Raw genomic sequence first — 115343 nt, forward strand, 5'->3', positions numbered from 1 at the left:
TCACGCCCTGCACGCGGTCGAGTGGGGCACGGCGGTGCGAGCGGAACAGCACGCCCCGGCGCACCTCGACATCGGCGGCCGTGACCCGGAACGTGTGGAAACGCCACGACAGCGCGAACAGCCCGACGAGCAGCAGCGCGACGACGATCGCGCCGAGCAGCACGAGGACGACCAGATTGTGGGCGAACACGTAGTCGACGGGATCCCGCGGGTCGTCGGCCGGCGGATGCGGCCCCGGCGCGAACATCGGCACCACGAACGCGAGCAGGCGCTCGCGCAGGTTCGCGATGAGCACGCCCGCGACGACCACGACGACCAGCCCGCCGCGGAACACGGGCGTCAGCGGGTGCAGCCGGTGCCACGCGCCATCCGTGAGCACCGATCCCGAGAGCGCTGCCGCCGGGTCGGGGCGCGGGACGCCGTGAGCGCCGGCGGACACCCCCTCGACCGCACCGCCCTGGTCGGCCGCCTCGACGGGATCGCTCACAGCGGTGTCCGGCGCTGCTCGGCGAGCTCGATCAGCGCGTCGCGCAGCAGCTCGGCGGCCTCCTGCCGCAGCCCCGGCAGCACGACGCTGCCGGTCGAGGCGGCGCTGACGAGCTTCACCTGCGCGATGCCGAACGCCCGGTCGAGCGGACCGTGGGCGATGTCGACGAGCTGCAGCCGCCCGTAGGGCACAGCGAGCTCGCGCTGCAGCAGGATGCCCCGCCGCACGACGATGTCATCGGCGCGCAGGCGGTAGCCCCACGACCGCAGGCGTCGCGGCAGGATCGCCGCCCACACGACCAGCACGACGACGAGCACACCGCCCACGGGATACGGCCACCACGCGCCCGTCCAGATGCCGAGAACAACGGATGCCCCCACCACCGCAACGGTCCACAGCGCGAGCTCGATCAGCTCGGTCCTGAGGTAGGGCCGCGCAAGCCGATGCCACGGTGCGGGATCCGCGGCATCCGTGCCTGTCAGCCAGCCGCGGCGCGGCGCACCGACCGGCGCGAAAGTGCCCCTATCGAGCACCTCGGCGTCGAGGCCCGGCTCAATGACGGTGCGGCTCGATCGCGGGAGCGCCGGGTCCGGAGTCGTCGTCATCGTCGTCCTTCCGCAGGGTGCACAGGTGTTCGGCGACGAGGGCGGTGACCACCAGCGCGACGCCCGCCGCCGCGGTGAGGATGATCGGCAGCAGCGCGCCGGAGTCGGGGGTGGCCGGGCGGGTCGACACGAACAGCAGCAGTCCGAGCGCGAACCCGGCGACGACCGCACCGACGAGTGAGGAGGCCTTCGCGAGCACCGCGATGCGCACCGCCCGGAACGGGTCGATGTCGACCTTGACCGTCGCGCGGGTGGCCCGGCGGATCGGCAGTGCCAGCAGGATCTCGGCGAGGCCGAGCAGCACCAGCAGGATCGGCAGTCCGATGGCGGGCGTGAAGGTGGCGCGCCCACCCGCGGTCAGCAGCTGGTCGACGAGGAACCCGGCACCCAGGCCGAGCACCGCCGCGGTGAACAGGGCGAGGGGGCTCGTGCGCTTCACGCGGGGCCCCCGTCGTCGAGCGCGGCGAGCAGCGCGTCGACGCGACCGCGCCCGGGCAGCACCGCGTCGGGGTCGACGGCCAGCCACGGGCGCAGCACGAAGTCGCGCTCGGCGGCGCGCGGGTGAGGCAGCAGCAACGCCGGGTCGTCGGAGTGCACGTCGTCGTACGCGATCAGGTCGAGATCGAGCGTGCGGTCGCCCCAGCGCTCGCGACGCACCCGCCCGTGCCGCGCCTCGATCTCGTGGAGGGCGGCGAGCAGCTCGGCGGGTCGGAGGGTCGTGGTGACGAGTGCGACCGTGTTGAGATACGGCGGGGCCGAGGCATCCGGCCCGTGCAGGGTGAGCGCGACGGTCTCGAGCACGGGAGCGACCTCGAGCGCGCTCGTGCCCGGCAGCGTGCGCAGGTCGGCGACGGCGGCCTCGATCGTGGTGCCGCGGTCGCCGAGGTTCGACCCCAGGGCGACGACGGCGGTGACGGATGCCTCGTCGCCGACGCCCTGCGCGAGCCGCCGGTTCACAGCGCTCCCTCGATGCGCACGCGGGTGACGCTGACGGTCACGTCGTCGAACGGCACCGGGATGGGCGCCTGCGGCTTGTGCACGGTGATGCGCACCATGTGCACCGGCCACCCCTCGAGCACGGCGGTCGCGATGCGCTCGGCGAGGGTCTCGATGAGGTTGACCGGGTCGCCGCCGATGATCTCGGCGATGCGCACCGCCACCTCGCCGTAGTGCACCGTGTCGGTGACGTCGTCGGTGACCGCGGCGCGCTGCACGACCGCACCGTCGATGTAGAGCGCCGCGTCGACGACGAACTCCTGCCCTTCGGCGCGCTCATGGGCGAACACCCCGTGGCGTCCGAATGCGCGGATGCCGGTGATCGCGATCTCGTCGAGCGGGTTCATGCCTTCCCTTCCTGCCAGGCGCGGGCGATGGTGAGCGCGTCGCGGGTGGCGACGACGTCGTGCACGCGCACCGCCCAGGCTCCGGCGTCGGCGGCGAGCACGCTGGTGACCGCGGTGGCGAGGTCGCGGCGGGCCTCGGATGCCTCGCCCCCGAGCGCTGCGGCGAGGAACCCCTTGCGGCTCGCGCCGACCAGGAGCCGCGGGCCGAGCCCGACGAGCTGCGGCAGCGCGCGCAGCACCCGCCAGTTCTGGTCGCCGCGCTTGGCGAAGCCGAGCCCCGGATCGAGGATGACACGGGCCGGGTTGATGCCCGCCGCGGCCGCCGCCTCGACCCGTCCGACGAGCTCTGCGGCGACCTCGCGTTCGATGTCGTCGTACTGGGCCTCCGCGTACATGTCGTCGGAGTGGCCGCGCCAGTGCCCGAGCGCCACGTCGGCACCGGTGGCGGCGACGGCCGCGAGCAGATCGGGGTCGGCGAGACCGCCCGACACGTCGTTGACGATGCGCGCACCGGCGGCGACGGCCGCGACCGCGGTCGAGGCGTTCATGGTGTCGATGCTCACGACGGCTCCTGCGGCGGCGAGCGCGTGCACGACCGGCAGCACCCGCTCCTGCTCGATCTCGGGGGTGACGCGCACGGCACCGGGCCGTGTCGACTCGCCGCCGATGTCGAGGATGTCGGCGCCGAGCTCGCGCAGCCTCAGCCCGTGGGCGACGGCGAGGTCGGGGTCGAGGTAGCGACCGCCGTCGCTGAACGAGTCGGGGGTCGCGTTCACGATGCCCATGACGAGGCATCCCATCAGCGGTTCGCTCCGATCAGGGCGATGAGCTCGGCGCGGGCGGCGGGCTCAGCGAGATCTCCGCGTGCGGCGATCGTGACGGTGGACGCGTCGGGCTGCCGTTCGCCGCGGGAGGTGACGCAGCCGTGCACCGCGTCGAGCACGACGAGCACCCCACGGGCGTCGAGCCCGTCGGCGATGGTGTCGGCGATCTGCTCGCCGAGGCGCTCCTGCACCTGCGGGCGGGCCGACAGCACCTCGACCACGCGCGGGAGAGCACCGAGGCCCACGACCTTCTCGCCGGGGAGGTAGGCCAGGTGCGCTCGGCCGCGGAACGGCAGCAGGTGGTGCTCGCAGACCGAACGGAAGTCGATGTCGCGCAGCATGACGGCGCCGCTCGGCAGCGTGTCGGGCGCGGGGCCACGGCTGATCGAGATGGTGCGGGAGAGAGCTGCCGCGGGATCGGCGTCGACCCCGGCGAAGAACTCACCGTAGGCGTCGGCCACCCGTTCAGGCGTCTGCCGGAGTCCGGGTCGGTCGGGGTTCTCGCCGATCGCCTCGAGGAGCTCCCTCACGAGCGCGGCGACACGTGCACGGTCGACGGCCATGCGCCGAGCCTACGCGGTCGCGGGGCGGACCTGTCCGGTCGGACGCTGGCGCGGAGCCTTCTTCGCTGCAGCCCCCTCGTCGGCGGCCTCGGTCTGGGCGGCGACGCCCTCCTGCTCGCGACGGCGCGGCACGTCGACCGGCGGCAGCGCCGAGACCGGGCGCTTCGTGCTCGAGAGCCACTGGGGGCGCTCGGGCAGCTTGCGCACGTCCTTGAAGATCTCGGCGAGCTCGAGGTGGTCGAGCGTCTCCTTCTCGAGGAGCGCGAGGGCGAGCTTGTCGAGCACGTCGCGGTTGTCGTTGATCACCTGGTAGGCCTCGTTGTGGGCCTGTTCGATGAGGTCGCGCACCTGTACATCGACGCGCTCGGCGAGCTCGTCGGAGTAGTCGCGGCCGTGACCCATGTCGCGTCCGAGGAACATCTCACCCGAGCTGGAGCCGAGCTTCACGGGGCCGACATCGGTGGTCATGCCGTATTCGGTGACCATCTTGCGGGCGATGCCGGTGGCCTTCTCGATGTCGTTCGAGGCGCCCGTGGTCGGGTCGTGGAACACGATCTCCTCGGCCACACGACCGCCCATCGCGTAGGTGAGCTGGTCCTGCAGCTCGTTGCGGGTGATCGAGTACTTGTCGTCGAGCGGCAGCACCATCGTGTAGCCGAGCGCCTTGCCGCGCGGGAGGATCGTGACCTTCGTGACGGGGTCGGTGTGGTTCATCGCCGCCGCGGCGAGGGCGTGGCCGCCCTCGTGGTACGCGGTGATGAGCTTCTCCTTGTCCTTCATCACGCGCGTGCGGCGCTGAGGTCCGGCGATCACGCGGTCGATGGCCTCATCGAGGGCGCGCATGTCGATGAGCTGCGCGTTCGAGCGGGCCGTCAGCAGCGCCGCCTCATTGAGCACGTTGGCGAGGTCGGCACCGGTGAACCCGGGGGTCTTGCGGGCGATGACCTCGAGGTCGACGCTGTCGGAGAGGGGCTTCCCGCGCCCGTGCACCTCGAGGATCTTCTTGCGGCCCTTCAGGTCGGGGGCGTCGACGCCGATCTGGCGGTCGAAGCGGCCGGGTCGCAGCAGGGCCGGGTCGAGGATGTCGGGACGGTTGGTCGCCGCGATGACGATGACGTTGGCCTTCGGGTCGAAGCCGTCCATCTCGACGAGCATCTGGTTGAGCGTCTGCTCGCGCTCGTCGTGCCCGCCGCCGAGTCCGGCGCCGCGATGGCGTCCGACCGCGTCGATCTCATCGATGAAGATGATGGCGGGCGCGCTCTCCTTGGCCTGGTTGAACAGGTCGCGCACGCGGCTCGCGCCGACGCCGACGAACATCTCGACGAAGTCCGAGCCCGAGATCGAGTAGAACGGCACGCCCGCCTCGCCGGCGACGGCGCGGGCGAGCAGGGTCTTGCCGGTTCCGGGAGGGCCGTACAGCAGCACGCCCTTCGGGATGCGGGCGCCGAGCGCCTGGAACTTCGTCGGGTCCTTCAGGAAGTCCTTGATCTCCTGCAGCTCCTCGATCGCCTCGTCGGAGCCGGCGACGTCGTCGAAGGTGACCGTCGGGGTCTCCTTGGTGACGAGCTTCGCTCGCGACTTGCCGAACTGCATGATCTTGCTGCCGCCGCCCTGCGACATCGACAGCAGCAGCCAGAACACGAGACCGAGGAGGATGACCGGCACGGCGAGGGAGAGCAGGCTGTCGACCCAGGTGGTGCGCGGCACGACGTCGTTGTAGCCGCCCGAGGGGTTGGCCGCGTCGATCGCGTTGACCACGTCGGTCGCGCGGGCGTTCACGTAGTAGAACTGCACGTCGCTCGAGCCGTTGTAGGGGGTCGAGAGGGTGAGGTCGACGCGCTGGTCGCCGTCAGTGTTGACCACCTTGCTGACTGTTCCGCCCTTGAGGAGGTTGAGACCCTCCTGCGTCGAGATCTGCTTGGCTCCGCCGAGGCTCGAGATGAGGGAGAACCCGATGATGAGCAGCAGACCGATCAGCAGCACGTAGATGATCGGATTGCGGGTGATCTTCTTGAAGTCCATGATTCGAGCCTGCGCCCGAGCGCCTTTCGTCGACGTTCCGCCTCGTGAACGGTTCCCTCAGGTTAGCGCTCGCCCACTATGGCGGGTCTGTGCATTCGCCCACGGCGAACTGGGCGAATCCGGATGCCGCGGCCCGGCCGCCCGGCGACGCGTCAGGCGTAGACGTGGGGGGCGAGAACCGCGACGTCACGCAGGTTTCGGTACTTCTCGGCGTAGTCGAGTCCGTAGCCGACGACGAACTCGTTCGGGATCTCGAAGCCGACGTAGCGGCAGTCGACGTGCACCTTCGCGGCATCCGGCTTGCGGAACAGGGCGAAGACCTCGACGGATGCGGCGCCGCGGGCGGCGAAGTTCTCGAGCAGCCAGCTGAGGGTGAGGCCGGAGTCGATGATGTCCTCGACGATCAGCACGTGCTTGTCGTGGATGTCGGTGTCGAGGTCTTTGCGGATCTGCACGACGCCGCTCGATTTGGTGCCGGCGCCGTATGAGGAGACGGCCATCCAGTCCATGGGCACGAGCATCGGCAGCGCCCGGGCGAAGTCGGCCATCACCATGACGGCGCCCTTGAGCACGCCGACAAGCACGAGCTCCTTGCCGTCGTAGTCGACCGCCACCTGAGTGGCGATCTCGTCGAGCTTCGCGCGGATCTCCTCCTCGGTCGCGAGAACGGTCTCGAGGTCGGAGGCGAGGTCGACGGCGCGCATGGGTCGAGTCTAGGAGGGGGGCCCTGCGGCGGTGAACTCGATGCGGGCGCCGACGCGGCGAGCCCGGCAGCCGGGCAGGTCGAGGGGTCCCTGCCCTGCCCAGTCGGTGACGAGGCGGGCGACCTCGAGGGTCTGCGTGCGGGTGAGGCTCTGACCGAACTCGCTCGCCACGACGTGGCGGATGATGCGGTGGCGCAGCGCCGGAGGGTTCGCGGCGAGCGCGCCGACCGAGACGGAGATGCCCGCTTCGGCGTGCTCGACGATGTCCTCGATGGTCTCGTCGATCATCTCGTCGAAGGCGGCCGTGTCCTCGCGCAACTGGTCGGCGGTGCGGGCGAGGGCCTCGGCGACGCCCGGGCCGAGCTCGCGCTCGAGCACGGGCAGCACCAGCTCCCTCACTCGCACCCGTGCGAATGCGGGGTCGGCGTTCTGCGGATCGTGCCAGGGCTCGAGGCCCGCCGCTGCGCACGCGGCGAGAGTGGTCGCGCGGCGCACCGCGAGCAGCGGCCGCACCAGCAGAACCCCGGATGCCTCGTCCCGTCGCACGGCGGCCATGCCGGCGAGGCTCGTGGCGCCCGCTCCGCGGGCGAGGCCCAGCAGCACGGTCTCGGCCTGGTCGTCGAGTGTGTGTCCGAGGAGCACGGCCGCCGCGCCGAGGTCGGCCGCGGCCCCGGTGAGCGCGCGGTAGCGCGCGGAGCGCGCGGCCGCCTCCGGCCCGTCACCCGCTGCGGTCACCTCGACCCGCACGATGCGGGCGGCGAGCCCGAGCGCACGCGCCTGATCGGCGGCGCGGGAGGCGGCGGCATCCGACCCCGGCTGCAGCGCGTGGTCGACGATCACCGCGGTCGCGGCGAGGCCGAGCTTCGGCGCCTCGAACGCGGTCGCGGCGGCGAGGGCGAGGGAGTCGGGTCCGCCCGAGAGCGCCACGACGACCGACGTCGCCTCCACACCCGAGAGTGCCGTGCGCACCGCGAGGCGCACCTCGGCGACGGCGGGATCCAGTGCGGGCATGCCTTTACCGTAGGGCGGCGCGAACGCGGCGCGCGAGCGCAGCCCACGGCTCGTGACGCCCGCCCCCGGTGTCGCCGAGGCCGCCGCACTAGGCTGAGGGGCGGCATCCCAGCCCCTGATCTAAGGAGCACGCACATGGGCGCATACGACGCCGTCATCGAGATCCCGCGCGGCAGCCGCGTGAAGTACGAGGTCGACCACGAGACCGGCCGGGTGTTCCTCGACCGCATCCTCTACACGGTGTTCGGCTACCCGGCGAACTACGGGTTCTTCGAGAACACGCTCGGCGAGGACGGCGACCCGCTCGACGTGCTGCTGCTGCTCGACCAGGAGCTCGCACCCGGCGTCGGCGCCAAGGTGCGCCCGGTCGGCGTGCTGAAGATGAGCGACGAGGCCGGCGGCGACGACAAGGTCGTGGCCGTGCTCGCCAAGGACCCCCGCTGGGCGCACATCCAGGACGTCGCCGACATCCCGGAGTACACGCAGAAGGAGATCACCCACTTCTTCGAGCACTACAAGGACCTCGAGCCCGGCAAGTGGGTCAAGGTCGACGAGTGGGCCGATGCGGCCGAGGCCGAGCGGCTCGTCTCCGAGGCGTTCGCGCGCTTCGAGGCCGAAGGGCACTGAGCGCCCTCACCCCGATGACGAAGGGGGCGGATGCCGCGGCATCCGCCCCCTTCGCCGTGTCGACTAGATGTTGATGCCGCGCTGCGCCATGAGGGGCTGCGGGTTCTTCGGCGATCCGTTGACGTAGAACTCGAAGTGAAGGTGGCATCCGAACGCGTTGCCGGTCTCGCCGCCGCGCCCGATGACCTGGCCGGCCGAGACCTGCTGGCCGTAGGACACGAGGATGCCGCCGTTCTGCATGTGCGCGTACCCCGTGCCGATGCCGCCGCCGTGGTCGATCTTGACGTAGTTGCCGTAGCCGCCGTTGGGGCCGGCGTAGACGACCGTGCCGGCGCTGGCCGCGAAGATCGGGAAGCCGCACGTGCCGTTGGCGATGTCGAGACCGTAGTGGAAGCTGCTGGCGCAGTACGACGGACCGCACTGGGCGTAGCGGGGGCCGTAGGGCGAGGTCATCGGCCCGTTCGCGGGGCGGGCCCACCCGCTCGACGAGGCGCCGCCGCCTCCGCCACCGCCGCCGCCCTGCGCGGCCTCCTGGGCGGCCTTCGCGGCGGCTGCCGCTGCCGCCGCGGCCGCCGCCTCGGCGGCCTTGCGTGCGGCTTCGACCCCGGCCTGGTAGTCGGCGACGGTCTTGGCGGTCTGATCCTGCAGCGCCTGCAGCTGGGCCTGGAGGTCCTGCAGGTGGCTCTGCTGGTTCGCGAGGGCGGCCTGCGCCGCCTGGGCGGCGTTCTGCGCCGCGGTCATCGCGTCATTGGCCTGCTGCTGGAGCTTGTCGCGCTCATCGGCCTGCACCTTGGCCTGGTCGCTGAGCGACTGTGCGAGGTTCTGCGCGGTGACCGCGTTCGTGTAGACGTCGTTGTTGCGCTGCAGCAGGCGGTCCATCGTGCCGAGGCGGGCGAGGAGATCGTTGGCCCCCGCGGCGGATCCGGCGAAGAAGATCTGCAGCGACGCGTTGTCGCCACCGGAGCGGTAGAGCTGCGCTGCCAGGCGACCGGCCTGGTTCGCCGCCTCGAGGGCGGCGGCGGACTGCTTGTCGGCCTGATCCTGGATGTCGGCGGCCTTCTGGCTCGCGTCAAAGAACGCCTGCTGCGCGGTGTAGAAGACCTGCGACGCCTGATCGGCGGCCGCCTGCGTCTGCGTGACCTGCGTGTTCAGCTGCGAGATGAGGCCGTTGATCTTCGTGATCTCGGACTGCTTCGCGGCCTCGTTGTTCTTCGCCGCCTGCACGTCGGCCCAGCTGGGGTAGTCGGCGGCGAAGGCGGGAGTCGAGAACCCGGACGCGACCGCGCCGACGGCGACGATGCCGAGTGCCCCCGCACCGAAGAGCGCGCGACGGCTCACGTCGGGCCACAGCGCGCGCTGCTCACGCGCGGAGGGCGCGCAATCGCACTCGTCGGTGTGGTCCACCTGAGTGGTGTCGTCGGTCACGAGGCATCCCTTCGGTGCTCGAGTCACATCTGCATCACTAATAACGTGCGTCACCTTCACGAACGAATCAAGCACAGGTTGAAGGTTGACCGCACGCCTTCGTCATTCTGCGGGGCGGAGCAGGAGGCTGCGGGAGCCCACGCGGGGCCGCCACGAATCGCATGATCGCTCGGTTTGGCGCAACGGCCTTCGTTTGCGTATGCTTGAGCGTCGGCAAGCGTGACCGCCGAATCCCTCGGGATGTCGAGTTTCGCCCGGCCCCATCGTTTAGCGGCCTAGGACGCCGCCCTTTCACGGCGGTAGCACGGGTTCGAATCCCGTTGGGGTCACACTCACCGGCACACAACTTAACAAGCATGGCCCTGTAGCGCAGTTGGTTAGCGTGCCGCCCTGTCACGGCGGAGGTCGCGGGTTCAAGTCCCGTCAGGGTCGCTCCGAGCGACGGGCCCTTTCTTAGCAGAGGGCCCTTCGTCTAGGACGCGGCAGACATGCCGCGCGGCTCTGTAGCTCAGTTGGTAGAGCGCACGACTGAAAATCGTGAGGTCACGGGATCGACGCCCGTCGGAGCCACACGGACCGTCGTTACAACGGTCCCAGAAACCCTCGCCTAGCTTCTACATGGCGGGGGTTTTGCTTTTCCCTGATCAGGTTCGGTTTTTGTGCGCACGCGAGAGGCTACGATTTCCCGGTCGTTGAGCGAGCGAAGCGAGTCGAAACGGCTCGGACGGATGCCGATTCGCGGGCCTCGTCGAAGACTTGGGCCGGTCTGGGGCCGGTCGTCGTCCTAAGTCGCATGTCCGAGCCCCGTGTGAAGCTGTCCGCGTGCGCGCAACGAGACAACCCATCACGGACGCCGACGAGGCTCGGATCGCCTCCGAGATGGCGCAGAGACTCTCGTACGTCGACACAGTTCTCGATCGGCACGCCGCGATCAGCGAACGCACGCCGGCGCCGTGGTCGCAACTCGGCTCCGATGACGCCGCGTCGAAGTGGATGCAGGTCAGCCATCAGCTGAACGCCATGCTCGGAATGTCCGCGGACAACCTCCGCGTCGTTCGCGGCATGCTGCACGAGGACGGCGAACTTGTCGTGCCGATGTACGGCCACTACCCGGTCCTTCGCTCAGCAATCGAAGCCTCGGCGCTGGCCAAGTGGATAGCGGAGCCAGACGACCAGGCCGAGCGACTGCGCCGTTCCTTCAGCGCGAGAATCGCTGACCTTAATGAGGACCGCGATCTTCATGCCGAAGCGATGAAGGCGGCAGCGCTGCACGCCGGCGTCGAGCTGTCGCTACTGAAACGTGGCGACGACGCGTTCAAACTTGGAGACGCGAAGGCTCGCGCGGAGATCCGGGGGATCTGCCTAGACCGTCACATTCCATGGACCGGGGTGAGTAAGGGTCTCCCCGGTTACGCGAGCATCGTCCGCGCGGTCGGGAGCGCGGGCGACGTGCCGGGAAACTACGCCGCTAGTATCTGGCGGATCATAAGCGGCTTGAGTCACCCGTCAGCAAGTCGCGCCACACGCTACTCGGCACTGGAGATCTTGGGCGAGTCGAAAGACGGAGTGCTGCGCGCACGTGTTTCGGCGTCGATGAACTGGACGCAGGCGGCACTCTCGGTGGCGACGACACTGACTCTGGACGCACTGCGACTCGTTGAACTGCGGCTCGACTCGAAGCACCCTCGGCGGAGTTCAGCATTCGGGTCGGTTCCCGCGACGTAGGCTACAGCGCAGTTTGGGACCGAAGCATCGCAGGTGCTTCCGACACGATCTCTGAATCGGCCTGACTTTCGTTCCGTTCTTCAAGTAAGGATTGTGATGTATCAGGACTTCGGTCACGGAAGTCCTGATACATCACAGGACAAGGCTCCCGATAGGAACGAAAGTCAGGCCGATTCACACCTTCACCCGGCACTCACTCTCGGAACCGCACTTGACGCGCTCACAGGTTCGTCTGATAGAACTGGTCCATTGCTCCCCACCGTCCTCGCGGATTGGTGGGGCTTTTTTTACCAAAGGTGGGTCATGGTTGATCGCGTAGCAGTCTTCATCGACTATGAAAACGCCCACCGAACCGGGCACGGGCGGTTCGGTGGAGTCGGGCAGCCAAAGTATGAGACGGTGCTTGATCCGCTCAAAGTCGCGGAAACGCTCGTCGCGAGGCGGCGCTTCGACGGCGAGCTCACCGACGTTTGGGTGTTTCGGGGGAGGCCCGTTCCCCAACATCAGCCGAAGCCGGCGAGTTCCAACGACCTCCAGGCAGATGCGTGGTCCGAAGACGATCGCGTCCATGTCGTGCGACGAGACCTCAAGTATGACTTCTGGGACGACGGCACATTCACGGCGCGCGAGAAGGGCATTGACGTCGCGCTCGCGGTCGGTCTCACCGAGGGCGCTCTGGATGGAGCATTCGACGTTGCAATCGTCTTCAGCGGTGACACTGACCTCCTACCGGCGCTCGAGCTTGTCTTCCGTCGGCACCTCTCCAAGCTAGAGATCGCGACCTGGAGCGGAGCGAAGCCTCTCTGGTTCGCCGACTTCCTCCGCCAAACACCGCCGCGTCACCTTCCCTTCTGTCACTTCTTGAACGAGGCCGACTTCCTGGCATGCCGGGATTACAGCGCCGTCGATGAGTGAGCCCGGGCCGGTCCCGGGCCGGGAACCGGGCTGACACCACCCAGCACTAGCCATCACCAACGAGCACAACTTCCGCGGAACCACGCGGCGAACGAGCGCTCGTGAGCACCCACGAACCCCGCGGATACAACTGAAAATCGTGAGGTCACGGGATCGACGCCCGTCGGAGCCACACGGACCGTCGTTACAACGGTCCCAGAAACCCTCGCCTAGCTTCTATATGGCGGGGGTTTTGCTTTTGGCGCGGGCGGCGTGACCGCACGCGCAAAGGCCGGCCCCGCGGCATCCGCGAAGCCGGCCCCTGCGCGTCAGGCCGGATCAGTCGTCGTGAGCACCTGACTGCATGCCGGTCTTGATCGCGTCCATGACGCCCGAGTCGGCGAGGGTGGTCACATCACCCACCGGCCGGTTCTCGGCGACGTCACGCAGGAGGCGACGCATGATCTTGCCCGAGCGCGTCTTGGGCAGCTCGGCGACGACCATGATCTGACGGGGCTGCGCGATCTTGCCGATCTCCTTGGCCACGTGCTCTCGCAGCTCACGGGTCACGTGGTCACCTCCGTCTCCGGCCTCCTTGCGCAGGATCACGAACGCAGCGACCGCCTGACCGGTCACGGGGTCGTCGACCCCCACCACGGCCGCCTCGGCGACCTTCGGGTTCGACACGAGTGCCGACTCGATCTCGGTCGTCGAGAGGCGGTGCCCCGACACGTTCATCACGTCGTCGACGCGACCCAGCAGCCAGAGGTCGCCGTCCTCGTCGCGCTTGGCCCCGTCGCCGGCGAAGTAGCGACCGGGGAACCGCGACCAGTAGGTCTCCTTGAACCGCTCCGGGTCGCCCCAGATCGTGCGCAGCATCGACGGCCACGGCTCGGTCAGCACCAGGTAGCCACCCTGGCCGTTGCCGACGGACTCGCCCTGCTCGTCGACCACGTCGACGCCGATGCCCGGCATCGCGCTCATGGCCGCGCCGGGCTTGCCGGCTGTGATGCCCGGGAGCGGGCTGATCATGATCGAGCCCGTCTCGGTCTGCCACCACGTGTCGATCACGGGCACCCGGTTGCCGCCGATGTGCTCGCGGTACCACATGTACGCCTCGGGGTTGATGGGCTCACCCACCGACCCGATGAGCTTCAGGCTCGACAGGTCGTACCCCTCGGGGATCTGGTGACCCCACTTCATGAACGTGCGGATCGCCGTCGGCGCGCAGTACAGCGTCGTGACGCCGTACTTCTGCACGATCTCCCACCAGCGCCCCTGGTGGGGCGTGTCGGGTGTGCCCTCGTAGAGCACCGAGGTCGTCGCATTCGACAGCGGACCGTAGACGATGTAGCTGTGGCCGGTCACCCACCCGATGTCGGCCGCCGTCCAGTAGACGTCGGTCTCGGGCTTGAGGTCGAAGGTCTCCCAGTGGGTGAACGAGCACCCGGTGAGGTACCCGCCGCTCGTGTGCAGGATGCCCTTCGGCTTGCCGGTCGTGCCCGAGGTGTACATGACATAGAGCGGATGCTCCGCATCGAACGCCTGCGCATCGTGCGACGTGCTGGCGCGGTCGACGCTCTCATGCCACCACAGGTCGCGACCCTCGGTGACGGACACATCCTGTCCGGTGCGGCGCACCATCAGCACGGACCTCACGTCGGGGCATCCGGTCAGCGCCTCATCGACCGCCGGCTTCAACGCCACCGCAGAGCCCTTGCGGTAGCCGCCGTCAGCGGTGATAACGACCCGGGCGTCGCAGTCGAGGATGCGCGTGCGCAGCGCCTCGGCCGAGAAGCCGCCGAACACCACGGTGTGCGGTGCCCCGATGCGGGCGCAGGCCAGCATCGCGATGATCGTCTCGGGGATCATCGGCATGTAGATCGCGACCCGGTCGCCCTCCTGCACGCCGAGCGCGGTGAGCGTGTTCGCCGCCTGGCAGACCCGCTCGGTGAGCTCGCGGTAGGTGATGGTGCGGGTGTCGCCCGGCTCGCCCTCGAAGTGATAGGCGACCCGGTCGCCGAGGCCGGCCGCCACGTGGCGGTCGAGGCAGTTCACCGCCACGTTCAGCCGGCCCCCGACGAACCACTTCGCGAACGGCGGGTCGCTCCAGTCGAGCACCTGGGTCCAGGGCTCGGCCCAGTCCAGCCGCGCCGCCTTGTCCGCCCAGAAGGCGAGCCGGTCGGCATCCGCCTCCCGGTAGATGTCGGCGGTCACGTTGGCGGCCGCCGCGAACTCGGGGCTCGGCGGGAACCGCCGGTTCTCGTGCGCGAGGTTCTCGATCGCGGAGGCGTGCTCGATGGTCGACACGGTCAGCTCGCCTTCGGGGCGCCGATCGGGAGGACGGTGCGTCCCCAGGTCGAGTTGATGACGGATGCCGCGGAGCCGTACCAGGCGAGCACGGCGGTCACGAGACCGACGACGCCGCCGATGTTGGTCGCGGTCGCGCTGCCGCTGAACGCGCCGATCGTGAGGAGCACGAACGTGATCAGCAGGGCGATGAACACCAGCAGCACGATGCGGCTCGCCTTGATGGCGCCGATGGTCATGTAGAAGGTGAAGATCGTCCACGCCAGGAAGAAGACGGCGAGTCCGTCGGCGCCGGCCGCCTTGGCGAGCGCGTCGTTCGTCAGCAGGAACCACACGGCCAGCCAGAACGAGCCGTACGAGGTGAACGCGACGGCGCCGAACGTGTTGCCCTTCACGAACTCCCACATGCCGGCGAGCAGCTGGGCGATGCCGCCGTAGAACAGGGCGAGGGCGAGAGCGCCGGCCCCGGCGTCGGGGATCCACCCCGCGTTGGCGACGCTCAGCACGAACGTCGTGAGGGCGAACGCGGCGAGGCCGAGAGCGCCTGGGTCGGCGACACCGGCGACGAACGTCGGGCGCGAGATGATGTCGGTCTGGTTGCTCACGATGAACACTCCTTTGTGTTGTGGATAGACCCGCAGGACCGGGGCCACGGGGCATCCGTTCACATCGGCGTGAGCGGATACTCATAGCGAAACCCGGGGTTCGGCCCTGCTAGCTTCAACGCTACGAATGCACCGACGCGCTCGACTACCGTCCAAAGGAGGTAGTGATGTGGAGACGATGACGTCGCCGCTCGCCCCCCGCGATGCCCTGCTTGCGACGCTGCGCACCCTGCGCCGCGACACGGGCGCCAGCATCACCTTCGGTGCGTACGCCACCCCCGGCGGCGCCCGTCTCGACGCGTTCGTCGGCGCGCACAGCCACACCCTCGCGGGAGTGCTCATCGAACCCGCCCACGGGGTCGGCGGCAAGGCCATGGTCGACCGGAGGCCGGTCGCGGCGACCCAGTATGAGCGCTCGACGGCGATCACCCACCACTACGACCGCGAGGTCAGCGGCGAGGCGATCGTGTCGCTGCTGGCCGTGCCGGCGATCGTCGGCGACCGGGTGCGGGCTGTGCTCTACGTCGGCGAGCGCGTCGCCACACAGTTCGGCGGCGACATCGTGCGCCGCACCGTGTCGGCCGCGCAGAACCTCGCGTGGGAGTTCACGGTCGCCGCAGAGGTGGAGCGCCGGGTGACCGAGCTGCGGCAGGCGGCAGCGCTCTCGGCCGCCGCCGATGCCCCGTCGCGGGAACGCCAGGAGGTGCGGGAGGCGGCCGCCGAACTGCGAGAGCTCAGCCGCGTCGTGCAGGACCCCGAGCTGCTGGCGCGCATCGACGCGATCGGCCGACTGCTGCTGCCCGCCCCGACCGAGCTCGTCGCCCCGCGACTCTCGCCCCGCGAGGTCGACATGGTCACCCAGCTCGCGCTCGGCCGCCGCAACAGCCAGATCGCCGAGGCCCTCGGCCTCACCGAGGCGACGGTGAAGGCCTACGTGTCATCCGCGATGCACAAGCTCGACGCGAGCAGCCGCTTCGAGGCGGTCGCGGCCGCGCGTCGCGCCGGCATCGTCGCGTGAGGATGCCGCGGGCATAGCCTGGCGGTATGAGCACCCTCACCGGAACCGTCGCCCTCGTCACCGGAGCCTCCAGCGGAATCGGGGAGGCCACCGCCCGCACCCTCGCCGCCGACGGCGCCGCCGTGGCCCTCGTCGCCCGCCGCGCCGACCGTCTCGCGTCGCTCGCGAAAGAGATCGCCGCGGCCGGGGGCACGGCCGTCGCGATCGAGGCCGACATCACCGACCGCGATCAGGCCCGCGCCGCGGTGGCCCGCACGGTCGCCGAGCTCGGACGACTCGACATCCTCGTGAACAACGCCGGCGTGATGCTGCTGGGGCCGGTCGAGCACGCGCCGATCGACGAGTGGGACCGCATGATCGACCTCAACCTCACCGCACTGCTGTCGGTGACCGAGGCGGCCCTCCCCCACCTGCTCGCGGCCGCCGAGAGCGAACCCCGCCGGGTCGCGGACCTCGTCAACATCTCGTCGACAGCGGGCCGCCAGGTCAAGCGCGGCTCCGGCGTCTACAACCTCACCAAGCACGGCGTGGGCGCCTTCAGCGAGTCGTTCCGGCAGGAGTTCAGCCGCCGCCACCTGCGGGTCGGCGTCGTCGAGCCTGGTGCCGTCGCGACCGAGCTGCGCGACCACCTGCGTCCCGAGATCCGCGAGGTGCAGCAGCAGCGCCTGTCGGCGATGCAGCCGCTCCAGGCGCAGGATGTCGCGGACGCGATCTCGTACATCGTGACGCGTCCGCGCCACCAGACGATCAACGAGTTGCTGCTGCGCCCGACCGAGCAGGACGACTGAGCTCAGCGCACGAGTCGGGCCGCAGGGGTCGTGTACACGTGCTCGGGCCGCCCGGTGCTGCCGTAGCGGAGGGTGAGCACGATGTGGCCCGACTGCTCGAGTTGCGAGAGGTAGCGCTGGGCCGTCGCGCGTGAGATGCCCGCCTCGGCGGCGACCTGCGCGGCGGATGCCCCGTCGACGCCGCTGTGCGCGATGCGGTCGAACACGAGCTTCACGGTCGGAGCCATCGAGGGCGTCCGCGGCCTGACGGCCGGCTCGGGCGGTCGCAGCGCCCCGAACAGCCGATCGATGTCGTCCTGCGTCGACTCCTCGGGAAGCGCCGCGATCTCCCCCAGCGTGCGCTGGAAGGCGATGAGTCGCTCGACGAGCGCTGCGAACCCGAACGGCTTGCTGATGTAGTGCACCGCCCCCAGTCGCAGAGCTGTGCGGATCGACTCGACGTCCTTCGCCGCCGACACGACGATCACCGACGGCGCGTGAGCCTCGGCGGCGAGGTCGCGCACCACGTCGAGGCCGTCGCCGTCGGGCAGGTAGATGTCCATCAGCACGAGATGCGGACGCTTCTCGTCGATCACGCGCCGCGCCTCGGCGGCGCTGTGGGCGATGCCGACCACGCGGAACCCGGGGACGCGATCGACGAACCCCGCGTGCACCGTCGCGACGCGGTAGTCGTCGTCGACGACCACGACCTCGATCACCGCCTCGCTCATCCGCCCACCTCCGCAGCCACTGCGGTCGGCAGGGTCACGGTGAAGCGCGTTCCGCCGTCGACCTCGACCTCGACGGTGCCCCCGATGCGGGTGACCGCGTTCATCACGAGCGCGAGCCCGAGCCCGCCGTGCGTGGAGTGCGCCGAGCGTTTCGTGGTGAACCCGCGGTCGAACACCCGCGGACGCTCCGACTCGGGGATGCCGATGCCGTTGTCGGCCACCGAGACCTCGATCGCGACCGGCGACTCGACGATGCGCACCTCCACGAACCGCGGCGCCGCGACGGGCATCAGCGCGTCGAACGCGTTGTCGATCATGTTGCCGAGCACGGTCGTCAGGGCCTGCACGTGTCGGGCGTCGGCGTCGAGGTGCGAGTCGGGGGCGATGACGAGCTCGACGCCGCGCTCGCTCGCCTCGGCGGCCTTGCCGAGCAGCAGTCCGACGATCTGCGGCACCGCGATGCGCGACCTCACGGATTCGTCGAAATCGGCCGACGTGCCCCGTAGCTCGTTGAGGTACGACAGCGCATCCACGGGACGATCGAGCTCGAGCAGGCCCGCAATCGCGTGCAGACGATTGGTGAACTCGTGCTGCTGGGCACGCAGCGACTCCGTCAGACTGCGCTGCCCGTCGAGCTCGCGCGCGAGCCCCTCGAGGTCGGTGCGGTCCCGCAGGGTGATGACCGTGCCATGCGGCTTGCCGCGCAGCACCACGGGCATGCGGTTCACGACCAGGCACAGCTCGCTGGTCACGAACAGTTCATCGACCCCGACCGACGGATCGATGAGGATGTCGCGCAGCTCCCCCGCAGCGACCACCTCGACAAGCGGCCGGCCGGCCGCGGCATCCGGAAGATTCAACAGCCGGCGCGCGGCGTCGTTCACGACGCTAATGCGGCCCGCCGGGTCGAGCGCGAGCACCCCCTCGCGGATGCCGTGCAGCGTCGCCTCGCGCTCCTGCAGCAGCCGGGCGATCTCATCGAGCTCGAGTCCGAAGGTGCGCTTCTTCATGCGGCGCGCGACAAACCACGACGCGACCGCACCGAACAGCAGCGCCACGGCGAACCACAGCCCGTAGGACGGCAGCTCCCGCACGAGCTCGCTCGACACGGAGCTCTCCTGGATGCCCACCGACACCTCGCCAATGACGACGTCGGCCGGGCTGAACAGCGGCACCCGCGCGTTCGCGGTGAGACCCTGCGATCCCGAGTTGATGCCCAGATGAACCTGACCGTCCGCAGCCATCACCGGCTCGCTCACCCGCTGCCCCACCAGTGACGGGTCGGGGTGGGAGTGTCGGATTCCCTGCATGTCGATCAGCACCACGTACGACGCGCCCGTCGAGGACATCGTCGCTGTCGCGTACTCCTGCAGCTGGCCGGCGCACGCCGCAGCCGCCCCGGGCACCATGCACTGCTGCACCATCGGCACGCTCGCGACCGTCTGCGCGATCGCGGCCGCCCGCGCCTCGAAATCGCGATCGAGGTTGGCGCGCACCGTCTGCGTGAGCAGCAGGAACCCGAACGCCATCGAGGCGGTGAGGATCACCACCTGGGCCAACAGGATCTGGCTCGAGATCTTCCGCATGCGCCGTCGCACCCAGTGATTGTGAGTCCTCGACGCACCGATGGCAAGGCGCACCGGTGCGCGAAACGCGCAGAAGCCGCGCAACGGGCACAACGAGACGAACCCGCAGAACCGCGACGACGCGGCGTCCGCTCTCGCACGATGGGTCCACTCCTCCCCGGAGGTTCCCGCTCACCAAGACAGAGAGGTCTTGCCATGGACGACACCCCCTCGCGTGGCCCCGGCCATCGCGACGACGGCGCGCGCATCGACATCGTCGGACTCACCAAGCGCTTCCTCACCCCGAAGGGCGAGGCGTTCACCGCGATCCGCGACGTGTCGCTCACCGTCGAACCCGGCCAGTTCTGCGCCATCGTCGGACCGACAGGATGCGGCAAGTCGACGACCCTCGGACAGGTGTCCGGTCTCGACAAGCCGAGCGCCGGGCACGTGTCGGTCGGCGGCACGCGGGTCGACGGCATCACCGACGGCGTCAGCTTCATGTTCCAGGCCGACTCGCTCTTCCCCTGGAAGACCGTGCTCGACAACGTGAAGATCGGGCCCGTGCTCAAGGGCATGCCGCGGGCACAGGCGACGGTGCTCGCGCGCGACTGGATCCGACGTGTCGGCCTCGCCGGCTTCGAGGACCGCTACCCGCACCAGCTCTCCGGCGGCATGCGCAAGCGCGTCGCGATGGCGGCCGCCCTGATCAACAACCCGCGCATCCTCCTGATGGACGAGCCGTTCGGCGCCCTCGACGTGCAGACCAAGGCGATCATGCAGACCGAGCTGCTGGCGCTGTGGGAGGAGTACCGGCCCTCGGTGCTGTTCATCACACACGACCTCGATGAGGCCGTCGCCCTGGCGGACCGCGTGGTGATCATGACCACGAGTCCCGGCACCGTCAAGGACGTGTTCGACATCGACCTGCCCCGACCCCGCGGCGACGTGCAGGAGATCCGCCACGAGGCGCGGTTCCTCGAGCTGCAGGGCCAGATCTGGCAGTCGCTGCGCGACGAGGTCACTCGCGCGTACGCACGGACGGCGGATGCGGCATGACCGCCGTGAGCCTGCCGGGCGCCGCCGCCGCATCCGAGACGAGCATCCAATCCGCCGCGCGCGCCAGCCGGCGCCGCCGCATCGCCTGGGTGTGGATCGGACGGATCCTGCTCGCCGTCGTGGTCATCGGCGGCTGGCAGCTGTTCACCGAGCTCGGCTGGGTCGATCCGTTCTTCTTCGGCCAGCCGAGCGGCATCTGGGACAGCCTGGTGCGGCTGTTCACCGTCGGAACGGCGTTCGGCTCGATCTGGGAGAACCTCTGGGTCACGGTGCAGGAAGCCCTCTACGGCTTCGCGCTGGGCACCGTCGTGGGCGTCATCCTCGGCATCCTGCTGGGGACGAACCGCTACCTGTCGGCGGTGTTCGGCCCGTACATCAAGGTGCTCAACTCGATCCCCCGCATCGTTCTCGGCTCGATCTTCATCGTCGCGTTCGGCCTCGGGATCTTCCCGAAGGTGCTGCTGGCGGCGGTGCTCGTCTTCTTCGCGGTGTTCTTCAATGCGTTCCAGGGCGTGCGCGAGGTCGACCAGAACCTCGTCTCCAACGTGCGCGTGCTCGGGGCGACCCCGCTGCAGGTCGCGCGGCACGTCACCATCCCGTCGGCGATGACCTGGATCATCGCGAGCCTGCACACCGCGTTCGGGTTCGCCATCATCGGCGCCCTCGTCGCGGAGGTGCTCGGGGCGCAGAAGGGCATCGGCCTGATCATCAGCCAGGCCCAGGGCAACTTCGACCCGAACACCGTGTTCGCCTGCATGGCGATCATCGCCGTGTTCACCCTCGTGGCCGAGTACCTCATCACGCTGCTCGAGCATGCGGTGCTCAAGTGGCGTCCCCCCGTGCGGTCCGAGGCGCAGAGCATCTGACCGCGGCATCCGCCCCCTGATCGTCGACCCCGTCGACACCCTGCGGCGTGCTCCCGGGCCCGCCCTGCATCACATCCACAGAAAGGCATTTCAATGAAGAAACGCGCACTGCTCGCCATGGCCGCCGTCGGCCTCGCGACCCTCTCGCTCGCCGGCTGCGCCGGCAGCGGATCAACCACCGCGAGCGCCGGATCGACCGACCTCCCGACCGTGAAAATCATGGTCGGCGGCATCGACAAGCAGATCTACCTCCCCTACCAGCTCGCGCAGAGCCTCGGCTTCTACCAGAAGTACGGCGTGAACGTCGAGCTGTCCACCGAGCAGCAAGGCGGCGTCGGCGCCGAGGACGCCATGGCCTCCGGCCAGGTCGACTTCGCCGGCGCGTGGTACATCCACACCGTCGACTTCCAGTCGAAGGGCAAGAACGTCATCAACGTGGTGCAGCTGTCGGGCGCGCCCGGTGAGCGTGAGATGTGCAGCTCGAAGAGCGGCGTCACCTCCGCGGCCGACTTCAAGGGCAAGACCCTCGGCGTCACCGACCTCGGGTCGGGCACCGACGAGCTCACCCAGTTCATCGCCGCCCAGGCCGGAGTCGCCCACAACGACTACACGACCCTCGCGGTCGGCGCAGGCTCCACGGCCATCGCGGCGATCCAGCGAGGCTCGGCGGACTGCGTGATGACGACCCAGCCGACCGTCGGCGCACTCGAGTCGAAGAACCTCGCCTCGACCGCGATCGACCTCGCGACGACGGCCGGCGCCCAGAAGGCGCTCGGCGGTGCGTGGCCGGCGGCGGGCCTGCTCGGCCGCGCCGACTGGGTCGCCGCCCACCAGGACGAGACGCAGAAGGTCGTCGACGCGCTCGTCGCGACGATGCACTGGATCGACACCCACACCGCGACGGACATCGCCAACGCGCTGCCTGCCGACTTCGTGCAGAACAGCACCATCACGAAGGACCAGTACATCGCCGGCCTCACGACCGACAAGGGGCAATTCCTTCCCGACGGAATCATGCCCGCCGGTGGCCCGAAGACGATCTTCGCGATGGAGAAGCTGATCGGCGTCGACACGTCGAAGGTCACGATCTCCGACACGTTCACCAACAGCTACGCCGAAGCGGCGAACAAGCTCGAGGGAACCGCGGTGACCACGACGCCGGCGGGAGCCGACGGCTGAGCACGGTCAGGACGGCGGGGGTCCCGGTCTCGGGGCCCCCGTCGTCGTGACGTCACCGGTCAGCCGACCCCGCGGGCCGCAAGCGCCTCGCCGAGCCGGTCGGCGTGCTGCAGCGCGAGCACCACGTACGGCACGGTGAAGGCGCGGGGCGTCGCCCGAGCACCGCGGGCGCGCAGCGTCTCGCGCACCTCGCCGGCGAGGGAGGCCAGCACGGGGATGGTCGCGAAGGTGACGACGAGCAGCAGCGCCGTCCGCTCGGGATCGATCCGCACGAACCGCAGCGGCGCGAGCCCCACCTCGAGCGCGCCGAGCAGCGCCGTCACGCGGGTCGTGAGTGCGAGTACGGATGCCGCCGCCACCGCCGCGAGCACGCGCACGGTGTTGATGACCGCGGGCTCGATGCCGAGGAAGATGACCTGTCCGATCAGGCTCACGACCGCGAGCCACCGCAGCGCCCAGAGCTGGCGGCCGAGCTGCGGCATCCCGAGTCCGCCGATGAGGAACAGGGCGACCGGCGCCAGCACCGCGGGCGCGAGCGCCCACCACGCCGTCGGAAGCAGCGAGATCGCCAGCACCACCACGAGCACCAGCACGATCTTGACGCCCGGCCGGGCGCGGTGCAGCAGGCCGTCACCGTCGACGTAGAGGCTCAGCACGGGGCATCCGCCACGATCGCGTCGTAGCGGGCGATGACCTCGGCGGGAGGCCCGACCTCGATCAGGCGCCCTCCGTCAAAGAGCACGGCCGTCTCGCAGCGCGCGGCGAGCGCGAGGTCGTGCGTGACGAGCAGCAGCCGATGCCCGGCCGCCTCGAAGAGGTGGTCGGCGACGCGACGCGCGTTGCGGGCGTCGAGCATTCCCGTCGGCTCGTCGGCGATCACCAGGTCGGGCCGCCGCACGAACGCGCCGCACACGGCGAGCAGCTGCTTCTGACCGCTCGAGAGCTCGTGCGCCGCGCGGTCGGCGAGCGGCGCCAGCCCGAACCGGTCGAGTGCCGCATCGACCCGTTCCGCAGCCTCGGCGCGCGGGAGACGCAGCGAACGCAGCGAGAACTCGACGTCCTCGCGCACGGTGGGCATGACGATCTGCGCGTCCGGGTTCGAGAACACGAACGCCACCCGGCGTCGCAACTCGGCGGCGTCGCGCCGGGGATCGAGTCCGAGCACGTCGAGTGAGCCGGATGTCGCGGCCCCGAGGCCTCCCACGAGCCGGGCGAACGTCGACTTGCCCGAGCCGTTCGCCCCGATGACGGCGACCGTGCGGGCGTCGAGGTGCAGCGAGACATCCACCAGCACCTCGACGGCGCCCGCGACGACGCCGACGTTCTCGAGTCGGATGCCGGTCATGCTCCGATCATGCCTGGCCGTCGGCGATCACGGGCACCGCCGTGGTCGCAGGCGCCGGGCGCGGCGCGAGCCGGAAGGCGCGCGGGTACGCACGCCAGAGGGTGAGCACCACGACCGTCGCGATGGCGACCTTGATGAGGTCACCGGGGATGAACGCGATCGATGAGATGGCCGCGGCATCCAGCGGAATGCGCACGATCAGGGCGACGAACGGGACGCCCACCGCGTAGATCGCGACGATGCCGCCGAGCAGCAGTCCCGCGATCGTGGTGGTCCAGTGGATGCGGCCACCGATGCGCACGACGAGTCCGATGACGATCGCCCCGAGGATCCAGCCGAGCATGTAGCCGACGGTCGGGCCCACGAAGACGGCGAAGCCGCCGCGGCCACCGGCGAGGAGCGGGAGGCCCACGGCGACGAGCGCGAGCAGCACGGTCACCGAGAGCGCGCCGAGCCACGGCCCGAGGATCGCGCCCGCGAGCATGACGCCGAGCGTCTGCGGGGTGATCGGCACGGGACCGATGTTGATGCTGCCCGGCAGGCCGAGCACGGCGATGAGGGCGGCGAAGACGGCGACGCGGGCGAGGTCTGTCGCGTCGATGCGACGGGTGGCGGCCATGAGGATCCTTCGGGACGGGTTACCTGAACACTGTTCACCTGAACGGCGTTCAGTATAGTGACATCGTGCCCGCCGACTCCGCCCCGAGACGTCACACCCGTGACGGCGTCGCCCTGGCCGCCCTCGCGATCCTCGACGAGTGGGGCCTCGCCGACCTCACCATGCGCCGGCTCGCCACCTCCCTCGACGTGCAGCCGAGCGCCCTCTACTGGCACTTCCCCAACAAGCAGAGCCTGCTCGCCGACCTCGCCGACCGCATCGTCGCGCGCGTGCGACCGGTCGCGGTGACGGATGCCGCGTGGCCCGAGCCCGTGCGCGCCGAAGCCGCCGCGCTCCGCGACGCCCTGCTCGCCTACCGCGACGGCGCGGAGCTCGTCGCCTCGACCCTCGCGCTCGGGCTCGGGGGCGAGGCATCCGTCACCCGGCTCGCCGACGCGATCGCCGGCGGCGGGTTCGACGCCGCGACCTCCCGGCGCGCCGCGGTCGCCCTGCTGCACTTCGTGCTCGGGCAGGTCGGATACGAGCAGCAGCGCCTGCAGTTCGACAGTCTCGGGGTCGTGCCCGCCGGCAGCGCCCTCGACGACACCCCGCCGCACGAGGCGTTCGCATTCGGGGTCGACCTGTTCGTCACGGGCCTCGGCGCGCCCCACCTCGGCACGCGCAACGCCCCGCCCGCGCCGACCGGGCGCGGAACGGATGCCGCGGGCCGCCGGCCGCGCGCCTGACTCAGTCCTTCAGACCCGGGAAGTCCTGCTCGCGGAACTCCGTCGTGATGCGCGTTCCCTCGTGCTCCTGCTCGCGCTCGCGCAGCTCGACGCGGCGGATCTTGCCGGAGATCGTCTTCGGCAGCTCGAAGAACTCCACCCGGCGCACGCGCATGAACGGCGGCATGTGCGTGCGCGCGTGCGCGAGGATGCTCCGCGCCGTCTCGGCGTCGGGCTCGGCGCCCTTCGCGAGGGCCACGTAGGCCTTCACGACGTTGAGACGAAGCGCGTCGGGCGCGCCGACGACACCAGCCTCGGCGACCGCCGGGTGCTCGAGCAGGATGCTCTCCACCTCGAACGGCGACACCTTGAAGTCGCTCGCCTTGAACACGTCGTCGGTGCGGCCGACGAAGGTCAGGAACCCGTCGGCGTCCCGGGTCGCGACATCGCTCGTGTGGTAGTAGCCGTCGTGCTCGACCTTCGCCGTGCGGTCGGGCTCGCCGACGTAGCCGGTCATGAGGTTCAGCGGCCGGTGGGGCTCGAGCGGCAGGCAGATCTCGCCCTCGTCGGCGACCTCACCCGTGATCGGGTCGACCAGCACGATGTCGACGCCCGGCAGCGGATGCCCCATCGAGCCGGGCTTGAGCGGCACGCCCGGCGTGTTGCCGATCACCGCGGTCAGCTCGGTCTGGCCGTAGCCGTCGCGGATCTGGATACCCCACCACCGCTCGATCGTCTGGATGACCTCGGGGTTGAGCGGCTCACCCGCCGACAGCAGCTCGCGCAGACCCGCGGGACGCTTCTCGAGGTCAGCCTGGATGAGCATGCGCCACACCGTCGGCGGGGCGCAGAACGTGTTCACCCCGTGCCGGTCGAGCTGGTCGACGAGGGCCGCCGCATCGAACCGCTTGTAGTTGAAGACGAAGATGGATGCCTCGGCGATCCACGGCGCGAAGAACAGGCTCCACGCGTGCTTTCCCCAACCGGGGGCGCTGATGGTCATGTGCACGTCGCCCGGGCGCACGCCGATCCAGTACGTCGTGCTGAGGTGGCCGACCGGGTACGACACGTGGGTGTGCTCGACGATCTTCGGCCGCGAGGTCGTGCCGCTCGTGAAATAGACGATGGCAGGGTCGGTCGAGTCGGTGACGACACCCGGCGGGGTGGGGGCGGCATCCGTCGACGCGGCGAAGTCCAGCCACCCGTCACGGTGCTCGCCCACGTTCACCCGCACGAGATCGAGGTCGAACTCGTCGAACTTCGCCGCGTCGACGTGGTCGGCGATGACGACCCGCACGTTCGCGCGCTCGAGGCGCTCAGCAAGATCGGCGGAGCCGAGCACGACCGACGTCGGCAGGATCACGGCGCCGAGCTTCAGGATCGCGAGCATCGCCTCCCACAGCTCCACCCGGTTGTCGAGCATGAGCATGACGGCGTCGCCGCGGCGCACGCCCGCGGCCGTCAGCCAGTTCGCCACCTGGTTCGATCGCACGCGCAACTGCTCGAACGTGCGGGTCGCCTCGGTGCCGTCCTCCTCGACCACGCGCAGGGCGACGCGGTCGTTGCCCTCGGCGATGCCGTCGAACCAGTCGACCGCGAAGTTGAAGTGCTCGCCGACGTCGGGCCAGCGGAACTCGGCGTGAGCGGCGACCGGGTCGGATCCGCGGGCGAGCAGAAAGTCACGGGCGTCGCGGAATGCGGCACCGGCGGGCGAGAGGGTCATGGTTCCCCTTCGGGCTGGAACTCGGATGCCGCGCCGACGCGGCCCTCCCGCGGCGCCGCGGGCGCGGCTCAGTCTAGGCCGCGGCCCTATGCCCACCCGGGAACCCGGCACGCCCGCGGATAGACTGCGGGCGACGTCTGGGGATGACGTCGCTGGGGGAATCATGGCGTCACTGCCGCTGCGCGTTCGCGCGCACAGACATCGATACGCCGTCGCCGCGCTCGCGGCCGTCACGGCCCTGCTGCTGTCCGGGTGCGTCGCTGAGGGTGACGCGCCCGCGGGCCCGACCGGGAGCGCGGAGGTCCCGACCCCCACGGTCGTGCCGACGCCGCTCACCGCCGCCGAACGGCTGCTCGCCGCACACCCCGACCCGGCGACCTGCGCGCTCACCTTCGCCGGCGACAGTGTCACCGCCGAGCCCGCCCTCGCGACTAGCGGCGCGCTCTACCCGACCCTCCCCGTTCCGGTCGCCGCGGGCCGCGTGTTCGCCGGCTGGTACGCGACGGCGGCCGCGGCATCCGCTCTCGACCGTACCCAGCGCATCAACGGCGCCCAGCTCGCCACGTGCGACAACCGGCAGCGCACGCTGCACGCCGGATGGCTCTCGGACGCCGCGGCCACCGCGTCGCGCACCACGGTGTCGATCCTCATGTACCACCAGTTCACGACGAAGCCCGGCGGCGAGCACAACCCGCTGCGCGGCAACTACACGTACATCGGCGACTTCGAGAAGCAGCTCGCCTATCTCGCCGACGGCGGCTTCTACCTGCCGACCTGGGACGAACTGAGCGCCTTCATCGACGGCACGCTGTGGCTGCCCGAGCGGTCGGTGATCATCACCGACGACGACGCGGACAAGACCTGGTACGAGCTCGCCGTGCCGGTGGTCACGAAGTACCGACTGCTGACGACGTCGTTCGCGATCACACGGTGGACCTCACCGCCCTCGCCGTCGCCCTGGGTGATCCTCCGCTCGCACACGCACGACATGCACGAGGCCGGCGCGAACGGGAAGGGCAAGATGGTGAACCTCACCGAGGCGCAGATCGCGGCGGACATGACCGCGTCGGCGCGGATCGTCGGTGTGGCGGAGGTGATGGCCTACCCGTTCGGGCACTACAACGCGACAGCCGAAGCGGGTCTGAGAGACGCCGGGTTCATCCTGGCCCGCACGACGAAGGCCGGGCGCGTGCGGGTCGGCACGCCGAAACTCGAGCTGCCGTGCGTGCGCATCGACTACGGCATGTCGATGGCGGCGTTCGCGCGGGCGGTCGGCTGACACCGACCGGAGGATCAGACCTCGCTGGTCGCGACGGGCTTGGTGTCGAGCTCGTCGATGACGCCGGTGCGCGGCGCGACGGCCGTCGCGGGCGCGGCGGCGACGCGGCGCGGCGCGTAGACCACGAACTTGTGGAACGCGAAGCGCACGAAGAACGCGACGACGAGGGTGATCGCGGTGGCCATGACACTCGAGATGTGCAGCGCCTCGACCATGATCGGCAGGATCGCGATGCGCACCGCGGCCTCGGCGTTGTTGAAGCCGAACGACTTCACGAAGCGCGACCAGATGGCCGACGCCTGCTCCTTCATGTCGTGGAAGACGAACCGCTCCTGCAGCACGAAGTTGCCGATGATCGTCACCTCGGCCGAGATGATCGCGGCGACCATGTAGTTCACGCCGGTGTGCACCAGCATCCACATGATGACGACGTTCGCGACCGCGCCGAGCGCACCGATCACGGCGAACAGCGACATGCGGCCGAACCGCAGCGCGAACAGCTGGGTGAGGAAGCTCAGTCCCTGCGCGAGGGACGCCTTCGACTCGCCGGCGTGACGCGACTGGAACGAGAAGGGGATCTCCGCGACCCGCAGCGACTCGCGCGCCAGGATCTCCAGCAGGATCTTGAAGCCGCGCGGCTTCAGGTCGTTGACGTCGAACGCAGTGCGGTCGACGAGGAAGAAGCCGGTCATCGGGTCGGTGACGTTCTTGAGCTTCTTCGGGAACAGCGCCTTGGTGAGGTTCGTCGAGGCCTGCGACACGAACACGCGGAGGGCGTTCGACAGGCCGCCGTTCTCGCCGTTCTCCGTGTAGCGCGAGGCCGCCACGACATCGACGTCGCCGCGGGCGTGGCGGGCGACCAGGTTCACGATGTCCTCGGGAGGATGCTGCAGGTCACCGTCCATCACGATGCAGACGTCGGCGTGCGCGGCCTGAAGGCCCGCCACGACCGCGCCGGAGAGTCCGCCCACCGAGTCCTCGCGGTGCAGCATGCGCACCGGGATCGGGGCGGTCTCGGCGACCTGCTCGATGACGCGCGGGGTGTCGTCGGTGGAGTCATCGACGAAGAGGATCTCGAGGTCGAGAGAAGGGGTCGCGGCAGCGACCCGGCGAACGAGCTCGGCGACGTTGGGAGCCTCGTTGTAGGTCGGGACGACGACAGTCACCTGCATGGCATTCGCCTCCGTGTAGCGAGGAAGTGACGTCGACCAGCGACGCCGACCACCATGCTGGCATGCCGCACCCTATGATTTGCCCGGAATGTGGAGAACCATGGGGGTCGGATAGCCAAATCGTAATCAAGCCGAGACCTATAATCCGCCCTACGCTGGAGTCATGACCATCGACTCCACCACCATCACGATGTACGGCGCGGAGTGGTGCCGCGACTGCCGGCGCACGAAGTCCCAGCTCGATGAGCTCGGCGTCGCGTACGACTACGTCGACCTCGAGGCCGAGCCCGCCGCGGCCGACATCGCGCGCGAGATCTCGGGCCGCACGAACATCCCCGTCGTCGTCTACCCCGACGCGACCTTCCACGTCGAGCCGAGCAACGCCGACGTCGAGGCGAAGCTCACCGAACTCGCCCTCATCTGAGTGATCGGATGCCGCGGCACCGAGTCGCGGCATCCCTGACACTCGATGCCATGGTGCTCCGGGCGCGACATCCCTATGCTGAGGGCGTCCGCACGCGAAGGAGAGTGCCATGACATCGACCCCCGCGTCACCCCCCAGCGCGATCGATGAGACCGTCCGGACCGAGATCGATCATGCGATCGCGGCCCTGCACGCGGGATCCCGCGTCTGGACCCAGTTCTCGCTCGCGCAGCGCGCGACCCTGCTGAGGCGCGTGCGCGCCGCGGTCGGCGCCGTCGCCCAGGAGTGGGCCGAGACCGCCGCGCGCTCGAAGGGCCTGCACGTCGGGCATCCGCTGGTCGGCGAGGAGTGGCTCTCGGGCCCCTACGCCGTGCTGACCGGGCTCGACGGCTACATCGAGAGCCTCGAGGCACTCGCCGCCGGCCGCAGCCCCATCGAGAAACTGTTCGTCGACGACGGCCCGGGCGGGCGCACCCGCGTGCACACGTTCCCCTCGCACGCCGTCGACCACGTGCTGCTCTCCGGCTTCACCGGCGAGGTCTGGCTCGAGCCGGGTGTCACCCCGCAGGACGCCGCCGCCACCGCGGGCCTCGCGCAGCGGCACCCGACCGAGCCCGGCGGCGTGGGACTCGTGCTCGGCGCCGGCAACATCACCTCGATCCCGGTGCTCGACGTGCTCTACGAGCTGCTCGCGTTCTCACGGGTGTCGATCCTCAAGGTGAACCCCACGCAGGACGCCCTCGTGCCGATCTTCGAGCGTGCGCTCGCGGCGCTCATCGAGCCGGGATTCCTGCGCATCGTGCGGGGCGCGGGTGACGTCGGCGCCTACCTCACCGCCCACGAGGGCGTCGACCACGTGCACATCACCGGGTCCGCGGTGACCTTCGACGCGATCGTGTGGGGGCAGGGCGAGGATGCCGCGTCCCGCCGCCGCGCCGACGACCCGCGCCTGGCCCACCCCATCACCGCCGAGCTCGGCGGGGTCTCCCCGATCATCGTCGTTCCCGGCGAATGGTCGGACGCCGACCTGCGCTACCAGGCGGAGCACGTCGTCACGATGCGCCTCCACAACAGCGGCCACAACTGCATCGCGGGGCAGGTGGTGCTGCTCGCGGCATCCTGGCCCCAGAAGGACGCCTTCCTGCAGGCGCTGCGCGAGGCCTACGGCCGAGCGCCCGCGCGGCCGGTCTGGTACCCGAACTCGGCGGCGAAGCTGTCGGCCGCCGAGAGCGACTACCCCGACGCGCAGCACTGCGGCGACGAGCGCCTGCTGATCGAGGCCGGCGATGCGGATGCCGCCACCGCCCTCGAGACGACGGAGTACTTCTCCCCCGTGCTCGGCGTCGTCGAGCTGCCCGGCGAGGGGCGGGAGTTCCTGCGGGCGGCGGTCGCCCACGCGAACGACCGGCTCGCGGGCACGCTCGGCGCGAACGTGCTCGTCGACCCGGTCACCGAGTCGACGCTCGGTGCGGCCTTCGACGAGGAGATCGCGGCGCTGCGCTACGGCGGCATCGCGATCAACGCGTGGACGGGCGTGCTCTTCGCCACGCCGGCCCTCTCGTGGGGCGCGTTCCCCGGCCACACCGTCGCCGACGTCGGCAGCGGTCTCGGTGTCGTGCACAACACCTTCCTGCTCGACCGCGTCGAGCGCTCGGTGCTGCGGGGGCCGTTCCGTCCCGCGCCGCGATCGCTCGGGCGCAGCCGGTTCACGATCCTGCCGAAGCCGCCCTGGTTCGTGACCTCGCGCACGGGCACGGCCGTGAGCGAGGGCCTCACCCGCTACCGCGCCACCGGCAGCCCGATCACCCTCGTGACGACCCTGACGAAGGCGCTCGGATCATGAGCGCGCGCCTGCCGGAGGCCGCCGACTACATCGTCGTCGGGGCAGGGTCGGCGGGCGCGGCCGTCGCCGCCCGCCTCAGCGAGGATCCGTCGGTCTCGGTGCTGCTGCTCGAGGCGGGCCCGGTGGATCGGCACCTCTACATCCACGTGCCCGCCGCATTCTCGAAGCTGTTCCGCGGACGGTACGACTGGAACTACGACACCGTGCCGCAGCCCGAGCTCGAGGGGCGCACCGTGTTCTGGCCGCGCGGCAAGACGCTCGGCGGCTCGTCGTCACTGAACGCGATGATGTGGATCCGCGGGTTCGCCGCCGACTACGACGAATGGGCCGAGAGCGCCGGCGACCGCTGGTCGTGGGAGCACCTCGCCCCCTACTTCCGCCGCGTCGAGCGCACCGACCTGGCCCACGACCCGTCGCTCGGCACCATCGGACCGCAGTGGGTCGAGCGTCAGAGCAGCCCGCAGCCCCACACCGCCGCGTTCCTCGACGCCGCACGGGAGCTCGGCTACCCGGTGACCCTCGCGAACGACCCGCACGACCAGGGCTTCTCCGAGACGATGCTCACCACGCACCGCGGGCGACGCGCCTCCACGGCCGACACCTACCTGCGCCCCGCCGCCCGGCGCCGCAACCTGCGGGTGGTCACCGGCGCGCACGCGCGGCGCGTGATCGTGCGGGACGGACGTGCGGTCGGTGTCGAGCTGTCGGTGCGGGGCGGCATCCGTCGTGTCATCGGCCGCCGCGAGGTCGTGCTGTCGGGCGGATCGGTCAACACCCCGCAGCTGCTCATGCTCTCGGGCATCGGGCCCGCCGACCACCTGCGCGACCACGGTATCGACACCGTCGTCGACGCACCCGAGGTCGGCGCCAACCTGCAGGACCACCTCGTCGCCGGCCTCGCGCCAGAGGCGACCGGACGCACCCTGTTCCACGGCGAGGAGCTCGCCCCGACTCTGCAGTGGCTCACCCGCCACCGCGGCATGCTGACCTCCAACGTCGCCGAGGGCTACGGCTTCGTGCGCACCGGCGTCGCCGACCGCACGCAGGCGCCCGCGGGCCTCCCCGACATCGAGATCATCTTCGCCGCCGCGCCCTACGTCGGGGAGGGCCTCGTTCCACTCCCGGGCGACGGCATCACGGTCGGCGCGATCCTGCTGCGACCCCGCAGTCGCGGCACGGTGACCCTCGCCTCCGCCGACCCGCTCGCCAAAGCCGTCATCGACCCGCGCTACCTCAGCGACCCCGACGGCCTCGACGCCGACACCCTCTCGGCGGGCCTGCGCGTCTGCGATGCGCTCGTCGGCACCCAGGCGCTCGGCGCCGTGACCACCGGGCGCTGGATCCAGCCCGAGAACGGCGAGAACCTCACCGTCGAGCAGCGGGTGGCCAGCTCCCTGCGCGCGTACTCCCACACGCTGTACCACCCGGTGGGCACCGCGCGCATGGGCGCGGATGCGGCATCCGTCGTGGATCCCGAGCTGCGCGTGCGCGGCGTCGACGGCCTGCGGGTCGCGGATGCCTCGGTGATGCCCGTCATCATCCGCGGCCACACCAACGCCCCGGCGATCGTGATCGGCGAGGTCGCCGCCGACCTCATCGCCGGGCGCTGAGCTCAGTCCGCCGCGAAGGCGTCGGTCGCCTCGCGCAGCGCCCGGGCGATGCCCGGCTCGCTCGCGGCATGTCCCGCGTCGTCCACGACGATGAAGCGCGCCTCGGGCAGCGCCTGCGACAGGTCCCACGCGGTCATCAGCGGCGTGCAGACGTCGTAGCGGCCCTGCACGATGACGGTCGGGATGTCGCGCAGCCGCCCGGCGTCCTCGATGAGCTGCCCCTCGCGGAACCAGCCCTCGTGCACGAAGTAGTGGTTCTCGATGCGCGCGAACGCGACGGCGTGCTCCTGCCGGGACATCCCGGTCACCGTGTCGGCGTCGGGCCGGAGGGTGATCGTCGAGGCCTCCCACGTCGTCCACGCCAGCGCTGCCGGCACGTGCACCGCCGGATCGGGGTCGAACAGCCGCCGGTGGTACGCCTCGATCAGCCGGGACCGCTCGAGCACCGGGATCGGCGCGAGGAACCCTTGCCAGAGGTCGGGGAAGAGCGCGCTCGCCCCGCCCTCGTAGAACCACTCCAGCTCGTGGCGGCGGAGGGTGAAGATGCCGCGCAGCACGAGCTCGCTGACAGCCTCCGGATGCGCCTCGGCGTACGCCAGGGCGAGCGCGCTGCCCCACGAGCCGCCGAAGACCTGCCACCGGTCGATGCCGAGGTTGCGGCGCAGCAGCTCGATGTCGGCCACCAGGTGCCACGTCGTGTTGTAGGCGAGGTCGGCACCCGGCTCGCTCGCGTGCGGGGTGCTGCGGCCGCATCCGCGCTGGTCGAGCAGCACGATGCGGTAGCGCTCGGGGTCGAAGAAGCGGCGGTGCCAGGCGGACGTGCCGCCGCCGGGGCCGCCGTGAAGGAAGACGACCGGTTTGCCCTCGGGATTGCCGCTCTGCTCCCAGAAGACCCGGTTGCCGTCGCCCACGAGCAGCATGCCGGTCTCGTACGGCTCGATCGGCGGATAGAGCACGTCGTCGAGTTGGCTGACCGTCATCCCCTCACGGTACTCGCGGGTCTGCCGCAGGCCGAGGAGGCCGCCCGACACGCCTCCACGGTGGGCCGGGCGGAACGATAGGGTCCGGGTGTGGAAGGACTGTGGTTCGTCGTCGCAGGAGTCATCGTCGTCGCGGTCGTGACTGCGTTCGGCCGCCGTCACAACGTCGCCGGGCCCATCATCCTCGTCGCGATCGGACTGCTCTGCTCACTGCTGCCGTTCATCCCCGACCTGCCACGGGTCGACCCCGAATGGATCCTCGTCGGCGTGCTTCCGCCCCTGCTCTACTCCTCGGCGGTGGCCCTGCCGGCGATCGAGTTCCGCCGCGACATCCGCCCCATCGCGGGACTGTCGGTGCTGCTCGTCGTGCTCAGCTCCGTCGCCCTCGGGGTCGTGTTCACCTGGGTGATCCCGGGGCTCAGCCTGCCGCTGGGCATCGCGCTCGGCGCGATCCTCAGTCCTACCGACGCCGTCGCCACCTCGGTCGTCAAGCGGCTCGGCATCGCCCCCCGCGTGACCACGATCCTCGCGGGCGAGAGCCTGCTCAACGACGCCACCGCGCTCGTGATCCTGCGCACGGCGATCGCGGCGATCGCGGGGGGCTTCTCCCTCGGCGAGGCGATGATCTCCTTCGTGTGGGCGGTGCTCGGCGCCGTCATCGTGGGTGTCATCGTCGGTTGGGTGAACCTTCGGGTGCGGGCGCGCATCGGGAGCTCGGCTGCCAACACCGCCATCGGCTTCGTCGTCCCCTTCGTCGCCTACCTTCCCGCCGAGGCCGTCGGCGCCTCGGGTCTCGTCGCTGCGGTCGTGACCGGCATCATCACCAGCCAAGGCGCGGCGAAGTGGTTCACGCCCGAGCAGCGCATGTCGGACGAACTGAACTGGCGCACGATCGAGCTCGTGCTCGAGGGCGGCGTCTTCCTCGTGATGGGGCTCGAACTCAGCGACGTCGTCAACCGCAACTTCGAGGAGTACGAGGGCCTCTGGCACGGCGCCTGGCTGGCGCTCTCGGCGCTCGGCATCATGCTGGGGCTGCGCGCGGCCTATGTGGCGTTCCTGCTCTGGCGCATGCGCTCCCGCGCCCGTCGATACGCACGGCTCGACCTGTCGACCTACAGCGCGAAGTTGAAGGGCATCGCCGACGGCACCATTCCCGAGGAGCACCGCGGCCAGGCCGATCAGCTCCGCCGTGACGAGGAGCGCGTGCGGCGCCGCTTCGCCGGCCTGAGCGCCGATGCCGACTACTACGCATCGTCACCGCTCGGCTGGAAGCAGGGCACGATCATCACCTGGGCGGGCATGCGCGGCGTCGTCACGCTGGCCGCCGCCCAGACGCTTCCGACCACCGGCATCGACCACCGCTCGCTGCTGATCTTCGTGGCGTTCCTCGTGGCCGTCTTCAGCCTCTTCGGTCAGGGTTTCACCCTCGCGAGCGTCGTGCGCGCCCTCCGCATCCCGCCCGCGAGCGACGACGACGCGGCGAGCGACGAGCACCTGCGCCTCGACGCGGAACTGGGCGCCGCCGCCGCGACCGCTCTCGCCGACCCCACGCTCACCCGCGCCGACGGCACCGCCTTCAGCGAGGGCATGGCGGCGAACGTCGGCACCCGCATGACCGAACCGCGCGACGAGGTGCTCACCGGACGCATGCGCGAGATCCTCGAGCTGCGCATCGTCATCATCGAGGCGATGCGCGACCGACTCGTCGAGATCTCCACCCATGGCGGTTACTCGACCTCGACCCTCCGACGCGCCCTCGCCGAACTCGACGCCGACCAGATCAGCCTCGAACTGCGGCTCGACGACGGCGACGACTGAGCCGCGCACATCCGCGCCGACTAGAGTTCGAGCGGAGGTGAGGCCATGAGCGAGACGGATGCCCCGTCCCCCCGCCCGTCCGCGGGCGGCGACGCCCTGACGAGCCCGGTGCACCTTCCCCACGCCGCCGCCGACTGCCCGAAGTGCTTCACCGAGCTGCAGGCCGACCGGGACTGGTGGCGGGCCCGTCCCGCCGGGTCGCGACTCGTCGGACTCGTCGTCGCCCGCGACGACATGCCGTCGGTCGTGCAGCAGCGGGAGGACCTCACGCGCTTCGGCGTGCCGATCGACGGCTTCCGCCACCCCGCCCCCGAGACGCTGGAGTCGTGGGAGCAGCGACTCGTACGCCTGTTCGGCACCCTGTCGGCGGGCGACGTGGTCGTCGTCGCCAGCATCCACGCCCTCGGCCGCAGCATCGACGAGGAGACCCGCACGGTCGCCGAACTGCGCCGTCGCGGTGTGGTCATCAAGGTGCTCAGCCACGAGGGACGCCACCTGTTCGACGCCGGACGCTGAGTCACGGCATCCGCCCGTCACGCGGCGCGCCAGCAGCCCTCGACGTGATCATCGACCAGCCCCGCCGACTGCATCAGCGCGTACATCGTCGTCGGTCCCACGAACCGGAACCCGCGTCGGCGCAGCTCACGGCTGAGCGCCGTGGACTCCGCCGTCGACGCGGGCAGGTCGCCGTAGGACGCGGCCCGCGGCGCACCGCTCGGTGTCGGGGCGAACGACCAGATCAGCGTGTCGAGCTCGCCGTCGGCGAGCGCCGCCACGAGGGCGGCGTTGCCGATCGTCGCCTCGATCTTCGCGCGGTTGCGCACGATGCCGGCATCAGCCATGAGCCGCTCGATGTCGGCGTCGCCGAACGCCGCGACCGTCTCGGGCTCGAAGCCGGCGAACACCTCGCGGAACCGCGGGCGCTTGCGCAGGATCGTGATCCACGACAGCCCCGCCTGGAAGCCCTCGAGGCTCAGCTTCTCGAACAGGGCACGGTCGCCGTGCAGCGGCACGCCCCACTCCTCGTCGTGGTAGCGGCGGTATTCCGCATCGCTGCCCGCCCACGCGCAGCGCGCGAGGCCGTCGTCACCGAGATGGATGCCGCTGCTCACCCCGCCACGCTAGCGGCGGGATGAGACATCCGGGTCAGCGCTTCTTCTTCTTGCCGAGCGACTTCTCGGTGACCGGGGCGGCGCCGGACGCGGCGAGGTCGCGGTAGTACGCGCGTGCCTCGTCCTGGCGAGCCCGCTCGGCGCCCGACGCGATGGGCGCACGCACGTGCTCGGGCTCGAAGCCCCATGCGTCGACGAGGTCCTGCGCGTGGTGGCGCAACCGCGCGCACAGGCGGTCGATGTACTTGCTCACCGACGCGGCACGGTGGGTCGAGAGGCGCCCATGGATCAGGTACCAGGCGAGGTTCTTCTCGATGAGCTGCAGGCCGAACAGGTCGCGCAGCCAGGTGAGCACCTGACGCGAGTCCTCGTCATCGATGAGGGCGAGACCGTCGGTGAAGGCCTCCCACTGCAGCAGCTCCGCGTGTGCGCGGGCGGCCGCGATGAGGTCGGCCTGGTTGTCGCTGAACAGCTCGGCGGCGGCCGTCGCGTCGAGCTTCGCGGCGGGACGCAGGCGGGTGGCGACATCCGTCACCATCTGCTGCACGCGGCCCGCGAGCAGCTCGTGCTGACGCTCAGCGCGAAGGCCGTACTCGACCGACCGGGCGGTGGAGCCGGCGTCGACGAACGCCTGGCCGATCTGCCGCAGGCCCGCACCGTGAAATGCGCGCCCGGCCACCTGGCCCACCGCGTACCGGGCGAGCTTGGCGGCATCCGCGCCCTTGAACTGCGTCGCGAAGTCGGTGAGCAGGCGCTTGCCGACCAGCTGCAGCAGGATGTTGTTGTCGCCCTCGAAGGTGACGTAGACATCGAGGTCGGCGTGGAGTCCGACGAGCCGGTTCTCGGCGAGGAAGCCGGCGCCGCCACAGGCCTCTCGCGCCTCCTGGATCGTCTCGAGGGCGTTCCAGGTGGACAGCGGCTTCAGCGCCGCCGCGAGGGTCTCGAGGTCCTCCCGCTCCTGCGGGGTGTCGGTGCGGCCGCTGAAGACGCCGTCGAACTTCTTGAGGAACTCGTCGTGCGCGAACGCCTGCGCGTACACCGTCGCGATGCGGGGGATCAGGCGACGGCGGTGCTTGCCGTAGTCGAAGAGAGTCAGCTCGCCCTCGGGGGTGCCGCCGTCGAACTGGCGTCGCTGGTTCGCGTAGGTGACGGCGATCTTCAGCGCGAGCGCCGTGCCGGTGGTCGCGGCGCCGTCGAGCGAGATGCGGCCCTGCACCAGCGCGCCGAGCATCGTGAAGAAGCGGCGGCCGGGGCTCGGGATGTCGCTGGAGTACGTACCGTCGGCAGCGACGTCGCCGTACCGGTTCAGCAGGTTCTCGCGCGGCACCCGCACCTGGTCGAAGTGGAGGCGACCGTTGTCGATGCCGTTGAGACCGCCCTTGACGCCGTCGTCCTCTCCGCCGACGCCGGGGAGGAACGCGCCCGCCTCGTCGCGGATGGGCACGAAGAAGCAGTGCACCCCGTAGTTCACGCCGCCCGTGATGAGCTGCGCGAACACGGTCGCCGCCCGCCCGTGCACCGCGGCATTCCCGAGGTAGTCCTTCCACGCCCCACGGAACGGCGTGTGGATCACGAACTCCGCCGTCTCGACGTCATAGGTCGCGGTCGTGCCGATGGCCGCGACATCCGACCCGTGACCGGTCTCGGTCATCGCGAACGCACCCGGCAGCTTCAGCTCGCGTACGTCGTCGAGCCACAGGTCGTGGTGCTTCTTGGTGCCGAGCTGCTGGATGGCCGCCCCGAACAGGCCCCACTGCACGCCCGCCTTGATCTGCAGGCTGGGGTCGGCGAGCACGAGCTCCTCGAAGCCGGCGATGTTCGCACCGTTGTCGGCACGGCCGCCGTACTCGGTCGGGTAGGCGACCCCCGACACGCCGGCATCGACGAGCAGCTGCAGCTGACCGAACACGCGCTCACGGTGATCGTGGATGGTGAGCCCGTCGACCTTCCAGAAGGCGGGGTCCTTGATCATCTGACGCGCCTGCCGGCGCACGTCGGCCCAGGTGCCGAGCAGGGCGGCGCCGACAGCGGCCTGATCGATGCGGGGCTCGGCGGCGTGCGATGCGCGCTCGGGCTCAGGGGTGGAGACGGGACGGACGGCAGTGTCGACCATGACGTACCTCTCGACGAGGGGATCGGGGATTCGATCCGACGGTAGAAGCCGCACAACTCATGCCCAAGTCGATGGTGGGATTCCTACAGTCGCGCCGGGCACCGTCGGCGCGCCGGGTTGTGCGGCGCCGACAGCGGGGCGGCGCGGTCGGGTCAGGGGTCCGGCGCTGCAGTCGAGCCAGGGGTCCGGCGCTGCTTGTCCGGCGCCGCGCGTCAGCCGCCGTGCGCGGCGACGACCGCGAGCACGGCGTCGCCGTAGGCCTCGCGCTTCTTCGCCCCGATGCCCGTGATGCCGTCGAGCTCGTCGGCGGCGGCCGGCCGGTGCTCGGCGAGGGCACGCAGGGTCGCGTCGCCGAACACGACGTACGCGGGCACCCCCTGCTCGCGCGCGGTCTGGGCACGCCACTCCCTCAGCGCCTCGAACAGCGGCCGATCGGATGCGTCGAGGGCGTCGGATGCCGCGGCCTTCCGCACCCGCGTCGACCCGCCCGCGCGGCCGAGCACATCCCGCCGCAGCGGCACGGGAGTCTCGCCGCGCAGCACACCGCCGGCCGCCTCGCCGAGCCCGAGCGTGCCGTACTCGCCCTGGGCGATCAGCACCTCGCGGGCGAGCAGCTGCCGTACGACGCTGCGCCAGTCCTGGTCGGAGAGATCGCTGCCGATGCCGAACGTCGCGAGCTCGTCGTGCCGCAGCTGGGTGATGCGCGCGGTGCGGGCGCCGCGCAGGATGTCGATCAGCTGCCCGGCGCCGTACGCCTGCCCGCGCTCGCGCTGCAGCCGCACGATGGTCGACAGCAGCTTCTGTGCGGGCACGAGGCCGTCGAACGTGTCGGGCGGGGTGAGGCAGGTGTCGCAGTTTCCGCACGGCGCCGAGGTCTCGCCGAAGTAGCCGAGCAGGTTCTGGCGGCGGCATCTGACCGTCTCGCACAGGGCCAGCATGGCGTCGAGGTGCTGCTGCAGGCGACGTCGATGTGCCAGGTCGCCCTCGGACTGCTCGATCAGCCGCCGCTGCTGCACGACGTCGGCGAGCCCGTAGGCCATCCAGGCGACGGATGCCTCGCCGTCACGGCCCGCGCGACCGGTCTCCTGGTAGTAGCCCTCGACCGATTTGGGCAGGTCGACGTGGGCGACGAACCGCACGTCGGGCTTGTCGATTCCCATGCCGAAAGCGATCGTCGCGACCATCACGACGCCCTCGTCGCGCAGGAACCGGGACTGGTTCGCCGCCCGCACCGAGACGTCGAGACCCGCGTGATAGGGGAGCGCATCGAGACCCTGACCGCGCAGGTACTCGGCGATCTGCTCGACGCTCTTTCGACTGAGCGCGTAGACGATGCCGGCCGAACCCTCGGGCTGCGAGCGGATGAAGCCGAGCAGCTGACGACGCGCGTCGGTCTTCGGCTCGATGCGGTACTGGATGTTCGGCCGGTCGAAGCTGGCCACGAAGTGACGCGCGTCGTCGAGACGCAGGCGACGCCCGATCTCGGCGTGCGTCTCGCGGGTCGCGGTGGCCGTGAGCGCCATGCGCGGCACTCCGGGGAAGTCGTCGACGAGGTCGCCGAGCACCAGGTAGTCGGGACGGAAGTCGTGACCCCACTGAGAGACGCAGTGGGCCTCGTCGATCGCGATCACGCTCAGCGAGCCGCGCCGCAGGAGCGCGCGCGTGTCGGGCACGTTCAGCCGCTCGGGCGCGACGTAGAGCAGGTCGAGCTCGCCCGCGAGGTACTCGCGCTCGACACGGGCACGCTCGGGACCGCTGAGGGTGGAGTTGAGGTACTCGGCTCGCACGCCGTTGGCACGCAGCGACTCGACCTGGTCGTGCATGAGGGCGATGAGCGGGCTCACGACGAGCCCCGTGCCCGGACGCACGAGCGCCGGAACCTGGTAGGTCACGCTCTTCCCGCCGCCGGTCGGCATGAGCACGATCGCGTCGCCGCCCGCGACGACATGGGCGACGATGTCGGCCTGGTCGCCGCGGAACGCGCCGTAGCCGTAGACCTGGTGCAGCACCGTGAGCGGGTCGGCGCCGTCGAAGCTGCGCCGGGGCGCGGATGCCGCGGCATCCGTCACGTCGCCGACGGGTGCCGATGCCGGCGCATCGAGCACGTCGGGCGGCGGCGCCCAGTCCTCCGGCGGCGGCGCCCAGTCATCGAGCGGCTCGAGCCCGTCGTACTCGTCGAAGGCGGGGGCGGGCGTGCTCACCCCTCCAGGGTAACGAGGACGCCGGACGCCCGGAGGCCGGCCCCGCCCTGCGGGGACGACCGGCTACTCCCCCGCGCCGTGGAGGAGTCCGCGCTCGGCGTCCCCGGCGGGGATCGGGGTCATGACGGTCACGACCACCGGCGCCGCGAGGTGCTCGGCGATGTCGGCGTTCAGACGCGCGATCGCCGCACCCGTCGCGTGGGCCTCGAGGTCGGCCGCGCTCGCCCACTTCTCGAGCATGGTGATCGTGCCGTCCGCCGCGTCGTGGATGGCGTAGAGGAGGCATCCGCTCTCGGCGTGGGTGAGGGCGATGCCCGCGGCCATGGCCTCCACGAGCTGCTGCGTCGCGCCCTCACGGGGGTGGAAGACGGCGGTGACGACGACCGGAGCGCTCATCGCACGACCTCCGTCTCGGGGGCGCCGACGGCACGCAGCACGTCGACGAGGGTCTCAGGCCCGCCGACATTGCCCGGCACGACGACGTAAAGGCGGCCGCGGCCGTCGCGACCCGTCACCTGCCACACCGAGACCCCGGGGAGCACCTGGCCGAGAACGAGAGCGGATGTCGCGCCGATGCCGCTCGAGGCGACCTCGGCAGAGGTGATGCCGCCCTTCGCGACGACGACGTCGGCATCGCCGAGCAGATCGGCGACGGCCGTCGTCAGCGCGGTCATGACGCTCTCGCCGTGCGCGAGCGTGCCGTGGGAGGTCGAGCGCTCGCGCGCCGTGGTGACGTAGCCGAACCCCGCTCCGGCCAGCCGCTCGCGCTCGACGGATGCCGCGCGATGCCCCTCGGCGACGGGGTCGGCAAGGGCCGCCGCCGTGTCGAGCACCGTCGGGTCGCCCCAACGCTCCTCGACGAGGGCGAGCTGTCGGGTCGCGCCGTGGGTGTGGGAGCCGCACGCGAGCAGCACGCGGCGCGGATCTGCGACGAGCGGCACGGGGAGGAGGCCGACGCTGGACACATCGGCGATCGCCGCGGCGAGGGGCGAGGCGGAGCGCACGACGACGCCCGCACCCGCCGCCCACGCGGCGTCCAGGGCCGCCGCGATCGCCGCGATGTCCGCGGCATCCACTGCGTCGGGAACGATGACCGTGCCCGGCGCGGCATCCAGGATGACCTGCACCAGGCCTCCGGAGCGCACCGACTCGAGGGGCACCGACACCGCGCGACGGCCCGAGGCCTCCCGGACATAGTCGACCATCACCGCGGTGCGGAACGGGAACACCGGGTCATCGGCGTACTCGGTCTCGTGCGCGGGCACGTCGACCCCGTCGATGCGCACGTAGTGCACGCCGCCGCGCGTCGTGCGGCCCCCCTCGGGGAAGGCGGGCGCGAACACGATCACATCGTCGTCCGCCAGCAGCTCGGCCGTCTCGGCGAACACGTGGCCGCGCAAGGTCGAGTCGCCGCGCAGCACGAAGCGCACCTCGTCGCCGAGCTCGGCCGCCACGTCGAGCGCGAGGCCGCGGATGCGCTGCACGAGCGCGACCGCGGCCGCCTCGTCGAGCGCGCGCGAGTTGGTCTGCACGTACACGCTGTCGCGCTCGGCCAGCGCACGGCCGAGGGCCTCACGGTCGAGCTGGAGCAGCACGAGCGCCCCGGTCGCCGACTGCGTGCCGGTGGGATCGTCGTCGAGGATGATCGTCTTCACTGTGACTCCTGGAAGAGGGAAGCGGGCGGCGGCAGGACGCCGCCGCCCGCGAGGGGGTTACTCCGCGGCCGCGATGATGCGGTCGACCTCGGCGCGCTCGCGGCGGCCCCAGGTCTCACGGGTGAGCAGCGCACCGACCAGACCGATGACGCCGACGGCGACGTAGATCCACGCGACACCGCCCCAGCCGAGGCCCACGGCGACCGCCGCCGCGATGAACGGGATGAAGCCCGAGATCGCCGCCGAGAACTGGTAGCCGAGCGAGGCGCCCGAGGTGCGCGTGCCGGTCTTGAACAGCTCGCTGAAGTAGGCGCCCTGCACGCCGGCGAGCATGTCGTGGATGATCGGCAGACCGATGATGTACACCAGCACGATGAGCGCCGGGATTCCGGTGTTCGCGAGCAGGAACATCGGGAAGCCGAACGCGATCGTCAGCACCGATCCCACGATGTAGAGGGAGCGCCGGCCGGTGCGGTCGCTCAAGGCGCCCCACAGCACGGTCGAGACCGCACCGATCGCTGTCGCGATGATGAGGCCCGTCAGCGCGGTGCCACGGTCGGCGTGGTGCGAGGTCGTGAGGTACGAGATCAGGTAGGTCACGACGACGTAGAAGCCGCCGGTCTCGGCCAGGCGCAGCGCGATCACGCGCAGCACCGTGCGCCAGTCGTCGCGGATGACCGTCCACAGGGGGTTCTTCTCGAGCTGTCCGGTCGCCTTCGCCTCTTCGAACTCGGGCGACTCGGCGACCTTGAAGCGGATGATGAGGCCCGCGATGATCAGGATCGCGCTGAGGAGGAACGGCAGGCGCCACGACCACTCGTCACCCAGGTTGCCGGTGAGAAGGAACGCGACGTTGGCGAGGAACACACCCAGCGGCACACCGAGCTGCGGAATCGCCGCCCACTTGCCACGGCTCTTCCACGGCGCGTGCTCGAACGTCATGAGCACCGCGCCGCCCCACTCGGCACCGAAGGCGAGGCCCTGAACGATGCGGATGAGGGTGAGCAGGAGCGGGGCCAGCAGACCCACCTGCTGATAGACGGGCAGGATGCCGATGGCCACCGTGGCGACACCCATGATCATGAGGGCGCCCACGAGCACGGGCTTGCGGCCGTACTTGTCACCCAGGTACCCGCCGATGATGCCGCCCAGCGGGCGCATCGCGAAGCCGATGCCGAAAGTGAGGAAGCCGAGGAGCACCCCGACCACCGGGTCCTCGCCGGGGAAGAACAGCGGGCCGAAGTACAGCGCGGCCGCGGTGCCGTAGGCGAGGAAGTCGTAGTTCTCGATGGTGGTTCCGACGGTGGAACCGATGGCGGTCTTGAGCTTGTCCGGTGACCCGTACTTCGCCTGAGAGGCGACGGGTCGGTCGGTCGTGACGGTCATTGTGACGATCTCCTTTGATGTCGAGATGGTCGCCGCGGCCATCCTGAGGGTCCGCCCGAGACGAGCGGACTGCATCGTCAGGTGGTGATCCCCCCGAGGTTGCCTTTGGCATAGAACGAGGTGATGTGGTCGCGCACACGCTGTGCGGCGAGCGCGGCATCCTTCTTCTCGATCGCGTCGAGGATGTCGCGGTGCTCGTGTCGCACGGTCTTGGCCGTCTCACGCCAGTCGTCGAGCGCTGCGTAGGCGTCGATCATCTGGCGGTTGATGGCCGTTCGCAGGGAACCCATCAGATGCGCGATGAGGGCGTTCCCTGTCGACTCGGCGATCCGGACGTGGAAGGCCGCGTCGAGTCTGTTGAATTCACGGGTGCTGATCGAGGGGTCCTCCATCTCGTCGAGAAGGGCGGACAGCTCGATGTGGTCGGCGTCGTCGGACCTATAGGCGGCCTCCGAACAGGACCACTGCTCGAGGGCGATGCGCCCTTCGAGGACGTCGTTGGCATGGAAGTGACCGAGCGCCAGCTGCAGTTTCAGCAGATTGACGAAGCCCGGACCCGGCGTGCCCACGAGCACCGCTCCACCCTCCGGGCCGCCGCCCGGCCGGATGTCCACGATGCCCAGTGCCTCCAGCACGCGCAGCGCTTCGCGCAACGACGGGCGGGAGACGCCGAGCGAGGCGGCCAGATCGCGCTCGCTCGGCAGTCTGTCCCCGGCTTTCAAGCGGCCGTCGAGGATGCGTTCCTCGATCTGCTGCATCACCTGTTCGTAGGTGCGCACCCGCTGAACCGGTTGCCACGCATCGGCGCTCGCCACGGAGAGACTCCTTCTGGTCGCGGCGCCCGACGATTCTCGGGGCGCGTGGCCCCAGCGTAGCCGTCATGGTCGGATGGTCAGACGTTCGCTCAGACGACCTGTGCGGCGTGCTCGGCGCGGAATTCCGCCTCGAGCTCCCGGCGGATGCGGACGGCGAACTGCGACTCGTCGAGCTCGACGTCGTCCCACGAGACCGTCTGGTCCTTCGGCACGTCGCGGATGAGCTTCGCCCCGTGCGCGAGGCCGAGCGGCAGCGCGTTCTTGGCGAGCGACGTGGCCGCCGGCGCGAGCTTGCCGAAGACGGTGAAGCCACCCTCGCCGTCGAGACGGTCGCCGGCGCGGAGGTCCTTCTTGGCGGTCGTGACGACGTCGCCGCGGAAGCCGGTCGGCGAGCCGGTGGCCTCGCCGCGCACGACGGCCGACGCGATGCTGACACCGAGCTCGAGACCGATCATGTGGTACGGCCGGTAGAGCGAGGCGTAGCGACCGGTCGCGTCGGTGTGCACACCGTACTCGGCGAAGCACTGCACGCCGTAGTCGCTGATGGCCTCGAAGGTGACGTAGACGCCCCAGCGCAGGTTGTCGGGCACCTCGGTGCCGTCGCGGTACATGCTCGAGGCGATCTCGACGGTGCCGCGGCGGGTCAGGCTGCCCCCCGGGTACGTGTTCTCGCGGAACACGGTGGGCAGGTCGTCCTTGGAGGCCGCGGGGAAGAGGAGGCCCTCCTCCTGGGGCAGCAGTCCCGTGCCGTTGGCGACGGCGGCCATCTCGATCGCGGACTTGGTGCCGTCGAGGAAGGAGTTGAACATCTGCGGGTTGTAGTCGCCCGAAGCGAGCTGCTCGTCGGTGAAGCCGTAGTAGTTCCACACCGTGTCGGGCGTCGAGTAGTTGTACTCGGGCAGGTACTTCGTGCCCTTGCCCGCCGCGACGACGTCGAAGCCGACGGTGCGGCACCAGTCGACGAGCTCGCAGATGAGGGCCGGCTGGTCGCCGTAGGCCATCGAGTACACGACGCCCGCGGCCTGTGCGCGACGCTGCAGGAGCGGCCCGACCATGCAGTCCGCCTCGACGTTGACCATGATCACGTGCTTGCCGTTGTCGATGGCGGTGACCGCGTGGTAGGTGCCGTAGAGCGGGTTGCCGGTGATCTCGAGGATGACCTCGACGGCCGGGTGGGTGATGAGCGTGTCGGCGCTGTCGATGACGGCGGTGCCGCCGGTGCGCACGGCCTCATCCAGCGTCGCCGCCGAGTAGCGCTCGGGCGCCCAGCCGGTGCGCGCAAGCGCGGCCTTGGCCTTGGGCACGTTGATGTCGGCGACACCGACCACGTGGATGTTGGCCGCCTTGTTCGCCTGCGTGAGGAACATCGACGAGAACTTGCCGGCACCGATCACGCCGACCCGGATGGGGCCGAAGGCGGCGGTGCGCGCCTGCATCAGCGAGTAGAGGTTCACGGAACCCACTTCCTTGTCTCCATGGAGTGCGACGCATCCACCTTTGGTTTGTTGGTCAGTTGGTCTGACCATTGTCGCGAGAGCAATATTCACCGACACCGGGCATCGATGTCAAGCCGGACTTTCCGAGCGACGGGATGCCGCGGCTCGACGGTCGAGCAGTGCTCCCGCCGCAGGCCCCGGCGTGCGGAGCGCGCGACGTCACGGAGTCAGCGCGTCGTCGCCCGGTCGCGTCAGCGCGTCGCGGCCTTCGCCTCGACCACACGCCGCGCCGCGGCATCCACCACCTGGGCGAAGCCCGGGTCGGCCTGCACCTTCGCGGTCACGGCCTGCACCATCGCGGGAAGCACCGACGGATTGCTCGAGACGAGCACGACGTCGACGCCCGCGGCGATCGCGAGCACGGCGCGATCCCCCGGGCTCCACGCCTGCACCTGTGCGGCGGCAGAGAGGTCGTCGGTGATGACGACTCCATCGAACCCCACCTGGGTGCGCAGGAGGGAGAGCACGGCCGGTGAGAACGCCGCCGGCGCCGATGGGTCGATGCGCTGGTAGATCGCCGTCGACACCATCACGAGGGACGGGCCGGCGGCGGTCAGGCCGCGATAGACGTCGACGTCCGGCGAGGTGGGCCCGACGACCGTGTCGGTCACCCCCGAGGAGGTGTCCGTGTTCGGCCCCACGTGGCCCAGGCCGGGGAAGTGCTTGAACGTGGGCAGCACGCCCGCCGCCCGCATACCCGCGGCGAACGCACCCGCCCCCGCGGCGACCGCCGACTCGCTGTAGCCGTACTGACGCGACATGGCGCCGATCGGCGAGTTCGAGGGCGCCGTCTGCGGGCTCGTCACGATGTCGGCGACCGGAGCGAGGTTGACATTCACGCCGGCGGCCGCGAGTTCCCTGCCCCAGTCCGTGGCCGATGCCCGCAGCTGAGCACCCTGCTGGGCCTGGGTCAGTGCCGTCGGGATGCGGTCGAACCCGGGACCGGAGAGCACCTGGACGTCACCGCCCTCCTGGTCGGTCGCGACCCACAGACGTGGCGAGCCGGCGGGAAGGCGCGAGGTGAATGCCGCGACGACCGTCGCGGTCGCCTGCACACCCGCGGATGACCGGCCGTGCAGGAAGATCCCGCCGAGCTCGCCTCGCTCGACATCGGCGACCAGGGCGGGGTCGGCCGCTGTCGCCGCCGTTCCCGCCATGAAGAGCTGGCCGACCTTCTGCGCCAGCGTCATCCCCGCGATCGGATCGACGGTCGGGGTCGGCGTGGGGGTCGGCGCCGCCGCGGTGCGCGTCGGCGTCGGTGACGCGGACTCGCCGCCCTTCTCGTGCAGCCCGCCGCATCCGGCCAGCGCGAGCACGCCGATCAGCGCGATGGCGACCGTGGTCATCCTTCTCGTCCCCATGCGTCCATCGTCCCGCGCGCGCCGTGCGCGCGGAAGCCCCGGGGCGGCATCGCCGGCGTGCTAGAGCCGCAGCAGCTCGGTGACCCTCACGACGGCAGCACCCTCGTCGACGGATGCCGCGAGGTCGACTTCCCCACGGATGCGCCAATCGTGGTCGCCGGCGGGGTCGTCGATCGTCTGCTCGACCCGCCATATTCCGTTCGCGGAATCCGACTCGTCGATCGCGCAGTAGACGGGTGCGCGGGCGGCACCACCGGTCGAGATGTCGTCGTGCTCGGCGAAGTACCGGTCGAGGAAGGCGGGCCAGTCGACATCCGGATCGAGCTCCGCGAGCTCGTCGTCGCGCTCGAGCGCGGCCAGCTGTACCCGACGGAACAGCTCGTTGCGCACCAGCACGGTGAACGCGCGCCTGTTGGCGACGACCGACGGGGGCGCGGGAGGCACCACCGGGGCATCCGGATCGCCCGTCGGGTTCACGAGCTGCTCCCACTCGTCGACGAGGCTCGAGTCGACCTGTCGCACGAGCTCGCCGAGCCACGCGATCACGTCGAGCAGCTGCTCGGTGCGCGCGTCGGCCGGAACCGTCTGGCGGATCGCCCGGTACGCGTCGCTGAGGTAGCGCAGCACGAGTCCCTCGCTGCGGCCGAGCTGGTACCACGACACGAACTCGGCGAACGAGAACGCCCGCTCGTACATGTCGCGCACGACGGCCTTCGGACGCAGCTCGAAGTCACGCACCCACGGCTGGCTCGACGCGAAGACCTCGAACGACTGGGCGAGCAGGTCGGCGAGGGGCTTCGGGTAGGTGATCTCCTCGAGCGCCGCCATGCGCTCGTCGTAGTCGAGACCGTCGCGCTTCATCGCGGCGACCGCCTCGCCGCGCGCGCGAAACTCCTGCTGGCCGAGCACGGCGCGCGGGTCGTCGAGCGTCGCCTCGATCACGCTCACGACATCGAGCGCGTAGTGGCCGGTGCCGGCGCCGCCGGGGGCGTCCGACGGGTCGAGCAGCTCGATGGCCGCGAGCGCGAAAGGCGAGAGCGGCTGGTTCAGGGCGAAGTTCGGCTGCAGGTCGACCGTGAGTCGGATGTCCCCCTCCCCCGTCACCTCGACGATGCCGGCCTTCCGCAGCGTGCGGAAGATCGCGAGGGCACGGCGGGCGAGTTCGTACCGGCGCGCCTGGGGCTCATGGTTGTCGAAGACGAGCGAGCGCACGTGGGCGAACACGTCGCCACCCCTCGCGATCACGTTGATGAGCATCGCCGCCGTCAGCTGCAACTGCGGCACGAGCGCCTCGGGCGCGGCATCCCGGATGCGCTCGAAGGAGGTCTCGCTCCACGAGACGAAGCCCGCCGCGGGCTTCTTGCGCACGATCTTGCGCAGCTTCGCCGGGTCGTCACCCGCCTTGCGGGCCGCCTCGGTGTTTTCGATCTCGTGCTCGGGTGCCATCACGACGACGTTGCCGTACGGGTCGAAGCCGGCCCGGCCCGCGCGCCCGGCGACCTGGTGGAACTCCCGGGCGGTGAGCTGCCGCATCCGCGTGCCGTCGTACTTCGAGAGCGCGGTGATCAGCACAGTGCGGATGGGCACGTTGATACCCACGCCCAGGGTGTCGGTGCCGCAGATCACCCGCAGGAGTCCCCGCTGGGCGAGTGTCTCGACGAGCCGCCGATACCGCGGCAGCATGCCGGCGTGGTGCACGCCGATACCCGCGCGGACGAGTCGCGACAGGGTGCGCCCGAAGGCCGTCGTGAACCGGAAGCCGCCGATCGCCTCCGCGATGCGGTCGCGGTGCTCGCGGCTCGCGACCTTGATGCTCGCGAGCGCCTGCGCGCGCTCCATCGCCTGCGCCTGCGAGAAGTGCACGATGTACACCGGCGTCTCGGCCTCGTCGAGAAGCCCCTGCACGGCCTCCTGCACGGGCGTGCGGGCGTACGAGAAGTGCAGCGGCACGGGACGGGTGATCCCGGTCACCTCTGTCGTCACCCGGCCGGTGCGTCGGGTGAGGTCGTCGGCGATCGCCGTCACGTCGCCGAGGGTGGCCGACATCAGCAGGAATTGCGCGCGAGGAAGCAGCAGCAGCGGCACCTGCCACGCCCACCCGCGGTCGGGGTCGCCGTAGAAGTGGAACTCGTCCATCACGACCTGGCCGACATCGGCGGCGGCCCCCTCGCGGAGGGCGAGGTTCGCGAGGATCTCCGCCGTGCAGCAGACGATCGGCGCATCCGGGTTCACCGACGAGTCGCCCGTGACCATGCCGACGTGCTCGGGCCCGAAGATCTCGACGAGCGCGAAGAACTTCTCGCTCACGAGGGCCTTGATGGGCGCCGTGTAGTAGGTGCGCTCCCCGCGGGAGAGGGATGCCGCGTGGGCGGCGACCGCGACGAGCGACTTCCCCGTGCCGGTCGGGGTTGCGAGCACGACGTTCGCTCCGGAGACGAGCTCGATCACGGCCTCGTCCTGGGCGGGGTAGAGCGCGAACCCGCGGTCGGCGGCCCACGCGACGAACACGTCGTACAGACGATCGGGGTCGCCCGCGGCCGCACGGGCGGCGTCGACGAGCGGGGTGGTCACCCCTCGAGTCTGCCGCAGTCGCGGAACACGAGCCTCGCGGCCTACGTTGGACCTGTCGACGAGAGGATGCCGCATGCCCCCGCAGGACGAGCAGATCACCGTGACGCGCAACGATGAGGCCGGGCGGTACGAGGTCACCGTCGACGGCGCGATCGCGGGGTTCACGGTGTTCGAGATCGACGACGACGGCCGCGCGGTCTATCCGCACACGGTGGTCGACCCGGCGTTCGGCGGTCGGGGACTCGGCTCGGTGCTCGTGAGCGCGGCCCTGGCCGACGAGGCCGCCCGCGGCACCACGATCGTCCCTCTGTGCCCGTTTGTGGTGCGCTACCTCGAGCGGACAGAGGTCGCCGGTCTCGTGATCGCATGGCCCGAGGTGCGGTCATGACCGACGACGAGACGGATGTCGCGGCATCCGTCCGACGCGTCGGCCCCCGCGCGCTGGTGCTCGGCTCGCGCGATGTTCCGCTCGGCGGTGTGCGCGGCATGACCGTCACCCGAGCGCTGCCGCAGCGGGACCTGCCGATGGTCGGCGCGTGGTGCTTCCTCGACCGATTCGGCCCGCAGACGACCACGATGCGCGTCGAACCCCATCCGCACATCGGGCTGCAGACGGTGACGTGGCCGTTCGAGGGCCGCGTGCGGCACCGCGACTCGGTCTCGAGCGACGTGGTCATCACGCGCGGACAGCTCAACCTCATGACCGCGGGCGCCGGCGTCGCGCATTCGGAGTACTCGGTGGGCGACGGCCCGATCCCGCTCGACGCACTCCAGCTGTGGGTGGCGCTTCCCGAGGCGCGGCGGCACGGCGAGGCAGCGTTCGAACGTCACGAACGACTACCCGAAGTGACGCTCGCGGCGACCGTTGGAGAGCCCGCCGTCGGCTTGGTCGTGATGGGGTCCTTCGCCGGAGTGACCTCGCCGGCCACCGCCTACAGCCCGCTCGTGGGCGCCGAGGTGCATCTTGCGCCGGGCTCGCGGGTCGCGTTGCCGGTGGATGCCGCCTGGGAGCACGCTGTGCTCGCCGTCGACGGCGATCTCGCCGTGCAGACCGACACGACGCCGGCGACCCCCGCGTCGCTCGGGGTGGGCGACCTGATCTACCTCGGCACCGACCGGGACGAGATCGAGGTGAGCACCGACGGCGGCGCGACGCTGTTCCTGCTCGGTGGCGAGCCGTTCGAGGACGACATCGTGATGTGGTGGAACTTCGTCGCGCGCACGCACGAGGAGATCGTCGCCGCCCGGGACTCCTGGGAGGCGGGGGCCGAGCGCTTCGGCCGCGTTGTCGACCACGGCGATGAGCGGATCCCCGCCCCGCCGCTGCCGGGTGTTCGGCTCACCACCCGGCGCCGCCGGGTCTGACGAGCGCCGAGGGCGCCCCGGCCGGAGCCGAGACGCCCTCGTCCACCTGGTCGGGTGTCAGAACACCAGGAACCCGGATGCCCCGAACGACCCGTCGAGCACCGCACTGCCGCCGTATTGGGCGACGATCAAGTGCACACCGCGGGACTGCTTCGGCAGGGTGATCGACGCCTTCCCGTCGGCGAGGTCGGCCGTGTACTTCCGGCCGTCGACCCACACCGTGACGGCGCCGGTCGCCGCGGGACCGTGGGACGGCTTCACCGCGAGGTTCACCACGAAGGTGGTCGACGTGCGCCCGAGGTACGGGTTCACGGTGACGCTCAGCGACGAGGACGCCTTCACGACGACGTCGGCGCTGTCCGCCGTGCCGGCGTTGGGCGAGGAGGCGGCAGTCGCGGTCACCCTGACCGACAGCGTCGTGCCCGCGTCGGCCTTGGTGACCTTGTACGTCGTGCCGGTCGCGCCGTCGATCGGTGAGCCGTCGCGCAGCCACTGATAGGCGAGCGTCACGTCCGCGGGATTCCAGGTGCCGCCCGTCGCGGTGAGAGTGCTGCCCACCTTCGGCGTGCCCGTGACGGTCGGCGGGGCGGTGGCGACCGGAGCGGCCGCACCGCTGTCGACCGTGAGCACCGTCGTCGCCGCCGAGTCGCCGTAGCGCACGATCCCGAAGTAGCGGGTGGACGCGTCGAGCCCCGACCAGTTGAGCGTGTAGGTCGCGGGCTGCCCGCTCGTCGTCGGCAGCGGGACCGGCGAGGCGGTCAGCGAGCCGACTCCCGCGCCCGAGCCGACGACCGCGGCCGTCGCGTCCCACGTGAACGGCGACGTGAAGGCATAGCGGTTGACCTGCACGAGGTAGGTGCCCGCCGTCGGCGCGATGAGCGCGACGGACTCGTCGGCCGACGACGTCGCCGATGACCAGTTCTCGTAGTAACGCCAGTCGGTCGGCGACACCACCCGGTAGACCGTCAGGTCGAGGTCGGACCCGGTGTCGTCCGAGGAGTCGACGTCGAACCGGGCATACGTCGACCCCTGCGGGACATCCACCACCATGTAGGCGTTGTACTGGCCGTCCTCCTCCGAGAAGGTGTCCTGGTCACCGGAGTGACCGGGCACGGCGGCCAGGTCGGGGTCGGTCAGCAGAGTCGCCGGGGCGAGGCCGGAGACGCCGAGGTCGAGGTCGCCGGTCACCGCCGGGGTCACCGTCACGTCGGCGGTGCCCGAGATTCCTGTGCCGGACACCGATGCCGGGGCATCGACCGAGACCGGGTACACCGCGATCGGCGAGCGGGCGGCGTGCGTGCCACCCGTCCACGTCAGGAACCCGTGGGTCCACTTCTCGACGGGGGCGTCCGTGCGGGTCACCGTGATCTTCACGTCGGCCTTCTCGCCCGCCTTCAGGCTCACCGTCGACGGCGAGACCGTGACGTCGAAGCCGGGGAGGTCGACGTTCGCGGTGAACGTGGCGTCCTCGGTGGCCGTGATCGTGCGGGTCACCGTCTGCGAGCCGGCCAGCGAGCCGATCCCGATGGAGGCGAGGTTGAGGTCGCTCGCGTCGATCGGCGAGACGCCGAAGTCGTGCAGCCCGAGGCCCTGCAGGTAGGCCGCCCAGTCCGCCGGTCCGTTCAGGTACAGCAGGCTCGGCGAGAAGTACGCGGTCGGGTCGACGTGGCCGGCGCCCTGCGTGAACGGATCGGTCACCGCGGCGCCCGCGGCATCCTTCGTGTCATAGGACGTCGTCATCATGGCCGACTTGATCTCGGCGGGCGTCGCGTTCGGTCGCTCACCGAGGTAGAGCGCCGCGAGCCCCGCGATGTGGGGCGCCGCCATCGACGTGCCCGACAGGATGCCGAACGTGGGGTCGGCGCCCGGCGCGTTGTTCGTGGCCGCGAGGATCGCGACGCCGGGCGCCGAGATGTCGGGCTTGATGACGTCGCTGCCGTCGGCGAGCATCGGGCCACGGCTCGAGAATCCGGCCACCTGCGGGGTGGGTGTCTCGACGCCGGTCACGTTCTCGCCGATCAGTGTCGCCGTCGCGTCCGCCGTGCCGCGCACATAGTCGAGCAGAGCCGCGCGATCGGTGTCGGGGAGGTGCACGGTCGGCACGCTGTGGAAGTCGTTGTCGAGCGAGCCCGGCGTGACGTTCACGAGGATCATGCCGATGCCGCCGGCCTCCTTGACCGCCTGCGACTTTTCGACGCGGGCGTTCGAACCGCGGTCGCAGACGACGATCTTGCCGGCGACCTTCGCCGGGTCGAGCGAGCCGAGGTAGCACAGCGGTGCGTTGGCGTTGCCGGCGAGCGCCACGTCGCCGGAGTAGACGACGGGGCCGGCGACCCGCTCACCGAACGGAACACTCACCGAGGCGCCGGCCTTCTGGAAGCCGTTCGGAAGTTCGACGGTGCCCTCCCAGGTCGGGATGGTCGAGGCGGCGACGGTCGTGTACCAGGGCGACGCGTGGTCGGCGGTCGAGGCATCCGGTCCCGAATTGCCGGCGCTGACCGAGACGAACACGCCCGCGGCGGCCGCGTTGTAGAACGAGATGTCATCGGGCTGCAGAACGGATGTCGCCGACCCGCCGCCGATCGAGTAGTTGATGACGTCGACGCCGTCGGCCGTCGCCTGATCGATCGCGCCGAGCAGGTCGCTCAGGGCGCAGATGTCGTCGGTCGTGACGAGCGGATCGGGGCCGTCGTAGCAGGCCTTGTAGGCGGCGACCTTGGCGGCCGGGGCGACACCCGAGATCGCGCCGAAGTCGACGCCCTCCACGGTTGCGTCGACCCCGTTGTTGCCCGCAGCGGTCGAGGCCGTGTGGGAGCCGTGACCGGCGCCGTCGCGCGGCGACAGGTAGTCGTAGGCGAACGAGAACCCGGTGGCGGCGGCGCCCTCGCTGAAGTACTGCGCGCCGACGAGCTTGGTCGAGTACTGCGCGGCACTCCAGGCGTCCTTGCCGGCTCCCGGCTTGTCGACGACCGTGCTGCGGAACTCTCCGCCGTCGGACTTCTTGTAGACCACCTGCGTGACGGCGGCGCCGTCGGCGTCGGTGCCGGCGGCGAGGTAGGGCTGCGTGTCGCTCGGGGTCGTCGACAGCGGGTCGCCCGCGAACGACGGGTTCTCGGGCGAGATGCCGGTGTCGACGACGCCGACGACGATGCCCGCGCCGGCCTTGTCGATGCCGCCGACGCCCTCCCACACTCCGCCCGCGCCCTCGAGACCGAGGAACTGGGTCGACGGGACGGCATCGGGATGCCGCACTTCGTCGGCGTAGACGCCGAGCACCCCCTTCGTGCCCTTGAGCTTCGACGCCTGCGCGCCGCTGAGGTTCGCGCTGAAGCCGTTGAGGGTGATCTGGTAGGTCGTGTCGGGTGTCACTCCGGCGCTGGAGGCGACATCCTTCTGCCGGTTCTGGAGGAACCGCGAGTACTGCTTCGCCTGCGGTGAGGCCGCGTCGAGCCGTTCGCCCTCCTTCGCCTTGGTGGGGGCGAGGCCGGGCTCGCCCCCTTCGTAGGTGGCGAGGGGCTTCTCGTCGAGCAGCACGATGTAGCGGCCGCCGGGCAGATCGAGAGGGGTGGGCGCGGCGGGGCCGGGCTCGGCTGCGGTGCTCGCCGCGGCCGAGCCGCTGACGATCAGTGCGGCCAGGGTGACGGCCGCCGCAGCTTTCAGGCGGAGGTGTGCCATGTACTGCGCTCCATTCGTGGGGGGATGTCGGAACACGTGCCACGGCCCGGAGGCCGCGTGGGCCCGAACGTACCTCACAGCGAATTCTCAACGAACACATATCCACGGTTCATGAGAGAACTCTCACGAGAACGCGTCGCTACGCTGAGCAGGTGGCCGCCCGACCATCCGCCCTCTCCACCCGTGTCCTGCTGATCTGCGCCGCGATCGGCGTCGCCACCGGGCTCCTCGGGGGCATCGCCGGATGGATCACCCCGATCGTCATCGCGACCGCACCGATGCTCTACGGCCTGGTGCTCGGCGTGCACGTGCTGCCCGGCATCATCGCGCAGGAGGTCGTGCGGCTGCCCTGGGTGGCGCTGCTCGCGCACGTGCTCGCGGCGCTCGTCGCCAGCGCCACCAGCCCGCAGTGGGCGGGTCGCTACATCGGCACCGCCCTGCTCATCGGCGGCATCCAGGAGGGCGTCGCCGCCCTCACCCGGTACCGGTCGTGGGCTCCATGGCGCTTCTTCGTGTCCGCGGTCATCGTCGGTGCGATCATCGCCGTCGTCGTCGCGCTCATCGTCGACCTCGGGAGCTTCGCGCCGTGGGTTCAGGCGGCGTACCTCACGATCAGCGTGCTCGGCCCCGTCGCGTGGACGGCCGTCGGTCTCGCCGTCGGCGCCCGGCTGCGCAGCGCGGGAGTCGCCGCCCGTCGCTGACAGGATCCTCCCGCGGGCAGCCGGGTAGGTTAGGTGATGCTCACTTCCGTCGGTCGAGGTCTCGTGTCCCCTGCTCCCGTCATCCACGCGAACGGCGTCGCCGTGCGCCACATCGACGCCGACACGCCGGTGCCCGCGGGCGCGAGCTTGAGCGCTCACCCTGGCGAGGTGGTGCTGCTGCTCGGGCCGAGCGGGTCGGGAAAGTCGACGTTCGCGCTCACCCTCAACGGACTCATCCCGCACCACCTCGACGCCGAGGTGACGGGGGACGTCGTGATCGGGGATGCCGCGGCATCCGCGTCGACCGTCGCCGAGCTGTCGTCGCGGGTCGCGCTGGTCTTCCAGGACCCGGATGCGCAGATCGTGACCGCCCGCGTGCGCGACGAGGTCGCCTTCGGCCCCGAGAACCTGCGCGTCCCGCTCGCCGAGATCGCGACGCGCGTCGAGGCGGCCCTGCGGCGACTCGACCTGTGGGAGCGCCGTGACGACGACCCCGACATCCTCTCCGGAGGCGGTCGGCAGCGGCTCGCGATCGCCGCGGCCCTCGCAATGGGCACCCCCGCGATCGTGCTCGACGAGCCGACCGCGAACCTCGATCCGGCCGGCGCCGCCGAGGTGTTTGCCGCCCTGCGCGACCTGGCGTCGGCCGGCGATCACGCGATCGTCGTGATCGAGCACGATCTCGACGAGCTGGTCGAGGTGGCCCACCGCGTGGTCGTGCTCGACGCCACCGGTCGTACGGTCGCCGACGGCACGGTCGACGACGTGCTGCGCGCCCGCGCCGCCGAGCTCGACGCCCTGGGTGTCTGGCTTCCCGCGGTCACCCTGGCGGCCCTGCGGCTGCAGCGTGCCGGGGTTCCGATCGAGCGGATGCCGCTGACCGCCGCCGAGCTGCGCGCCGCCGTCGCGGCGGCCCCGCCGATCGATGCGACGGCCGACGCACTGTCGTCGTCTGCGGCGCGCACGCCGGCCGACGCTTCCACGACCGCTCCCGCCGCGAACGCCGTCGAAGTGTCGGGACTCACGCTGCGCCACGGGCGCGACGAGGTGCTGCACGACGTCTCCCTCACGATCGCCGCGGGCGAGTTCGTCGCGATCGTCGGCCCCAACGGCGCCGGCAAGACGACGCTCGCGCAGGCGATCGCGGGCGTGCGACGCACGCCGCGCGGCACCGTCCACGTGCGGGGTGCGGACGTCGCGCGCCGACGCACCACCCGGCGCATCGGCTTCGTGTTCCAGAACCCCGAGCATCAGTTCGTGGCACCGACGGTGCGGGAGGAACTCGCGCACAGCCTGCGCGGGCGCTCGGCCGCCGAGGTCGCCGAGCGGGTCGACGCCATGCTCGAGCGGTTCGATCTGACGGCGCACGCGACGCGGCATCCGTTTCTGCTGTCGGGGGGCCAGAAGCGGCGCCTGTCCGTCGCGACCGCGCTCATCGAGGGCGCCGACGTGTTGGTGCTCGACGAGCCGACCTACGGGCAGGATCGCGCCCGCGCCGACGAGCTGCTGCGCCTGCTGGGCGACCTGCACGCGCAGGGCACGACGGTCGTCGTGGTGACGCACGACATGCAGGTGGTCGCCGAGCACGCCGAGCGGGTGCTCGTGATCGAGCGCGGCCGGGTGATCGCGGATGCCTCCCCCGCCGTGCTGTTCGCCGACGAACCGCTTGTGCGGCGGGCGCGGCTGCGGGTGCCGCCGTTGCGGGTCGCGTTCGCCGATCTGCCTGGCCAGCCGGCGCTGTCGGGTGTGATGCGGCTCGCCGATCTCGACGCCGTGCGGGGAACGGCGGTGACCGGATGACCACCGTCACTCTCATCGACGCGTCGGCACCGACGGTGATCCGCACGCGTCTCGGCCTCGATCCGCTGACACTGTTCGCCGCGGTGATCCCGGCCTCGATCGGGCTCGTGTTCACGCGCGACCTGGTGGTGCCGCTGGTGTTCCTCGGCATCGGGCTGGCGCTCGCGCTGATCGTCTCGCGCGTGTCGGCACGCGTGCTCGCTCTGCTCGTGCTGGCGCTGCCGGTCGCGATCGTCGCGCTCGCGCTGCTGTTCGCGCTGTGGGTGGACCCGGCCACGGTCGCCGACACCCGCGTCGCGGTGGGCATCGCCGGGCGCGACCTCACCGTCGGCGCGCTCACCGTCGGGGCAGCCACGGCACTGCGGCTGGCGGCCATCACCGCGCTGCTGTTCGCCGCGGGCTCGGCGGCCGACGGACCGGACCTCGTGCGGGCGCTCGTGCAGCACCTGCGCGTGCCCTACCGCGTCGGCTACGCCGCCCTCGCCGCGCTGCGTTTCGTGCCCCGGTTCGCGCGCGAGCTCGACGTCATCCGGCGCGCGCACCGGGTGAGGGATGCCGCGGCCCCCGGCCCGTTCGCCGCGCTCGCGCGGGGATTCGGCTACGCGGTGCCGCTGCTGGCCGGGGCCATCCGCCACGCGGAACGCGTGGCGCTCGCGATGGACGCGCGCGCGTTCGGCGCCCACGCGACTCGCACCGAGCCGCGGGTCGCACGCTGGCATCGCCTCGACACCGCCGTGGTCGCCGGGGGCTGGGTGCTCACCGTCGCGGTCTTCGTCGTCGTCGCCGCATCCTGACCCGAGACCCACGCCGCGGGGCGGCGGCTCCTGCCCGCGCATGACGAGGGGGACGAGGCATCCGCCCCGTCCCCCTCGTGCCGAGCGTCAGCGCTTGCCGACGATCTGACGCGACACGATGTCGCGCATGATCTCGTTCGTGCCGCCGTAGATGCGGTGCACGCGCGCGTCGAGGAACGCCCGGGCGATCGGGTACTCGGTGATGTAGCCGTAGCCGCCGTGCAGCTGCACGCCGAGGTCGAGCAGCTCCCACTCGCGGTCGGTCGCCCAGAACTTCACCTTCGCGGCCTCCTCGGCCGTGAGCTTCTTGTCCTTGTAGAGCAGCATCGCGCGGTCGATGTACGCCCACATCACATCGACGGTCGTGGCCATGTCGGCGAGACGGAACCGGGTGTTCTGGAAGTCGGAGATCGACTGGCCGAACGCCTCACGGCTGAGCGTGTAGTCGCGCGTCCAGACGAACGCGGCCTCGCCCGCGGCGGCCGCCGCGACACCGATCGAGAGGCGCTCGAGAGGCAGGTTCATCATGAGCTGGATGAAGCCGAGGCCCTCCTTGCCGCCGATGAGGTTCTCGTCGGGCACGAAGACGTCGCTGAACGAGAGTTCGGCGGTGTCCCACCCGTGGAAGCCCATCTTCTCGAGCTTCTTGCCGTGGTCGAAGCCCTCCATGCCGCTCTCGAGGATCAGCAGGCTGAAGGCCTCGGGACGGTTGCCCTCGCCGGTCTTCACGAACGTGACGACGATGTCCGCGGTCTTGCCCGAGGAGATGAAGGTCTTGGCGCCGTTGACGATGTAGCCGCCGTCGACCTTCTTCGCGGTGGTCTTGATGCCGCGCAGGTCGCTGCCCGCGCCGGGCTCGGTCATCGCAAGCGCACCGAGCACCTCGCCGGTGGCCATGCGCGGGAGCCACTTCTCCTTCTGCTCCTGTGTGCCCATGTGCACGAGGTACGGAACCGCCAGGTCGTCCTGGATGCCGAACGCACCGGCGAGCGAGCCCTGTCCGACGCCGATCGTCTCCTCGAGCACGATCGAGCGGAAGCGGTAGTCCTGCAGCATGCCGGCGCCGCCGAACTCCTCCGGCACCGACAGGCCGATGATGCCCGCCTCGCCCGCGGCCAGCATGGTCGCGCGGTCGATCTCGCCGTCCTTCTCCCACTGCACGCGCTTCTCGTTCGTCGCGTACCGCTTGAGGAACTCCTTGACGACGTCGCGGAACGCCTCGTGGTCCTCGTCGTAGATGTCGCGCTCCATGTGCGCAGTCCTTCCGTCTTCGCTTCGGCGGGATACCCGCTCGCGGCTGCGCTCGTGGCCACGCCGCCCCTGCGATCCTAGGTCGCGAGGCGGGCCGCAGGCCAGGGCATTGTGGAATTGCATGTCACCGTCTGCGGAACTCGGTGTCAGCGTTGTGGGGATGCCGCAACCGGGCCGGAGCAGCGGGATTCCGCGGCGATCCGGTACCGCGTTCGGGGGCGACCGGCAGTGCCGTAGTCAAGTGACCGGGTCGCGGTGCCCGAGTCGGCGAGGTGCTCGAGGTAGCGCCGACAGCTGACGCGAGAGAGTCCCGCGAGGTCCGCGATTTCGGCAGCGCTCGCCTCGCCCGCCTCGGCGAGCGCACTGCGCACGACGAGGAGCGTCGGAGCACTCAAACCCTTGGGCAGCTGCCGCCTGGCGCCGGGTCGCATCAGAGCATCGACCGAATCCTGGTCGAGCCCCGGGCGCACTGACCGCGGCACCCGTCGCTCAGCAAGGACATCGTCGATACGCGCATGAAGATCGTCCGCCGTGAACGGCTTCACCAGGTAATGCCGAGCACCGCGCATGCGAGCCGCTCGCACGGTGTCGACGTCACGGGCCGCCGTCACCGCGATGACCTCCGGCTGCACGATCGTGCCGTCGGAACGCAGCACCCGCAGGGCCTCGAGCCCGGTGAAACCGGGGAGGAACACGTCGAGCAGCACGAGATCGGGCGCGAGATCGCGCACCAGTCGCACCGCTTCCGGACCGGTCGCAGCCGTGCCCACGACCTGACATCCGCCGTGGGCGTCCACGAACCGGGCGTGCAGAGATGCGACGGCCGGAACATCGTCGACGATGAGCACGCGGAGGACGTTCATCGTGCGGTCACCGCCATCGGCACCCGTAGCTCGACCTCGAAGCACGCCCCGCCCCAGGGAGACCGCGACACCCGGGCCCCGCCACCGCGACGCCGCGCGACCCGCGCGACGAGAGCGAGGCCGATGCCGCGGCGGCGACCGGCGACATCCTTCGTGCTGAACCCTTCGTCGAAGGCGCGCCGAGCGACCTCATCGTCGAGGCCGGGGCCCGAATCGTCCACCCTCACACGCACCTCGCCCGACACCGCCTGCACGACCACCGCGACGCGATCCTCGGCACGACACGCGTCGAACGCGTTGTCGATGAGGTTACCGATCACCGTGCGCAGATCATCGGATGCCTCCCCCGGCACCGTCCCCTCGACGTCCACCGTCATCACGAGCCCCCGCTCGCGCGCCTGCGCGAGCTTCACCGACAGCAGCGCCGCCAGTTCCGCGCCGAGGTTCGCGGCCGGCTCATCGACGGCGAGCGCCCCGCCTGAGCGACTCTTTGCGACGAACTCCCGAGCCTCATCGATCTGGCCGATCTCGAGCAGTCCGGAGATGACATGCAGGGAGTTGGAGAACTCGTGTGCCTGCGCGCGCAGTCCGTCGGTGAGCGACTGCGCGCCATCCATCTCCCGCAGCGCCGCGTGGAGCTCGGTGTGATCCCTCAGCAGCAGAGTGCCGCCCACGCGCCGGCCGTCATCGTCGATCGTGCCGGTGCCGCGGGCGATCAGTGCCCGCTCGCCCGCCAGCACGAGTCGCCCGTCGGGCTCGCCTTCCTCGAGCACGGCGAGGATCGGCGCATCGACCACCTCGGTGAGCGGGCGCCCGACCAGATCGTCGACGTTGAGCAGTCGTGCTGCGGCGTCGTTGGCCATCGAGACACGGCCGTCGCTGTCGACGGTGACGACACCCTCACTGAGACGGTGGAGCATCGTCTCCCGGCTGTCGACGAGCTCGGCGATCTGCTGGGGCTCCAGCCGGAAGATGCGCCGGCGAACGAGGGCGGTGACTCCAGCCGCTCCGAACACGCCGACCAGCGTCGACCCGGCGACCGCGACCAGCAGCCAGGGCAGCCAGATCTGCACGTCCGCGGCGAGGGCCGACTCCAGCATGCCGACGGACACGGTTCCGATCACGCGCTGCGCGTCGTCAAAGATCGGGACCTTCACGCGCCACGACTCGCCGAGGGTCCCGGTCTGCGTGCCGACATAGACCTCACCGGACAGCGGAACCGAGGGATCGGTCGACACCTTCTCGCCGATGCGCTCAGGGTTCGGATGGCTCAGCCGAATGCCGGCGGCATCCGTCACGACGACATAGGCGAGCTGCGAGGACTCGCGCAGCACCTCGGCGATCGGCTGGATCTTCGCGCTCGGATTCGGCGAGTCGAGGGCGTCATGGATCGAGGGCAAACGGGCGATCGATTGAGCGACGCCGACCATGCGCTCACGATGGGCGTCTCTGATGGCCAGTTCCTGCACGCTGATGGCGACCGCGCCCGTCGCGACCGTCACCACGCACACGATGGCGGCCTGCAGCAGAAGCAACTGCAGCCTCAGCGACATTGCTCGGTGCATGGAGGACATTCTGCCCGTTGGGTGGCGCTGACGGCGGCGCGCACGAGACCAATACTTTCCGAACCCTCGCTTACTTTCGCAAGCGCGCCCGAGCACATCGACCCCCCTAACGTCGGGTGGCATTGAGGGGATGCGACGGCGCATCCCCGTACTCGAAGGAGAGTCGACCTCACATGCGCACACGCTTCGCCACCGCCGCCCTGCTCGCGGCGGTCGCCCTCAGCTTGACGGCCTGCCATCCGCAGGCATCGAGCGGCGGCTCTGCAGCCGGACCGTCATCTGTGCAGATCATCGTTCCCGCCGATCCTGGCGGCGGCTGGGACCAGACCGGTCGCGCGATCTCGTCGACTCTCACCGGCGACAAGCTGGTCGGCGCCGCTCCGGTCAACAACGTGGGCGGCGCCGGAGGCACGGTCGGCCTCGCCTCGCTCGCGAATGAGCGCAACCCGTACACCCTCATGGTCACGGGCCTGGTCATGGTGGGCGCGGTGGAGACGAACTCGGCGCAGAACCGACTCGAGGACACGACACCGATCGCCCGGCTGACCGACGAGCCCCTGGTGGTCGTCGTGCCCAAGGATTCGCCGTACCAGACGCTCAAGGAGTTGGTCGACGCGGTGCTCGCCGATGGGCAGAAGATCACCATCACCGGCGGCTCCGCCGGTGGCGCCGACCACATCCTCGCGGGGCTGCTGCTCGAGGCCGCAGGCCTCGACGGGGCGGGCATCACCGAGAAGCTCAACTATGTGCCCAACTCCGGCGGCGGTGAAGCGGTGTCGCTGCTTCTCGGCAAGAACGCATCGGCCGGCATCTCCGGCGTCGGCGAATTCGCCGAATACGTCACCTCCGGTGACCTGCGCGCCCTCGCGGTGTCCAGTGACGCCCCGGCGGCCTTGATCCCCTCGGCGCCCACCATGACCTCGCAGGGCTACGACGTCGTCTACACGAACTGGCGCGGGCTTCTCGCACCGGGCGGTATCAGCGCCGAGCAGAAGCAGCAACTGGTCGACCTGATCACCCGCATGCACGCATCGGCTGCGTGGCAGGCGACGCTCAAGGACAAGGGCTGGACGGACGCGTTCCTCACCGGGGATGAGCTCTCGACCTTCCTCACCGCCAACATCTCCGACGTGCAGTCGACGCTGAAGAACATCGGACTCACGTCGTGACGACGGACATCACTCCCACCTCCGGGGCGGCGTCGCCGCCCCGGAGGTGGAGCGGGGATCGCATCGGGGAGCTCATGTTCGCGGCGCTGGTGTTCGGCCTCGGCCTCTACGCGCTGATCGGCGCCTTCGCGATCCGCACCCCCGCCGGCGCCCAGGTGGGCCCGCGCGTCTTCCCGTATCTCGTGTCGGCGCTGCTCATCGGAGCCGGCACCGCACTTATCATCGGCGTACTCCGCGGCCGCCTCGGTCAACGCGAGGAAGGCGAGGACATCGATTCGAGTGCCCGCACCGACTGGTGGACGATCACGAAGCTCGTGCTGCTGTTCGTCGGCGTCGTTCTGCTGCTCGACGTTCTCGGCTGGTGGCTCACCGCAGCACTTCTGTTCGGCGGCGCAGCCCTCAGCCTCGGCGCCAAGAAGTGGTGGATCGCTCTCACGGCCGGGCTCATTCTGGGCATCGCGACCCAGATCCTGTTCGGCGAGGGCCTCGGGCTCTTCCTCCCCCGCGGCTGGGCATTCGACGCCTGGTACGGCCCCGGCCCCCTCTTCTAGGAACCTCATGGACAACATCTCCCTCCTCCTGCAGGGCTTCGCCACGGCCGTCCAGCCCGAGTACCTGCTGTTCGCGTTCATCGGCGTGCTCGTCGGAACTGCCGTCGGCGTACTCCCCGGCATCGGTCCGGCGATGACGGTGGCGCTCCTGCTGCCGTTGACGTACTCACTGCCGCCCACCGCCGCGATCATCACGTTCGCAGGCATCTACTACGGCGGCATGTATGGCGGCTCGACCACGAGCATCCTGCTGAACACCCCCGGCGAGTCGGCGTCGGTCATCACGGCGATCGAAGGCAACAAGATGGCCAAACTCGGTCGGGGAGCAGCAGCGCTCGCGACTGCCGCCATCGGCTCATTCGTCGCCGGCACCATCGCGACCGCCCTCCTGACCCTCTTCGCGCCGGTGATCGCCGGCTTCGCGGTCAACCTCGCGCCGGCCGACTTCGTGGCCCTCATCGTCGTGGCGTTCATCACGGTAGGCGCGCTGCTGGGTTCGTCGGTCTCCCGCGGCATCGCCTCTCTCGGCATCGGCCTGTTCATCGGCCTCGTCGGCACCGAGCAGACCACCGGTCAGGCGCGCTACACGATGGGCATGCTTGCGCTCTCAGACGGCATCAGTGTGGTTCTCGTCGCGGTCGCGCTGTTCGCCGTCGGCGAGGCGCTCTACGTTGCAGCGAGACTGCGCAGCGGGCCGATCCCGATCATCCCCGTGACTCGCGGATGGCGCAGTTGGATGTCCCGCGAGGACTGGCGCCGATCGTGGAAGCCGTGGCTGCGCGGCACCGCGATCGGCTTCCCGATCGGAACGATCCCGGCGGGCGGCGCCGATGTCGCCACGTTCCTGTCGTACGCCACCGAGAAGCGCTTCTCGCGCCACAAGAAGCAGTTCGGACGTGGGGCGATCGAGGGGGTCGCCGGCCCCGAGGCAGCCAACAACGCCGCCGCCGCCGGTGTGCTCGTCCCGCTCCTGACACTCGGTCTTCCGACGACCGCGACCGCCGCGATCATCATCACGGCATTCCAGTCGTACGGCATCCAGCCCGGGCCGCAGCTCTTCCAGTCGCAGGGCGACCTGGTGTGGGCGCTCATCGCGAGCCTCTACATCGGCAACGTGCTGCTACTGGTGCTGAATCTGCCGCTCGCGGGTATCTGGGTGAAACTCCTGCAGATCCCCCGTCCGTACCTCTACGCCGGAATCCTGACGTTCGCCGCCCTCGGCGCCTACGCGGTGAGGTTCTCGACGATCGATGTGCTCATCCTTCTGATCGTCGGGGCACTCGGGTATGTCATGCGGCGCTTCGGCTACCCGGTGGCCCCCCTCATCGTCGGCCTCATCCTCGGCCCGATGGGCGAGCAGCAGCTGCGCAAGGCGCTCCAGCTGAGCCAGGGCAACATGGGCGATCTCGTGCTGCATCCATTCGCGGCGACGTGTTACGCGGTGCTGATCGTGCTCGTCACCGCGGGACTGTGGCTCAAGCGTCGTCAGAACCGTTATGAGCGTGCCCTCGAGGCCTCGCTCGCCGCAACGACATCCCCCGCCGCAGCGGTGGATCGACTGTGGGACGAGGGCGAGCGTCCGTCCGAAGTGTCGACCGACGCGATTCGAGCGGAAGAGGCAACGCGTCTGGCGCGAGCCGCGCGGCGCGATCGACACGACGAGCGATGACGGATGCCTCGGGTGGCCGGACCGGTCACCCGAGGTAGTTCGGCGCGGCGGGCAGTCCGAAGAACGCCTCGAGCGTGTGGAACCCGCCGTCATGGTACGCCGCCGCGAGCTGCGGCCCGATGTAGCGCAGGTGCCAGGGCTCGGAGTCGTACCCCGACACCGCCGTCTGCCCCGGCTCGTAGCGCACGATGAATCCGTAGCGCCAGCCGTTCTCGGCCACCCATTTCCCGGCCGCTGACGTGCCGAAGCCGTCCATCGTGCCGCATCCGGCAGAGGTGCACGAGACGACGTCCGTCGCGAACCCGGTCTGGTGCTCGCTGTATCCGGGATGAGCGCTCGTCGCATCGGCAGCCGCCTTGCCGCCGTTCGCGACATTCGACGCGTACGTGCTCACCTGCGTCTGGTACGACCGGTAGCCGCTCACCACCCCGAGGCTGCCCACGCCCGCAGCGGCCGCGGCATCCGACATCGTGGTGAGGGCGGCAGCGGCGGGCGGCTGCAGTTGACCTGCCCCGTTCACGAGGCGCACACCGACCTTGGCGAGCGCGGCCGGCGCGAAGGACAGCGGCTCGAGCGGGCGCGCCTTGTCGACGACGACCCAGACGTGGTTCGCGTCGGCGAGGGTGATGCAGGGGGCGTCTCCGGAGACCACGGCGTCGCGGAACGCGGCACCACCGCCCACGGCCGTGATGACGGCCTCGTCGTCACGCGCGGCGAGCGCCGCGGTGACCGCCGGGTCGTCGCAGGGCTGCGGCGCCGGGTTGGGCGTCGACGTGAGTGCCGGGACGGGGAGAGCGGCAGCGACGGCGGGCGCAGCGGCCACGTGTCGCGGCGCCACGAGACGCGGCAGCACCGCGAACGCGCACGCCGACGCCACCACGATCGCGACCAGGCCGATCGTGACGGTCCATCGGAGCGCGGAGATCCGCGGGGCGTCGGCCATCAGTCCATTGTGTGCCGCGATGCGTGCGGCCGCGACCCATCGCATTCACTTCCCCTCATCTATTTACGATAGTGAGCCCCACCAGACTTGACTTAACATCGATGCTTTGTTCGACTGTGCGCATGAGGTGGAACGGTCAGCGCGTCGGAGAGACGGATGCCGCGGCCCTCGCGGGCCTCGACCGCGATGGCGGCATCGTGCGCAGCGTCACGACTCCCGAGTTCGCAGGCATCACCTTCCACGAGGTGCTGGCCAAGTCGGCGCTGAACCACGTGCCGGGGGCATCCGCGATGCCGTTCGACTGGACGGTGAACCCCTACCGCGGGTGCAGTCACGCCTGCGTCTACTGCTTCGCGCGCGGCACGCACACGTATCTCGACCTCGACGGCGGTCGCGACTTCGACACCCAGATCGTCGTGAAGATCAACGTCGCGGAGGTGCTCGCCGCCGAGGTGCGCCGCGGCAGCTGGGGCCGGGAGCACGTCGCCCTCGGCACCAACACCGATCCGTATCAGCGGGCGGAGGGGCGCTATCGGCTCATGCCGGGCATCATCGACGCGCTCGCCTCCTCGGGCACACCGCTGTCGATCCTCACCAAGGGCACGCTGCTGCGCCGCGACCTCCCGCTGCTCGCCGCCGCGCACGACGAGGTGGACGTATCACTCGCGTTCTCGATCGCCGTGTTCGACGACGCCCTGCAGAGCGCTCTCGAACCCGGCACCCCGACGGCCGCCGCGCGCCTGGCGACGGTGCGCGCCGCCGCCGACGCGGGCTTCCGCCCGACGGTGTTCCTGATGCCCGTGCTCCCCCACCTCACCGACTCGATCGCCCAGCTCGACGATGCGCTGCGGCGTATCCGTGAGGCGGGAGCGGCGCGCGTCGTCTACGGCGCTCTGCACCTGCGCCCGGGCGTGAAGCCGTGGTTCTTCTCGTGGCTCGCGCGGGAGAGGCCCGACCTCGTCGGGTCGTACCGCGGGCTGTTCCCCGGGGTGTCGGCGACGACCCCGGCCGCCTACCGGCAATGGCTCGCGCGACGGATGCGTCCGCTGCTGCGCGCCCATCGACTTGACGGGCGGGATGAGACCGAACTGCCCACGCGCACCCGTCGGGGCGCGGCATCCGCCCCGCCCGCGGTGCGCACGACGGGCGCCTCCGCGGTGCCCACCCCACAGATGACCGCGGCCGCCCGTCTGTTCTGACGGACGGCCGCGAAGGCGTCGACGGGGCTCGGCTCGGGCCCGCGTCATCGGATCAGGCGTCGACCTCGGCGAGCTGGCGACCGGCGAGCTCCTCGATGAGGTCGTCGCCCGGGCGGGCATCCTCGAAGGGCGCGTTGATCTCGGCGCGCTCGAGCATCTCCGTCATGCGACGACGACGCTGACGGGTGATGAGGGTCACGACCGTGCCGCTGCGACCCGCGCGTCCGGTGCGGCCCGAGCGGTGCAGGTAGGTCTTGTACTCGTCGGGAGCGTCGGCCTGCACCACGAGGTCGATGTCGTCGACGTGGATGCCGCGGGCCGCGACATCCGTCGCCACCAGCACACGCACCTTGCCGTCGGTCAGACGCTGCAGGTTGCGGGTGCGCTTGGCCTGGTTGAGGTCGCCGTGCAGCGCGACGGCCGGGATGCCGGCGTCGTCGAAGCTCTCGGCGAGCATCTCGGCGTAGGCGCGGGTGCGGGCGAAGACGAGCGTCTTGCCCTCACGGTCGACGAGCGAGGTGACGACCTCGGCCTTGTCGCGGTGGTCGATCACGAGCACGCGGTGGTCGATCGTGCCCGACTCCTGCGTCTCACCGGCGACCTCGTAGACCTCGGGCTCGACGAGGAACTCGTCGACGAGCGCCGCGACCTCACGGTCGAGGGTCGCCGAGAAGAGCAGCTTCTGACTGCCCTCGGCGGTGCGACGCAGGATGCGCTGCACCGGCTCGACGAATCCGAGCTCGCACATGTGGTCGGCCTCGTCGAGCACCGCGATGCTCACCTCCGAGAGGTCGAGACGACCCTGCTCGATGAGGTCCTCGATGCGGCCCGGGGTGCCGATGATGATGTCGACGCCCTTCTTCAGCGCGCCGACCTGACGGGCCTGCGGGACGCCGCCGTAGATCTGCGTGGTGAACAGGCCGACGCTGCGGGCGATCGGCTGCACGGTGCGGTCGATCTGCAGCGCTAGCTCGCGCGTCGGCGCGAGGATGATCGCCTTGGGGGCGCGACCGTACTCGCGCTTGCTGCCGGCCTGCGCGCGCAGGATCGACTCGACGAGCGGCGCGCCGAACGCGATCGTCTTGCCGGAGCCGGTGCGACCGCGGGCCAGCACGTCACGGCCGGCGAGGATCGGGCCGATCGTCGCCGCCTGGATCGCGAACGGGGCGGCGGCGCCGAGCTCGGCGAGGGCCTTCACGATGTTCTGACCGAGACCGAGCTCGGCAAAACCCTGACCCTCGACGGTCTCGGCCTCGACGGCCTGCGCCTCGAGACGCTCGTGCACGACGTCGACGTGCTCCTCGAAGCGGGCAGGCTTCGCGTTCCAGTCGGCGCGGTTCGGGGCGTCGTCACGACGGGGACGGGCATCGCGGCGGTCACCCGTGCGCGGGGCGCGGTCGTCGCGGCGGTCGCGGTCACCGAAGGAGGGACGGTCGCCGCGGTCGCGGTACGACGGACGGTCGTCACGGTCACGAGCCGGACGACGCTCCGCCCGGTCACCGTACGACGGACGCTCGGAACGCTCGCCGTACGGACGACGCTCGGCGCGGTCGCCGAAGGAGGGCCGGTCACCGCGGTCGCCATAAGCGGGACGCTCGTCACGGTCACGCGCCGGACGACGCTCGGCACGGTCACCGTACGACGGACGCTGGTCGCGGTCGCCGTATGCGGGACGCTCGGACCGCTGACCGTACGCGGGACGCTCGCCGCGGTCGCGATACGACGGACGGTCGTCACGGTCACGCGCCGGACGACGCTCCGCGCGGTCACCGTACGACGGACGCTCGGAACGCTCGCCGTACGGACGACGCTCGGCGCGGTCGCCGAAGGAGGGACGGTCGCCGCGGTCGCCGTACGCGGGGCGGTCGCCGCGATCGCGGTACGACGGACGCTCTCCGCCGCGGGCGGGACGATCGGTGCGGTCGCCGTACGACGGACGCTGGTCGCGGTCGCCGTAAGGGCGACGCTCGCCGCGGTCCTCGAAGGAACGACGGTCGTCGCGGTACGAGCCGCGACCGCCGTCGGCGGTGTGCTGACGGATGCCGCGAGCCTCGTCGCGGCCGGCCTTCTCCTGGGCGCTCCAGCGACGCTTGGGCGCCTCGGCGGCCTGCTCCTCGGCACGGTAGCCGCGGTGGTTGGGGCTCTTCGAACCAGGACGGGCCGTGGTGCTCGAGCTCTCGCCGGGGCGGCGCTTGCGGTCCTGGAACCCGGTCTTCGACCCGTAGCGCGGGTCGAAGTTCTTCGCCGGACGACCGCCGGCGGGCTTCTTGTTCTTGGGCATGGTGAGTTCTTCTTCCTCGTGTCTGAACGCACGAGAACAGCGCTCGGTTCATGCCGAGCATCCCGGGCGCACGTGGGCCGGGGGCCGTTCAAGTGATGGTGGTCATGAGCGCCGAATAGCGCACACCATCGGCCCCGAGGACTCACACAAGAAAGAAAACCGCGTCACGCGGTGTCCGAAGCCGACCCTCTATCGTAGCGCACGTCGCATTACGCTGAAGACATGAGTGCTGCGCCGGCCACGGGCATCCCGTTTCACATCGGTCGGGGCGCGGTCTCGGCGTCCATCGCCCCCGTCGGCGCGGCGCTGCGCGCGGTGACGGTCGACGGCGTCGATCTCGTGCCCGGCTACCCCGATGAGCTGCCCACACCCGCTGCGTGCGGGGTCGTGCTGGTGCCGTGGCCGAACCGTGTGCGTGCCGGAGCCTGGAGCCAGCGCGACCGCAGCTACCAGCTCGCGCTCTCCGAGCCTCAGCTGGGCAACGCCTCGCACGGGCTGCTGCGCTTCGCCACGTATGCAGCCGACGAGGTCGCCCCGGACAGCGTCACCCTGCGGGCACCGGTCGTGCCCCAGACCGGCTATCCGTTCCACCTCGACACGCGCGTCACGTATCGCGTCGCGGAGCGCGGGATCGAGGTACGTCATGAGATCACCAATGTCGGCGGAGAGGACGCGCCCGTCGCCGTCGGAACGCATCCGTACCTGCAGATCTCGGATGTCGCGACCTCCGACCTGACCGTCGAGATCGACGCCGCGACCCGCTATCTGCTCGACGACCGCAAGCTGCCCGTCGGTACCGCCCCGGTCGATGCCGCCCACGACCTGCGCACACCGCGTCGGGTCGGCGACCTCGACATCGACACCGCGTACGCCGACCCGGTGCGCGACGACGAGGGGCGCATCCACGGGCTGCTGCGCGCCCCGGACGGACGCACCGTCGACCTCTGGGCGGGCGAGGGCTTCACCCACCTGCAGGCCTTCACCACCGACCGTTTCCCCGGCACCCCCGTCGCGATCGCGATCGAGCCGATGACGGCACCCGCCGACGCCCTCAACTCGGGCGATGGGCTGCGCTGGCTGGCGCCCGGTGAGAGCTGGCGATTGGTCTGGGGCATCGATCTCGTCGTGTGACCACGGATGACGACACCCCGCGCGTCGGGGGAATGGCGATGGATGCCGCGCGGTTGCGGCCTCCTCGGAAAGGAACTCCCATGAAGTCAGTGCAGATCGTGAGCTGGGGCGCCACCGACGACCTCGAAGTGCGGGACATCCCCACGCCCGAGGCGGGCGCCGGACAGGTGCGGGTGAAGGTGCAGGCGACGGGACTCAACCCCGTCGATTGGAAGATCATCGAGGTGATGCAGGACAAGCCGGGCGGCTATGGCGCCCACATCGTGCTGCCGTCGGGCAACGGCAACGACTACGCCGGTGTCGTCGACCAGGTCGGCGAGGGTGTCACCGGGGTCTCCGTCGGTGATGCGGTCTTCGGCGGCAGCCGCTACTTCGCGCAGGCCGAGTACGTCGTCGTCGACGCCGGCAGCGTCATCCCGATCCCCGACGGGCTCACCGTCGCGCAGGCCGGCGGACTCGACATCGTCGGCCGCACGGCTGTGGCGAGCGTCCGTCAGGTCGCACCGCAGGCGGGCGAGACCGTGCTCGTCTCGGCGGCCGCGGGCGGCGTCGGCGTCATCGCCGCGCAGCTGGTCCGCCTCGCGGGAGCCCGCGTGATCGGCACGGCGAGCCCTGCCAACCACGGCTACCTCACCGAACTCGGCATCGAGCCGGTCGCCTACGGAGACGGACTCGTCGAGCGTCTGCGCGAGCTCGCGCCCGAGGGCATCGACGCGGTGCTCGACAACCAGGGTCGCGCGACCCTCGAGGCCGCGGTCGAGCTCGGCGTGCCGACCGGGCGCATCAACACGATCGCGGAGCACTCCTTCGCGGCGCAGCACGGCATCTCCTCCGTCGGCGGCGCGAAAGCCGACAACAAGGACCTGGCCGAGCTCGCCGGCCGCATCGCTGCGGGCGAGATCCTCTTCCCGATCGATTCGGTGTACCCGCTCGATCAGGTGACAGCGGCCTACGCGCACCTGAAGGCGGGCCACCTGCGCGGCAAGGTCGTGCTCGAACCGTGAGCACGGAGTCGGGTCGGCGCGCAGAGCCGCGTCGTCCCGACTGCTGCGGCCGGCCCGCTGCTGCGCTCGGCGCGTCGCGCTCAGTCCGCGGGCGGGCCGAGCAGCGGCCGCAGCTCGAGGCGGCGGTTGCACGCGCGTGAACCCTCGATCATCAGGGTGCGCGCGGCATCCTCATCGTCCGCCTCGATGATCCAGAACCCCGACGTCCACTCGGGCGCCTCAACGAGAGGTCCGTCGACGAGAACCGGATCGGCGCCGCGACCGTCGATGAGAACGGATGTCGCAGGATGCGCGAGGCCCGCCCCGAACACCCAGTGGCCGCCGTCGACGAGCGTCTGGTTGAAGACGTCGATCGCGGCCATCTCCTCAGGCGTCGCCGACGAGCTGCGACTGTCGACCACGTTCACCAGGAACTGCATGGGGTGATCATCCTCCCGGAGCCGGCGCCGCGCCACTCGTCCGGTCAGTGCGCGGGGCTCGCCTCCGCCACGGCCGAGGTCTTCGCCGCCCGACGCGCCTGACGACGCTCCTTGGCACCCTCGACGAGGTTGTAGAGCGTCGGCAGCACGAGCAGGGTGAGAAGCGTCGACGACACGAGCCCGCCGATCACGATGATCGCGAGCGGCTGCGAGATGAACCCGCCGTGCCCGGTGATGCCGAGCGCCATCGGGGTCAGCGCGAAGATCGTCGCGAGCGCCGTCATGAGGATCGGGCGCAGACGCCGCGAGCCGCCGGCGATGACGGCGTCGTGGGCCGAGAGACCCTTCTCGCGGTACTGGTTGACGAGGTCGACGAGCACGATCGCGTTCGTCACGACGATGCCGATGAGCATCAACACGCCGATGAGAGACGCGACACCGAGCGGCACGCCCGTGACGACCTGCAGGATGATGGCACCGGTCGCGGCGAACGGCACCGACACCAGCAGCAGCAGCGGCTGACGCAGCGACTTGAAGGTCGCGACCATGACGATGTAGACGATGAGGATGGCCGCGAGCAGTGCGAGCCCGAGCTGCGAGAACGCCGACGACTGATCGGAGGCGACACCGCCGATCGTGGCGGTCGCGCCACTGGGCAGCACGGTGTCCTTGAGCGCGGTGTTGACGCTCGCGGTCGCTGTCGCCAGGTTGTCGGTCGACGGCGTGATGGTGATCGCCGCGGTGCGCTGGCCACGGTCGGTCGTGATCGAGACCGGGCCCTGACTCTGCGCGACAGTGGCGAGCGAGTCGAGGCGCACCTCGCCGGCCGCCGTCGGGATCTGCAGCGCCTTGAGCGCATCGACAGTCGTGGGCACGTCGCTCGCCTGCAGGTAGACACTCACGCCGGTTCCGTTCAGCTCGACGGTGCCGACCTGCTGCGGACGCATGGTGTTCGAGACGATGCTCCCGACCGCGACCTCGGAGAGCCCGGCCGCGGCGGCCTTCGCACGGTCGACCGTGACGGCGATGAAGGGCAGCGAGGCGGACAGGTTGCTGGAGATCTGACCGATGCCCGCCTTCCCCTGCACGGCCTTCACGAGCGCGTCGCTCGACTGCTGCAGCGAGGACTCATCCGGTGCGGTGATGTCGATCTCGATGTTGCTCGACGTGAACCCGCCGCCCGACGCCTGCACCTGCACGGTGCCGACGTTCGGAAGCGCCGACAGCGTCGACTCCACGCGGGTGCGCAGATCGACCTGATCGACCGAGGCGTCGGTGGTGATCGAGTAGGTCACGCCTGACCCGCCGCCCGAGAAGGCGTCGCGCAACGACGACCCGCTCGAGCCGATCGAGGTCTGCACCGTCTGGACGCCGCTGACGCCCTTCAGCGCCTGCTCGACCTGTTTCGCTGCGGCGTCCTCGGAGTCGAGGCTGGCCGCGTTGCCGAGCGACTGCGTCACCGTGAGCGTGTTCTGACCGGAGTCGCCCAAGAAGTTGATCTTCATGAGCGGCGCCAGCCCGCCGGTGCCGACCAGCACGAGCACGGCGATGAGCAGCGTCACCCAGGAATGCCTCAGCGTCCAGCCGATGATCGGCAGGTACGCCTTCTGCAGGCGGGTGGGCGGGGCATCCACGTGCTCGGGGTCGATCGGGGCGCCCGCGGCATCCGTCACGGGCTTGCCCGGCCGCAGGAACCAGTACGCCAGCACCGGCACGATGGTCAGCGCCACGAAGAGCGAGGCGACCATCGCCAGGGTGACCGTGAGCGCGAAGGGGCGGAACAGCTCGCCGGTGATGTCGCCGACGAAGGCGATCGGCAGGAAGACGGCCACGGTGGTGAGCGTCGAGGCGCTCACCGCGGTCGCGACCTCGCGCACCGCCTTGATGATCGAGGGGAGCTTCTCGGCATCGCCGACGTAGTGACGTTTGATGTTCTCGATGACGACGATGGAGTCGTCGACGACGCGGCCGATCGCGATCGTCAGCGCACCGAGGGTCAGGATGTTGAGCGAGTACCCGAACGCCTGGATGCCGATGAAGGTGATGAGCACGCTCGTCGGGATCGAGATGGCCGTGACGAGCGTCGAGCGCACCGACAGCAGGAACAGCAGGATCACCACGACCGCGAACACGAGTCCGAGCAGTCCCTCTTCGGCGAGCGACTGGATCGACTGCTCGATGAACGGCGCCTGATCGAAGACGACGGTGAACGAGCCGCCGCCGAGCTGGGTGGTGAGATCCGGCAGCGCGTCGCGCACCTCGCGGGAGACGTCGACGGTGTTCGCGGACGGGAGCTTCGTGATCGCGATCGTGAGGGACGGCTCACCGTTCACTCGGGAAATCGAGGTGATCGGCGCCTGGCCGAGCGTGACGGTGGCGACGTCGCCGATGGTGACAGCGCCCTTCAGCAACTGCGGCGCGGTCGTGGGCACGAGCGGGAGTGCGGTGATCTGATCGACCGACGTCAGTTTGGTGCCGGTCTGCACCGTGAGGGTCTGGTCGCCCTCGGTGATCGTTCCGCCGGGGAAGAGGATGCCGTTCTGCGACAGGGCGTCCTTGACGGCGGTCTGCGTGTAGCCGTGTGCGGCGAGCTTTGCCGGATCGGGGACGATCGTGACCTGCTGGGCCCGCCCGCCGACGATCTGGGCGGCGTTCACACCCGCAAGCTGCTGCAGCTTGGGCGCGATGACCGACTCGAGGCGCGCCTGGGCTGCCGCCTCGTCGGAGTATCCCGACACCGCGACCTGGATGACGGGGAAGTCGGACACGCTCGCGGTCACCACACTCGGGTCGACGCCGCTGGGCAGCGTGCTCTTGATGCGATCGATCGCGAGCGAGACCTTCTGCTCGGCGGTGGTCAGGTCGGTGCCGTACGTGAACGATGCCTGCACGATCGACGAGTTCGCGGTGCTGGTCGCACTCGAGGACTCGAGACCGGGCACCCCCTGGATCGCCGTCTCGATCGGGGTCGAGACATCGTTCGAGACGACCTCGGGCGACGCCCCGGGGTAGCTCGAGACGATCGCGAGCTGCGGGAACTCGACGGAGGGGATGAGCTCCTGCTTGAGGCTCGTGAGCGCGATGCCACCGAAGATCGCCACGACGATGGTGACGAGGGCGATCAGAGCGCGGTTCTTGAGGCTGAGGACGGCGAGGTGCGACACGGTCGGCCTTCGTGATCGTTGACGGATGCCGGAGTCCGGCCGATACACGTCTGTATCGGGGTCAGTATCGCACGCCGATCCTTCTGTATGACTGAGGGATGCTGCCGGTCGCGGCCGCGGCATCCGTCACCGCCGACGGCCGCGCTAGCACCGGGGCGCGGGCGTCGTCAAGCCTGGGCCGGCGGGCGGGGCGTGATGCCACTCTGGGCGTGCGCCGTCGTGCGCCTCTGCGAGGAGACCCCTCGCGCCGACCCACAGGAGGATCCATGAACATCGCCCTGGTTCTCATCATCGTCATCGCCATCGTGGTGGCGATCGTCAGCGGACTGAACGCCGCCCTCAGCTGGTTGCTGTGGGTCGCGCTGATCGTGGGCGTCATCGCGCTCATCGCATTCCTGCTGAGGGTCATCGGCGGCCGCAAGGCCTGACGCTTCCCCCGGACGTCGCGCGTTTCGGGTGCGCGCGCCGTCGACTCTCCGTCCCCCCAAGGAGAGCGGATGCCGCGGCTTTCTGCCGCGGCATCCTTTTGTGTCCGGGCATCACGTGTCGGCGCGATCGGCCCACATGCGAAGCGCGTCGCGCACGAACGTCGCGCCGTCGACGCCGCCGTAGTTCGCGGCGAAACGCGGATCGGCGACGTACATGTCCCCGAGGCCGCGCACGTAGGCGCGCACGTCGCCGCCGTCGCCCGCGGGCGTGCCGGGAATCGCGCACAGCCAGGCGACGTGACGGTCGGCGAGGCGTTGCGCGTCGTCGCCGGACGGATCCTCCCCGGCGATCGCCGCGGCGCGCCAGTCGGACTGCAGCGCGCGGGAGCGCTCCTGCCACGCGGCGCGATCGTCGGCGCTCATGCCGCGCCACCACGCGTCGCTGCGGGCGTAGGCATCCGCGCCCCAGCGCCGCTCGACCTCCTCGCGGTGCTCCTCGTGGGCGAACCCGTCGAACATGTTCTCGGCCATGAGCCGTTCTCCTCTCCGGAGTGCGTGGATGGTGTGGGTGACGGATGCCGCCTGTCGCCGCAGCCGCTCCTGCCGGCGTTCGATGGCGTCGAGGTGGACCTCGAGCGCCGTGGCCGTGTCGGCGTCGCGGTCGAGCGCGGCAGCGATGTCGGAGAGCGGCAGCCCGAGCTCCCGCAGCAGCAGGATGCGCTGCAGGCGCACGAGCGCGGCGTCGTCGTACAGGCGGTAGCCGGCGGCGGTTGTCGAGGACGCCGGCAGGAGTCCGATCGCGTCGTAGTGCCGCAGGGTGCGGCTCGTGACGCCGGCGATGCGGGTGACATCCGTGATGCTGCGCATGCGGTCTCCGTTCGTCGGGGTGCGGCGCCGGCGAGGATGTCCGTCGGCGTCGGGTTCGAGCGTAGGGATTGACGCTGCGTCAAGGTCAAGCCCGCGGCATCCGATTCTCGATCAGCGCTTACGCAAACGCGATATATCGTGTTATCGTCACAGCACGCGATATATCGCGTTTATCGAACCAGGAGAACGACATGACCCCTGAGAAGTGGCTCATCCACCCGGGCGAGACCCGGGTCATCGACATCGCATCCGCGACCGCCCTCAAGGTGGGGCTCGTGGGCGGCGAGGTCGACATCGTCGCCCACGACGAGCCGACCGTGCGCATCGAGGTGCACGGCGTCACCGTCAAAGACCTCCGGGTCGAGGTCGACGGCGACCGCGTCGAGATCGACCACCCCCAGCTGCGGTGGGACAACTTCCTCGAGGTGTTCCGCAACTTCGGCTCGGGCGGCCCCAAGGCCGAGATCAGCGTGGCCGTCCCCCGCGACATCGCGCTCACCCTCGGCGTCGTCAACGCGAGCGCTCTCGTCGCCGGCCTCCAGCGCGACGCGCGTCTCAACACCGTCTCGGGCGACATCATCGTCGACGGCCACACCGGATCGCTCACCCTCAACGCGGTGTCGGGCGACGTCCAGGTGCGCGGGCTCGAAGGTCGACTCGGCGCCAACAGCGTGTCGGGCGACGTCGCCGCGACGGGCGTCATCACCAAGGCCGACGTCGACACCGTGTCGGGCGCGCTGCTGTTCGACTCGACCGGCCCGGTGCATCAGATCGGCTTCAACACGGTGTCGGGCGACGCGACCGTGCGTCTGGACCCCGACCTCGCCGTCAACTACGTGCTGCGCAGTGTCAGCGGGAAGGTGCAGCTCGACGGCATCGTGCATCGCGGCAACGGCCCGGGCGTGAACTTCACCGGATCGATCGGCGAGCTCAGCGGCTCGTTCGCCGACGTGCGCGTCAACTCGGTCTCGGGCGACGTCACGCTGCTGCGCCACACCCCCGACGCGGCGCTCTCCCCTGAGGACGGTGCCCGATGACTCCCGCGGTCTTCTCCCACGGCGACCTGCGCCTCTACCTGCTGAACCTGCTCGACGAGTCCCCCCGACACGGCTACGACCTCATGCAGGCCCTCGCCGACCGCACCGGCGGTACCTACACGCCAAGCGCCGGAACCATCTATCCGCGGCTGTCGAAGCTGGAGGAGGAGGGGCTCGTCACCAAGACCGTCGACGGACGCAAGACCGTCTACGAGATCACCGACGCCGGACGCGCCGAAGTGGCATCCCGCCGGGGCGACCTCGACGGCATCGAGGCGCACCTGTCGGACTCGGTGCGCCTCATCGCCGAAGAGGTGCGCGGCAGCGTGCGCGACGCGATGAAGAGCCTGCGCGCCGACCTCGCGGCGGCCAAGGCCGACCAGCGCAGCCACACCCCGCGATCGTTCGTGACCGAGCCCGACGACCGCGCCGACAGCCGCGAGCAGGTGCGCCGGCTCGACGTCGTGGTGAACGAGTTCCGCGCCCAGGTGCGCGCCGACGCCCGCACCCACGTCGCGCGCGGCGGGGAGCTCGCCGCGACCGTGGTCGACGAGGTGGAGCGCGCACTCGACGAGGCCGCGCGGGAGCTGACCCGGGCCCTGCGGCGCTGAGTGCCGCTGCGGTTCTCGGATGCCGCACCCCGGCGTCCGGCACCATGACGACACCGTGCGCATCGCCCCGCACACTGCACGGAGGCGGGGCGATGCGCCGTGTTATTCTGAGTGCTATTCTTCCCGGCTCCTCAGCCGGACTCGTGGATACGTCGGGCCCCTCGAAGCCCGCTTCTCAGATCGTGAGGGGGTCTCGCATGGGGCGTGGCCGTCAAAAGGCGAAGCACACCAAGATCGCCCGTGAGCTCAAGTCGTACAGCCCGAGCGTGAACTACGCCGCGCTGGAGCGTGAGCTCGGGCATCCCAGCGACGAGGGCGACCAGTACGTCGACAAGTGGGCCGACGAGTACGACGACGAGGACGAGCTCGAAGAGGAAGACGCCTTCGACAACGAGAAGGCCTGAGCCCGACCCGCTCTCACCCGCCACGCGGCGCCGACGCGGGCACGCGGCATCCGCTCGCGACGACCGCCCTCAGGACGTCTGCGTGCCCTCGACCCAGGCCAGGTATTCCTCACTGACCGTGCCCGTGACGTAGCGGCCGTCGAAGCAGCTCATGTCGAGATCCTCGACGTCGGAGCCCTCGAGGATCGCCGCCTTCAGGTCGTCGATCTCCTGGTAGACCATGTAGTCGGCGCCGAGCTCCTTGGCGATCTCGGGGATCGTGCGGCCGTGGGCGACGAGCTCGTGACGGGAGGGCATGTTGATGCCGTAGACGTGCGGGTAGCGCACCGGCGGCGCGGCCGACGCGAACGTCACGCTCTTCGCGCCCGCGTCGCGCGCCATCTGGATGATCTCCTTGCTCGTCGTGCCGCGCACGATCGAGTCGTCGACCAGCAGCACGTTCTTGCCCTTGAACTCGCTCGACATCGCATTGAGCTTCTGGCGCACGCTCTTCTTGCGCACCGCCTGGCCGGGCATGATGAACGTGCGGCCGATGTAGCGGTTCTTGTAGAAGCCCTCGCGGTACTCGATGCCGAGCTTGCGGGCCACCTGCATCGCCGCGGGACGCGACGAGTCGGGGATCGGCATGACCACGTCGATCGTGCCGGCCGGCGTGTACTTCGCAATCGTGTCGGCCAGACGGTCACCCATGCGCAGGCGCGTCTCGTAGACCGAGATGCCGTTCATGATCGAGTCGGGGCGCGCGAGATAGACGTACTCGAACGAGCACGGGTAGAGCGTCGGCTGCTCGGCGCACTGCCGCGTGTGCAGCGTGCCCTCGAGATCGACGAACACGGCCTCTCCCGGCAGCACGTCGCGCACGACCTCGAAGCCGGCGTTCTCGAGCACGAGCGATTCGGATGCCACGATCCACTCGTAGCGGCCGTTGGCCGCCTGGCGGGTGCCGATGATCAGCGGACGGATGCCGAACGGGTCGCGGAACGCGAGGAGACCGTACCCGGCGATGAGCGCGATCGTCGCGTACGAGCCCTCGACGCGGCGGTGCACCCGGCTCACCGCCTCGAAGATCTGGTCGGGGTCGAGCTCGAGGCCCGAGATCACCTGCTGCAGCTCACCCGCGAGAACGTTCACGAGCAGCTCGGTGTCGGAGCTCGTGTTGAGATGCCGGCGATCCTTGTGGAAGAGCTCGTCGGTCAGCTCGCGCGTGTTGGTGAGGTTGCCGTTGTGCACGAGCACGATGCCGTAGGGGGCGTTCACATAGAACGGCTGCGCCTCCTCCTCGCTCGACGCGGTGCCCTTGGTCGCATAGCGCACGTGACCGAGCCCGATCTCGCCCAGCAGCGACCGCATGTCGCGGGTGCGGAACGCCTCGCGCACCTGCCCGCGCGCCTTCACCTGGTGGAAGACGCCGCTGCGCTCGGCGGTGGCGATGCCCGTCGAGTCCTGCCCACGGTGCTGCAGCAGCAGCAGGGCGTCGTAGATCTCCTGATTGACCAGCCCTTGGCCGACCATTCCGACGATGCCGCACATAGAGGTGTTACTTCGCTCCGGGGGTGAGGTGGGTGGCGGGGCCGCCGGCGTAGGCGCCGACGAGACGGACCGAGCCGCCGTCGACGCCCTTGGCGCCGTGCTCGAAGTGGCCGTCGGGCAGGGCGCCGTCGCGCACGACGCCGACCTGCCACGTGGGGATGCCGGCATCGATGAGAGCGGATGCCGCGGCATCCGCCTTGTCGGCCGAGACGATCGCGAGGAAGCCGATGCCGAGGTTCCAGGTGCCCTCGGTCTCGACGAGGTCGAGCTGGCCGAGTTCGGCGAGCACACGGAAGACGGGCGCCGGCGACCAGGTGGAGCGATCGAGCTCGACCCAGGTCGACCGGGGAAGCACCCGGGCGAGGTTGGCGGCGATGCCGCCGCCGGTGACGTGGCTGAGCGCATGGATGCGGTCGCCGAACGCGTCGATGAGGCCGAGCAGCGGCGTCGTGTAGAGACGGGTCGGCTCGAGAAGCGCCTCACCCCACGTCGTGCCGAAGTCGGCGGCGTTGTCGCCGTACTGGATGCCCGCACGCGCGACGATGTGGCGCACGAGCGAGAAGCCGTTCGAGTGGAGTCCGCTCGAGCCGAGCGCGAGCACGACGTCGCCGGACTGCACGCGCTCGTAGCCGAGCACGCGATCGGCCTCGACCACTCCGGTCGCCGCGCCCGCCACGTCGTAGTCGCCGATGCCGAGCAGCCCCGGGTGCTCGGCGGTCTCGCCGCCGACGAGGGCCGTGCCGGTCTCGGCGCAGCCGTGCGCGATGCCGCGCACGATGTCGGCGATGCGCTCGGGGAAGACCTTGCCGCACGCGATGTAGTCGGTCATGAACAGCGGCTTCGCACCGACCACGACGATGTCGTCGACGACCATGCCGACGAGATCCTGGCCGATGGTGTCGTGCTTGTCGATGGCCTGCGCGATCGCGACCTTCGTGCCGACGCCGTCGGTGCTGGAGGCGAGCAGCGGGCGCGTGTAGCCCGTGAGCGCCGAGGCGTCGAACAGCCCCGCGAACCCGCCGACACCGCCGAGCACCTCGGGTCCGTGCGTGCGCTTGACGGCGGACTTCATGAGCTCGACCGCCAGGTCACCCGCCGCCGTATCGACACCGGCCTCGGAATACGGATTGCGCGGGGAATCGACCACGCGCCCAGCCTACCCGCGACGCGCGCACCTCCGCCCTACACTGGCGCCATGAGCGCCGGGGATGCGCAGTGGGTGGTCCGTGAGGATGCCGGACGCCCGGTTCTCCTCGCCCTCTATCTGAGGCAGGTGTTGGGGCTCCGCTCCCCTGACGAGCTGCCGGTGCTGCGCGGCATCCCTCGCGCCGACCCCGCCCGCGACGCCGACCTGCAGCAGACCCTCGAACGGCAGTGGCGCGCGTTCTGGGCCATGACGGTCGAGCCGCAGGCGCATCCGTCGCCCGTTCCCCTCGCGCTGGTCGGCGGATTCGAGACGCTCGTCGCCCTGCCGATCGAGGGAGCCGATGAGCTGCGCCAGCACATCGCCCCGCACGCGCGGCCGGCGCTCGCGTACGCCGAGCGTGCACACGAGTCGTATCGTGCGGATGCCGCCGCCACCCCGCGTGCGTCGGCGCGGGCGTACCGCAGCGCGATCGCCGATCACGAGCGGCAGGTGGGCCGCCCCGCCCACTCGTTCGAACTGAACGTGCAGGTGCTGCCGCTGGCTCAGCGCGGCGTGTGGTGGATCGGCTCACTCACGATCGCGGTGACCGACGGGCTGCGCGACGACGTGGTGGCGTTCGACTCGGCGCTGCACCCGATCATCGCCGACCTGGCGTGACCGGGCGCGTCACTCCTCGATGCGGATGCGGTCGCGCTCGACCTCGACCTCGACGACCCGGCGGCCGACGGTGCGATCGAGCACCACGGCGACCAGCAGCGCCAGCAGCACGCCGACGGCCACGCACACGAGCAGCAGGAAGCCGAAGACCTGCAGCTGCGTGTAGGTGACGCCCGTCACGCTCGTCTCGTCCGCACCGTGGAACGCGAAGGTCAGCACCATCGCGGCCACGAGCCCGACCGCGGCGCCGATCACGAGGAAGACCGTGAACTTCGGCGCGCGCCGCACCGTCGCGCGCTGACGCACGGGGGCCGAGGTGTCGGGGGTGTCGCTCACGCCTCCATTGTCGCACCGCGGTCGCCGCGCGGGTTCCGCGGCGGGAACCGCACAGCGCGCGGCGATGTCGGTGAGACGGCACGGTGCGCGGCGGGCGGGGTTCCGCCTGCCGCGCACCGTGCCGTCTGGCCGGCGGACCGACCGACCGACCGACCGGGGCTCAGGCCCGGCGGCGCCGCACCACCAGCACCGCGGCGAGCACGGCGGCCGCGAGCAGCACGCCGCCGCCCACGAACCACGGCCACACGAGCGCGGTGTCATCGGAGGTGAGCTCGGCGCCCGCGGCCGTGACCTCGGCTGCGCCCGACCCGCTCGAGGACTGCGCCGCGGCCGCGCACCCGGACGGCAGGGCGATCGACGCCGACACCGGATCGAGCTGCTCCCCGGCCGAGTACGTGCCGAACGCCGCTGCGCCCGCAGGGGTGAGGGTGGTGGCGGCATCCGTGAGGGTGATGCCGGCTGCGTCCCGCACCGACGGGGTCAGGGCGAACTGGGCGAACCGCACGTCGTGCTGCGCCACGGCCTCACCGGCCTGGGTCGTGCCGGTCACGTCGAACACGAGATAGCCGACGTCTCCGGCGAACTCGATCCGCGCGTTCGCGAGCGTCGTGTCCAGAGCGCCGCCGTGACCTGTGAACCGGACACTGCCGCCGAACGTGACCGTGCCGACCAGCGTCTCAGGGTCGACGGCGCCGGTTCCCGTGGCCCACGAGAACACCGGGTAGGCGTAGGTCACGCCCTCGAGCTGCCAGCCGCCGGCGGCGATGCCCTCGATGTAGGTGCGGAACGACTCCTTGACGCCCCAGTCGAGCGCCGCGGCGGTCGCCTGGCAGGTGCCGAGCGCTGTCGCGACGGCGCGGGTGAGGGTGAACGGGATGCCGCGGCTCACCGACCCCTGGAATGTCAGCGTGTGTGCGCCGTCGGCGAGGGTCGCCGGCAGCGTGCCGGTCCAGGTGGCGGTGCCCGAGGCATCCGCCGCCACGGTGTCGAGCAGCGTCGGCGTCGAGTAGACGACGATCGAGATGCCGGTCTCGCCCGACTGGAAGCCGCTCGCCGTGACGGTCACGCGGTCACCGGACTGCAGCGCGGCGAGGGTCGCCTCGTCGAGCTCGATGCCCGTCGTCGCCGGCGGGGTCGCCGGGATCGATCGGGTGGTGCGGACCGCACTCGACGCGGTCGCGACCGTGCCCGTCGCGCCCGCGGGCGCCGCCGCCGCCGCGCCGACGGTGAAGGTGAGCGGGTCGAGCGTGGTCGCGTTCCCGCCGAACACCTGTGTGCGGCCGGCGTCGGTGAGGGTCGCCTCCACACCGGCGTAGGTGACGGCGCCGCTCGCCTCGGTGCGGGTGGCGCCCGCGAGCTCGAGGGTGGCGAAGACGACCTCCCGACCGCCCGAGGTGACCACGAGGGTGCCCACGGTCGCCGACGTCAGGCGGATCTGCGGGTTGGCGACGGTGACGTCCAAGATACCCCCGTGCCCGACGTATCGCACCGAGCCGACGTACGAGACGGTTCCCATCGAGCCGTCGAACGTGCTGCCTGCGGCCTGACCGAAGCGGTAGACGCCGTCACTCAGGGTCGCGCCTCCCGACACGATCACGCTGCCGTGGGCGATCGGACCGGTCACGTAGCGCGTGAAGCTCGACGAGATCGGCCATGAGAGCGATCCGCCGGCGACGGTCTCGGGGGCGGGGGTGGTCGGCGTCGGCGTTGGTGTGGGCGTCGGGGACGACGTCGGGTTCGGCGTGGGCGTGTCGGTCGGAGTGGGCGTCGGGGTCGGGGTGCCGGGGAAGACCTGCTGCCACTGAGCCTCGGTGACCGTCAGGTCGGCGCGGGCGTACAGGGTGCCCGCCGACGGGAGGGTGTGCTGCTGCCACACGATGACCTCGTAGTCGAGCGCGGGGTCGAGCTTTGCGGCGGGCGCGATCAGGTCGGTACTCAGCACGCCGCCGGTGATGCCGCGCGCCCACGTCATCGCTGCGGAGCCGTCGGAAGCGGTGACATCCGCCTCGGTTCCCTTCTCGATGAGTGCGACGTACGCGCCGGAGACCGAGCCGAGCCCGGTCGCCTCGACATGCACGGCGAGGCCCTGATCGGCCGTGGCAGAGGTGACGGATGCCGCAGCCCGCCGATCGGGCGCGAAGGTGATCGGCACCGCCCGCTCGGCCGCGGCCTGCACGACGCCGCCGGCGCCGACGGTGAAGACGGCCAGGCTGCCGCCCTCGATCTTGACGGCGTCGAGCGCGGCCTGGGTCACGTCGACGGTCCACTCGGCTCCGACGGTGCCGTCGGCGGCGACCGTCCATTTCGTGGGGGCGAACGAGTTGGCGGCGTCGGCGACCCACGTCGATGCGGCGTTCGAGCGCGCCGACGACAGGGCACCCTCGGACGGACGCCACGTGGGCGCGAGCCAGCCGACCTGGATGTAGAAGCCCGCCTTGCCGGCCCCGTAGCGGGAGACGGCGGAACCGTCGTAGCCGCTGGCGATGACCGTGAGGGTCTGGCCCTGCGGGTCGAGACCGGAGGTCTGAGAGACGGTCAGCGACGGGGTCGCGGGCACCGGCGCGTAGGTCAAGGACTGCGTGACCCGCTGCGACGCGTCAGGGATGCCGTGAGCCTTGCGGGCGAACAGCACATAGGACGTGCCGTCGGTCGCGGCGGGCACCGTGACATCCACGTGGAAGGATCCGTCGGCGTTCATCGGCGCCGTGCGACCCAGGCCGGGAAGGTCGCCGTCGGTGTTCGCGACGTCGAGCCAGACGGTGAAGGTGTCGCTCGATGCGCCCTCCGCTCGAACGCCCAGGTAGAGCCCGGGGGATGCGGAGCTGAAACCGGAACCGGTCACGGTGACGGCACCGCCGGCGCGCGGGACGAGACCGGCCGACAGCGTGGGCGAATCGGCCGCGACGGCGAGCTGCGTCGGCACGACGAGGCCCATGATCACGAGCAGCATCGCGGTCACGGACGCGATGACGGGACGGGGAGAACGGGGTGGTGCGAGGGAACTCACGGCATGCTCCTGCGGGCGCCGGGACACGGCGCGGATCGGGATGGGAAGGAACGAGTTAGGGTGACCTAACCTCCCTTGCACGCTAGAGGTCCCGCTGAGAGATCGTCAAATTTTAGGTTAGCCTTGCCTAAATATGAGCCTCTCTCACCGCATCCGTTCGGTGTCGGCCGCGCTCGCTGCCACGGCCCTCGCGATCACCCTCACCGCGTGCGCGAGCGCCGGAAGCACGGCATCGGCGACCTGCGACACCCCGGCATCGGCCGCCGCCGTCGTCGACGCGCGCGGCCTCACCGGCGTCACCACCGCCTGCCTCGATGACCGGGCGATCACCCCGGTCGCCGATCAGACCGCGGCCGTGCTGCCCACGACCGTCGTCGACGCCGAGGACCGGAGCGTCACCGTCGCCTCGATCGAACGCATCCTGCCTATCGACATCTCTGGCACGATCGCCGCCACCGTCTTCGGACTCGGACTCGGCGACCACGTCGTCGGCCGTGACTCGTCGACGACCTTTCCGGGCACGGAGAACCTGCCCGTCGTCACGCAGGGCGGCCACACGCTCAACGCGGAGGCGATCCTGTCCCTCGCGCCGACGGTCGTGCTCACCGACACGACGATCGGCCCGAAGGAGGTGCGCCAGCAGCTGCGCGACGCCGGCATCGCGGTCGTCGTGATCTCATCCGAGCGGAGGCTCGACGGCACGGCGGCTCTCACCGACGAGATCGCGCGCGCGCTCGGGGTGCCGAGCCGGGGCTCCGCCCTCGCGGCACGGCTGACGGCGGACGTGGCGGCGGCGCAGGCCGAGGTCGCGGCGACGGATGCCGCATCCGCCCGCCCCCGCGTGCTGTTCCTCTACGTGCGCGGCAGCGCGAACGTGTACTACATCTTCGGCCGGGACTCCGGAGCCGACTCCCTCATCGAGGCGATCGGCGGCATCGACGTCGCCGGCGAGATCGGCTGGGAGGGGATGCGTCCGATGACCGCGGAGGCTCTCGCCGCCGCGCAGCCCGACGTGCTGCTGATGATGACCGACGGGCTCGCCTCAGTCGGCGGCATCGACGGACTGCTCGAGCGGGTGCCGGCCCTGCAGCAGACGCCCGCCGGAGAGCACCGCCGGGTCGTCGACATGGCCGACGGGCAGATCCTGGCGTTCGGGCCACACTCCGCCGACGTGGTGCGCGCGCTCGCCGCGGCGCTGCGCACTCCCGGCGACGACGCCCCGGGTGCCGGCGCGAGCGCAACCCCCGCCTCATGAGCGGCGAGACCGTGCTGCCGGCGCCCGCACGCGCGGGCCGCGGGCGCTTCGCGACCACCGTCGTCGTGCTAGCCGTCGCGCTCCTGGTCACCCTCGTCATTTCGCTCGGGGCGGGTCAGTACCCTCTCAGCCCGCTGCAGGTGGTCGAGGCGCTCTGGCATGCGATCTCCGGACATGCCGCCCCCTCCCCCGCCGCCGGAGTCGTCACGAGCGTGCGCCTGCCGCGCATCGTGCTCGGCGTGCTCGTGGGCGCGGCCCTCGCCGTCTCGGGTGTCGCGATGCAGGCCATCTTCGGCAATCCGCTCGCCGACGCCGGAGTGGTCGGCGTCTCGTCCGGCGCAGCCCTCGGCGCCGCGGCCAGCCTCACCTTCGGGCTCAGCGTGCTCGGCACGTGGACGACTCCCGCACTCGCCTTCGTCGGCGGACTCGCCGCCGTGCTCGCCGTGTACGCCATCAGCCGGTCGGGTGGGCGCACAGAAGTCGTGACCCTGCTGCTCACCGGCATCGCGATCAACGCGATCGGCGGCGCCGGCCTCGCCTTGCTCACTTTCCTCGGCACGTCGTCGACCCGGGAGCAGATCGTCTTCTGGCAGCTCGGCAGCCTGAACGGCGCGCTCTGGTCGAGCATCGCGCTCGTCGCCCCGCTCGTGATCGCCGGTGTGGTTGCGACGATCGTGGTGGCTCGGCGCCTCGACCTGCTGGCCCTCGGCGAGCGCACGGCGCGCCATCTCGGGGTGCGCGTCGAGGCGCTGCGGCTGTTCGTGATCGTGGTCGTCGCCGTGCTGGTGTGCGCGGCGGTGTCGTTCGCGGGCATCATCGGCTTCGTCGGGCTCGTCGTCCCGCACCTCATGCGCATGCTCATCGGCCCCGGCCATCTGCGCCTCACGGTTGCCAGCGCACTGGGCGGCGCCCTGCTGCTCGCGATCGCCGACCTCATCGCGCGCACCGCGGTGCCTCTCGCGGACCTGCCGATCGGCATGCTCACCGCCCTCGTCGGAGGGCCGTTCTTCCTCTGGCTGCTCGTGCGCACGCGTCGGCAGGCGGGGGGCTGGGGATGACCGAACGGATGCTGCGCGCCGCGGGCGTGCACGTGCAGATCGCCGGGCGTGCGACGCCTCTGCTCGCCGACGTCGACCTCGCAGTGCACCCCGGCACCTTCCACGCCCTCGTCGGCCCGAACGGCGCGGGGAAGTCGACCCTGCTCGGCGTGCTCGCCGGCGACATCGGGCCATCCGCCGGCGCGGTCACGCTCGACGGCACTCCGCTCGACCGCCTCGGGTCTCGAGCGCTCGCCCGGCGCCGGGCCGTGCTGCTGCAGCAGAACACGGTGTCGTTCGCGTTCCGCGCCCGGGAGGTGGTGGCGATGGGTCGCGCTCCGTGGCAGGGGAGCGCCGCGGCATCCGAGGATGACGACGTGATCGCCGAGGCACTCGCCGCCACCGATGTGACCCACCTCGCCGACCGCGTCGTGACCTCGCTCTCGGGCGGCGAACGCGCCCGGGTGGGGCTCGCGCGCGTGCTCGCGCAACGCGCGGACATGCTGCTGCTCGACGAGCCGACTGCGGCGCTCGACCTGCGCCACCAGGAGGACGTGCTGCGCATCGCGAGGGATCGAGCCCGGGCGGGCGACGCCGTGGTCGTCGTGCTGCACGACCTCAACGCGGCGCTCGCCTATGCGGACACGGTCACCCTGCTCGCCGCGGGGCGCGTCGTCGCGACCGGGAGCGCCGCCGACGTGCTCACCCCGGAGCGGGTGAGCGAGGTCTACGGGCAGCCGGTCGATCGCCTGACCGACGCCGCCGGCATGCCTGTGCTCGTGCCGCGACGCCGGTGAGACGGCACGCCGCGCGGCGGGCGGGGTTCCGCGCGGCGTGCCTTCCGGTGCCGCGCGCGGCGGAGCGCCGCGGCTCAGGGGCGCAGCGGCAGCAGATCGGAGATGTCGGCGCGCACGCCCGACGCGACGATGAGGCCGGCGGCCGCGGCATCCGCCCACGACCGCTGGCCCGTCGCGAGGGCGATCCAGGTGCGCGCGTCGGTCTCGACGACGTTCGGCGGCGTGCCGCGCGTGTGCCGCGGACCCTCGATGACCTGCACGGCCCCGAACGGCGGCACCCGCACCTCGACCGTGTGCCCGGGCGCCTTCTCGAGGAGCAGCTGCAGCAGGTAGCGCACCGCCGTCGCCAGGTCGGCGCGGGCCGGCGCGTCGGTCGCGGCGACCGCCGCGAGGGCGGCCCGGCCGTCGCCGGTGTCGATCTTCGGGGGCACAGCTCGACGGTAGCCCGTCGGTAGGCTGACCGGGTGAGAATCCTCGTCCTCGGCTCAGGCGCGCGCGAGCACGCCATCATCCTCTCGCTGCGCTCGGAGGACGAGGAGCACGTCATCTTCGCGGCCCCCGGCAACGCCGGTATCGCGCGCGACGCCGCCCTCGTCGACCTCGACCCGGTCGACCCCGCGGCCGTCACCGCCTTCGCACTCGAGCACCACATCGCCCTCGTGGTGATCGGCCCCGAGGCGCCGCTCGTCGCCGGCGTCGCCGACGCGGTGCGCGAGCGCGGCATCCCCGTCTTCGGTCCGAGCCGCGCTGCCGCCCAGCTCGAAGGCTCGAAGGCGTTCGCGAAGCGCATCATGGATGCCGCGGGCGTGCCGACCGGGCGGGCGATCCGCGCGCACGATCTGGCGTCGACCGCCGCGGCGCTTGACGACCTGGGGGCCCCCCACGTCGTCAAGGCCGACGGGCTCGCCGCCGGCAAGGGCGTGATCGTGACGAGCGACCGCGAGGCCGCGCTCGCCCACGCCGCCCACTACCTGCCGTCGGGGCCGGTGCTCGTCGAGGAGTTCCTCGCCGGACCCGAGGTGTCGCTCTTCTTCCTCAGCGACGGCGACCACGTGCTGCCGCTCTCCCCCGCCCAGGACTTCAAGCGTCTGCGCGATGGCGACGAGGGCCCGAACACCGGCGGCATGGGCGCCTACTCGCCCCTCCCCTGGCTGTCGGAGCGCTTCGGTGGCGAGGAGGAGTTCGTCGAGCTCGTGACCCGGGACGTCGCCGAGCCCGTCATCCGTCAGCTCGACGCCGAGGGCACCCCGTTCATCGGGCTCCTCTACGCGGGCCTCATCATCACGGAGGCGGGCGTGAAGGTCATCGAGTTCAATGCACGCTTCGGCGACCCCGAGACCCAGATCGTGCTGCCGCGCCTCATCGATCCGCTGTCGCGGCTGCTGCTGGCCGCGGCATCCGGCACGCTCGAGGACCAGCCGAAGCCCGCCTTCGCCGACGCGGTCGCGGTGACGGTCGTGCTGGCGAGCGAGGGCTACCCGGATGCCCCGCAGACCGGACGCGCTCTCCGCGGGCTCGACGCCGCCGACGCCGTCGACGGCGTCCACGTCGCGCACGCCGCGACCGCCGACACCGAGCAGGGACTCATCGCCACCGGGGGTCGCGTGCTCAACGTGGTCGCGCTCGGATCCACCTTCGGCGAGGCGCGGGAGCGCGCCTACGACGCCCTGTCCCGCATCGAGCTCGACGGCGGCCAGTACCGCACCGACATCGCCGCGCGCGTCGTGGAGCACTGAGCCGCGGCATCCGCCCCTGCACACCACGAGGCCCGCACTCTGATCGGGGTGCGGGCCTCGTGGTGTCGGGTCAGTGGCCGCCGGCCGAGGCAGCAGGCTCGACGGCGGGAGCGCCCGCGCCGTAGGTCGGCGCCGGTACCTTGCGCAGGAACAGCGCGGCGATCACCGCGACGAAGATCACCACGATCGGCAGGATCATCGTCTGCGCCATCGCCGTCGCGAACGGTCCCGCGATCATGCTCGGGAGGGCGCCGGCGGTGAAGTCGCCCGTGTGCGAGCCCGCTCCGGGAAGGTTGTCCTGGAGCCGCCCCTGCATGAAGGCGGCGACCGCGGCGGAGCCGATGACCGAGCCGATCGTGCGGGTGGTGTTGTAGATGCCCGCGCCGGCGCCCGCCTGGCGGGGCGGCAGGTTGCGGGTCGCCGAGGTGGCGAGCGGCCCCCACATTCCCGCGTTGCCGATACCCATGAGCGCCGAGGGCAGCAGGAATGCCCACACCGGGGTGTCGGGCTTCATGATGAGGGCGTACCAGACGAGGGATCCGGCGACCGCGAGCAGGGCGGGAACGAGCATGAGGCGCGGGTCGATGCGGTCGAGGAGACGACCGGCGACCGGCGCGAGACCGCCCGCGAACAGCGCCATGGGGATGAGCAGCAGCGCGGACTCGGTCGGCGTTCGCCCGAGGGCGAGCTGGTAGAAGAACATCAGCGGCAGCGACATGCTCGTCACGGTGAAGCCGACGGCGGCGATGCCGAGGTTGGCGGCGGAGAAGTTGCGATCCCGGAACAGCCCGAGCGGCACGAGCGGCTCGCTCTTGGTGCGCGCCTGGGTCCACACGAAGAGGACGAGAAGCGCCACGCCCCCGGCGATCATCGTCCAGATCCAGCCGTTCCAGTCGTAGCTCTCCCCCTCCTGCAGGCCGAAGACGATGAGGAACAGCGCGGCGGCGCTCAGCACGACCCCGACGAGGTCGAACTTGTGGGGGTGGGTGGGCAGCTTCGGCACGAGGATGACGGCCATGACGAAGCCGATGATGCCGACCGGCAGGTTGACGAAGAAGATCCACTCCCAGCCGAGGCCGTCGACGAGCAGGCCGCCGGCGAGCGGGCCGACGAGCATGGCCACACCGGCCGTCGCGCCCCACAGGCCCATGGCGGCACCGCGCTGGTTCGGCGGGAAGGTGCGCGTGATGACGGCCATGGTCTGCGGCGTGACCAGGGCCGCGCCGAGGCCCTGAACGGCGCGCATCGCGATGAGCATCGGAAGGGTCGTGGACAGTCCGCAGCCGACCGAGGCGAGCGTGAAGACGGCGAGACCGATGAGGTAGATGTTCTTCGGGCCGAATCGGTCGCCGAGACGTCCGGTGATCAGCAGCGGCACGGCGTAGGTGAGCAGGTAGGCGCTCGTGACCCACACAACGTTGTCGAGGTTGGAGGTCGCGGGATCGAGCGCCGCCTTGATGGCGGGGTTGGCGACGGAGACGATCGTGGTGTCGACCAGGATCATGAAGAAGCCGATGATGAGGGCCCACAGCGCGGGCCACGGGCTGCGCGGGTGGGCGGCCGCGGGGGTGCGGGTCGCTCCGGTGGAGGTCTGGCTCACGGGGTGCCTTTCTGGCGAAGAGGATGCGGGGGGTCGGGGCTCACGCGGACGCGTGCACGCCCCACGGGTAGGCCTGGGTGACCAGGTCGTCGAGGAGTCGGTCGATCCAGGCGAGGTCGGCGGTGAGCAGCGCCTGCTGCCGCACGATCTCGACGAGGTATTGGGGCTCGGACCCGCGGGCGTCGGCATCGCAGCACATGCGGGCGATGTCGTCGGCCTCGGCCTCGAGCGCGGCGCGGCGCTCACGCAGCAGCACGACGGTCTCGGTGCGGTCGAGGTTGTGGGCCTCGGCGAGCGCGATGCGGAACGAGGCGGGCCGGTCGATGCGGGGAAGCTCGCGACGCACCCAGGCTGCGACCGTCTCGTCCCCTTCGGGGGTGAGGGCGTACGTGGTGCGCTCGGGGCGGTTGCCGTCGCGGTCGACACCGGTCTCGACGATCAGCTCGGCGGCGGCGAGCTTGGCCACCGCGTGGTAGAGCGTGCCGTTCGCGAGTGTGAGGAGGCGGTCTTCGCGTCGCTCGCGCAGCAGCCGCATCATCTCGTAGGGATGCATCGGGCCTTCGCGCAACAGAGCGAGCACCATGACCCCCATGGGGCTGAGGCGATCGACGTGGTCCGACATGATTACTCCGAGTTGATTAGTCCACGTGGACTATATACCGCGCCGGCGGCATCCGGAAGCCGCTCCGGAAAGATCGTGCTCGGGGGCACCGACATCCGCGCCCTACGATGTGCGCATGGTCGATCACGCCGCGCGCGACCGCGCCCACGAGGCATTCGACCCCATCGCCCAGCGCTATCTCGCGCGCGACGGGGTCGACATCGGGCGCATGTTCGGCTCCGAGGGTCTGCGCGTGCGGGGCAAGGTGTTCGCCTTCGTCGGGTTCGACGGCGGCCTCATCCTCAAACTCCCCGAGGCCCGCGTGGACGAGATCTCCGCAGAGGGCTGGGGCACACGCATGGCGATGCGAGGGCGGCCGATGCGGGAGTGGGCGGTGCTCGATGTCGCCGAACTCGCGCATTGGGACGCCGCGGTAGGAGAAGCATTCGCGTTCGTCGACGAACTCACCGAGTGAGCCCCCGCTAGCCTCGGGGGATGCCCCGCGACATCCGACCCCTGCGGCCCGCCGACATCGAGGCCGTCGTCGCACTGTGGGAGGAGCGCGGGCTCACGCGGCCCTGGAACGACCCGCGCCGCGACATCGAACGTGCACGCACGCTGTGGCCCGACCTGCTGCTCGTCGCCGCGGACGACGATGCGATCGTCGGGACGGTGATGGCGGGCTACGACGGGCACCGTGGGTGGCTGTCGTACCTCGCGACCAGCCCCGGGAACCGTCGCGAGGGCATCGGCCGCGCGCTGGTCGCCGAGGCCGAGTCCCGTCTCACCGCTCTCGGCTGCCCGAAGGTGCAGCTCATGGTGCGCGCCGGCAACGAGCAGGTGCTGGGCTTCTACGATGCGCTCGGATACGAACGCGTCGACGTGACGGTGACCGGCAAGCGCCTCATCGCCGACGCGTGACGGGCGCGCCCGCGATAATGGGCGGGTGACGAGCACCCCCGCACTCCCCGGCTGGCGACACGTGTACTCCGGCAAGGTCCGCGACCTGTATGTGCCCGACGACACGGCAGCGGATGCCGCGGCCTCCCGCCTCCTCGTCGTGGCGAGCGATCGGGTGAGCGCCTTCGACCATGTGCTCGAGCCGGGCATCCCCGGGAAGGGCGCCGTGCTGACGCAGCTGAGCCTGTGGTGGTTCGACCGCCTCGCGGGCGGGGACGGGGGGCGCGGCATCCCGAATCACCTCACGGGAGACGAGCCCCCGGCGGCGGTCGCCGACCGCGCGATGGTGGTCGCCGCCCTCGACATGCAGCCGATCGAGTGCGTCGTGCGCGGCTATCTCACCGGGTCGGGCTGGGCGGAGTACCAGCAGTCGGGCACGGTGTGCGGCATCCCGATCGTGGCGGGTCTGACGAACGGCGACCGGCTGCCCGAGCCCATCTTCACGCCCGCGTACAAGGCGCCGCTCGGCGAGCACGACGAGAACATCACCTTCGAGCGCACCGTCGAGCTCGTCGGGGTCGAGAACGCCGAGACGCTGCGCGCCCTCTCGCTCGAGGTCTACGGCCGCGCGGCCGCAGCGGCGGAGGAGCGCGGACTGATCCTCGCGGACACGAAGTTCGAGTTCGGCCTCGACGCGAACGGCGTGATGACGCTCGCGGACGAGGTGCTGACCCCCGATTCGTCGCGCTATTGGGATGCCGCGGCCTGGCGCACCGGCGAGACCCCGGCCGAGCGCATGGCGAGCTTCGACAAGCAGATCGTGCGGGACTGGCTGAGCGCGCACTGGGACGGTGCCGGTGAGCCGCCGACGCTGCCCGGCGAGGTGGTCGAGCGGGCGTCCGCACGCTACCGCGAGCTTCTGGTCAAACTCGGAGCTTGACCGCGGGAATGACGCGGCCCGGTGGGTGTTAAGTATTCGTATGAATGAAAAACTCGCCGCCGACACCGCGATGGGCGCCGTGACCCTGCTCGTCGGCGACCTCGACGCGATGACGCGTTACTACCGGGACGTCGTCACCCTCGAGGTGCTCACCGCCGAGGGCGACACCGTCACCCTCGGACGCGCCGGCCGGCCCATCGTGATCCTGCGTCGCGACCGGCGCCTGCGGCACGCCCCCGCCGGATCGGCGGGACTGTTCCACACCGCGATTCTGTTCGAGAGTCGCGCAGCCCTCGCCGCCGCGCTCTACAGCGTCGCCCGCCACGCCCCGCAGACCTTCACCGGCAGCGCCGACCACCTCGTCAGCCAGGCGTTCTACTTCACCGACCCCGAGGGCAACGGCATCGAGCTCTACTGGGACCGCGCGCGCACCGCCTGGTCGTGGACCCACGGCCAGGTCGAGATGGCGACGCTCTACCTCGACCCGAACGCGTTCCTGTCGGAACACCTCACCGAGCAGGCCGCCGCGGGTTCGACGGCGGGGGACGCGGCATCCGTCGGTCACGTGCACCTGTCGGTCGGGGATGTCGCGACCGCCCGCGCGTTCTACGTCGACACCCTGGGCTTCGACGCCACCGCGAGCATGGGCAACCAGGCGCTGTTCGTGTCGGCCGGCGGCTACCACCATCACATGGCGATGAACGTGTGGAACTCGCGCGGCGCCGGACCCCGTATGCCCGCCCTCGGCCTCGGCCGGGTCGAGCTCGCGCTGCCCGACGGCGACGCGATCGGCGAGCTCGGCGAGCGCCTCTCGCACCACGGCATCGCCACCGCGAACGACGGCCGCACCGTCACCTTCGCCGACCCGTGGAACAACGAACTGGTCGCGCACCTCGCGTGAGGCGCGCGGGCGGGTCAGGGAGGCGCGATCACACCGCCCGGTCGGCGATGATGCGCGCGTACGCGAGCGCGGAGTCCTTCGGCGTGCGCTCCTGGGTGTCGTAGTCGACCCGCACGATGCCGAAGCGCTTCTCGTAACCCCAGGCCCACTCGAAGTTGTCGAGCAGCGACCAGTAGAAGTAGCCGCCGACGTCCACACCCCGCTCGATCGCGGCGTGGATCGCGGCGACATGCCCCTCCAGGAACGCCACCCGGTCGACGTCGTGCACTCGTCGCTCGCCGTCATCGACGACGAGCTCGTCGTCGTAGGCGGCGCCGTTCTCGGTGACGAAGAGGCGGGTGCCCGCGGCATCCGCGTACTGGGTCGCGACCCGCACGAGCAGGTCGGTGAGCCCCTCGGGCTGCACCTCCCATCCCATGCCCGTGCGCGGCAGGCCCCGCTCGAACCAGTGCACGTCGTCGGCGGCGGGGAAGGGCGAGGCGCCCTCACGCTCGGTGGGAGCCTGATCGGCGGGCGGCGCCTGCTCGGGCACGCGTCCACCGACGAACTCGTTGTGGTAGTAGTTCACGCCGAGTGCGTCGATCGGCGTCGAGATGACGGCGAGGTCGCCCGGCTGCACGGCCGCCTCGAGCGCATCGACCGCCTCGGGGTCGACGGCGCGGATGTCGTCGACGACGTCCGCGGGGTACGCCCCGAGGAACACCGGGTCGAGGAACCAGCGGTTGAACTGGCCGTCGATGCGGCGGGCGGCATCGAGGTCGCGCGGGTCGGACGGATCGGCGGGCTGAGCGCCGGTGAGGTTGAGGGTGATACCGAGCGACAGGTCGGCGTCGCGGGCGCGCAGCTGCTGCACCGTCTGGCCGTGGCCGAGCAGCAGGTGATGGGCCGCGAGCAGCCCCTCGCGTCGCGAATAGTGGCCGGGAGCATGGATGCCCGCGGTGTAGCTGAGGAAGGACGAGCACCACGGCTCGTTGAGCGTCGTCCAGACGTTCACCCGGTCGCCGAGGGCGTCGTGCACGTCGAGGGCGTACTCGGTGAAGCGCTCGGCGGTGTCACGCACCGTCCAACCGCCTCGCTCCTGCAGCGCCTGCGGGAGATCCCAGTGATAGAGCGTGAGCCACGGCAGGATGTCGGCGCCGAGCAGTTCGTCGACGAGCCGCGAGTAGAAGTCGATGCCCGCCGGGTTGAGCGCGCCGCCGTCGGGTCGCACCCGTGACCACGACACCGAGAACCGGTAGGTCTGCAGCCCCAGGCGCTTCATGAGCGCGACGTCCTGCGGGTAGCGGTGGTAGTGGTCGCAGGCGGTCTCGCCGTCGTCGCCCGCGATGACCGCGCCGGGCACGCGGCAGAACGCGTCCCAGATCGAGTCGCGGCGCCCGTCGACGTGCGCGGCTCCCTCGATCTGGAATGCGGCGGTCGCGGCACCGAAGAGGAAGTCGTCGGGGAAACGGCGGGGGGAGACGCTCATGGCCCCCATTATTGGGCACGTCCGAGCGTTCTTCGAATCGATTCGACGATGGGACGGGAATCTCCCATGTGGAACCTGGATCCCGCACACGGGTCTGCTCGTCGAGTTCGACCCTCGGATGCTCCGGCGCAAAGTATGAGCGTCGGCGATGTGTGAGCTTTGACAGAGCTGTGTAACTGAGAAATGCTGACGCTCATGGGGAACGTGGGGAGGAAGCGCTGGATCGTGCTGCTCGCAGCCACCGTCGCGCTCATCGTTGTCGCCGCCGTCACACCGCCGGCGGTCGGAATCATCATCGCGCTCGTCGTGGCGCCGGCCACGATCGTCGTCGCGATCGTCGCCTTCGTGCGAGGCGGCATCAGGGTCGTCGGCCTCTCGACACGGGGGCTGGCCGCCCTCGCATTCGGCATGGGATTGGTGCTCTTCGTCGGCGCCGCGGCAGCGGCCGGCAGCCGGCTCGACAGGCCGTCGACGCAGCAGGCAGCAGCATCCGCTCCGGCAACGACTGCCTCACAGACACCGGCTGCCCCGACACCGACGCCGACAGCACTGTCGGACGAGGCGGTCGAGGCGGCGGGCCTCGCCACGGCCGGCGGTGCCAGCGTGGTCGTCTCGACCGCGTCGTCGGGATCGGCGCTCGACGTGCTCGCCACGCTGCCGGTGCAGGCGGCGACCTCGCTCAGCGGCTATTCCCGGGACGCCTTTGGGCCGGCGTGGGCCGACGTCGACAAGAACGGGTGCGACACGCGCAACGACATCCTCGCGCGGGATCTGACCGGCATCACACGACCGGGCTCCTGCACGGTGACCGCGGGAACACTCACGTCGGCCTACTCCGGTGCGGTGGTGACGTTCACCCGCGGCGAGAAGACATCGCCCCTCGTGCAGATCGATCACGTGGTGTCGCTCGCCGACGCCTGGACCACGGGCGCGCAGACGCTCACGGCCGACCAGCGTCGCAGTCTCGCGAACGACCCTCTCAACCTGCAGGCGGTCGAGGGCGCCCTCAACGAAGCGAAGAGCAACCTGGATGCCGCGGGCTGGCTCCCGCCGCTCGCCGGCTACCGCTGCACGTTCGTCGCGCGGCAGATCGCCGTCAAGAACGCCTACGGGCTCTGGGTGACGCCGGCGGAGAAGGCCGCGATGACGTCGGTGCTCGCCTCGTGCCCCGCGCAGCCGACCCCGGCATCGTCGTTCCAGGCGGCGGCGGTCGTCGCGCAGCCGGCACCGGCACGACCCGCTCCGGCTCCGGCTCCCGCCAAGCCCGCACCCGCACCCGCACAGCCCGCACCCGCGCCCGCGCAACCGGACGTCACCTACAAGAACTGCTCCGAGGTGCGCGCGGCCGGCAAAGCGCCGCTGTACCGCGGTCAGCCCGGGTACGCCGCGAAGCTCGACCGCGACGGCGACGGGATCGCCTGCGAGTGAGCGCCCCGCGCGCCTAGACTGGGGGCGAACCCCTGCCCGCGACATCCGGAGCTTCGCAATGCCCACCATCGTCGTCGACGTCATGCCCAAGGCCGAACTGCTCGACCCGCAGGGGAAGGCCGTCACCGGCGCGTTCGCGCGACTCGGCGTCGACGCCTTCAGCGGAGTGCGCATCGGCAAGCGCTTCGAGCTGACCGTCGAGGGCGAGGTGTCCGACGAGGTGCTCGCCGAGGCATCCCGTGTCGCCGCCGAGGTGCTGTCGAACTCCGTCATCGAGGACGTCGTCGGCATCGAGGTCGTCGAGTGACGGTACGCATCGGGGTCGTCACCTTCCCCGGCTCGCTCGACGACGTCGACGCACGCCGCGCGGTGCGCATCGCCGGTGCCGAGCCGGTCGCCCTGTGGCACGCGTCGCACGATCTCGACGGCGTCGACGCGCTGATCCTGCCCGGCGGCTTCAGCTACGGCGACTACCTGCGTGCCGGCGCCATCGCAGCCCTCGCGCCGATCATGCGGGACGTGAAGGATGCCGCGGCGAAGGGCATGCCCGTACTCGGCATCTGCAACGGCTTCCAGATGCTCGTCGAGGCGCACCTGCTGCCGGGCGGACTCATCCGCAACGCGCACCAGCAGTTCATCCGCCGCGACCAGCGCCTGCGCGTCGAGAACACGTCCACCGCGTGGACGAGCGACTTCGCCGACGGTCAGGAGATCGTCATCCCCCTGAAGAACGCGGACGGCGGCTACGTCGCCTCCGACGACGAGCTCGACCGTCTCGAGGGCGAGGGGCTCGTCGCGTTCCGCTACACCGGCGTGAACCCGAACGGGTCGCTGCGCGACATCGCCGGCCTCACCAACCCGGCGGGCAACGTCGTGGGCCTCATGCCGCACCCCGAGCACGCCGTCGAACCCGGCTTCGGTCCCTCGACCGCGGCCGCGATGCGCTCGGGCGTCGACGGTCTGTCGTTCTTCTCATCGGCGATCGCGGCCGTCGTCGGCGCCGCCGCCTGACCCGGCCGGGCGCACCACCCGACCGGGCGTGCAGCACCGCGCACACGCCGCGACCTGGCGCCCGTCGGCGCGGGGGTAACGTCGAGGTGTGACATCCCCTCTCGTCGTCTCGGTTCCCACCGAGGGCCTCGCCCGTGATCTGCAACCGCTTCCCGAGAACGTCGAGGTGGTGGTCTGGCCGATGACCGGCCCCGCCCCCTGCGACCGCATCGACATCGTCGTACCGCCGTACCAGAACCTCAACGCCGCCCTCGGGCAGCTGGCCGGGGTCGAGGTCGGACTCGTGCAGAGCCAGTCGATCGGCTACGAGGGCATCGCCGCGCTGCTGCCCGCGGGCGTTCCGCTCGCGAACGCCGCGGGCGTGCACGAGACCTCCACCGCCGAGCTCGCCGTGGGTCTCGCGATCGCGTCGCTGCGGCGCCTCGACCAGTTCGCCCGCGACACCGCGACCGCCACCTGGAACCCGGTCTTCGGCACGAGCCTCGCCGACCGCCGTGTGCTCGTGCTCGGCTGGGGCGGCGTCGGGAAGGCGATCGGCGCGCGACTGATCCCGTTCGAGGTCGACCTCACCGCCGTCGCCTCGCGAGCCCGCGACGAGGACGGCGTCGCCGTGCACGGCGTCGACGAGCTCGCCGACCTGCTGCCGCGCACCGAGGTGCTCATCCTCGCTCTTCCGGGCGGCGACAGCACGCGCCACATCATCGACGCCGCCGCGCTCGCCCTGCTCCCCGATGGCGCGCTCGTCGTGAACGTCGGCCGCGGGCCGCTCATCGACACCGACGCGCTCGTCGCGGAGACCGCGTCCGGGCGCCTGCGCGCCGCGCTCGATGTGACCGACCCCGAGCCGCTTCCCGCCGACCACCCGCTGTGGCGGTCGCCGGGTGTGCTCATCGCCCCTCACGTCGGCGGGGCGTCGAGCGCGATGCGCCCCCGCCTGGTGCGCGTGCTGCGCGATCAGATCACGCGCGCCGCACGCGGCGCCGCACCGATCAACATCGTCGTCGCCGGCTGATCGCGGCTACGAGTTGGGCGTGACCGGGGTGCGGGCGACCGGGTAGGCGTCGACCGTCACGGTGTCGTCGCGCGCCGTGAACCGCAGATCGGCGCCGTCGGGGAACGCCTGCTCGACGGCGGGCGTGAAGACGACCGGACGACCGTTCGAGGCGAGCGGGTTCGTGTCCGCACTCGTGCCGACACGCACATCGACCACGACCGGAAGGGTGCCGAGTGCGCAGCCGATGAGCGAGGCATCCGGATAGACATCGGGCTGCGGGATCACGGCGATGCACCGCATGTCTCCCGCGGGCGGAATCACCGTGTAGACGGACATCCCGAGGTACGACTCGTACGCCTGCGACGAGGTGGACGTGCCCGTGAACATGACTGCCGACGGCGCATCACCGGGGATGCGCTGCAGCACGGCGGCGTGCTGCGAGGTGACGACGTGGGTGACGAGAAGCGTCGTACCCGTCGACAGCCCGGCCACGACGACGAGGCTCGCGATCCACCAGATCGCGGTGACCCGATCGACGCGCGGGCGCATGCGACGCCACAGCGACACATCGGATGCCGCCCCATCCGCGTCGCGCTCACCCCCACCGCTCGCACGCGATCCGGCGCCGGGCTCCGGCACAGCGCCCGACTCGGTGGCCGGATCATCCGCGGGGCGGACGACGGGCGGCTCGAGGACCGAGCGTGTCCTGACGGTCGCCGCGGGGGCCGCGGCATCCGTCGCCCTGCGGCCCTCGAGCACGTCGAGGCGCGCGAGCGCGACGGGATCTCCCGCGATGTCGGCGTGGGGTCCGTACGCGCGCAGTCGCAGCGCGGCGAGCTCGGCGCGTTCGTCGCCGGTCACGGCGCGGGCCGTTCGTCGATGTCGCGACCATCCCACAGATCGTCGCAGGCGACGAATGTCGCCCCGTGCGCGGCGAGATAGGGGCCGGCACCCCGGTCGCCCGCGACGGTGGCCGCCACCGCGGCCCAGTGGTCGCGGCCGATCAGGACCGGGTGCGACGGGGCGCCCGCGACGGTCGCTTGCACGAGAGCGGATGCCGCGGCCTCCGCGGCGGCCCCGAGCACGCGCGCGACCGCGGCCGCCGGCAGCGTCGGGGTGTCGACGGGCACGATCACCGCGAGTTCCGCCCCGGTCGCGGCCGCGGCGTCCAGAGCCGAGCGCACGCTCGCCGACAGCCCGTCGTTCCAGTCGGGCACCAGCACGGCACGACCGGGGGCGGGGATGCGCCGGGCGACCTCCGCCGCGGCGGCGCCCACCGTCACGAGCACCGGGTCGCAGCCGGACGCGGCGAGAAGCGCCACCGCCCGGTCGAGCCAGGGCGTGCCGTCGGCATCGGCCGCGAGCGCCTTCGGCCCGCCGTAGCGGGTGCCCGCGCCCGCCGCGAGCACGATCCCGCAGGGTGCCCCCACGACCGTCAACGGCGTCACGTCCACCGCGCCAGCGTAGCCCGCCCGAAACACGCGAGGGCTAGCGTGGCGGCATGCTCGAGCTTGCGACCGACCTGCTGCCGCTGCTCGCGGCGGGCGAGCGCGTCGCGGTCGTGACGGTCGCGCACGTGGCGCGTTCGGCGCCGCGCGGCGCCGGCGCGGCGATGGCGATCACGTCCGACGCGCGGGCGATCGGCTCGATCTCCGGCGGCTGCGTCGAGGCGGATGCGGTCGCGCTCGCCCTCTCGTGCCTGGCGACCGGACGGGGTCAGACCGCGCGCTTCGGCTTCACCGACGAGCAGGCCTACGCCGCCGGTCTTGCCTGCGGTGGCTCGATCGAGGCTGTGGTCAGTGTGCTCGATCCCGCCGACACGGTCGTGCGCGACGCTCTCGAACGCGTCGCGGCGGGTCGCCGCGCGGCGGTCGGCATCGTCGCCGCGGGGCCCGACACCGGCCGCATCCTCCCCCTCGACGCCGGCGGCAGCGAGACGCGCCTCGGCGAGCATGACGGATGCCCCGTGCTCGCCGTCGTGCAGACGCCCCCGCCCGCGCTGTACCTGCTGGGTGCCGGCGAGCACGCCGCCGCGCTGTGCCGGGTGGCCGCCGCCGCCGGCTTCGCAGTCACCGTGTGCGACGCGTGGGAGCTGCTGGCGACGCGCGAGAGGTTCCCCGCGGCAACCCGGATCGTCGTCGACCTGCCGCACAACTTCCTCGCGACGCTCGACCCCGTCGACCTCGACGAGCGCACCGCGATCTGCGTGCTCACCCACGACGAGCGCCTCGACGTGCCCGCCCTCGAGGTCGCGCTGCGGCTTCCGGTCGGCTTCGTCGGGGCGATGGGCGCCCGCTCGACCGTCGCGCACCGTGCCACGCGGCTGCGCGAGGCGGGGCTCGGCGACGACGACCTCGCCCGGCTGCACTCGCCGCTCGGGCTCGACCTCGGCGGACGCACCCCCGAGGAGACCGCGCTCTCGGTGCTCGCCGAGATCGTCGCAGCACGCCACGGCGGATCCGCGGTGCCGCTGCGAGAGCGCGGGGGCGCCATCCACGCCCGGGCCGCCGCCGACACGATGCTTCCGACCGAGGCGGATGCCGCGGCATCCGCCTGCGCCCTGCCCGCCCTCGCGACCCTGGAGGCACACCGGTGAGCCTCACCCCGCCACTGCCCGCCGACGCGCTCGCTCCCGTCGACCTCGGCCATCTCGAGCACGCGATCACCCTCGCCCGCGCCGCCCGCGACCGCGGCGACCATCCGTTCGGGGCCGTCGTGGTCGCGCCCGACGGCACGGTCGTCGAGGGCCTGAACTCGGTCGTCACACAGGACGACCCGACCGGCCACGCCGAGACGAACCTCGTGCGCGCCGCCGCCGCGCGGCTCACGACCGAGGCGCTGCGGGGCGCCACGCTCTACACGAGCACCGAGCCGTGCGCGATGTGCACCGGCGCGATCTACTGGGCGGGGATCCCGCGCGTCGTCTATGCGCTCGGCGAGGACGAGCTGATCCGCATCGTGCAGGCACAGGAGGGCATCCCGACGCTCGCGCTCCCCTGCCGCGAGGTGTTCGCCCGCGGCGGGCGCCCGGTCGAGGTCATCGGACCGGTGCTGCTGCCCGAGGCGGCGGCCGTGCACGACGGCTTCTGGATCTGACCCGGGCCGAGAGCACCGTTCACGACCGGCGACGAGCGGACGCCGCGATCCCCCGCCGCGGCCGCAGCGTGACCGTGAACTCCAGCCGCACCGGACGGGTGACCGTGATGTCGAGCGCGCGGGTCAGCATGGCGACGATGAGGGTCGCCTCGATCCACGCGAACTGCTCGCCGATGCACCCGCGCGGCCCCGCACCGAACGGCACGAAGTCATAGCGCAGCCCGCCGGGCCGGCGCTCCCACCGATCGGGATCGAACACGGTCGGCTCGTCGTACCACCGCGCGCTGCGGTGGATGACCCACGGCGACACCCCGACGACGTCGCCCGGCGACGCCTCGAATCCCCCGAACGCGATCGGCGCGTCGAGCGAGCGCCCGAACACCCAGGCCGGCGGGAACAGGCGGATCGTCTCCTGCACGACCCGCCGCGTGAACGGCAGCCGGCCGCGCGGGTCGAGCCACGAGGCATCCCCCGCCTCATCGACCTCGGCGCGGATGCGTTCGGCCAGGTCGGGGCGCGACGAGAGCTGCCAGAGGCAGAAGGCGATGGCGTTCGCGGTCGTCTCGTGACCGGCGACCATGAGGGTGATCACCTCGTCGGCGATCTCCGCATCGGTGAGCCGGTCGGCCCCGCCGCTCTCGGGGTCGCGTGCCGCCACGAGCGTCGACAGCGCGTCGCGCCCGTCGGCGCCGGACGCCCGCCGTTCGGCGACCAACCGGGTCACGAGGGCGAGCAGTCGCTCACGGGCCTCGACGATGCGACCCGACGTCACGACCTCGGCGCCCGCGCGCGCTCCGGGCCGCAGGCGCACGAACTCGGTCAGCGCTGTCTGCAGCGCCGTGCGCACCTCGTCGGCGTGGTCGTCGAGTCGCGCGCCGAGGATCGTGCGCCCCACGATCAGCAGGGTGAGTCGGGTCATCTCGGCGTGCAGATCGACGGATGCCGCGGCCAGCCGCTCGATGCTCGCCTGCACCTCCTCGACCATCACCGCGGTGTACGCGTCGAGCTGCGTGGGCGAGAACGCCGCCCCGACGAGCCGGCGCGCCCGCGCGTGAGCCGCCCCCTCCGACGTCAGCAGACCCTGCCCGAGCAGCGCGCTCGTGGCCTGCACGCCCGGCCCCTTGTGCACGTCGCCCGCGTGGGTGACCAGGAGGGTGCGCACGTCGTCGGGCTCGGTCAGCAGGAAGACCCGCCGCCGACCGCGCCCCATGCGGATGGTCTCGCGCCCGTCACGGGTGAGCCGGCGCAGCATCGCGCCCGGGTTGCGGGTGGGAAGCGCCAGGGCGCTCTGCGCGGCCACCTCGAGGATCGACCGCGGGCGCGCTCCGAGCACGGCGGGCGCGCTCATGCGCCGCACGCCCAGTCGACCTCGCCGCTGAGGGTGTGCCCGCTCTCGGTCACCGAGAGGTGTAGCGACCCGCCCGAGGCGGTCGTGGTGACCGGCACCGCCGGGAGGGCGAGCGGGTAGGTGACACCGCCCTCGGTGATCGTGCCGGAGAGCGTGCCCGACCACGACCCGGGCCCGGTGTACCCGACGATGCGCACGCTCATCGTCACCGAGTACCCCTGAATCTCGGCGGACGCGACGCTCGCGTGATACGTGCGCGCCGACACCGCGCACGCGACATCGGTGTTCACGTGCCCCGCCACCGCGAGCGGCGATGTGATCGCGAGGGTGAGCGACCCGGCGCCACCCGACCCGGTGCCGACGGCGGTCGGCGAGGGGATCGGTGCGGCCGACGGGAGCGAGGACGACGGCGTACCGGTGGGCGCCGGCGACACAGCGGCACTCAGGTCGCTGCGCGACACCTGGCCGCAGCCGGCGAGCGCGAGCACGGCGGCGAGCGCGACGACGGCGAGGGGGGCGGATCGTCTCATGGCGGTCCCTTCGAGCGGGTGACGGGTGCGCTCACCGTATGCACGCGTCTCGGCCCCCGCAACCGTGCCACGTGGCACTCGAGTGCCATTTCACGCCGGCCCGCCCGCGGGTGAAGGATGTCTGCACAGGAGGCCCCATGACGCCCACGGATGCCCCGCCCGACCGCCGCGAGCGCAATCGCCGCCGGGTCAGGGAGGCGCTGCGCACAGCCGCACTCGAGCTCTTCAGCGAGAAGGGCTTCGCGGAGACGACCGTCACCGACATCACCGAGCGCGCCGACGTGTCGCGCCGCACGTTCTTCCGCTACTTCGAGAGCAAGGAGGACGTCATCGGCAACGATCTTCGCGACCTCCTCCCCCGCGTGCTGCGAGAGCTCGAGAGCCGTCCGCGTGACGAGCATCCGCTCGCGTCGATCCACGCGTCGGTGCTGTCGGTCGTCCCAGAGAAGGGGCCGCCGGCCCTGGTCTTCCGCATCGGCCGACGTGCCGAGCTGCTGCCGTTCGGGCGCCGACTGCTGCCCGTGCTGATGCAGTGGGAGCAGGGCATCGCCGCGACGCTCCTGGTGCGGTGGGGCGCGACGCCGGCTGCGGCATCCGAGGAGCTGCGCCTTCGCGCCACCGTCACCGCGTGCGCGGCGACCTCGGCCCTGCGGTGCGCGGCGCTCTACACCCGCATGACCCCGACGGGGCAGTTCACCGTCGACCCCGACATCGTCTCGGTGGTCACCCGCGCCCTCGACATCATCGCCGAGGGGTGCCCGCCTCCCGGCTGAGCGGATGCCGCGGCCTCCGACACGACCGCGAAACACGCGAGTGTTAGCGTCACCAACAACGCGTGTCCTATCTACCATGACCGCCCGGATCTGGGGGCGGATCCGTCGGCTCAGGGCGGGGACGGCGACGATTCCGTTCGTCCATCCACCCCAGGAGCCGCCCCCATGTCCACCGTCGTCGACAAATCCCAGGCAGGGCTCACCGCCCGCCAGTACCACGTCGGACTCGAGCCGGGCGAGGTCTCCTCGGTCGCGCTGCTGCCCGGTGACCCGTTCCGCGTCCCCCTCGTGGCGGAGTTCCTCACCGACGTGCGCGAGGTCGCGTGGCGCCGCGAGCACCGCACGATGACCGGCTGGTACAAGGAGCGCCTCATCACCGCGACCTCCACCGGCATGGGCTGCCCGTCGACCGCGATCGCCGTCGAGGAGCTCGCGCGCGTCGGGGTGCGCTCGTTCATCCGTGTGGGCAGCTCGGCGGGCCTGCAGCCCGGCATCGCCCCCGGTGACCTGCTCGTGAGCGAAGGCAGCTTCCGCAACGACGGCACCACCGACGCCTACCTCCCGAAGGGTTTCCCGGCGGTGCCCGATCTCGAGCTCACGACGACCCTGGCGCGCCACGCCAGCCGCATCGCGGAAGCCGCCGGAACGCGCTCGCACACCGGCATCAGCGTGAGCGACGACGCGTTCTACGCCGAGACGCCCGAATGGATCGGCGAGCTGAACCGCATGGGCATCCTGAACGTCGAGATGGAGGCATCCGCTCTCTACGTCGTCGCGCGTCTGCGGGGGCTGCGCGCCGGCATGGTGTGCGCGTGCTCGAGCAACCTCGTCGAGGGCGCGTCGCTGTACGACGAGTCGAACGCGGCCCTCAAGGACGGCTGGATGCGTTCGATCGAAGCCGCCCTCGACACCGCGGTGGAGCTTCAGCTGTGACCGCGCGTCGCGTGCTCGAGGGCGCCTACGTCGCCACGGTGGATGCCGCGGGCACCGAGCACCGCGCCGGGCACGTGGTCGTCGACGGCGACCTGATCGTCGCGGTGGGCGACGGCCCCGCCCCCGCCGAGCTGCGGGACGGCGCCGAGATCATCGACGCGCGCGGCACCCTCGTCACCCCGGGACTCGTCAACACCCACCACCACCTCTACCAGTGGCTCACGCGCGGCTACGCGCAGGATGCGATCCTGTTCGACTGGCTGACGGCGCTCTACCCGCTGTGGGCGCGCATCGACGCCGACCTCGTCGAGGCGGGCGCCGCCGGCGCCATGGCGGTGCTCGCCCGCTCCGGCTGCACCACGGTCGGCGATCACCACTACGTGTTCCCGCAGGGATCCGGCGACATCGTGGGCGGGCTCGTGGCCGCGGCATCCCGCATCGGCGTGCGTCTGCACGCGACGCGGGGGTCGATGGACCTCGGCGCCTCGCAGGGAGGACTGCCGCCCGACTTCGCGGTCGAGACGACGGATGCCGCGCTCGCGGCGTCGCAGCAGGCGGTCGAGCGGTGGCACGACGCGTCGTTCTCGTCGACGGTGCGCATCGCGATCGCGCCCTGCTCGCCGTTCTCGGTGACCGCCGATCTGCTGCGCGAGGCCGCCGTGCTCGCGCGCGCGCTCGACGTACGGCTGCACACGCACGCGTCGGAGACGGTCGAGGAGGACGCCTTCTGCCAGGAGCGGTTCGGCATGAGCCCGACCGACTACCTCGAGGGCCTCGGCTGGCTCGGCGACGACGTGTGGATGGCGCACGCCGTGCACCTCGACGCCCCCTCGATCGCACGGTACGCGGCCACCGGCACCGGCGTCGCGCACTGCCCGTCGTCGAACGCGCGGCTCGCCGCCGGCATCGCGCCCGTGCACGACATGCTGCGCGCCGGGGTTCCGGTCGGGCTCGGCGTCGACGGCTCGGCGTCGAACGAATCGGGCCAGCTCGGCATCGAGATCCGCGAGGCCGTGCTCATGAACCGGCTGCGTACCGGCTCCGACTCGTTCTCGGTGCGCGACGGCCTGCGCATCGCGACGATCGGCGGCGCCCGCGTGCTCGGACGCGACGCCGAGCTGGGCTCGCTCGAGCCCGGCAAGCTCGCCGACATCGCGGTGTGGCGCATCGACAGGGTGGAGCACGCGGGCATCCTCGACCCGGTGGCCGCCCTCGGGCTCGGCGCGCTCCCGCCCCTCGCCCGCCTGTGGGTCGGCGGACGCGACGTCGTCGTCGACGGCGCCCTGGCGACCGCCGAGGAGCCCGTGCTCGCCGAGGCCGTCGCCCGCGCCTCGGCGGACCTCGCCGCCCGGGCGTAGGGCGCGCTGGGGCGCACTGCCCGGGCCCGCGAAACACCCGCGAAACCGCGGTTTGGTTTGCTGGGTCACGGAGGAATGTTGTGGACATCAACACGGTCGAGAGCTATCGGCTCGCGCGCACCCGCGGCGACCTCGCCCTCGCGCCGGGCGAGGTGATCTTCGCGGGCGGCACGTGGCTGATGAGCGAACCGCAGCCCGAGACATCCGGGTTCGTCGATATCACCGCGATGGACTGGCCCTTCCTCGAGATCTCCGCCGACGGCCTGCGCATCGGCGCGACCTGCCCGATCGCCCACCTCGTCGCGTGGGCCGAGGGTCGGGGCAGCGAGCCCGTGCCCGCCGACTGGCCGGCCGCGCACCTCGCCGTCGACGGCGCACACGCGCTGCTCGCGTCGTTCAAGATCTGGAACGCCGCGACCGTCGGCGGCAACGTCTGCCGCTCGTTCGCCGCGGCCGGCATGGTGTCGTTCGCTGTCGCCCTCGACGCCGTCGCGTGGGTGTGGCGCCCCGACGGCACCGACCTGCGACTGCCCGTGAGCGAGCTCGTCACCGGCAACGGCGAGAACACCCTCGCGGCCGGCGAGGTGCTGCGGGCGATCGAGATCCCCGCGTACGCCCTGCGCTCCCGGGCGCGCCTGCAGAAGATCGCGCTCGCCGAGCTCGGGCGCTCGGGTGCCGTCGTGACCGGCCGCGTCGACCCCGACGGCGCGAGCGTCTTCGCGATCACGGCGGCGACGCTGCATCCGGTCGTGCGACGGTTCCCGTCACTGCCGGATGCCGCGGCCCTCGCCGCCGCGGTCGAATCGGCGCCGTCGTACTACACCGACCCGCTCGGGCCGGCCGACTGGCGCCGCGGCGTGAGCCGTGCGCTCGCGGAGCGCATCCGCATCGAGCTGGAGGCGGGCGCATGAGGTTCACCGTCGACGGCACCCCGCGCGACGCCGAGCCGCGGGCGGGACAGTGCCTGCGCACGCTGCTGCGAGAGACCGGCACGACGAGCGTGAAGAAGGGATGCGACGCCGGCGACTGCGGCGCCTGCTCCGTGCTCGTCGACGGCACCCCTGTGCACTCGTGCATCACCCCGGCGCACCGCGCCCAGGGGCGGGAGGTCACGACGGCGGCGGGGCTCGCGCCCGGCGACGAGCTGCATCCCGTGCAGGAGGCGCTCGTCGAGCACTTCGGCTTCCAGTGCGGGTTCTGCACGCCCGGCATGAGCGTGACCGCGTCGACCTTCGACGCCGACGACGTCGACGACCTCGACCGGCGCCTCAAGGGCAACCTGTGCCGCTGCACCGGGTACCGGCCGATCCGCGAGGCCGTCCGCGAGGCGGTGCTCGGCCCGGTGCGGGAGACCGGGGACGGCTACACGGGCGGCGGTGCGGCCCCGGGCGCCGACACCTCCCCCGCCCCGACAGCGGGGGCGGACGGCGTCGGCCGCTCGGTGCGCCCCGCGCCCGCCCGGCGCGTGGTGCAGGGTCTCGAACCGTACACGTTCGACGAGCCTGTGCCCGGATCGCTCGTGCTGCGCGTGATCGGCTCGCCGCACGCGCACGCGCGCATCCGCTCGATCGACACCGCCGCCGCACGCGCGGCGCCCGGGGTCGTGGCCGTCTTCACCCACGAGGACGCGCCCGCCGTGCACTACTCGACGGGCCGTCACGAGCACCGCACCGACGACCCCGACGACACACTGCTGCTCGACACCGTCGTGCGGCACGTCGGGCAGCGGGTCGCGGCGGTCGTCGCCGAGACCGCCGGCGCCGCCGAGGCGGCCTGCCGTCTCATCGAGGTCGACTACGAGGTGCTCCCCGCGGTGCTCGACCCGGAGGCGGCCCGCGCACCCGGCGCCCCGCTGCTGCACGCCGACCGCACCCCCGCCGACCGGGTCGCCGAACCCCACCGCAACGTCATCGCGTCGCTGCACGAGGGGCACGGCGGCGACATCGACGCGGCCCTCGCCGAGAGCGCCGTCACCGTGTCGGGCACGTGGCGCACGCAGCGCGTCTCGCACGCGCAGCTCGAGACCCACGGCTGCGTCGGCTGGCTCGACGACGACGGCCGCCTCGTCATCCGCTCGTCCACACAGGTGCCGTTCCTCACGCGCGACGAGATCGCGCACATCTTCGACCTCGACCCCGACCGGGTGCGCGTGCACACGGCGCGGGTCGGCGGCGGCTTCGGCGGCAAGCAGGAGATCTTCGCCGAGGACCTCGTCGCGCTCGCCGTGCTGCGCACCGGCCGCCCGGTCGCCTACGAGTTCAGCCGCGCCGAGGAGTTCCAGCGCACGTCGGTGCGGCATCCGATGCGGGTGGCGGTGACCCTCGGGGCGGATGCCGCGGGCACCCTGACGGCGATGAAGATCGACCTGCTGAGCGACACCGGCGCCTACGGCAACCACGCCATCGGGGTGATGTTCCACTCGCTCGCCGAGTCGACCACGATCTACCGCGCCCCGGTGCGTCGCCTCGACGCCGAGGTCGTTTACACGAACAACGTGCCCTCGGGGGCGTTCCGCGGCTACGGCCTCGGGCAGGTCGTGCTCGCGGTGGAGTCCGCGATGGACATGCTCGCCGAACGTCTCGACATCGACCCGTTCGACCTGCGGCGCCGCAACGCGGTCGTCGAGGGCGACAACCTGCACCCCGACCAGGACGAGTACGAATCCGACCTCGTCTGGGGCAGCTACGGTCTCGACCAGTGCCTCGACCTCGCCCAGGGCGCTCTCGAGCGCGGCAACGGCGTCGACGCTCCCGACGGCTGGCTCGTCGGCGAGGGGATGGCCGCGGCGATGATCGCCACGATGGCCCCGCGCGGACACATCGCACACACCACGGCGACGCTCCGGCCCGACGGCACCTACGTGCTGCGCGCCGGCACGGTGGAGTTCGGCAACGGCACCCACACGGTGCTGCGGCAGATCGCGGCATCCGTCTTCGATGTCGGCTTCGACCGCCTCGAGGCCCGCTTCGCCGACACCGACGAGGTGCGGCACGACACCGGCGCGTTCGCGTCGGCGGGCATCACCGTGACCGGCAAGGCGCTGCATGCCGCATGCCTGACGCTGCGTGATCGGATGCGGCGCACCGCCGCCGCGCTCACGGGCACCGAGGAGTCGGCGGCCGTGGTGACCGGCGACGGGGTGCGCACCCCTGCGCGGATCGTCGGCTTCGGCGAGCTCGTGGCCGCGGCGCCCGCTGCGGAGCGCACCGAGGAGGGGCTCGTCGGCGACGGTGCCGAGTACGGCGACCTGCGCTCGCTCGCCTTCAACGTGCACGCGACCCGGGTGGCCGTCGATCCCGAGACCGGCACCGTGCGCATCCTGCAGAACATCCAGTCGGCCGACGCCGGCTTCGTCATGAACCCGGCGCAGTGCCGCGGCCAGATCGAGGGCGGCGTCGCCCAGGGGGTCGGCAGCGCGCTCTACGAGGAGGTCATGATCGGCGACGACGGCCGGGTGATCAACCCGGTCTTCCGCACCTACCGCGTGCCGCAGTCCGCCGACGTGCCCGACACCGAGGTGCTGTTCGCGTCGACGAACGACGACCTCGGCCCCTTCGGCGCCAAGTCGATGAGCGAGTCGCCCTACAACCCCGTGTCGGCGGCGATCGGCAACGCGATCAGCCGCGCGATCGGGGTGCGCGTGTTCGAGCAGCCGTTCTCGCGCGACCGCGTGTGGCGGGCCCTGCAGGCCGGTGACGCCGGCGGCCGGTGACGCTCAGTCGGTCGCGGCGGAGTGCGGCGGCCGCTGCTTGACGATCAGCAGCCGGAACGGTGCGCCGTCAGCCGACCACGTGCGGTGGGCGACGCCGCCGGCGTAGTACGACGAGTCGCCCACGCCGAGCTCGGTCACCTCGCCGTCGAGGTCGAGGCACACACGTCCGTCGAGCACGTAGGAGAACTCGTCCTCCGCGTGGGCGAAGTAGTCGCCGGGCGCGGTGTTGTCGGCCGCGTAGACCATCGGATGGAACGGGCGCACCGGGTGGGCCAGCAGCCTCCCCGACCCGACGGCGAAGTCGGCTTCGAGGTCTCCGCCGGCGCCGCGGTGCACCTCGGTCGCCGGCACGTCGGCAGTCGGCGCCTCGGCGGCGGCGATCAGCTCGAGCGGGCTCGTGCCGAGCGCCACCGCGATGCGGCGCAGTGATCCGAGGCTCGGTTGGGCGAGTCCGCGCTCCAGCTGGCTGAGGAACGGATGCGACAGCTCGGTCGCGGTCGCGAGCTGCACGAGGGTGAGCCCGCGGGCCTTGCGCAGTCCGCGCACGTGCGCGCCGAGCAGTCCCGCCGCGAGCAGATCGGATGCCGCGGCACCCCCGACGATCGCGGGTTCGGCGCTCACGCGCTACACGCCCCGCTGGCCCTGCATGCCCATCCGGGCCAGCACCACGTTCTCGATGATCTGGATGACGTTGTAGAGCACGAGCGCGATGGCGGTGACCCCGGCGATCGACGCCCAGACGGCGTTGTACTGCGCCTGCGACAGGTAGCCGCCGATGCTGCCGCCGACACCGCCGCCGACCGCCAGCCATTCGGCGAGCAGTGCGCCCGTGATGGCGCCGGGCACGGAGATGCGCACGGCCGCGAAGAACGCCGGGAGCGACGAGGGCATCGCGACCTTCATGAGGCGCGCGAACGAGCCGCCGCCGTAGACGGTGACGAGGTCGTTCATCTGCGGTGCGGCGGATTTCAGGCCGAACGAGATGTTCACGAGCGCCGGGAAGAGCACCACGATGCCGCCGATCACCGCGATCGACCAGACCTCGCGACCGAAGATGAGGATGATCACGGGTGCCATGGCGACCAGCGGCACCGACCTCAGCAGCATGGCGATCGGCATGAGCGCGTGCTCGGCGCCCTTGCTCAGCTGGAAGATCATGGCACCGACGAGGGCGACGAGGAGGCCCGCGATGAAGCCGACGACCGAGTGGGCGAGGGTCTCGCCGATGGTCGCGAAGATCTTGTCGCGGTTGGTCGCCGCGGCGGGAACCACGAACAGGTAGTTCCAGACGTCGAGCGGGCCCTTCGCGACGAACTTGGAGACGTTCAGCAGCGACAGGGCGCCGGCCCACAGCACGATGACCGCGACGATGGTGCCGACGAAGTTCACGACGCTCCACAGCAGCGCGCGCAGCACGCTGCGCCGCGCCTGGGCGCGCAGGGTACGGGTGAGGTCGGTGGCGGACTCGGATGCCGCGACGGCTGTCGTCATGAGCGCCCCTTCGACCAGGGCGCGATCGCCCGCGCGATGAACCCGACGAGCACGTAGCCGAGCATCGCCACGAGACCGCTCAGCAGCGCGATCGCCCACACCTGGGGCGCATTGAGCTGCTGCTGCGCGATGACCATGATCACACCGACGCCCACTTCGACCTTGCCGAAGAACTCACCGAGCACGGCGCCGAGGAACGCGGCCGGAACGGCGATCTGCAGGGCGTTGAGGATTGCGGGAAGGGCGGCGATGAGACGCACCTTCACCAGCTGCGTGAACTTCGACCCACCGTAGACCGTGACCACGTCGAGGCTCGACTTGTCGGCCGACTTGAGGCCGAGCAGCGCTCCGACGACGGTCGTGAAGAAGACCGAGAGGGCGGCGAGGAAGATCGCGGTGCCCGAGGGCTGCCCGATCGGTGGGGCGCCGATGAGCACCACGGCGATCTGGCCGAGCGCGACGATCGGAACGCAGTAGGTGAGGATCGCCAGCTGCATCGCGACCGACTCGAGGCGCGGGACGACGAGCACGACGGCCGCGAGGAGCAGCGCGAGCACGTTGCCCCAGAGGTATCCGATGCCCGCTTCCGCGAGGGTCACGGCGAAGTTCTTCGCGTAGAAGTCCCACCCGGTCTGCGCGATCGTGACGACGACCTCGAGCGGCGTCGGGATCGGCCTAAGGCCGGTCGGGGTGACCCAGGCGAGCCCGACGATCCACCACACGATCACGAGGGCGACGCCCCCGATGAGCCCCGTCATCCACGGCGGGAGACGGACGTCCTCGAACGTGACGCCGCGGCCCTTCGTCGGGGAGTCAGTGGTCATCGGTGGCTGCGCCTCCCGCGCCGAACAGCAGATCGGACGCGTGATCGACGTAGGCGTGGAACTCCGGGGTGCGCATCATCTCGGGGGTGCGCGGGCGGGGGAGGTCGATCGTCATGACCTCCTTGATGCGTCCGGGCCGCGGGCTCATGACCGCGACCTGGTCGGAGAGGAAGATCGCCTCGGAGATGCCGTGCGTGACGAGCAGGGTCGTCGCGGGCTTCTCGGTCCAGATGCGCAGCAGCTCGAGGTTCAGGCGCTGCCGGGTCATGTCGTCGAGCGCGCCGAACGGCTCGTCGAACAGCAGCACCTGCGGCTTGAGGATGAGGGAGCGGGCGATCGAGACGCGCTGGCGCATGCCGCCCGACAGCTGCGCGGGCTTGGCCTTCTCGAAGCCCTTGAGACCGACGAGCTCGATCATCTCGGTGACGTAGTCGTTGTCGACCTTCTGTCCCGCGATCTCGAACGGAAGGCGGATGTTCGACAGC

106 protein-coding genes and 3 tRNA genes (2 of these 109 cut by a window edge) are annotated in these 115343 nt (G+C 71.1%); 53 read left to right on the forward strand and 56 right to left on the reverse strand.

Features of this window, described 5'->3' with window-relative positions:
* From FFS51_RS00285 to tilS, 10 genes are all read right to left on the reverse strand, one after another.
* On the reverse strand, positions 1-487 hold the 5' end (the start) of the coding sequence (locus FFS51_RS00285) for a PH domain-containing protein (RefSeq protein WP_137877147.1). It extends 1145 nt beyond the left edge of the window; the window shows 487 of its 1632 coding nt (coding positions 1-487); it begins with the start codon at positions 485-487; its stop codon lies off the left edge, out of view.
* Positions 484-1092: a PH domain-containing protein gene (locus tag FFS51_RS00290; RefSeq protein ID WP_137877148.1), complete on the reverse strand. Its 609-nt coding sequence runs from the start codon at positions 1090-1092 to the stop codon at positions 484-486. The genes FFS51_RS00285 and FFS51_RS00290 overlap by 4 nt, the downstream gene beginning before the upstream one ends.
* Positions 1040-1531: a DUF3180 domain-containing protein gene (locus FFS51_RS00295; RefSeq protein ID WP_045247497.1), complete on the reverse strand. Its 492-nt coding sequence runs from the start codon at positions 1529-1531 to the stop codon at positions 1040-1042. The genes FFS51_RS00290 and FFS51_RS00295 overlap by 53 nt, the downstream gene beginning before the upstream one ends.
* A complete protein-coding gene (gene folK / locus FFS51_RS00300) occupies positions 1528-2049 on the reverse strand; it encodes a 2-amino-4-hydroxy-6-hydroxymethyldihydropteridine diphosphokinase (protein WP_056209668.1) in 522 nt (173 codons plus the stop codon). Before folK ends, FFS51_RS00295 begins: the two co-directional genes overlap by 4 nt.
* Complete coding sequence (folB, locus tag FFS51_RS00305) at positions 2046-2435, reverse strand: dihydroneopterin aldolase (RefSeq protein ID WP_137877149.1); 390 nt, start codon at positions 2433-2435, stop codon at positions 2046-2048. The genes folK and folB overlap by 4 nt, the downstream gene beginning before the upstream one ends.
* Complete coding sequence (folP, locus tag FFS51_RS00310; RefSeq protein ID WP_245610970.1) at positions 2432-3220, reverse strand: dihydropteroate synthase; 789 nt, start codon at positions 3218-3220, stop codon at positions 2432-2434. Before folP ends, folB begins: the two co-directional genes overlap by 4 nt.
* A gap of 14 nt (positions 3221-3234) precedes the next feature.
* Positions 3235-3822, reverse strand: coding sequence for a GTP cyclohydrolase I (folE, locus tag FFS51_RS00315; protein WP_137877150.1), 588 nt, complete (start codon positions 3820-3822; stop codon positions 3235-3237).
* Positions 3823-3831: 9 nt separating this feature from the next.
* Positions 3832-5844, reverse strand: coding sequence for an ATP-dependent zinc metalloprotease FtsH (gene ftsH / locus FFS51_RS00320; RefSeq protein ID WP_137877151.1), 2013 nt, complete (start codon positions 5842-5844; stop codon positions 3832-3834).
* Between the two features lie 152 nt (positions 5845-5996).
* Complete coding sequence (gene hpt, locus FFS51_RS00325; protein ID WP_137877152.1) at positions 5997-6548, reverse strand: hypoxanthine phosphoribosyltransferase; 552 nt, start codon at positions 6546-6548, stop codon at positions 5997-5999.
* Positions 6549-6557: 9 nt separating this feature from the next.
* Positions 6558-7559, reverse strand: a complete 1002-nt coding sequence (gene tilS, locus FFS51_RS00330; protein WP_137877153.1) for a tRNA lysidine(34) synthetase TilS — start codon at positions 7557-7559, stop codon at positions 6558-6560.
* A 135-nt stretch (positions 7560-7694) separates the two neighbouring features.
* Here tilS and FFS51_RS00335 point away from each other — a divergent pair, with 135 nt between their 5' ends.
* Positions 7695-8186, forward strand: a complete 492-nt coding sequence (locus tag FFS51_RS00335; protein WP_045247504.1) for an inorganic diphosphatase — start codon at positions 7695-7697, stop codon at positions 8184-8186.
* A gap of 63 nt (positions 8187-8249) precedes the next feature.
* Here the strand turns inward: FFS51_RS00335 and FFS51_RS00340 are convergent, their stop codons facing one another.
* Entirely contained in the window at positions 8250-9611 is a 1362-nt protein-coding gene (locus tag FFS51_RS00340; protein WP_045247505.1) for a M23 family metallopeptidase, read from the reverse strand.
* Positions 9612-9867: 256 nt separating this feature from the next.
* Here FFS51_RS00340 and FFS51_RS00345 point away from each other — a divergent pair.
* From FFS51_RS00345 to FFS51_RS00365, 5 genes are all read left to right on the forward strand, one after another.
* Positions 9868-9940: transfer RNA gene (locus tag FFS51_RS00345), tRNA-Glu, on the forward strand.
* Between the two features lie 29 nt (positions 9941-9969).
* A tRNA-Asp gene (locus tag FFS51_RS00350) sits at positions 9970-10043 on the forward strand.
* A gap of 65 nt (positions 10044-10108) precedes the next feature.
* A tRNA-Phe gene (locus FFS51_RS00355) sits at positions 10109-10181 on the forward strand.
* 252 nt (positions 10182-10433) lie between these two features.
* Complete coding sequence (locus FFS51_RS00360; protein ID WP_137877154.1) at positions 10434-11336, forward strand: hypothetical protein; 903 nt, start codon at positions 10434-10436, stop codon at positions 11334-11336.
* A gap of 303 nt (positions 11337-11639) precedes the next feature.
* Positions 11640-12251: an NYN domain-containing protein gene (locus FFS51_RS00365; RefSeq protein WP_171006059.1), complete on the forward strand. Its 612-nt coding sequence runs from the start codon at positions 11640-11642 to the stop codon at positions 12249-12251.
* Between the two features lie 318 nt (positions 12252-12569).
* Here the strand turns inward: FFS51_RS00365 and acs are convergent, their stop codons facing one another.
* Both acs and FFS51_RS14785 read right to left on the reverse strand, forming a co-directional pair.
* Positions 12570-14540: an acetate--CoA ligase gene (gene acs, locus FFS51_RS00370; RefSeq protein WP_137877156.1), complete on the reverse strand. Its 1971-nt coding sequence runs from the start codon at positions 14538-14540 to the stop codon at positions 12570-12572.
* Positions 14541-14542: 2 nt separating this feature from the next.
* Entirely contained in the window at positions 14543-15145 is a 603-nt protein-coding gene (locus tag FFS51_RS14785) for an acetate uptake transporter (protein WP_048809080.1), read from the reverse strand.
* 178 nt (positions 15146-15323) lie between these two features.
* Between FFS51_RS14785 and FFS51_RS00380 the strand changes: the two genes are divergently transcribed.
* Both FFS51_RS00380 and FFS51_RS00385 read left to right on the forward strand, forming a co-directional pair.
* Entirely contained in the window at positions 15324-16163 is an 840-nt protein-coding gene (locus FFS51_RS00380; RefSeq protein WP_249352616.1) for a LuxR C-terminal-related transcriptional regulator, read from the forward strand.
* 26 nt (positions 16164-16189) lie between these two features.
* Positions 16190-16951, forward strand: coding sequence for an SDR family NAD(P)-dependent oxidoreductase (locus FFS51_RS00385; RefSeq protein WP_045247508.1), 762 nt, complete (start codon positions 16190-16192; stop codon positions 16949-16951).
* A 2-nt stretch (positions 16952-16953) separates the two neighbouring features.
* Here the strand turns inward: FFS51_RS00385 and FFS51_RS00390 are convergent, their stop codons facing one another.
* Together FFS51_RS00390 and FFS51_RS00395 are read right to left on the reverse strand one after the other, a co-directional pair.
* A complete protein-coding gene (locus tag FFS51_RS00390) occupies positions 16954-17661 on the reverse strand; it encodes a response regulator (RefSeq protein WP_212742757.1) in 708 nt (235 codons plus the stop codon).
* Positions 17658-19259: an ATP-binding protein gene (locus FFS51_RS00395; RefSeq protein ID WP_137877158.1), complete on the reverse strand. Its 1602-nt coding sequence runs from the start codon at positions 19257-19259 to the stop codon at positions 17658-17660. The genes FFS51_RS00390 and FFS51_RS00395 overlap by 4 nt, the downstream gene beginning before the upstream one ends.
* A 183-nt stretch (positions 19260-19442) precedes the next feature.
* On the opposite strand from FFS51_RS00395, the gene FFS51_RS00400 reads away from it, so the two are divergent.
* From FFS51_RS00400 to FFS51_RS00410, 3 genes are all read left to right on the forward strand, one after another.
* Positions 19443-20285, forward strand: a complete 843-nt coding sequence (locus FFS51_RS00400; RefSeq protein ID WP_045247509.1) for an ABC transporter ATP-binding protein — start codon at positions 19443-19445, stop codon at positions 20283-20285.
* Positions 20282-21151 carry an ABC transporter permease gene (locus tag FFS51_RS00405; protein ID WP_045247510.1) on the forward strand — a complete coding sequence of 290 codons (870 nt, stop codon included), beginning with the start codon at positions 20282-20284 and terminating at the stop codon, positions 21149-21151. The genes FFS51_RS00400 and FFS51_RS00405 overlap by 4 nt, the downstream gene beginning before the upstream one ends.
* 93 nt (positions 21152-21244) lie before the next feature.
* On the forward strand, positions 21245-22330 hold the full coding sequence (locus tag FFS51_RS00410; protein WP_045247511.1) for an ABC transporter substrate-binding protein: 1086 nt from the start codon (positions 21245-21247) through the stop codon (positions 22328-22330).
* A gap of 59 nt (positions 22331-22389) precedes the next feature.
* Here FFS51_RS00410 and FFS51_RS00415 read toward each other — a convergent pair whose 3' ends face one another.
* The 3 genes from FFS51_RS00415 to FFS51_RS00425 are packed head-to-tail and all read right to left on the reverse strand — an operon-like array spanning position 22390 to position 24294.
* On the reverse strand, positions 22390-22986 hold the full coding sequence (locus tag FFS51_RS00415; RefSeq protein WP_045247512.1) for an energy-coupling factor transporter transmembrane component T family protein: 597 nt from the start codon (positions 22984-22986) through the stop codon (positions 22390-22392).
* Positions 22980-23675, reverse strand: coding sequence for an energy-coupling factor ABC transporter ATP-binding protein (locus FFS51_RS00420; protein ID WP_137877159.1), 696 nt, complete (start codon positions 23673-23675; stop codon positions 22980-22982). Before FFS51_RS00420 ends, FFS51_RS00415 begins: the two co-directional genes overlap by 7 nt.
* A gap of 7 nt (positions 23676-23682) precedes the next feature.
* The gene (locus tag FFS51_RS00425; RefSeq protein WP_045247514.1) at positions 23683-24294 is read right to left on the reverse strand and encodes a biotin transporter BioY; all 612 of its coding nucleotides are present in this window, start codon (positions 24292-24294) and stop codon (positions 23683-23685) included.
* A gap of 65 nt (positions 24295-24359) precedes the next feature.
* Here FFS51_RS00425 and FFS51_RS00430 point away from each other — a divergent pair, with 65 nt between their 5' ends.
* Positions 24360-25019, forward strand: a complete 660-nt coding sequence (locus FFS51_RS00430; RefSeq protein ID WP_283205726.1) for a TetR family transcriptional regulator — start codon at positions 24360-24362, stop codon at positions 25017-25019.
* A gap of 1 nt (position 25020) precedes the next feature.
* Here the strand turns inward: FFS51_RS00430 and FFS51_RS00435 are convergent, their stop codons facing one another.
* Positions 25021-26721, reverse strand: a complete 1701-nt coding sequence (locus tag FFS51_RS00435) for an AMP-binding protein (protein ID WP_137877161.1) — start codon at positions 26719-26721, stop codon at positions 25021-25023.
* 163 nt (positions 26722-26884) lie between these two features.
* Between FFS51_RS00435 and FFS51_RS00440 the strand changes: the two genes are divergently transcribed.
* Entirely contained in the window at positions 26885-28000 is a 1116-nt protein-coding gene (locus FFS51_RS00440; protein ID WP_171006062.1) for a polysaccharide deacetylase family protein, read from the forward strand.
* A 14-nt stretch (positions 28001-28014) separates the two neighbouring features.
* On the opposite strand, the gene FFS51_RS00445 is transcribed toward FFS51_RS00440, so the two are convergent.
* Positions 28015-29172 (reverse strand): glycosyltransferase, encoded by a 1158-nt coding sequence (locus FFS51_RS00445; RefSeq protein ID WP_137877163.1) that lies wholly within the window; start codon positions 29170-29172, stop codon positions 28015-28017.
* Between the two features lie 163 nt (positions 29173-29335).
* On the opposite strand from FFS51_RS00445, the gene FFS51_RS00450 reads away from it, so the two are divergent.
* The 3 genes from FFS51_RS00450 (at position 29336) to FFS51_RS00460 (ending at position 33049) form a co-directional block, all read left to right on the forward strand.
* Complete coding sequence (locus FFS51_RS00450; protein ID WP_056209632.1) at positions 29336-29596, forward strand: glutaredoxin domain-containing protein; 261 nt, start codon at positions 29336-29338, stop codon at positions 29594-29596.
* Positions 29597-29705: 109 nt separating this feature from the next.
* Positions 29706-31439: an aldehyde dehydrogenase family protein gene (locus tag FFS51_RS00455; protein ID WP_137877164.1), complete on the forward strand. Its 1734-nt coding sequence runs from the start codon at positions 29706-29708 to the stop codon at positions 31437-31439.
* On the forward strand, positions 31436-33049 hold the full coding sequence (locus tag FFS51_RS00460; protein WP_137877165.1) for a GMC family oxidoreductase: 1614 nt from the start codon (positions 31436-31438) through the stop codon (positions 33047-33049). The genes FFS51_RS00455 and FFS51_RS00460 overlap by 4 nt, the downstream gene beginning before the upstream one ends.
* Positions 33050-33051: 2 nt before the next feature.
* Here FFS51_RS00460 and pip read toward each other — a convergent pair whose 3' ends face one another.
* Positions 33052-34029, reverse strand: a complete 978-nt coding sequence (pip, locus tag FFS51_RS00465; RefSeq protein WP_045247574.1) for a prolyl aminopeptidase — start codon at positions 34027-34029, stop codon at positions 33052-33054.
* A 90-nt stretch (positions 34030-34119) separates the two neighbouring features.
* Between pip and FFS51_RS00470 the strand changes: the two genes are divergently transcribed.
* A complete protein-coding gene (locus tag FFS51_RS00470; protein ID WP_137877166.1) occupies positions 34120-35847 on the forward strand; it encodes a cation:proton antiporter in 1728 nt (575 codons plus the stop codon).
* Between the two features lie 45 nt (positions 35848-35892).
* Positions 35893-36363, forward strand: a complete 471-nt coding sequence (locus FFS51_RS00475) for a recombinase family protein (RefSeq protein WP_137877167.1) — start codon at positions 35893-35895, stop codon at positions 36361-36363.
* A gap of 17 nt (positions 36364-36380) precedes the next feature.
* Here the strand turns inward: FFS51_RS00475 and FFS51_RS00480 are convergent, their stop codons facing one another.
* From FFS51_RS00480 to FFS51_RS00525, 10 genes are all read right to left on the reverse strand, one after another.
* On the reverse strand, positions 36381-36959 hold the full coding sequence (locus tag FFS51_RS00480) for a DNA-3-methyladenine glycosylase I (RefSeq protein WP_137877168.1): 579 nt from the start codon (positions 36957-36959) through the stop codon (positions 36381-36383).
* Between the two features lie 34 nt (positions 36960-36993).
* On the reverse strand, positions 36994-39072 hold the full coding sequence (locus FFS51_RS00485) for an acyl-CoA dehydrogenase family protein (protein ID WP_137877169.1): 2079 nt from the start codon (positions 39070-39072) through the stop codon (positions 36994-36996).
* 212 nt (positions 39073-39284) lie between these two features.
* Entirely contained in the window at positions 39285-41273 is a 1989-nt protein-coding gene (recQ, locus tag FFS51_RS00490) for a DNA helicase RecQ (protein ID WP_137877170.1), read from the reverse strand.
* A 63-nt stretch (positions 41274-41336) separates the two neighbouring features.
* Positions 41337-41669: a putative quinol monooxygenase gene (locus FFS51_RS00495; protein WP_056209617.1), complete on the reverse strand. Its 333-nt coding sequence runs from the start codon at positions 41667-41669 to the stop codon at positions 41337-41339.
* Complete coding sequence (locus FFS51_RS00500; protein ID WP_137877171.1) at positions 41666-42928, reverse strand: four-carbon acid sugar kinase family protein; 1263 nt, start codon at positions 42926-42928, stop codon at positions 41666-41668. The genes FFS51_RS00495 and FFS51_RS00500 overlap by 4 nt, the downstream gene beginning before the upstream one ends.
* A 57-nt stretch (positions 42929-42985) precedes the next feature.
* Complete coding sequence (locus tag FFS51_RS00505) at positions 42986-44314, reverse strand: MFS transporter (RefSeq protein WP_137877172.1); 1329 nt, start codon at positions 44312-44314, stop codon at positions 42986-42988.
* Positions 44315-44391: 77 nt separating this feature from the next.
* The gene (locus tag FFS51_RS00510) at positions 44392-45129 is read right to left on the reverse strand and encodes a FadR/GntR family transcriptional regulator (protein WP_056519813.1); all 738 of its coding nucleotides are present in this window, start codon (positions 45127-45129) and stop codon (positions 44392-44394) included.
* Between the two features lie 89 nt (positions 45130-45218).
* Positions 45219-46592, reverse strand: a complete 1374-nt coding sequence (locus FFS51_RS00515) for an NAD(P)H-dependent oxidoreductase (RefSeq protein ID WP_249352607.1) — start codon at positions 46590-46592, stop codon at positions 45219-45221.
* Between the two features lie 224 nt (positions 46593-46816).
* Positions 46817-47971, reverse strand: a complete 1155-nt coding sequence (locus FFS51_RS00520; protein WP_137877173.1) for a glycoside hydrolase family 3 N-terminal domain-containing protein — start codon at positions 47969-47971, stop codon at positions 46817-46819.
* A 75-nt stretch (positions 47972-48046) separates the two neighbouring features.
* Entirely contained in the window at positions 48047-50557 is a 2511-nt protein-coding gene (locus FFS51_RS00525) for a DEAD/DEAH box helicase (protein WP_249352608.1), read from the reverse strand.
* A gap of 73 nt (positions 50558-50630) precedes the next feature.
* Here FFS51_RS00525 and FFS51_RS00530 point away from each other — a divergent pair, with 73 nt between their 5' ends.
* Entirely contained in the window at positions 50631-50945 is a 315-nt protein-coding gene (locus tag FFS51_RS00530; protein ID WP_045247529.1) for a GNAT family N-acetyltransferase, read from the forward strand.
* Positions 50942-51922, forward strand: coding sequence for a pirin family protein (locus tag FFS51_RS00535; RefSeq protein ID WP_137877175.1), 981 nt, complete (start codon positions 50942-50944; stop codon positions 51920-51922). The genes FFS51_RS00530 and FFS51_RS00535 overlap by 4 nt, the downstream gene beginning before the upstream one ends.
* Positions 51923-51979: 57 nt before the next feature.
* Here FFS51_RS00535 and FFS51_RS00540 read toward each other — a convergent pair whose 3' ends face one another.
* Positions 51980-55597, reverse strand: coding sequence for a S8 family serine peptidase (locus FFS51_RS00540; RefSeq protein WP_137877176.1), 3618 nt, complete (start codon positions 55595-55597; stop codon positions 51980-51982).
* A 152-nt stretch (positions 55598-55749) separates the two neighbouring features.
* Between FFS51_RS00540 and FFS51_RS00545 the strand changes: the two genes are divergently transcribed.
* The 3 genes from FFS51_RS00545 to FFS51_RS00555 are packed head-to-tail and all read left to right on the forward strand — an operon-like array spanning position 55750 to position 58892.
* Positions 55750-56298, forward strand: coding sequence for an ECF transporter S component (locus tag FFS51_RS00545; RefSeq protein WP_045247532.1), 549 nt, complete (start codon positions 55750-55752; stop codon positions 56296-56298).
* 36 nt (positions 56299-56334) lie between these two features.
* Positions 56335-58098, forward strand: a complete 1764-nt coding sequence (locus FFS51_RS00550) for an ABC transporter ATP-binding protein (RefSeq protein ID WP_137877177.1) — start codon at positions 56335-56337, stop codon at positions 58096-58098.
* Positions 58095-58892, forward strand: coding sequence for an energy-coupling factor transporter transmembrane component T family protein (locus tag FFS51_RS00555; protein ID WP_137877178.1), 798 nt, complete (start codon positions 58095-58097; stop codon positions 58890-58892). The genes FFS51_RS00550 and FFS51_RS00555 overlap by 4 nt, the downstream gene beginning before the upstream one ends.
* Before the next feature lie 87 nt (positions 58893-58979).
* On the opposite strand, the gene FFS51_RS00560 is transcribed toward FFS51_RS00555, so the two are convergent.
* From FFS51_RS00560 to FFS51_RS00570, 3 genes are all read right to left on the reverse strand, one after another.
* The gene (locus FFS51_RS00560; protein ID WP_045247535.1) at positions 58980-60143 is read right to left on the reverse strand and encodes an acyl-CoA dehydrogenase family protein; all 1164 of its coding nucleotides are present in this window, start codon (positions 60141-60143) and stop codon (positions 58980-58982) included.
* A 146-nt stretch (positions 60144-60289) separates the two neighbouring features.
* Positions 60290-61006: a response regulator gene (locus FFS51_RS00565; protein ID WP_137877179.1), complete on the reverse strand. Its 717-nt coding sequence runs from the start codon at positions 61004-61006 to the stop codon at positions 60290-60292.
* The gene (locus tag FFS51_RS00570; protein WP_212742758.1) at positions 61003-62571 is read right to left on the reverse strand and encodes an ATP-binding protein; all 1569 of its coding nucleotides are present in this window, start codon (positions 62569-62571) and stop codon (positions 61003-61005) included. Before FFS51_RS00570 ends, FFS51_RS00565 begins: the two co-directional genes overlap by 4 nt.
* A gap of 173 nt (positions 62572-62744) precedes the next feature.
* On the opposite strand from FFS51_RS00570, the gene FFS51_RS00575 reads away from it, so the two are divergent.
* Genes FFS51_RS00575 through FFS51_RS00585 form a run of 3 tightly spaced genes read left to right on the forward strand, consistent with a single transcriptional unit; the run spans position 62745 to position 65960 of the window.
* Positions 62745-63740, forward strand: coding sequence for a Bug family tripartite tricarboxylate transporter substrate binding protein (locus FFS51_RS00575; protein ID WP_045247538.1), 996 nt, complete (start codon positions 62745-62747; stop codon positions 63738-63740).
* A complete protein-coding gene (locus tag FFS51_RS00580) occupies positions 63737-64291 on the forward strand; it encodes a tripartite tricarboxylate transporter TctB family protein (protein ID WP_249352609.1) in 555 nt (184 codons plus the stop codon). Before FFS51_RS00575 ends, FFS51_RS00580 begins: the two co-directional genes overlap by 4 nt.
* A 7-nt stretch (positions 64292-64298) precedes the next feature.
* A complete protein-coding gene (locus FFS51_RS00585; RefSeq protein WP_048809089.1) occupies positions 64299-65960 on the forward strand; it encodes a tripartite tricarboxylate transporter permease in 1662 nt (553 codons plus the stop codon).
* 25 nt (positions 65961-65985) lie between these two features.
* On the opposite strand, the gene FFS51_RS00590 is transcribed toward FFS51_RS00585, so the two are convergent.
* On the reverse strand, positions 65986-66903 hold the full coding sequence (locus tag FFS51_RS00590) for a M15 family metallopeptidase (RefSeq protein ID WP_249352610.1): 918 nt from the start codon (positions 66901-66903) through the stop codon (positions 65986-65988).
* A gap of 122 nt (positions 66904-67025) precedes the next feature.
* Between FFS51_RS00590 and FFS51_RS00595 the strand changes: the two genes are divergently transcribed.
* A complete protein-coding gene (locus FFS51_RS00595) occupies positions 67026-68102 on the forward strand; it encodes an Rv2578c family radical SAM protein (protein ID WP_137877182.1) in 1077 nt (358 codons plus the stop codon).
* A gap of 52 nt (positions 68103-68154) precedes the next feature.
* Here FFS51_RS00595 and FFS51_RS00600 read toward each other — a convergent pair whose 3' ends face one another.
* Positions 68155-70383 carry a DEAD/DEAH box helicase gene (locus FFS51_RS00600; RefSeq protein WP_137877183.1) on the reverse strand — a complete coding sequence of 743 codons (2229 nt, stop codon included), beginning with the start codon at positions 70381-70383 and terminating at the stop codon, positions 68155-68157.
* A 222-nt stretch (positions 70384-70605) separates the two neighbouring features.
* Here FFS51_RS00600 and FFS51_RS00605 point away from each other — a divergent pair, with 222 nt between their 5' ends.
* Together FFS51_RS00605 and FFS51_RS00610 are read left to right on the forward strand one after the other, a co-directional pair.
* Positions 70606-71514 (forward strand): aldose 1-epimerase family protein, encoded by a 909-nt coding sequence (locus FFS51_RS00605; protein ID WP_137877184.1) that lies wholly within the window; start codon positions 70606-70608, stop codon positions 71512-71514.
* Positions 71515-71594: 80 nt separating this feature from the next.
* Positions 71595-72518: an NADP-dependent oxidoreductase gene (locus FFS51_RS00610; protein WP_137877185.1), complete on the forward strand. Its 924-nt coding sequence runs from the start codon at positions 71595-71597 to the stop codon at positions 72516-72518.
* An 80-nt stretch (positions 72519-72598) separates the two neighbouring features.
* Here the strand turns inward: FFS51_RS00610 and FFS51_RS00615 are convergent, their stop codons facing one another.
* Positions 72599-72937: a YciI family protein gene (locus FFS51_RS00615; protein WP_137877186.1), complete on the reverse strand. Its 339-nt coding sequence runs from the start codon at positions 72935-72937 to the stop codon at positions 72599-72601.
* A gap of 44 nt (positions 72938-72981) precedes the next feature.
* Positions 72982-76101, reverse strand: a complete 3120-nt coding sequence (locus tag FFS51_RS00620) for an efflux RND transporter permease subunit (protein ID WP_137877187.1) — start codon at positions 76099-76101, stop codon at positions 72982-72984.
* Positions 76102-76367: 266 nt separating this feature from the next.
* Here FFS51_RS00620 and FFS51_RS14600 point away from each other — a divergent pair, with 266 nt between their 5' ends.
* Positions 76368-76529 carry a hypothetical protein gene (locus FFS51_RS14600; RefSeq protein WP_048809092.1) on the forward strand — a complete coding sequence of 54 codons (162 nt, stop codon included), beginning with the start codon at positions 76368-76370 and terminating at the stop codon, positions 76527-76529.
* A gap of 111 nt (positions 76530-76640) precedes the next feature.
* Here FFS51_RS14600 and FFS51_RS00625 read toward each other — a convergent pair whose 3' ends face one another.
* Positions 76641-77396, reverse strand: coding sequence for a MerR family transcriptional regulator (locus FFS51_RS00625; protein WP_137877188.1), 756 nt, complete (start codon positions 77394-77396; stop codon positions 76641-76643).
* A 191-nt stretch (positions 77397-77587) separates the two neighbouring features.
* Here FFS51_RS00625 and FFS51_RS00630 point away from each other — a divergent pair, with 191 nt between their 5' ends.
* The 3 genes from FFS51_RS00630 (at position 77588) to FFS51_RS00640 (ending at position 79448) form a co-directional block, all read left to right on the forward strand.
* Positions 77588-78433, forward strand: a complete 846-nt coding sequence (locus tag FFS51_RS00630) for a DUF4097 family beta strand repeat-containing protein (protein WP_045247546.1) — start codon at positions 77588-77590, stop codon at positions 78431-78433.
* On the forward strand, positions 78430-79044 hold the full coding sequence (locus FFS51_RS00635; RefSeq protein ID WP_045247547.1) for a PadR family transcriptional regulator: 615 nt from the start codon (positions 78430-78432) through the stop codon (positions 79042-79044). Before FFS51_RS00630 ends, FFS51_RS00635 begins: the two co-directional genes overlap by 4 nt.
* 197 nt (positions 79045-79241) lie before the next feature.
* Positions 79242-79448 carry a DUF3073 domain-containing protein gene (locus FFS51_RS00640; protein ID WP_045247548.1) on the forward strand — a complete coding sequence of 69 codons (207 nt, stop codon included), beginning with the start codon at positions 79242-79244 and terminating at the stop codon, positions 79446-79448.
* Positions 79449-79517: 69 nt separating this feature from the next.
* Here the strand turns inward: FFS51_RS00640 and purF are convergent, their stop codons facing one another.
* Positions 79518-80978 carry an amidophosphoribosyltransferase gene (purF, locus tag FFS51_RS00645; protein ID WP_045247549.1) on the reverse strand — a complete coding sequence of 487 codons (1461 nt, stop codon included), beginning with the start codon at positions 80976-80978 and terminating at the stop codon, positions 79518-79520.
* A 7-nt stretch (positions 80979-80985) separates the two neighbouring features.
* A complete protein-coding gene (gene purM, locus FFS51_RS00650; RefSeq protein WP_045247550.1) occupies positions 80986-82125 on the reverse strand; it encodes a phosphoribosylformylglycinamidine cyclo-ligase in 1140 nt (379 codons plus the stop codon).
* A gap of 48 nt (positions 82126-82173) precedes the next feature.
* On the opposite strand from purM, the gene FFS51_RS00655 reads away from it, so the two are divergent.
* Positions 82174-82782, forward strand: a complete 609-nt coding sequence (locus FFS51_RS00655) for a zinc-binding alcohol dehydrogenase (protein WP_137877189.1) — start codon at positions 82174-82176, stop codon at positions 82780-82782.
* 9 nt (positions 82783-82791) lie between these two features.
* Here the strand turns inward: FFS51_RS00655 and FFS51_RS00660 are convergent, their stop codons facing one another.
* Together FFS51_RS00660 and FFS51_RS00665 are read right to left on the reverse strand one after the other, a co-directional pair.
* A complete protein-coding gene (locus FFS51_RS00660; RefSeq protein WP_048809093.1) occupies positions 82792-83118 on the reverse strand; it encodes a hypothetical protein in 327 nt (108 codons plus the stop codon).
* A 160-nt stretch (positions 83119-83278) separates the two neighbouring features.
* Positions 83279-86125, reverse strand: a complete 2847-nt coding sequence (locus FFS51_RS00665; protein ID WP_137877190.1) for an HtaA domain-containing protein — start codon at positions 86123-86125, stop codon at positions 83279-83281.
* Between the two features lie 133 nt (positions 86126-86258).
* On the opposite strand from FFS51_RS00665, the gene FFS51_RS00670 reads away from it, so the two are divergent.
* From FFS51_RS00670 to FFS51_RS00680, 3 genes are read left to right on the forward strand one after another with little or no spacing between them, the layout of a single operon-like run.
* Positions 86259-87380 (forward strand): heme/hemin ABC transporter substrate-binding protein, encoded by a 1122-nt coding sequence (locus FFS51_RS00670; protein WP_249352611.1) that lies wholly within the window; start codon positions 86259-86261, stop codon positions 87378-87380.
* The gene (locus tag FFS51_RS00675) at positions 87377-88438 is read left to right on the forward strand and encodes a FecCD family ABC transporter permease (RefSeq protein ID WP_137877191.1); all 1062 of its coding nucleotides are present in this window, start codon (positions 87377-87379) and stop codon (positions 88436-88438) included. The genes FFS51_RS00670 and FFS51_RS00675 overlap by 4 nt, the downstream gene beginning before the upstream one ends.
* Complete coding sequence (locus FFS51_RS00680) at positions 88435-89214, forward strand: heme ABC transporter ATP-binding protein (protein WP_212742759.1); 780 nt, start codon at positions 88435-88437, stop codon at positions 89212-89214. Before FFS51_RS00675 ends, FFS51_RS00680 begins: the two co-directional genes overlap by 4 nt.
* Before the next feature lie 74 nt (positions 89215-89288).
* Here the strand turns inward: FFS51_RS00680 and FFS51_RS00685 are convergent, their stop codons facing one another.
* Entirely contained in the window at positions 89289-89645 is a 357-nt protein-coding gene (locus FFS51_RS00685; protein WP_045247582.1) for a sterol carrier family protein, read from the reverse strand.
* Positions 89646-89678: 33 nt separating this feature from the next.
* Here FFS51_RS00685 and purD point away from each other — a divergent pair, with 33 nt between their 5' ends.
* Positions 89679-90950: a phosphoribosylamine--glycine ligase gene (purD, locus tag FFS51_RS00690; RefSeq protein WP_137877192.1), complete on the forward strand. Its 1272-nt coding sequence runs from the start codon at positions 89679-89681 to the stop codon at positions 90948-90950.
* Between the two features lie 70 nt (positions 90951-91020).
* On the opposite strand, the gene FFS51_RS00695 is transcribed toward purD, so the two are convergent.
* Entirely contained in the window at positions 91021-92454 is a 1434-nt protein-coding gene (locus tag FFS51_RS00695) for a DHA2 family efflux MFS transporter permease subunit (protein ID WP_137877283.1), read from the reverse strand.
* Between the two features lie 136 nt (positions 92455-92590).
* Complete coding sequence (locus tag FFS51_RS00700) at positions 92591-93172, reverse strand: PadR family transcriptional regulator (protein WP_171006063.1); 582 nt, start codon at positions 93170-93172, stop codon at positions 92591-92593.
* A gap of 115 nt (positions 93173-93287) precedes the next feature.
* On the opposite strand from FFS51_RS00700, the gene FFS51_RS00705 reads away from it, so the two are divergent.
* The 4 genes from FFS51_RS00705 to FFS51_RS00720 are packed head-to-tail and all read left to right on the forward strand — an operon-like array spanning position 93288 to position 95892.
* Complete coding sequence (locus tag FFS51_RS00705; RefSeq protein WP_056206259.1) at positions 93288-93626, forward strand: hypothetical protein; 339 nt, start codon at positions 93288-93290, stop codon at positions 93624-93626.
* A gap of 20 nt (positions 93627-93646) precedes the next feature.
* Positions 93647-94072, forward strand: coding sequence for a GNAT family acetyltransferase (locus FFS51_RS00710; RefSeq protein WP_137877194.1), 426 nt, complete (start codon positions 93647-93649; stop codon positions 94070-94072).
* 25 nt (positions 94073-94097) lie between these two features.
* Positions 94098-94991 (forward strand): phosphoribosylaminoimidazolesuccinocarboxamide synthase, encoded by an 894-nt coding sequence (locus tag FFS51_RS00715; RefSeq protein WP_137877195.1) that lies wholly within the window; start codon positions 94098-94100, stop codon positions 94989-94991.
* Positions 94992-95031: 40 nt separating this feature from the next.
* Complete coding sequence (locus FFS51_RS00720) at positions 95032-95892, forward strand: VOC family protein (RefSeq protein ID WP_137877196.1); 861 nt, start codon at positions 95032-95034, stop codon at positions 95890-95892.
* A 28-nt stretch (positions 95893-95920) separates the two neighbouring features.
* Here the strand turns inward: FFS51_RS00720 and FFS51_RS00725 are convergent, their stop codons facing one another.
* Positions 95921-97360 (reverse strand): GH1 family beta-glucosidase, encoded by a 1440-nt coding sequence (locus FFS51_RS00725; protein ID WP_045247558.1) that lies wholly within the window; start codon positions 97358-97360, stop codon positions 95921-95923.
* 183 nt (positions 97361-97543) lie between these two features.
* Here FFS51_RS00725 and FFS51_RS00730 point away from each other — a divergent pair, with 183 nt between their 5' ends.
* The 4 genes from FFS51_RS00730 (at position 97544) to FFS51_RS00745 (ending at position 100811) form a co-directional block, all read left to right on the forward strand.
* Positions 97544-98788 (forward strand): excalibur calcium-binding domain-containing protein, encoded by a 1245-nt coding sequence (locus FFS51_RS00730; RefSeq protein WP_249352612.1) that lies wholly within the window; start codon positions 97544-97546, stop codon positions 98786-98788.
* Between the two features lie 58 nt (positions 98789-98846).
* Positions 98847-99095, forward strand: a complete 249-nt coding sequence (gene purS / locus FFS51_RS00735) for a phosphoribosylformylglycinamidine synthase subunit PurS (RefSeq protein ID WP_045248005.1) — start codon at positions 98847-98849, stop codon at positions 99093-99095.
* A complete protein-coding gene (gene purQ, locus FFS51_RS00740; protein WP_137877197.1) occupies positions 99092-99799 on the forward strand; it encodes a phosphoribosylformylglycinamidine synthase subunit PurQ in 708 nt (235 codons plus the stop codon). Before purS ends, purQ begins: the two co-directional genes overlap by 4 nt.
* A gap of 88 nt (positions 99800-99887) precedes the next feature.
* Complete coding sequence (locus FFS51_RS00745) at positions 99888-100811, forward strand: 2-hydroxyacid dehydrogenase (protein WP_171006064.1); 924 nt, start codon at positions 99888-99890, stop codon at positions 100809-100811.
* Between the two features lie 6 nt (positions 100812-100817).
* Here the strand turns inward: FFS51_RS00745 and FFS51_RS00750 are convergent, their stop codons facing one another.
* Both FFS51_RS00750 and FFS51_RS00755 read right to left on the reverse strand, forming a co-directional pair.
* Positions 100818-101654 carry a hypothetical protein gene (locus FFS51_RS00750; protein WP_137877198.1) on the reverse strand — a complete coding sequence of 279 codons (837 nt, stop codon included), beginning with the start codon at positions 101652-101654 and terminating at the stop codon, positions 100818-100820.
* Positions 101651-102247 carry a nucleotidyltransferase family protein gene (locus FFS51_RS00755; protein ID WP_249352613.1) on the reverse strand — a complete coding sequence of 199 codons (597 nt, stop codon included), beginning with the start codon at positions 102245-102247 and terminating at the stop codon, positions 101651-101653. Before FFS51_RS00755 ends, FFS51_RS00750 begins: the two co-directional genes overlap by 4 nt.
* Before the next feature lie 47 nt (positions 102248-102294).
* Here FFS51_RS00755 and FFS51_RS00760 point away from each other — a divergent pair, with 47 nt between their 5' ends.
* Together FFS51_RS00760 and FFS51_RS00765 are read left to right on the forward strand one after the other, a co-directional pair.
* The gene (locus tag FFS51_RS00760; RefSeq protein WP_137877199.1) at positions 102295-103389 is read left to right on the forward strand and encodes an XdhC family protein; all 1095 of its coding nucleotides are present in this window, start codon (positions 102295-102297) and stop codon (positions 103387-103389) included.
* The gene (locus tag FFS51_RS00765) at positions 103386-103889 is read left to right on the forward strand and encodes a nucleoside deaminase (protein ID WP_048808985.1); all 504 of its coding nucleotides are present in this window, start codon (positions 103386-103388) and stop codon (positions 103887-103889) included. The genes FFS51_RS00760 and FFS51_RS00765 overlap by 4 nt, the downstream gene beginning before the upstream one ends.
* Positions 103890-103908: 19 nt before the next feature.
* Here FFS51_RS00765 and FFS51_RS00770 read toward each other — a convergent pair whose 3' ends face one another.
* Both FFS51_RS00770 and FFS51_RS00775 read right to left on the reverse strand, forming a co-directional pair.
* Positions 103909-105237 carry a cytochrome P450 gene (locus FFS51_RS00770; RefSeq protein ID WP_137877200.1) on the reverse strand — a complete coding sequence of 443 codons (1329 nt, stop codon included), beginning with the start codon at positions 105235-105237 and terminating at the stop codon, positions 103909-103911.
* Entirely contained in the window at positions 105234-105767 is a 534-nt protein-coding gene (locus FFS51_RS00775) for a hypothetical protein (RefSeq protein WP_056519690.1), read from the reverse strand. Before FFS51_RS00775 ends, FFS51_RS00770 begins: the two co-directional genes overlap by 4 nt.
* Before the next feature lie 137 nt (positions 105768-105904).
* Between FFS51_RS00775 and FFS51_RS00780 the strand changes: the two genes are divergently transcribed.
* The 5 genes from FFS51_RS00780 (at position 105905) to FFS51_RS00800 (ending at position 112543) form a co-directional block, all read left to right on the forward strand.
* The gene (locus FFS51_RS00780; protein ID WP_048808983.1) at positions 105905-106540 is read left to right on the forward strand and encodes a TetR family transcriptional regulator; all 636 of its coding nucleotides are present in this window, start codon (positions 105905-105907) and stop codon (positions 106538-106540) included.
* A 165-nt stretch (positions 106541-106705) separates the two neighbouring features.
* Positions 106706-107473, forward strand: a complete 768-nt coding sequence (locus FFS51_RS14790; RefSeq protein WP_056206242.1) for a nucleoside phosphorylase — start codon at positions 106706-106708, stop codon at positions 107471-107473.
* Positions 107470-108831: an 8-oxoguanine deaminase gene (locus FFS51_RS00790; protein ID WP_137877201.1), complete on the forward strand. Its 1362-nt coding sequence runs from the start codon at positions 107470-107472 to the stop codon at positions 108829-108831. The genes FFS51_RS14790 and FFS51_RS00790 overlap by 4 nt, the downstream gene beginning before the upstream one ends.
* Before the next feature lie 80 nt (positions 108832-108911).
* Positions 108912-109742, forward strand: coding sequence for an FAD binding domain-containing protein (locus FFS51_RS00795; protein ID WP_045247997.1), 831 nt, complete (start codon positions 108912-108914; stop codon positions 109740-109742).
* Positions 109739-112543, forward strand: a complete 2805-nt coding sequence (locus FFS51_RS00800) for a molybdopterin-dependent oxidoreductase (RefSeq protein ID WP_137877202.1) — start codon at positions 109739-109741, stop codon at positions 112541-112543. Before FFS51_RS00795 ends, FFS51_RS00800 begins: the two co-directional genes overlap by 4 nt.
* A 3-nt stretch (positions 112544-112546) precedes the next feature.
* Here the strand turns inward: FFS51_RS00800 and FFS51_RS00805 are convergent, their stop codons facing one another.
* The 4 genes in view from FFS51_RS00805 to FFS51_RS00820 are tightly spaced (at most 3 nt apart) and all read right to left on the reverse strand, a layout consistent with a single transcriptional unit that may run on beyond the window.
* Complete coding sequence (locus tag FFS51_RS00805; RefSeq protein WP_235557460.1) at positions 112547-113164, reverse strand: XRE family transcriptional regulator; 618 nt, start codon at positions 113162-113164, stop codon at positions 112547-112549.
* 3 nt (positions 113165-113167) lie between these two features.
* A complete protein-coding gene (locus FFS51_RS00810) occupies positions 113168-114034 on the reverse strand; it encodes an ABC transporter permease (protein ID WP_137877203.1) in 867 nt (288 codons plus the stop codon).
* Positions 114031-114858 carry an ABC transporter permease gene (locus tag FFS51_RS00815; protein WP_048808981.1) on the reverse strand — a complete coding sequence of 276 codons (828 nt, stop codon included), beginning with the start codon at positions 114856-114858 and terminating at the stop codon, positions 114031-114033. Before FFS51_RS00815 ends, FFS51_RS00810 begins: the two co-directional genes overlap by 4 nt.
* On the reverse strand, positions 114848-115343 hold the 3' portion of the coding sequence (locus tag FFS51_RS00820) for an ABC transporter ATP-binding protein (RefSeq protein WP_045247994.1). The gene runs 326 nt beyond the window's last position; 496 of the gene's 822 nt are visible here — the last part of the coding sequence; its start codon lies off the right edge, out of view — the gene reads right to left on this strand; it ends in the stop codon at positions 114848-114850. Before FFS51_RS00820 ends, FFS51_RS00815 begins: the two co-directional genes overlap by 11 nt.

The organism is Microbacterium sp. 4NA327F11, assembly GCF_005503465.1.
Taxonomy (GTDB): domain Bacteria; phylum Actinomycetota; class Actinomycetes; order Actinomycetales; family Microbacteriaceae; genus Microbacterium; species Microbacterium ginsengisoli.

Coding starts and splice junctions, on each gene's coding strand:
- FFS51_RS00290 (WP_137877148.1), bottom strand. CDS start 1,092: ATGACGACGACTCCGGACCCGGCGCTCCCGCGATCGAGCCGCACCGTC.
- folB (WP_137877149.1), bottom strand. CDS start 2,435: ATGAACCCGCTCGACGAGATCGCGATCACCGGCATCCGCGCATTCGGA.
- folP (WP_245610970.1), bottom strand. CDS start 3,220: ATGGGCATCGTGAACGCGACCCCCGACTCGTTCAGCGACGGCGGTCGC.
- folE (WP_137877150.1), bottom strand. CDS start 3,822: ATGGCCGTCGACCGTGCACGTGTCGCCGCGCTCGTGAGGGAGCTCCTC.
- ftsH (WP_137877151.1), bottom strand. CDS start 5,844: ATGGACTTCAAGAAGATCACCCGCAATCCGATCATCTACGTGCTGCTG.
- hpt (WP_137877152.1), bottom strand. CDS start 6,548: ATGCGCGCCGTCGACCTCGCCTCCGACCTCGAGACCGTTCTCGCGACC.
- tilS (WP_137877153.1), bottom strand. CDS start 7,559: ATGCCCGCACTGGATCCCGCCGTCGCCGAGGTGCGCCTCGCGGTGCGC.
- FFS51_RS00335 (WP_045247504.1), top strand. CDS start 7,695: ATGGGCGCATACGACGCCGTCATCGAGATCCCGCGCGGCAGCCGCGTG.
- FFS51_RS00365 (WP_171006059.1), top strand. CDS start 11,640: ATGGTTGATCGCGTAGCAGTCTTCATCGACTATGAAAACGCCCACCGA.
- FFS51_RS00380 (WP_249352616.1), top strand. CDS start 15,324: ATGACGTCGCCGCTCGCCCCCCGCGATGCCCTGCTTGCGACGCTGCGC.
- FFS51_RS00385 (WP_045247508.1), top strand. CDS start 16,190: ATGAGCACCCTCACCGGAACCGTCGCCCTCGTCACCGGAGCCTCCAGC.
- FFS51_RS00390 (WP_212742757.1), bottom strand. CDS start 17,661: ATGAGCGAGGCGGTGATCGAGGTCGTGGTCGTCGACGACGACTACCGC.
- FFS51_RS00400 (WP_045247509.1), top strand. CDS start 19,443: ATGGACGACACCCCCTCGCGTGGCCCCGGCCATCGCGACGACGGCGCG.
- FFS51_RS00405 (WP_045247510.1), top strand. CDS start 20,282: ATGACCGCCGTGAGCCTGCCGGGCGCCGCCGCCGCATCCGAGACGAGC.
- FFS51_RS00410 (WP_045247511.1), top strand. CDS start 21,245: ATGAAGAAACGCGCACTGCTCGCCATGGCCGCCGTCGGCCTCGCGACC.
- FFS51_RS00420 (WP_137877159.1), bottom strand. CDS start 23,675: ATGACCGGCATCCGACTCGAGAACGTCGGCGTCGTCGCGGGCGCCGTC.
- FFS51_RS00425 (WP_045247514.1), bottom strand. CDS start 24,294: ATGGCCGCCACCCGTCGCATCGACGCGACAGACCTCGCCCGCGTCGCC.
- FFS51_RS00435 (WP_137877161.1), bottom strand. CDS start 26,721: ATGACCCTCTCGCCCGCCGGTGCCGCATTCCGCGACGCCCGTGACTTT.
- FFS51_RS00440 (WP_171006062.1), top strand. CDS start 26,885: ATGGCGTCACTGCCGCTGCGCGTTCGCGCGCACAGACATCGATACGCC.
- FFS51_RS00445 (WP_137877163.1), bottom strand. CDS start 29,172: ATGCAGGTGACTGTCGTCGTCCCGACCTACAACGAGGCTCCCAACGTC.
- FFS51_RS00450 (WP_056209632.1), top strand. CDS start 29,336: ATGACCATCGACTCCACCACCATCACGATGTACGGCGCGGAGTGGTGC.
- FFS51_RS00455 (WP_137877164.1), top strand. CDS start 29,706: ATGACATCGACCCCCGCGTCACCCCCCAGCGCGATCGATGAGACCGTC.
- FFS51_RS00460 (WP_137877165.1), top strand. CDS start 31,436: ATGAGCGCGCGCCTGCCGGAGGCCGCCGACTACATCGTCGTCGGGGCA.
- pip (WP_045247574.1), bottom strand. CDS start 34,029: ATGACGGTCAGCCAACTCGACGACGTGCTCTATCCGCCGATCGAGCCG.
- FFS51_RS00475 (WP_137877167.1), top strand. CDS start 35,893: ATGAGCGAGACGGATGCCCCGTCCCCCCGCCCGTCCGCGGGCGGCGAC.
- FFS51_RS00485 (WP_137877169.1), bottom strand. CDS start 39,072: ATGGTCGACACTGCCGTCCGTCCCGTCTCCACCCCTGAGCCCGAGCGC.
- FFS51_RS00495 (WP_056209617.1), bottom strand. CDS start 41,669: ATGAGCGCTCCGGTCGTCGTCACCGCCGTCTTCCACCCCCGTGAGGGC.
- FFS51_RS00505 (WP_137877172.1), bottom strand. CDS start 44,314: ATGACCGTCACGACCGACCGACCCGTCGCCTCTCAGGCGAAGTACGGG.
- FFS51_RS00520 (WP_137877173.1), bottom strand. CDS start 47,971: ATGACCACGGTCGCCATCGCGCTGATCGGCGTGCTCGCGCTGGCCGGA.
- FFS51_RS00530 (WP_045247529.1), top strand. CDS start 50,631: ATGCCCCCGCAGGACGAGCAGATCACCGTGACGCGCAACGATGAGGCC.
- FFS51_RS00535 (WP_137877175.1), top strand. CDS start 50,942: ATGACCGACGACGAGACGGATGTCGCGGCATCCGTCCGACGCGTCGGC.
- FFS51_RS00540 (WP_137877176.1), bottom strand. CDS start 55,597: ATGGCACACCTCCGCCTGAAAGCTGCGGCGGCCGTCACCCTGGCCGCA.
- FFS51_RS00550 (WP_137877177.1), top strand. CDS start 56,335: ATGCTCACTTCCGTCGGTCGAGGTCTCGTGTCCCCTGCTCCCGTCATC.
- FFS51_RS00555 (WP_137877178.1), top strand. CDS start 58,095: ATGACCACCGTCACTCTCATCGACGCGTCGGCACCGACGGTGATCCGC.
- FFS51_RS00560 (WP_045247535.1), bottom strand. CDS start 60,143: ATGGAGCGCGACATCTACGACGAGGACCACGAGGCGTTCCGCGACGTC.
- FFS51_RS00565 (WP_137877179.1), bottom strand. CDS start 61,006: ATGAACGTCCTCCGCGTGCTCATCGTCGACGATGTTCCGGCCGTCGCA.
- FFS51_RS00570 (WP_212742758.1), bottom strand. CDS start 62,571: ATGCACCGAGCAATGTCGCTGAGGCTGCAGTTGCTTCTGCTGCAGGCC.
- FFS51_RS00575 (WP_045247538.1), top strand. CDS start 62,745: ATGCGCACACGCTTCGCCACCGCCGCCCTGCTCGCGGCGGTCGCCCTC.
- FFS51_RS00585 (WP_048809089.1), top strand. CDS start 64,299: ATGGACAACATCTCCCTCCTCCTGCAGGGCTTCGCCACGGCCGTCCAG.
- FFS51_RS00590 (WP_249352610.1), bottom strand. CDS start 66,903: ATGGCCGACGCCCCGCGGATCTCCGCGCTCCGATGGACCGTCACGATC.
- FFS51_RS00595 (WP_137877182.1), top strand. CDS start 67,026: ATGAGGTGGAACGGTCAGCGCGTCGGAGAGACGGATGCCGCGGCCCTC.
- FFS51_RS00600 (WP_137877183.1), bottom strand. CDS start 70,383: ATGCCCAAGAACAAGAAGCCCGCCGGCGGTCGTCCGGCGAAGAACTTC.
- FFS51_RS00605 (WP_137877184.1), top strand. CDS start 70,606: ATGAGTGCTGCGCCGGCCACGGGCATCCCGTTTCACATCGGTCGGGGC.
- FFS51_RS00610 (WP_137877185.1), top strand. CDS start 71,595: ATGAAGTCAGTGCAGATCGTGAGCTGGGGCGCCACCGACGACCTCGAA.
- FFS51_RS00615 (WP_137877186.1), bottom strand. CDS start 72,937: ATGCAGTTCCTGGTGAACGTGGTCGACAGTCGCAGCTCGTCGGCGACG.
- FFS51_RS14600 (WP_048809092.1), top strand. CDS start 76,368: ATGAACATCGCCCTGGTTCTCATCATCGTCATCGCCATCGTGGTGGCG.
- FFS51_RS00625 (WP_137877188.1), bottom strand. CDS start 77,396: ATGCGCAGCATCACGGATGTCACCCGCATCGCCGGCGTCACGAGCCGC.
- FFS51_RS00630 (WP_045247546.1), top strand. CDS start 77,588: ATGACCCCTGAGAAGTGGCTCATCCACCCGGGCGAGACCCGGGTCATC.
- FFS51_RS00635 (WP_045247547.1), top strand. CDS start 78,430: ATGACTCCCGCGGTCTTCTCCCACGGCGACCTGCGCCTCTACCTGCTG.
- FFS51_RS00640 (WP_045247548.1), top strand. CDS start 79,242: ATGGGGCGTGGCCGTCAAAAGGCGAAGCACACCAAGATCGCCCGTGAG.
- purF (WP_045247549.1), bottom strand. CDS start 80,978: ATGTGCGGCATCGTCGGAATGGTCGGCCAAGGGCTGGTCAATCAGGAG.
- FFS51_RS00655 (WP_137877189.1), top strand. CDS start 82,174: ATGAGCGCCGGGGATGCGCAGTGGGTGGTCCGTGAGGATGCCGGACGC.
- FFS51_RS00670 (WP_249352611.1), top strand. CDS start 86,259: ATGAGCCTCTCTCACCGCATCCGTTCGGTGTCGGCCGCGCTCGCTGCC.
- FFS51_RS00675 (WP_137877191.1), top strand. CDS start 87,377: ATGAGCGGCGAGACCGTGCTGCCGGCGCCCGCACGCGCGGGCCGCGGG.
- FFS51_RS00680 (WP_212742759.1), top strand. CDS start 88,435: ATGACCGAACGGATGCTGCGCGCCGCGGGCGTGCACGTGCAGATCGCC.
- FFS51_RS00695 (WP_137877283.1), bottom strand. CDS start 92,454: ATGATCCTGGTCGACACCACGATCGTCTCCGTCGCCAACCCCGCCATC.
- FFS51_RS00700 (WP_171006063.1), bottom strand. CDS start 93,172: ATGTCGGACCACGTCGATCGCCTCAGCCCCATGGGGGTCATGGTGCTC.
- FFS51_RS00705 (WP_056206259.1), top strand. CDS start 93,288: ATGGTCGATCACGCCGCGCGCGACCGCGCCCACGAGGCATTCGACCCC.
- FFS51_RS00710 (WP_137877194.1), top strand. CDS start 93,647: ATGCCCCGCGACATCCGACCCCTGCGGCCCGCCGACATCGAGGCCGTC.
- FFS51_RS00720 (WP_137877196.1), top strand. CDS start 95,032: ATGAATGAAAAACTCGCCGCCGACACCGCGATGGGCGCCGTGACCCTG.
- FFS51_RS00725 (WP_045247558.1), bottom strand. CDS start 97,360: ATGAGCGTCTCCCCCCGCCGTTTCCCCGACGACTTCCTCTTCGGTGCC.
- FFS51_RS00730 (WP_249352612.1), top strand. CDS start 97,544: ATGCTGACGCTCATGGGGAACGTGGGGAGGAAGCGCTGGATCGTGCTG.
- purS (WP_045248005.1), top strand. CDS start 98,847: ATGCCCACCATCGTCGTCGACGTCATGCCCAAGGCCGAACTGCTCGAC.
- FFS51_RS00760 (WP_137877199.1), top strand. CDS start 102,295: ATGCTCGAGCTTGCGACCGACCTGCTGCCGCTGCTCGCGGCGGGCGAG.
- FFS51_RS00770 (WP_137877200.1), bottom strand. CDS start 105,237: ATGAGCGCGCCCGCCGTGCTCGGAGCGCGCCCGCGGTCGATCCTCGAG.
- FFS51_RS00775 (WP_056519690.1), bottom strand. CDS start 105,767: ATGAGACGATCCGCCCCCCTCGCCGTCGTCGCGCTCGCCGCCGTGCTC.
- FFS51_RS00780 (WP_048808983.1), top strand. CDS start 105,905: ATGACGCCCACGGATGCCCCGCCCGACCGCCGCGAGCGCAATCGCCGC.
- FFS51_RS14790 (WP_056206242.1), top strand. CDS start 106,706: ATGTCCACCGTCGTCGACAAATCCCAGGCAGGGCTCACCGCCCGCCAG.
- FFS51_RS00800 (WP_137877202.1), top strand. CDS start 109,739: ATGAGGTTCACCGTCGACGGCACCCCGCGCGACGCCGAGCCGCGGGCG.
- FFS51_RS00810 (WP_137877203.1), bottom strand. CDS start 114,034: ATGACGACAGCCGTCGCGGCATCCGAGTCCGCCACCGACCTCACCCGT.
- FFS51_RS00815 (WP_048808981.1), bottom strand. CDS start 114,858: ATGACCACTGACTCCCCGACGAAGGGCCGCGGCGTCACGTTCGAGGAC.